Consider the following 114,251-nt stretch of genomic DNA (forward strand, 5'->3'; position numbering starts at 1 on the left):
ACGTGATCATCGTGATCGCGCTCATCTACTGGACGACGCTCGCCCGCATCATCCGGGGCATGGTCGTGTCGCTCAAGGAGCGCGAGTTCGTCGTGGCCTCGCGCACGCTGGGGCTGTCGCACCGCACGATCATGTGGCGTCACATCCTGCCGCACCTCGTGCCGGCGATCATCGTCTACACGACCCTCGGCGTCGCCTCGTCGATCCTCATCGAGAGCGCGCTGTCGTTCCTGGGCATCGGCGTTCCCATTCCGCAGGCGTCGTGGGGCCAGATGATCTCCGACGGAAGCACCTACTTCCAGATCGCGCCGTGGATGCTCTTCATTCCCGGAATCTGCCTGATCGTCACCGTGATGGCGTTCAACCTGGTGGGCGACTGGCTGTCGGACATGCTCAACTCATCGACCCCGACGGCGAGGTAGTCGCATATGTTCTGGTGGATCCTGCGTCGCCTCGGTCAGATGGCGATCGTGCTCTTCGGCGTGGTCAGCCTCGCCTTCCTTCTCGTCTACGCGGTGCCGGCCGACCCGGCCACGACCCTGGCCGGACCCAATGCCAGCGCCGCGACCATCGCATCCATTCACAAGCAGTTGGGCCTCGACGAGCCGCTGTGGCAGCAGTACCTCGGATTCATCGGCCGGCTGCTCACGGGCGACCTCGGCACCTCGTACGTGCTGCGCGAGACACCGGTGTTCGGGCGCATCGCCGCGGCGCTGCCGACGACACTGCTCGTCGCCGTCGGCGGAATCATCTGGCAGATCCTGCTCGGGGTGCCCGCCGGCATCTACGCGGCCTACCGCCGCGGTAGCTGGGTCGACCGCGTGATCACGTTCATCTCGCTGATCGGCCTCTCGGCTCCGCCCTTCTGGCTCGGTCTGCTGCTGATCTACTACTTCGCGTTCACCTGGGGCCTCTTCCCGCTCAACGGCCTCGGCGACCCGGTGATCTGGTTCCTCGTTCTGCCCACCTTCACGCTGGGCGCCGGCGGCGGCGCCTGGTACGCCCGCATGACCCGCACGAACATGATCGAGACGCTCGACTCGCCGTTCGTGCGCATGGCCAGGGCGAAGGGCATGCCGGAGCACGTCATCCTCTGGAGGCACAGCTTTAGGCACATCGCGATTCCCCTCATCACGATGATCGGCCTCGACTTCGGCTACTTCCTCGGCGGCGTCGTGATCGTGGAGACCGTGTTCGGACTCAACGGCATCGGGCGTCTCGCATTCGACGCCATCTCGAACCTCGACACCCCCATGATCGTGGGCACCGTGCTCTTCGCCGCCATCTTCATCGTGGTCGTCAACTTCATCGTCGACCTGCTCTATTCGGTCATCGACCCTCGCGTGCGCCTCAACAGCTGAGCTCGCCCGACCGCTTTCGTTCTCTCTATTTCGTCACCCCGCTCAATTTCAAAGGAGATTCACCATGGACACCCCCAAACTTCGCGTAGCCGTCGTCGGAGCCGGTCGCTGGGCCGTTCGTTCGCACATCCCCGGCTGGCAGCGTGACCCCCGGGTCGAGGTCGTCGCCCTGGCCGAGGTGAACGAGGATGCTCTCAAGGCCGCCGCCGAGGAGTTCGGCATCGCCCGCGCTGTGACCGACTACCGCGAACTGGTGAACGACCCCGACATCGACGTGATCGACGTGGCCACCGGCAACGCCATGCACTTCGAGATCTCGATGGCCGCCATCGCCGCGGGCAAGCACGTGCTGTGCGAGAAGCCCGTGAACAGCGACTACCTCGAGACCCGACGCGCCGCAGAGCTCGCCGCCCAGAAGGGCGTCAAGACCAAGCTGGGCTTCACCTTCCGCTTCGCCCCGGCCATCCAGTTCGCCAAGCACCTGATCGACACCGGCTACATCGGCGAGCCCTACATCTTCAACGGCTACGAGCAGAACAGCCAGTGGCTCGACCCGCAGACCCCGCTGCGCCAGGTCGACCTCGAGGCCTCGCCCGACCGCATCGCGGTGTCGTCGATCGAGGGCTACGGCGCCCCGATCATCGACATCATGCACTGGTGGCTCGACGCGCCCATGACATCCGTCGTCGGCACGATGCGCAACTTCGTTCCCGAGCGCATGGTGCGCGACACGGGCAAGATGCAGGCCATGAACATCGACGACGGCGACATGTGGATCGCCGAGTTCGAGAAGAACCGGCTCGGCAGCATCCAGTCGTCGTACGTGACCGTGGGCAACTTCCCCGGCATCGAGGCGCGCATCTACGGTTCCGAGGGCGCGATCATCGTGCGCCTCGTCGAGGAGAACGGAATCTGCCAGACCATCAAGGTGGCGAAGAAGGACTCGGTCGAGTTCGTCGAGCTCGAGATCCCGCAGGAGTACTTCCCCGAGGGCGGAGCGTCGACCGAGCCGTGGCCGTTCCTCTTCTACTCGAACCTGGTGAAGGACTTCGCCACCGAGATCCTGAGCGGCGAGGAGTTCAACCAGGGCGACTTCGGCCAGGGCGCGTTGGTGCAGGAGACGATCAACGCGTTCGAGAAGTCGTTCCGCACCCGCGCCTGGTGCGACTTCCCGCTCGCGACGACCGACACCGCTGCCGAGCTGGACTCCTCCGAGGCCGACACCGAAGGCGAGCTGGTTCGCTGATGAGCCTCGACACCGTGACCGCTGCCTCGGTGGGGCTCGACCCCCACGCCTGGGGCGATCTCGCCAGCGACGAGGCAGCCGCCGGAATGCTGCAGATCGCACTCGCCGCGGTCGATGTGCCCGGCGTCGACTACGCCGACGTGCGCCTCATCGAGGCCGAGGAGCTGCGGCTCTACTCGACACTCGAGGCCGGCGTCGACGAGCGCGTCGAGAACAATCTCGGCATCGGAGTGCGTGTTCTCTATCGGGGCAGCTGGGGCTTCGCGTCTCTGCCGATCTGGGACACGGCCGACGTCTCCATCGCGGCGAGCCGGGCGCTCGCCAACGCGCGGGCGGCCGACTCCGTGAGCAACGCCTACCGCACCGAGCTCCCACCGCTGCCGGCCGCGAGTGGTCGCTACCTCACCGAGGTCGCCATCGATCCGTTCGGGGTCTCGTCGTCGGCACGCTACGACCTGCTCGCAGAGATCCTCGCGGCGGCCAGCAAGCCTGCCGAGATCGTGATGGCCCAGGCCGGGCTCAACGCCAAGCGTCAGCACCGGCACTTTGCGAACACCGAGGGGTCGGTGCAGCACCAGCACTTCATCGAGAGCGGAGCCATGGCGCTCGTGAACGCGGCCGGCAACGGCACGATGCAGCGTCGGTCGTTCCCGAACTCGTTCCACGGCAACACCGCCCAGGCGGGCTGGGAGTACGTGGAGGGTCTGCGCATGGTCGAGGAGGCCGACCGCATCGGCCGCGAGGCCGTCGAGCTGCTCACCGCGCCGCTGGCCCCGGCCGGATACGCCGACTTCATCATCGGCCCGGCCCAGATGGCGTTGCAGATCCACGAGTCCACGGGTCACGCGCTCGAGCTCGACCGCATTCTGGGAGACGAGGCCAACTACGCCGGCACCTCGTTCATCACGAAGGATGCCGCGGGGTCGATGAAGTACGGCTCGCCCGCTGTGAACATCACCTCCGACCCGACCGTCCCCGGCACGCGGGGCTCGTTCGGCTTCGACGACGAGGGCGTGCCCGCTTCGCGCAAACCCCTCATCAGCGAGGGCATCATCCAGAACTTCCTGTCGACCAGGGACTCGGCCGCGCGCATCGGCGCCGAGTCCACCGGCGCCGCGCGGAGCGATGGCTGGGGCTACCTGCCCGTGTGCTTCTCGACCAACGTGTTCCTCGAGCCGGGCTCCGGATCGACCGAGGAGCTCGAGGATCGCCTCGGCAACGGCTTCTACATCGACGACAACCGCAGCTGGTCGATCGACGAGCGTCGGCACAATTTTCAGTTCGGCACCGAGGTCGCCTACGAGGTCACCAACGGCAAGCGCGGCCGCCTGCTGCGCGGATTCTCGTACGGAGGAACCACCCCCGAGTTCTGGCAATCGGTCGAGGCCGTCGCCGGGCCCGAGGAGTTCAAGGCCTTCGGCATGCCCTGCGGCAAGGGCGAACCCAAGCAGTGGGGGTTCCTCGGCCATGGGGCCTCACCCACTCTCGTGCGCAACGTTCGGATCGGAGTCGACAAATGACCGACATCACCTCATCTCGCACCGCGGAGACATTCGCGCCCGCCCTCGGGGGCGACCGCGCGACGGATGCGCTCGAGCGCGCTCTGCAGGACGCTCCCGCCGACAAGGTCGAGGCGTTCATCACCTCGCGCTCGGGTGACTTCACCCGCTTCGCCGGCGCCCGGGTGCACCAGAGCCAGGCCATCGACGAGGTGCAGATCATGGTGCGAGCCGAGGTCGACGGGCGAGTCTCGCGCGCGGCATCCAGCTCGTTCGGCGCGCTCGGCGCCGCGGTCGACCGCGCCTGCGCGGCCGCCGCCCAGCAGGCGAAAGACGGGGTCGCCCCGGCGCCGCTGCGCACCGAGCTGCCCGCTCCCGGAACCGACACCGTGGCCAGCGCGTTCGACAGCTCGCTGCTCTGGGGAGATGACACCGCCGCCTGGTCGGTCGCCGACCATGCCCGCCTCGCGGACCGCGCCATGAACGAGGCGAACGCGCTGGGTGGACAGGCCGCCGGCATGTTCGGTCGCGCTGTCACAGAGGTGGCGTTCCACGATCGCGAAGCGCACCTCTCGCGTTACGCGTACGCGTCCGAGGCGCAGGGGTCGCTGACCGTGCGCATCGACGACGGCTCCTCGCACTGGAAGGACATGTCGCGGTTCTCGAACCGGCTCGGCGCCGAGGCGGCCGTCACGCGCACCCTCGCCGAGGCATCCAGAACCCGCGGCAGAGCCAAGCTCGAACCGGGCGAATACGACGTCGTTCTCGGCCCCCTGGCCGCCGGCGAACTGCTCGACTTCTTCGGAGCGTTCGGATTCACGGGCTCGGCCCTCAGCGCGGGATTCGGGGCCATCGCGAATCGCGGAGGCGAACTCGTGGCCTCGTCGCTCGTCTCGATTCACGACGACGCGACGAGCGACGTCGGACTCCCGTTCCCGTTCGACTTCCAGGGCACATCGAAGCGCGACGTTCCGATGATCGCCCACGGCATCGCGCAGTCGGCGGTGACCGATCGCGAGACCGCGTACGCCCTGAAGAGCGAGTCCACCGGCAACTTCCACATCGCCCGCGAGGAGGCCCCGCACGCGATTCCCATGAACGTGATCCTGCGCGGTTCCGAGCCGACAGAGGAGGAGCTCATCGCGGGCATCGAGAACGGCGTCTACCTGCAGCGCTTCTGGTACACCCGCACGGTCGACCCGGTTCGCACCACGATCACCGGCGTCACCCGCGACGCCTGCTTCATGATCAAGAACGGCAAGATCGCCTACCCGGTCGAGTCGATGCGCTTCACCATGAGCGTTCTGGATGCTCTGGCCCGCGTCGACGGCGTCGGTCGCGACTACCTGAGCCAACCGCTCATGAACGTCTTCAACGGTTCGGCCTCCGCGCCGGCCATCCGGGTGCGGGGCTTCTCGCTCGGCACCGCTCCGATCGCGAAGGGATAGCGCCGATGACTCTGCGCACGAATGCCGACCGTCTGGTCACCCAGATCCTCACCGGCGAGGTATGGCCGCCGCTCGCCGACCGTCACGGCTACCGGGTGGATGCCGACGGCAACCCGTTTCTGCTGCCCGGCATGGGCGGGGTCACCATGGCCGCGCACATCGGCGACGCGGCCACGGGCTATGCCAGCGACCACCTCGAGCCGGGTCTCTCCATCCGCCACGCGAATGCCGAGGCCAATGCGGCCCTGCAGTTCTTGAGCTGCGTCGGCAACACCATCACCGTGCGCTCCGGCCCGGCGACGGGAGCGCAGGGCACGGTGCTGGGCCAGCACGCCTATGTGCTCGCCGACCTCGAGACAGCCGACCTCGCCCAGGTCACGACCGGCGACAAGGTCAGCATCGAGGCCGTCGGCCAGGGGCTCGAATTCCTCGACCACCCGCAGATCCGGGTCAAGAACCTCGCCCCGTCGCTCGTCGACTACCTGCCGTTCTCCACCGCGCCCGACGGCACGCTCGCCGTCGAGGTCGCCATGCGCGTTCCGGCCGAGGCCGCGGGCGCCGGTGGCGGGATGCTGTCGGAATTCGCGAACACCGACCTGATGGGCGCCTACCCCGGCCTGTCCGAAGACCTGTCGCTCGGCCTGGAGTCGCTGCGCATCGGCGACATCGTTCTGCTCGAAGACCAGGACCACTCTTTCGGGCGCGGCTACCGGCCCGGCTACGTCACCATCGGCGTGATTTCTACCGGTGAATGCCGCCTGTTCGGCCACGGGCCCGGTCCGTCTACCCTGCTCTCGGGTCCGGCCTCGGCCTTCTCCATCTCTGTGAGCGACACGGCGAACCTCGCCCACGCGCTCGACTCCGCCGCATCCGCCGCTCACCAGGAGGCAGACCATGCCTGATCTCGTCGCCAACAACCTGCTCGGTATCGCCGAGCACGCCGCCCTCACCCCGATGGTGGCCTACAAGATCGACCGCGACGGGCATCCGTATGTTCCCACCGGCGACGGTGGAATCGTGCTGGGAGTGCACCTCGGCGACAGCGTCTTCGGCACCGACGGCGACCACGTCGCGCCCGGCGTGACGCTGGTGCACCCCGACCCCGGCGCACGCTTCGGCCTCACCGCGTTCTCGTGCATCGGCAACGAGGTCGTCATCCGCTCGGGCCTCGCCGCGGGCGCTGTCGGCCACGTCGTGGGCAAGCGCGGCGAGAGCGGCCGGGTCATCGCCGCGTTCGACGACGAGACCATGGGCAAGATCCTTCCCGGAGACCAGATGAGCGTGCGCTCGCTGGGCCAGGGCTTCGCGCCCGAGGGGCTGCCGGGCGAGGTCGCGGTCATGAACGTCGATCCCACCCTCTTCGCATCGCTGCCGATCTCGACTGTCGACGGTGTCGCATCCGTCGACGTGGCGGGAGTGCTGCCCAGCAAGGTCTGCGGCAACGGCATCGGCCGCCCCGCGCAGATGTGGGACGTCGACCTCGCCGTGGTGCACGACTCGCCCGACCTCGCCGGACGCGACATGCGGCTCGGAGAACTGTGGGCGATCGAGAACCTCGACGTGCGTCACAACATGGGCTACCGCGGCGGTTGGGTCACCATCGGTGTGATCTGCCATGGTGGATCGCCGATGCCCGGCCACGGTCCGGGTCTCGTGCCCGTGCTGTGCGGGCCGCTCGACCGGCTCCGTGCCGTCGTCTCGTCGCCGGAGGCCTCGCCGGCACTCACGACCGACGTGCTCGCCTCCCTTCCCCGCCTCGCGAAATGAGCCCAGTGACCTCGCCTACGAAGATCCTCATCTCGACGTTCCTCGAGCAGCAGTACGTCGACGCCATCGCGTCGGCCCCGGATGTCGAGGTGCTGTACGCGCCAGAACTGCTACCCGAACCGCGGTATGCCGCCGACCACGGAGGGGTGAAACCGGCCCTTGACGCCGCGGCCGAGGAACGCTGGCTGGGGCTGCTCGCCCAGGCCGACGTGGCGTTCGACTTCGACTGGAGGGATCCCTCTAGTCTTCCGACGAACGCGCCGAAGCTGCAGTGGATCCAGGCGACCAGCGCGGGAATCGGCGCCTTCATGTCGAGGACCGGGCTCGACGCATCCGGAATCACGGTGACCACCGCGGCCGGCACGCATGCGGTGCCGCTCGCCGAATTCGCGCTCACGGGTGCGCTGCACTTCATCAAGGGGGTTCCACACCTCGAGGAGCAGAAGCGGCAGCACCGCTGGGAGCGCTACACGACGCGCCAACTCGCGGGCCTCGGCGTCTCGGTCGTGGGCGTGGGCGGCATGGGAAGCAACGTGATCTCGGTGTTCGATGCCCTGGGCGCGCGCGTGACGGCGGTCGGCCGACCAGGGGGCTCGTACGAGTTGCCCGATTCGGTGACGCTCAGCGACACGTCGCGGCTCGCGGAGGTGCTGCCCAGCACCGATGTGCTCGTGCTGTGTTCGGCGCTCACGCCCGAGACAGAGGGGCTCATCGGGCGCGACGAGCTCGCTCTGCTGCCCGAGCAGGCCATCGTGGTGAACATCTCGCGCGGACAGGTCGTCGACGAGCAGGCGCTGATCGAGGCGCTGAGATCTCGTCGACTGCTCGGAGCCGCGCTCGACGTGGTGACGAGCGAGCCCCTGGCCGCCGACTCTCCCCTCTGGGATCTCGACAACGTTCTGCTGTCGCCGCACTCCGCCTCGACCGTCGCGAGTGAGAACGCCACACTGACCGAGCTGTTCCTCGAGAACCTGCGCCGCTGGCGCGCGGGGGAGCCGCTGAAGAACCTGTACGAGCGCTCGCGGGGGTACTGAGCCGCTCGTCGATCGAGTTGCGCGCGTCCGGTGTGTTCACCCGGGCGCGCGCTTCATTGTGCGGGTGTCCATTGTGCGGGTGTCCATTGTGCGGGCGCCATTGTGTCGGGGCTCAGCACGTCGGGCCCAGCACGTCGGGGCCTCGCGCGTCGGGCCTGCCGCGTGGCGTTCTCTAAGCGAAGCGCGCGATGAGCTGCACCTCGACGGGAGCGCCGCCCGGCAGCGACGCGACGCCCACGGCGGCACGCACGGGCAGCGGCGCCCCGGGCATCCGGTCGACGATCAGCGCGCTCGCGGCATCGGCGATGCTGCTGTGTCGCTCGTAGCCGAGGGTCGCCGCGATGAAGACCGTGAGCGAGACGACCTCGACGAGATGCTCGCCCGGGCCCAGGATGCTCGTGGCGGCGTCGAGCGCGCGCTCGGTCGCGAGGGCGGCCAGTTCGCGGCCGCGATCGTCGTCGATCGTGTCGCCGAGGGTGCCCCGGGCGACCAGTGCGCCGTCTCGGCGCGGGGTCATGCCCGCCGTGTGCACGAGGTCGCCGACGGCGCGAGCGACGGCGTACGCGCCTGCGGGGCGTGGCGCATCCGGTGCGGCGGCGGAGCCGGTGGGGTCGCTCACGGTGCGCGCGGTTTCTGTGGCGGCGGAGCCGGCCGGGTCGCTCACGCCGAGATGCCCGCGCGGGTGGCGAAGCCCGTGAGGCACGTCACCATGAGGTCGAGGGCGGCGGCCCACTCGGCCTCGTCGCGGGCGTAGCAGATGCGGAAGTGGCCGGTTCCCTGGGCACCAAACTGGTAGCCGGGCGAGACGATGACGCGGGCCTCGCGCTGCAGGGCCCCCGCGATCTCCACGTCGGTCGCGCCGAACGCCGAGACGTCGACGAAGAGGTAGGCGGTGCCGTTCTGCGGGTGCATGTGCAGCCCGGGAACCGCGCCGAGTTTGGCGACGGTCATGTCTCTCAGCGCCTCGAGGTCGGCGATGCGCTCGGCGAGGAAGTCGGCGTCGCCGGTGAGCCAGCGACCGAGCAGGCGCTGGGAATAGGCCGGTGCGCGAAGAGAGGTCATGGCGAGGCACTGCTCGACGTTCTGGATGATGCTGTTCGGGGCGACGATCACGCCGATGCGGAATCCGCTCATCGACTCGGTCTTCGACGGGCCGAGCAGCGTGATCGAGCGCTCCGGCATGCCAGGCTGCGTGCGCAGGTGATGGAACGGGGTGTTGCCGTAGACCAGGCGGCTGTAGAGCTCGTCGACCATCACGAGAAAGTTGCCGGCGACGGCCAGCTCGGCGACCCGGGCGATCATGGCCTCGGAGTAGATCGCGCCCGTGGGGTTGTTGGGGTGGCTGAACATCAGCAGCTTCGGCTTCTCGGCGCTGAGCTTCTCGATGAGGTCGAGGTCGAGGGTCGGCTCGTCGGTGTCGAAGAGAAGGGGGATGCGCTCGACCCGGGCGCCGAGGAACTCGAGGATGCGCTCGCAGAAGAGGTAGTCGGGGTCGGCCAGCAGCACCAGGTCGCCCTCGTTCACGATCGCGGAGAGGGTGGTGAAGATCGCGCCCTGGGTGCCGGGGGTGAGGGCCAGGTTCTCGGCGCCGACATCGGAGACGAGGAATGTCGAGATGGGGCCGGCGAGAGATTCGAGCACCTCGGGGGCGCCGCGGTAGGGGGTGTACGCCCACGACCCGTTGTCGATGGCGGTCGCCATCTCGGCCTGGATCCAGGCGGGAGGGGGAAAGCGCACCGTGTCGAAGTGGGTGGTGTCGAGAAGTCCATTGCCTCCGCCGTCGAGACGGAGTGAGACGTCGGCCTCCCGCACCGAGACGCCCGGGGTGGCCTCGCGCTTCGGCAGATGGGTGCGCAGAACGCGGTCGCTCGGGGAGACGGTGGCCTCCGGCGAGGTCTGACGAATCGAGGGGGAGATGGTCATCGAGGCTCCTCAGCGTGGGGTCGCGCAGGTCATGCGGACAGACGCAGCCGCCCGAGATGCAGACGACTGTCGTTTGTCGACAATACACCGAAAGGCTGAACGCGGCGAGTTTTGTCGAGACGCGGGGTCTCACGGCGGCTTGCGGCGGCCGACGGCGGCCGACTGTGCGCCGAGTTGCACAAAAATGCCGCCTCCCGATGAAGGGAAGCGGCATTTTTATGCAACTCGGGGCGGTGCGCAGTCGCTCATTTCCGCAGTGTTCTCGCGCAAACATTGCGGTTCTGCGTCGAAGGGTAAGCATTTAGGCGCCGGGCGGGACCCGCGGGCGCGATCGTCAGCTCTTCCGCAGCTCCTGAGCGAGCATCACGATGATGCCGCTCGGGCCTCGCACGTAGGCGAGCTTGTAGAGGTCCGCGTAGGTCGCCACCCCGCGAAGCGGGGTGCATCCGTGTTTCGCCGCTATGGCGAGCGACTCGTCGATGTCGTCGACCGAGAAGGCGATGCGGTGCATGCCGATCTCGTTGGGCAGCGTGGGCGTCGTCTCGATGGCGGCGGGGTGGATGTACTCGAAGAGCTCGATGCGGCCGTTGCCGTCTGGGGTCTGCAGCATGGCGATCTTGGCGTGATTGCCATCCAGGCCGACCGCGGTGTCGGCCCACTCGCCGCTCACCTCGTCGCGGCCGATGATGGTGAGGCCGAGGTCGGTGAAGAAGGCGATGGTCGCATCGAGATCGCGCACGGCGACGGCGACATTCTCGAGCTTGATGGGCATGATTCCGATGCTAATGAGGGGCGGCGGATGTGGATAGGCGGGCGTGTGCGTGATCGGGCGTCTAGTCCTCCACAGGTGGGTGGGTCGAGTGGTTATCCACAGGGGAATCGGCTGGTCAGGGCGTATTTGGCGGCACGACGGCAGTGTCGGTGGCTGCTGTTTGAATTCTCGTATGGACCTTCACGACGCATCGCTCAGCGAGATCGCTGCGCGTCTGCGTGAGCTGCTCGACGGGCAGCGTGGTGCGGTGATGGCGGGGGCCGTGTCGGGCGACGGCTTGCTCGAGGCCGTGCACGCGTGGGAAGAGGTGGGCCGTGCCAGCGACGCTGCCCGCACCTGGGTCGCGGCAGAGGTCGAGCACGAGTCGCGGCGCGAGCTCGAGGGCTCGGGTCTGGCCTATCGGCACGGATTCGCGTCGGCCAAGAAGCTGGTCGCGGCCACGGCGAATATCTCCGAACGCACGGCGGGTGGGCGCGTGGCCCTGGGGCGGTTCGTGCGCTCCTCGCTGTCACCGACGGGCTTGCCGCTGCCCAGTCGCTTTCCCGCGGTCGAGAGCGCGTTCTTCGCCGGCCAGGTCGGGGCCGACGCCGCGTCGATCATCTGCCGCTCCCTCTGCGAGGTGGTGTCGCACGTCACGTGGTCCGAGGCGGTCGACGAGGCCGAGCAGCGCCTGGTCGAGGCGGCCACTGAGACCTTCGGCGAGCCCGACGCCGGCGGGTTGCCGGCACCCCGCTACACGGTCGACGAGCTTGCGCGACTCGCTGCGCGCATCCGTGAGCATCTCGACCCCGATGGGGCCGAGCCTCGGGATGCCGTCAAGCAGCACTTGCGAGGGTTCAGCTACCCCAGGGTGGGCGCCGACGGCATGGCTCGCGGGCGCTATGCGCTTCCGCCGCTGCAGCTGGGGGTTTTCCTTGCGGCGGTCGACTCGATTCTGAGTCCGCGCACGGCTGACCCGGGTGCGCCGGGTGCGCCGGATGCGCCGGATGCGCCGGGCGGGGGTGCCGAGGGTGACCCTGGCGTGAGCGGTGCAGCTGGCCCGAGTGGCACTTCTGCCCCGAGTGGCATCTCCGACCCGGATGGCTTCGCGGTCGTCGACCCGCGCACGGCCGAGCAGAAGCTTCTCGACGCGGTGATGGCGCTGATCGAGTTGGCCGCGGCGTCACCCTCGGCATCTCGACTGAACGGGTCGGCGCCGACCATCACCGTGCACGTCACGGCGAGAGACCTCGAAGCGGGCCACGGCGTCGGTTGGATAGACGGCAGCTCCGAACCGATCCCGATGAGCACGATTCAGATGCTCGGGTGCGACGCAGAGCTTACGGCGACCGTCTTCGGTGCGGCGGGCCAAGTGCTGAGCCAAGGAAAGACGCAGCGACTGGCGAGTCGCCGACAACGAAGAGCCCTCGCCGCGCGCGACGGGGGCTGCGTGATTCCCGGATGCCTGGCGCCGCCCTCGCGCTGTCAGGCGCACCATGTCATTCCGTGGACAAGCAGCAGCTTTCTGGCCGGACGCACCGACGTCGACAACCTGGCGTTGCTGTGCCCGTTCCATCACGCCACGATCCACACCTCGGCGTGGCAACTCGTGATAATCAACGGCAAACCGCACGTGCGCGAGCCCGGATGGCACGGCAGGAACAACCCGGCCCGCGCGGCCGGGCAGCAGAGGGCGGGGTGGGGATGGTGATGGTGGTGCACAGTAAGGCGTGGTCCGCGCTCGATGCGGGGGTTAGCGTCGACTACTCGACACTCCCTGCCGTGGTCAGCGGCGGCTGCCCCACTCCTTGTTCCAATAAGCCGCATCGGCGCTTGCCGTGCGCAGGACCGCGTCGGGAGCTGGTGGTGCCAACCAGAACTGAAGTAGGTAGAAGTCGACGACATCGGGATCGAACTCGCCCGCCTGACCCGCGTCACGGCCGCGGGCACTCGCGCGTAGCCGGTAGCTTCCTGCGGGAAGGTCGAGGGTGCCGGTGTCTGCCCAGCTCCAGGTGCCCCAGCCGACGGAGTCACCGGCAGAGACGGTCATCGAGACTTCCACGGAGTCCTCCCACGCTGCATCCGTCGGCGCCTCTTGCTGCGGCTCCTGGAGCCAGAGTTCGGCACGCAGAGCGGAGCCGCCTCCGTATCGGGCGAGTACCACGACCACGACTCCCTCGACCGCGGCGCCGATCCAACCGTTGAGCTGACCGGCGAAGAAGCGATCTGCGTCGCCGTCCCAGGTGGTGCCCGAGGAGTCCCATTCCAGGGTGAACTGGCCGTAGTTGGTGTGTACGACCTGGTCGAGCAGAACGATCGGCGTCACGCGTGCACCCGCAGGTAGCGGTGCTCGGGGCGACCGGTCGTGCCGTAACGAAGTCGCACGTCGACCACGCCGCGCGCCGCCATGGCCGAGAGGTGCCGCTGCGCTGTGGCCCGCGAGACGCCGGCGCGGTCCGCGATCTCCGAAGCCGACGACTCGGTGTCGCCCAGAGCCTCGAGCAGAACCTGCTCGGTCGCGGAACGGGAGACCGAGGGCGAGTCGCCGCCCGCCCGGAGGATCGCCAGGGCCCGATCGATGTCTTCTTGGGCGACCGCGCGCTCGTCGTCGAGGATGTTGCGGAAGCGCAGGTACTGATCCAGGAGATCGGTGAGCGCGCGCTGCGCGAACGGCTTGATTAGATAGCCGAGCGCTCCCGAGCGCAGAGCGCGCCGCACGGTGCCGGCGTCGGTAGCGGCCGAGAGCACGAAGGCGTCGACTCCGACATCGCGAAGGAACGCTACGCCGTCTCCATCGGGCAGAAACGCGTCGACGAGCAACAGATCAGGGCGCTCGGAGCGCAGCGCGATCGTCGCCTCGGCCAGTGTGCGCACCGGTTCGAGGGCCAGGTAGCCGGGTCGTTCGGAGACGATGTCGCGGTGCAGTCCGGCGACGCGGAAGTCGTCTTCGATCACGAGGACGCGAACGGGTGCGGTCATAGGGCGTGATCCTTCGAAGGAGATGTGATGTCGAGTACGTTGCGCAGGCGTGCTCCGAAGACGGCACCCGAGAGGTCCTGTCCGGGATCCGACGCGCCGCGGCCCGAACCCGGGCCCGCCGGGTCGGCGCGCGAGTCGGGCTCGTCGGCATCCGGTCTGCCTGAGGCGATGAGCCAGACGTCGCCGCCGTGACGGCGGGCGAGTTCGCGCGACAGCGGCAGACCGACGCCCAGGCCGTGCACGCGATCGGCGGCGCCGGCCGAGGTGTCGATGCGGGAGCCCTCGCGGCGACGAAACAGGTCGTCTGTCTCTGCGACGCCCGGCCCGGAGTCCGACACAGTGAGCACGAGGTCCGCGCCGTCGCCGTAACAGCCGATGCTCACGCGGCGTGGCTCGTGCCCGGCAACCGCGGCACGCACTGCGTTGTCGACGAGATTGCCGAGCACCGCGGCCACATCCTCGACGTCGCCGAGCGGAGACAGCAACAGCGAGTCGGCGGCGACCGACACCCTCACGCCCCGCTCGCCCGCCTCGAGCGCGTGCGCGCCGATGAGCGCGTGCAGCAGGGCATCGCCGATCAGCTCGATGTTCTCGACGGGGTAGTCCACCGGACCGCGCTGCAGCTGTTCGCCGAGGAACTCCCGCGCCTCCGGCCCCCGACCGGCGTCGAGCAGGCCGGCCGCCACGTGCAGGCGATTGGCGAACTCGTGCCGCTGCACGCGCAACGCGCTCGTCATCGCGCGCACCGTTTCGAGGCGTTCGCTCAGTGCCATCAGATCCGTGCGGTCGCGCACGATCAGCACCGTGCCGAGATCGCGACCGTCGCGGCGCACCGGCTGCGCATCGACGTAGAGAACACGCTCGCCAGACACGATGCCGTCTCCCGCCGTTTTTTCGCGCACGGCGACGAGGATGGCCGGCGCGACACCCAGATCGGCGAGGCTCCGGCCCTCCGGCTCAGAGAGACCGAGCAGGCCGCGCGCCGTCTCGTTGCAGAGACGCACCAGCCCGTGTTCGTCTAACGCGACGACGCCGTCGCCCACGCCGTCGAGCACGGCCGCCTGGTTCTGGACGAGCGCCACGAGCTCCTCCGGCTGAAGGCCGAGGGTCAGGCGCTCCCACCGCCGGCGCAACAGCATCGCCGAGAAGGCCGCCAGCAGCAGAGCGGCTGCGGCTGCGGCGACGATTCCGGCGATCAACGTGGGGAGGTCGTTGAAGACGCTCGACGGCTCGAAGCCCACGCTCACCTCGCCGACGGGCGCAGCGCCCTCTCCGTCGGGAGGCAGCACGGGAACTTTCGCCCTGGCCGAGACTCCCAGGGTGCCCTGCTGCCAGGTCACGACCTCTTTTCCGGCGAGCACCTCGCGAAAGTCGGTGCTCACGGGCTGGCCGAGCGCGTCGGCGTCGGGGTGGGCGAGCCGGATGCCGTGGTCGTCGGTGATCACGACGAACAGCGTGCCGGTTCGTTCGGTCACCGCGCCGGCGAGCCTCTGCAGCTCGCCGTCTCGAAGATCCGCAGCCTGGGGTGTGCCCGGATCGGCGCTTGCCCCGGCGACGTCGGCGCGAACCTGCGGGTCGACGGCCACGGTACGGGCGATGTTGAGGGCGGAGTTCTCGGCCTCGGTGCGCAGCTGCTGAATGCCGATGAGCAGGAAGACGACGGCGCACACCGCCACCACTGCGACGGCCGTCGCCGTCTGCAGCAGCACCACCCGCGTCGAGAACCTCATCATTCCTCCACCGTGAGCATAATGCGCTGAACTCGCGCTTCGCGCAGAAGGTCCTCCAATGAGAGATACCGCGCGGTGCGCGCGAGAAGTCCATAGATTCGCGTGATCCGGTTGACGAGGAACGTCTGCCGCAGACAAAGGAGTCGAGATGCACCCTGTTCTCACTGGCCTCGCGGCCGCCGCCGAGGAGGAGGGCTACGACCTGGCCTTCACGCCATCGGATGGCACGCTGGTCGTGCTCGGGTTCGTGATGGTGCTGGCCTTCATGGCGCTCATCATGACGCGTCGACTCACCCCGATGGTCGCACTGATCGTCGTGCCCACCATCTTCGGCCTCTTCGCAGGCGCGGGCTTCGGGCTCGGCGACATGGTGATCGACGCGATCTCGTCGATGGCACCGACGGCCGCGCTGCTCATGTTCGCGATCATGTACTTCGGCATCATGATCGACGTCGGCCTGTTCGATCCGCTCATCCGGCTGATCACCCGTCTTCTCGGAGACGACCCGGCGAAGGTGGTGCTGGGTACCGCCCTGCTCGCGGGCGCGGTTTCTCTCGACGGCGACGGATCGACGACCTTCATCATCACGACCTCTGCGATGCTGCCCATCTACCTGCGGCTCGGAATGAGCCCGGTGGTGCTCACCTGCGTGGCCGGTCTGATGAACGGCACCCTCAACATCGTGCCCTGGGGCGGACCGACGGTGCGCGCGGCATCCGCTCTCTCGCTCGAGCCGACGGACATCTTCGTGCCCATGCTGCCCTCCCTGGGCGCCGGACTCATCATCACCCTCGCGTTCGCCTGGTTCCTCGGTCTGGGGGAGCGCCGCCGCCTGGCCGGGTCGATCGACACGTCACGTCTCGACGGAAGCCGCGGCGACGGCATCTTCGGTGGCCCCCGCCTGTTCCGCGGCGCGGGCTCGGAGCCCGGCGCCGCCGCCACGCTGCACACCGGCAACATCGTCGCGGTGCGCGGCGCCCGAGGCGGGGTCGCAGCGGCGGCGCTCGTCGAAGATGCAGACACGGCCATGGCCGACACGATGCTCGACCCGAACCGGGCGACACTGCGCCCGAAGCTCATCTGGTTCAACCTCATTTTGACGGTCGCCGTCATGGTGCTGCTCGTGCTCGACCTCTTCCCGCTCGCGTTCGTGTTCATGGTCGGCGCCTCGATCGCGCTGATCGTGAACTTTCCGAAGCTCAAGAGCCAGGCCGACGAGATCGTGGCTCACGCGCCGTCGATCGTCGGCGTCGTCTCGATGGTTCTCGCCGCCGGCGTGCTGGTCGGCGTTCTCAACGGCACCGGAATGGTGACGGCGATGGCCTCGTGGATCACCGAGGTGATCCCGGCGGAGATGGGCCCGTTCCTCGCCGTCATCACGGGTGTGCTGTCTATTCCGTTCACATTCTTCATGTCGAACGATGCGTTCTACTACGGCATCCTGCCGGTGCTCGCAGAGAGCGCGTCGCACTTCGGGATCGCTCCGGTCGAGATGGCCCGGGCGTCGATCACGGGACAGCCCGTGCATCTGCAGAGTCCGCTCGTGCCGGCCATCCTGCTGCTCGTCTCGCTCGCCAACGTGAACCTTGGCGATCACCACAAGAAGGTGCTGTGGCGAGCCGTGATCGTCTCGCTGGCGATGCTCGCTGTCGGAGTGCTGGTCGGGTCGATCCCGCTGCGCGCCTGACGCGCGCCGCCCCGGACCGCGGGAGTCCGCGCCTGTTCGGCGCATCCGCTGCTGGTCGACCAGCAGCGCATAGACCGAACGGGCGCGGATGCCGCGGGTTCGGCTCGTGCGCGCTAGCGCGCGGCGGCCGGGCGCACCACGCGGTAGGCCGCCGCGACGATGTCGTCTACCTCGGCGTCGACCGAGACGTCGGCTCCCGTCTCGTCGGTCTCGAGGGGTTCGAAAGCGGCGAGCTGGGAGTCGAGCAGGGATGCCGGCATGAAGTGATCGGCGCGGGCGTTCATGCGGGCCGCGATGAGCTCGCGGGATCCCGACAGGGTGACGAAGACCGTCGTGGGCTCGACCGCTCGGATCGTGTCGCGGTAGGTGCGGCGCAGAGCCGAGCAGGCCAGCACGAGTCCGCTGTCGACGTGCGCGGCGAGCACCTCGCCGATGCGCACCAGCCAGGGTTCCCGATCGATGTCGTCGAGCGGCAGTCCCGCCGCCATCTTCGCGACGTTCGCCTCGGGGTGCAACGAGTCGGCGTCGATGAAGGGAACCTCGAGGCGCTGAGCCAGCAGCGCGCCGACGGTCGACTTTCCCGAGCCGGAGACGCCGCCCACGATCACGAGCTCACGGCCGACGGCGTCGTCGCTGTGGCCGCTCTCGCTGCCCGTCGCCATCAGAGCTTGCCCTGGTAGCTGCTTCCCGCAGGAATGGGCGAGAGCAGGGTGATCTCGGGCGCGGACTCGAGCAGGCCGACCAGAGTCGCGTTCATGCGCGCCACGATCTCGCCCGCCCCGTGGGCCTCGAGGTCCTCGGCCGAGCTCCACTTCTCGAGCATGATGATCGTTCCGTCGGGAGCGTCGTGAATGGCGTAGAGCTCGCATCCCGTCTCGGTGTGCACCTCGGCGATACCCGCCGAGAGCGCACGAACGAGGTCGTCGTGTGCGCCGGCGACCGGGCGGAAAGTGACGGTGACGACGACTGCTTCAGACATGGGACTCCTGGGGGTCGGGTGCAGCGCTGCTGCTGCGCGAAACGAACTCGGCCTGCACCTCGATGAACCGCGGGCCGACGGGCAGCTTGCCCTGCATGCGGCCCAGAACGAGATCAACAGAGTGCCGGGCCAGCATATCGATCGGCTGGCGGATGACGCTGAGCGGCGGCGAGACGAGCTCGGTCCACGGATTGTCGTCGAAGACGACCACCGACAGCTCGCGCGGAATGTCGACGCCCATCTGATAGAGCTGGCGCATGCTCGACTGCACCTGCGCGGTGTTCGCGACCAGCAACGCGGTCGGCCGCTCGGCGAGAGGCATGGCGAGCAGTGCGGCCACCGCGTCGGCTCCGGCATCACCACGGAACGGCACACCTCGAACGAGGGCGGGGTCGGCCGGGATGCCCGCGGCCGTCAACGCCGATTGGTACCCGGCTACGCGCGCGGCACCCGTCGACGTGCTGAGGGGGCCCGAGATCACGGCGACCCGACGGTGGCCGAGGGCGATCAGATGCTGGGTGGCGCTGGCGGCCGAGGCCTCGTTCTGGATGCTGACGACGTCGGTGTTCTCGAGCGATGCGATCGACCGGTCGACGAACACGAGGTCGACTCCCACGTCTTGCAGTCGCGACCACTGATCGATGTTGTCGCCGGTGGGGGTCGCGATGACGCCTCCCACCGATCGGTCGAGCAGTGTGGCGAGCGTCTCCGCCTCGATGTGCGGATCCTCCTGGGTTGTGGTGAGCACGACCTGCACGCCGCGGCCCCTGGCCTCCCAGACGATGCGGTCGGCGAGGCGAGCGAAGAACGGATTGGTGAGGTCGGCCAGCATGAGGCCGATGGTGAGGCCCGCCCCGTTGAGTTCTCGGGCGGCCGCGCGCGGGCGGAAACCCAGCTCGGCGATGGCCGCGACGACCTTCTCACGGGTGGCGACCGCGACGGGCCCCGAGCCGTCGTTCAGCACGCGTGAGACGACCGACACGGAGACACCAGCGGTCGCCGCGACGTCTCTGATGGTCGGTGCCTTCTTCACGGGACCCCTTCGTCGTCGGTGTGGTGTGCGCTCGCATCTCCGTCGCCACAGCTTAGGGCGCGGGCCCTTTTTTGAGCGTTCGAACCGGTCTGTTGACACATCGTATCAGCCGGTGGTACAAAAGTGGTACCGGTTCCATTCCGGGTGAATTTCAACCGAATCAAGCGCGACGAGGATGTCGTGAGGCCACCATCGCCTCTCCTCCTCCGACACGAATCGCACGGATCAGAGAGGTCAACGTGAATCTGCACAAACTGCTCGAAGAACGAGAGCGCGAGGGCAAGCCCATCCGCATCGGACTCATCGGCGCCGGCCGCTACGGCACGATGTACCTCTCGCAGGCCCGCAACATTCCGGGCGTGCACGTCGTGGCCATCGCCGACATCAATGTCGAGCGGGCGAAGGGCGCCTTCGCGCTCGTCGACTGGCCTGCAGACCAGATGGCGGCGGACATCCCCGAGGCTCTGGCCAACCGCACGACCACGATCGTGGCCGACGCCTCGCTGCTCTTCGACGCCGACATCGACGTGATCGTCGAGGCGACCGGAAACCCGATCGTCGGAATCCGGCACGCCCTCGCCTCGATCGAGACCGGCAAGCACATCATCATGGTCACGGTCGAAGCGGATGCCCTGGCGGGGCCGGCCCTGCAGAAGCGCGCCGAGAAGGCCGGGGTCGTGTACTCGATGGCCTACGGCGATCAGCCCGCTCTCATCATGGAGCTCGTCGACTGGGCTCGCACCAGCGGCTTCGACGTGGTCTGCGCCGGCAAGGGCGCGAAGTTCCTCGAGCACTACCACCAGATGAACCCCGACAATGTCTGGGAGAACTGGGAGTTCTCGAAGGAGCTCACCGACTCCGGTCAGCTCAACCCCTACATGCACACCAGCTTCCGCGACGGCACCAAGGCGGCCATCGAGATGGCCGCCGTCGCCAACGCCGCCGGCCTCGTCCCCTCAGACGAGGGCCTCACCTTCACTCCCGGCGACGTCGAGGAGATCGCGACGATCAGTCGCCCCACATCGCTCGGCGGTGCCCTGGCGCACGAGGGCACAGTCGACGTGATGTCGAGCGTCAACCGCGACGGCTCCTGGATCCCTCACAACACCCAGGAGGGTGTCTACGTGGTCGTGAAGGCGACCAACGCCTACGTCTCGACCTGCTTCGACGAGTACCCGTGGCATCCAGACCCCACCAAGCAGTACGCGGCGCTCTACCGCCCCTATCACTACGTGGGTCTCGAGCTGAACGTGTCGATCGCGAACGCCGCGCTGCGCGGCATCTCGACCGGCCAGCCCGACGGCTTCTACGGAGACGTCGTCGCGACCGCGAAGAAGGATCTGAAGGCCGGCGAGTTCCTCGACGGCGAAGGGGGCTACACCGTCTACGGCAAGCTCGTCTCGGCGAAGCACTCCGTGGCCACCGGTGCGCTGCCTGTCGCCCTCGCCCACCACGTCGAACTCCGCAACGACGTCGCCCAGGGCGAGACCGTCGGCTGGGACGACGTGATCATGGACGACTCCCTCGCCGAAGCCCTCGAACTGCGCCGCGAAACCGAAGCGCTGCTCGTCGACTCCTCACTCTCCCGCTGACCCGAGCGGAAGAGCCGCGCGGCCAGAGCCGCATAGCTCAGAGTCAACCGGGGATCATCCGGGGATCGTCCTCCCCTGAACACCCGCACCGGATGCGACTGCCAGAATCGATTTCGAGCAGTCGGCGTGCGGCATTCTCACCCTCAACACCCACGGCACGACAACCTTCCAATGAAGAAAGGGACCTCATGAAGATCCGCACCCTCGGCGTCGCCCTGGCCGGAGGAGCAGCACTCGTTCTGCTCGCCGGCTGCACCGCCACACCCGACGGCGACACCGGGTCGGCGACCGGCTCAGCCGGTTCGATCGTCTCGCTCGTCGACGCGTCGAAGACCACCAAGGTCGACGACGTCACCGCTGAGCTCGGCAAGCCCTCCGTTCCCGACGGAGCCAAGCTCTGCTACGTGACCCGCACACTCTCGAACGAGTTCTGGGGTTACGAGCGCGACGGCTTCGAGAAGCGCGCCAAGGAACTCGGCGTCGACTACCAGACGTTCGACGTGACCGACGAGTCGTCGATCACCGAACAGCTGGACAAGGCCAAGAGCGCCATGAATCAGGGCTGCTCCGCCCTCCTCGCCTCGCCGATCTCGGCGACCGGCCTCGACTCCGTGTTCGAGTCCGCCCTGGCCGACGGCATCCCCGCCGTCGTGCTCAACGATGCCAAGAGCTCGGTGCCCGGAGTCGTGTACGTCGGCCCCGATGCGACCACGATCGGTGCCACGGCGGCTGACTACATCGCAGAGAAGCTGCCCGACGGCGGCAAGGTCGCGATGATCGAGGGCGACCCCGGCTCGAGCAACGCGATCAACCGCGGCGACGGCTTCACCAAGCAGATCGCCACACACCCGAACCTGCAGATCGTCGCCTCGCAGACGGCGTCGTGGGATCAGACGAAGGCCCAGGAGATCGCCACCACGATGCTCACAGCCAACCCCGACATCAAGGCGTTCTACTCGCAGAACGACGGGATGGCCCTGGGCGTGCAGGCCGCCATCGACGCCAAGGGGCTCACCGGCCAGGTTCTGCTCGTCGGCACCGACGGCATTCCCCAGGCCAAGAAGCAGATCGCCTCGGGCGGGTTCACCGCCACGGTGAGCGAGCTGCCGACCACCGAGGGCGCGACCGGCGTCGACGTGGCGCTCTGGCTGCTCGCCGGCAAGAAGGTTCCCGGCTGGGTCGACGTGCCCGCGTTCATCGTCGACAGCGCGAACGTCGCCGACTACCCGACCGGCATGCCGTAACCATCCACGATCCGGTGGGCGCCCGACCCGGCGCCCACCGGCATCCAGGCCCCTCGTCACCCGGCGCGGGCTGACCGCACCCGACGCACCAGACCGACGCATAGAAAGGTGAACCATGGCCGAGCACTTGCTCGTGGTTCGCGACATCGCCAAATCATTCCCGGGAGTGCGCGCACTCGACGGCGTGAGCTTCACGCTCGAACGAGGAGAGATCCGCACCCTGGCCGGAGAGAACGGCGCAGGCAAGAGCACCCTCCTGGGAATCCTCGGCGGCGCGTTGCGGCCCGACCGCGGCTCGATCACCATCGACGGTGTGCGCCGCATGGAGTACACCTCGCGCCGAGCCCTCGCCGAGGGTGTGCGCATCGCCCAGCAGGAGCCGGCCATCGTGCCGCAGCTGAGCGTCGAACAGAATCTGCTGCTCGGCCTCACCCGCCAGCAGCGCAAGGCGTCGGCCGACGACATCGATCGGGCTCTGAAAGACGTGGCGCAGATGGGCTTCCCGATGGATGCGCGCACGCCCGTCTCGCGGCTGAGCCCCGCACAGCGGCATGCGCTCACGATCGCCCGCGCCTTCGCCTTCGGCGCGAAGATCGTCGCGCTCGACGAGCCGACCACGAGCATGCTCGAACACAACGTGGCCGAGGTGCTCTCGCGGGTTCGCGAGATCGCGCACGGTCGCGGCGTCGGCGTGATCTACGTGTCGCACAAGATGCCCGAGGTCATGAGCGTCTCCGACACCGTCGTCGTGCTGCGCGACGGCAAACCCGCTTTCGACAGGCCGATCACCGAGACCTCGTCTGACGACATCGTCCGGCGCATGGTCGGCCGCGAACTGCTCTCGTTCGAGCGGCAGCATCCGGTCGATCCCGCGGCGCCCGTGCACTTCGAGGCGAGTGACGTGAGCCACCCCACCTCCAGCGCACCGCTGTTGATCTCGGTCAGAAAGGGCGAGGTCGTGGGCATCGCCGGGCTCGTCGGCTCGGGTCGCACCGAGTTCCTGAGGTCGATCATTCGTGCCGACGAGGGGTCGCGCAGCAGCGTGACCATCGCGGGCAAGCCGGTGAAGATCCGCTCACCGCGCGACAGCCGCACGGCCGGCATCGCCTTCATCCCCGAGGATCGCAAGGCGCAGGGCCTCGTGCTGCAGACTCCGGCCTACGCCAACGTCGCCCTCACCGCAGACGGCCAGCTCAACGGCTTCGGCCCTTTCATCAGCAAGAAGAAGCAGATCGCGATGGCCGAGGCGATGGGCAAGCGCATGTCGCTGCGGCCGGCGAATGTCACGCTCAACGCCCGTCAGTTCTCGGGCGGAAACCAGCAGAAGCTGGTGATCGCCAAGTGGATCTGGCTGGGCGCCACCGTCTACCTCTTCGACGAGCCCACCAAGGGCGTCGACGTGGGAGGCAAGGTCGAGATCTACGAGCTCATCGACCAGCTCGCCTCAGAAGGCAACGCCGTGATCGTGGTCTCGAGCGACCTTCCCGAGATCATCTCGATCAGCGACCGCGTGCTCGTGATGCGGGCCGGAGAGTTCGTCTCCGAGCACACCGGCGCCGACATCAACGAGCACAGCATCGTGGCCAATGCCATGGGCGTCTCGCCGCAGTCGCCGGAGCCGTCACAGAACGACGCGGCACCCGCAGCTTCCGTCCCCTCCCCAGAACGTACTGACCCCGCAGACACCGGCGCCGACGCTTTCGGCGCAGCGAAAGGAACATCATGAGCAGCGCAACCCCAGACGGGATCGCCCTGCGACCCCGGAGGCAGATCAACTTCCAGGCGTTCGGCATCTACATCGCGGCGATCGTTCTCTTCATCGTGCTGGGGCTCCTCAATCCCAACTTCCTGACCGCGGGCAACCTGCGCGATGTCGCGGTCTCGGCCAGCGTCAACGCCATCATCGGCATCGGTCTCACCTTCGTGATCATCACGGGCGGCATCGACCTGTCGGTCGGCGCCATCGCCAGCTTCGTGGGCATCGTCAGCGCGACGCTCATGGTGAACGGCGGGATCCCTCCGGCCATGGGCCTGATCGCGGGCATCATCCTCGGCATCGTGTGCGGCGCCGTGAACGGGCTGCTCATCACCAAGCTCCGGCTGCCTCCGTTCATCGCCACTCTCGGAACGATGAGCGTCTTCCAGGGCTGCGCCTACGTCGCGACGAACGGAAAGCCTGTCTACGACGTGCCGAAGGAGTTCGTGCTGCTGTTGAACAGCTACGTTCTCGGAATCCCCGTCGTGGTCATCGTGGTCGCGGTCGTCGCCGTCGGCGCGGGGTTGCTGCTGCGCAAGACCGTCTTCGGCCAGAACGTCATCGCCGTCGGCGGCAGCGAAGAGACGGCCTGGCTCTCTGGGGTGCGCGTGCACCGCGTCAAGATCGCCGTGTACTGCCTGGCCGGCGGCCTCTCGGCGCTGGGCGGACTCGTGATCGTGGCCCGCATCAACGCGGCGCAACCCGACGCAGGGTCGCCGTATCAGTTGACCGCCATCGCCGCGGCCGTGATCGGCGGCGCGAACCTGATGGGCGGTGAGGGCCGCATCGCGGGAACCCTCGTCGGCGCCGTCATCCTCGGCGCGCTCACCAACGGCCTCGTTCTGCTGAACGTCCCGAGCTTCTACGAGCAGATCGTCACCGGACTCGTGGTGCTCATCGCCGTGTCGCTCGATCAGGGCAGCAAGGGCTGGCCCATGCTGAAGCGCAGCAACAAGAAAGATCTCACCGCGGCTCCGCCGACCGCGTCGACCTCGGCCGTGCGTTCGTGACGGGCGCGGCCGGGCCGCTCGCGTCGCTCGACGGCGCCGCGGTCCTCGTGACCGGTGGCTCCGGCCTCATCGGCCGGGCGGCCGTGTCGGCGCTGCTCGCCGAGGGCGCTCGGGTCACGGTCTTCGATCGTGCGGATGCCCCGGGTTCCGAGCGTGAGTCGGTCACGTTCATCGCGGGCGACGTCACCGAGCAGGCCGCCGTGCGTTCCGCGGTCGCAGACATGGATGCCGTGGTGCATCTGGGCGGGTACGCAGGCCTGGGCATGGCCGACGCCGTCGAGACCTACCGGGTCAACACGATCGGAACGTTCACGGTGCTGGCCGAGGCCGCCGCTGCGGGAGTGCGCAAGATCGTCTACGCGTCGAGCATCAACGCGAACGGGTACCCGCTCGGCAGCGACGAGGTGCTGCCTCCCGTATTCCCCTACGACGAAGACGCGGCCCCGCACATCTCCGACGAGTACTCCCTCTCGAAGCTGGCCGGTGAAGACGCCGCCCGCATGGTCGCGGCCCGCTGGGGCGTCTCCGTCACGGGGCTGCGCTTTCCGCTGGTGCGCGACATCACCGCCGACGGCGGGCGCGTCTTCGGCGCGCACCTGAGGGCTGCTCTTGCGGGCGACCCTCGGCGGCAGGCGGCCGAGGGCTGGAGCTACCTCGATGTCTCGGATGCTGGGCGCTCGATCGTCGCCGCGCTCCTCGGTGACACACCGCCCGCGCCGGGGATCCTGGTGGCCGCGCCCCTCACCTATCTGACGACTCCCACCGAGGAGGCGCTCGATCTGTTCGCTCGGTCTGTGCCGCGTCGACCCATCGCGGGGCGCGGGGTAGGACTCTATCTCGATCGCTCGCGTGAGTTGCTGGGCTTCGAGGCGTCTGTTCTGCTCGACGAGGTGGCGCCCGATCAGCTCGTCGACCTGGCTGCCGTCGATCCGGGCGCCGAGGGCGAGGCGCGCGGGTGACCGTCGCCGAGGCATCCGGCCGCTCGTCGGTACCGGTCTCGCTTCTCGGGCTCGGCCCGATGGGCGAGCCGATGGCGCGCAGCCTGCTGGCCGCCCTCGGAGAGCTGACCGTGTGGAACCGCACGGCATCCAAGGCCGACGGACTGGCTGCTCTCGGCGCGGTCGTCGCGGGCACACCCCGCGAGGCCGCGGCCGAGGTGACGCTGACCGTGTTGCCCGATCTCGCGCAGGTTCGCGGGCTGTTGGACGGCGCCGACGGCCTGCTGGCCGGATGGGCGGAACGCGGCATCGAGCATCCGGTACTCGTGGTGCACGGAACGGTCTCGGCCGTGGCTGTCGCCGACTTCGCCGCCGAGATGCGGCTGCATGGCGTCTCTGTCGTGGATGCGCCGCTGAGCGGGGGCACGATCGGCGCGCGCGACGGCACGCTCAGCATCATGGTCGGGGCAGACGAGGCGGTGCTGCCCCGGGTGCTTCCTCTCTTCGGCCACATGGGCACGACCGTGCGCGTTCTGGGCCCGAGCGGAGCCGGCGCCCTGGCGAAGGCGTGCAACCAGATCGTCGTCGCGGGGGTAGTGACCGCGGTGTCGGAGGCGATGCTGCTGGCGCGCTCGGCGGGGCTCGACCTCGCCGTGCTGCGTGAGCTTCTGCAAGGGGGGCTGGCCGCCACGGCGGTGTTGCAGCAGAAGGGGCAGAACTTCATCGACGAGGACTTCGCGGCCGGGGGCAGCGCCACGAATCAGCTGAAGGATCTGCGCTTCATCGACGAGGCTGCGCGGGCGCGCGGGCTCGAACTGCCGGTCACCTCGGCCGTGACCGGGCTGTTCGAGGAGATGATCGACTCGGGTCGCGGCGAGCTCGACCACACGGGGGTCTACCTGACTATCGAGGAGCACGGAGTGAAGAATGACTGAGTTGCAGATCGTCGACGCGCACCACCACCTCACCGACCTGAGCCGGTCGTACCCCTGGCTCGAGGGGCCGGCAGAACCTTTTCGCTATCACGGCGATGACCGCCCGCTGCGCCGCTCGTATTCGCTCGACGACTACCTCGCCGACACGCGCGGCTACGAGCTCATCGGCTCGGTGCACATCGAGAACGGCGCCCTCTCGCCTGAAGACGAGACCCGCTGGATCGCCGCCGTGGCCGCCGAGCGGGGCTTGCCGAGCGCTCACGTCGCGAAGGTCTCGCTGCTCGACCCGGATGCCGCGGCGCAGTTGCGCGCGCACGCCGAGGTCGGTATCGTGCGCGGCATCCGCGACATCCTCAACTGGCACCCTGACCCGGTCTACACGCACCGCGATCGCGCCGACATCATGACCGACCCCGTGTGGCGAGCGAACTTCGCCTCGCTGTCCGGCCTCGGGCTGTCGTTCGATCTGCAGGTGTTTCCGTCGCAGCTGCTGGAGGCCGCCGAGCTGGCCGCCGAGCACCCCGAGGTGAGCATCGTGCTCGACCACGCGGGCATGCCCATCGGGCGCGATCGGTCGTCGCGCGCGGAGTGGGCGACGGGAATGAGATCGCTTGCGGCCCGCGAGAACGTGGTGACCAAGGTGTCGGCGCTGGGAACGAACGATCACGACTGGACCAGCGAGTCGATCACGCCCTTCGTACTCGAGACCATAGAGATCTTCGGGCCGTCGCGCACGATGTTCGGCAGCAACTTTCCTGTCGACAGCCTCTACTCGAGCTTCGGCGAACTGTTCGACGCCTTCGACGAGCTCACGACGGACCTGTCCGACGAAGAGAGACACGAGCTGTTCGTGGCGACGGCGACGCGGGCCTACCGGCTGTGAAGCGCCGGCGCCACCTTGTCAACGGCGGCGGCCGCGCGGTGCGCTCGGCCTAGTCTGAGCCGTGACCTCCTCTGACCGCACCCGCTGGATCTTCGCCGGACAGCTCGGACCCCTCTTCGACGATGGCGGCCCGATGATGATCATCGAGGCCCGCTCCGTGTTCGGGCGGCGACCCATGCACCGGGCGAAGGCGCATCTGTTGCTCTCAGCCATGCGGCACCGGGCCGCCGACCTCGGCGATCGCGTCGAGTACCACCGGGTCGAGCGCTACTCCGACGTGCTCGACAGTAGAAGCAGCGGCGACGACCTCGAGGTGATCGATCCCACCTCGTGGGCCGCGCGACGCTTCGTGCGCGAGCGAGGCATCCATGTTCTGCCGAGCCGCGGCTTCGTCACGAGCGAGGCCGACTTCGCCACCTGGGCCGACTCGCGCCAGGGCAAACGCCTGTTGCTCGAGGACTTCTATCGCGGCGTGCGCGAGCGAACGGGCGTGCTGATGCGCGGCGATCAGCCCGAGGGCGGCAAGTTCAACTTCGATCACGACAACCGAAACCCGCCGCCGAAGAACGCCGCCGGTCTCGGGCTTCCCGATCCGTGGTGGCCCGTCGAAGACGAGATCGACGACGAGGTGCGCGCCGACCTCGACCGCTGGCAGAGCGAGGGTGCGGTGCAGCTCGTCGGCGACGACGGCCCGCGTCGTTTCGCCGCCACGGCCGCCGAGGCGGAGCAGGCGCTCGCCGACTTCGTCGAGGTGCGCCTGAACGACTTCGGCCCCTTCGAAGACGCCATGCTGTCGGGCGATTGGACGATGTCGCACTCCCTGCTCAGCGCCCCGATGAACCTCGGCCTGCTCGACCCGATGCACGCCATCGAGACCGTCGAGGCCGAGCACGCCGCCGGACGCGCTCCGCTCTCGAGCGTCGAGGGCTTCGTGCGCCAGATCATGGGATGGCGCGACTACGTCTGGCACCTCTACTGGTATCTCGGCGAGGGGTACCGCACCGGCAACAACGCCCTGGATGCGCGCCGGCCGCTTCCCGAGCAATTCCGGCTTCTCGACGCGGCGGCCATCCGGTCGAACTGTCTGCGGGAGACGATCGACGGGATGCGCAGGCACGGCTGGGCCCATCACATCCAGCGCCTGATGGTGCTCGGAAACTGGGCGTTGCAGCACGGCTACGACCCGGTAGAGCTGAACGACTGGTTCGTCGACATGTTCGTCGACGGCACGCCGTGGGTGATGCCCGCGAACGTGATCGGCATGTCGCAGCACGCCGACGGAGGCATCGTGGCGACGAAGCCCTACGTCTCGGGTGGGGCGTACATCGACCGCATGTCGGACTATTGCGGCGGGTGCGAGTTCAATCCCAAGGTGCGCCTCGGCGAGAACGCGTGTCCGTTCACCGCCGGGTACTGGGCGTTTCTCGACCGGGTCGAGCCGCGCATCCGGCACAACCACCGCATGGCGCAGCCGCTCAGCGGGCTGCGACGGCTGGCCGATCGCGAGGCGGTCGTCGATCAGGAGCTGCACCGCGACTCGTGGTGACGGTGCAGGTGCCGCCGGTTCTTCGATACGGTCGAATCATGACGTGGCGACGCAGGGCAAGAGTGTTCGCCGCTGTTCTTCTCGGATCGTCGGTGCTCGCGTCGGGCCTCGCCGGATGCTCTGTTCTGCTGCCCAAGGCGCCCGAGTCCGTGTCGGCCGCAGCTGCCACCGCCGAGGAGTCGCTCTCGGGAGCGCCGGGCGTCGCGTCGGTCTCGACCGAGGTGACACTGCGCGACTACCGAGGCGAGGGGTCGATCTCCGAACCCGACGCCTGGGTGGTGATCCTCACGGTCAACGCCGCCACGGGTGGGCGCGACCTCGAGCGTGCGGCCGACGAGGTCGTCGACGCGCTCGTGCAGGCTCGGCCGGATGCGCACATCACCGCGGTGATCGTCGCGCCGCAGCTGGCGGGTGACGTGGATGCCGAGATCCTCTTCGACGAGGACCTGCACGCCGGGGTCGCGGCCGAACGGGTGACGGCCGCGCGAGAGTTGTCGGCCGTCGACGGTGTGAGCCGGGTGACTGTCGGGCGAGATGACAAGCCTCCGAGGGTGGAGGCGGTCGGGCTCGACGAGTGGGCCGAGGTGGCGACGGCGATCCGAGCGGTCCCCGGGTTCGGCGTCGGCGCATTGCAGAATCCGTCCCTCATCGCCCCGATCGACTCGGGTGAGTCGTGGTCGGGCGATGGCTCAGACGGGGTGCACCTCGAGCTCGGCGCCCTGACGCCCTCGTCTTCGATGATCGAGGAAATCACCCGGCTCGCCGCGGATCACACGGTGCGCTCGATCTCGTTCTCCTCGGGTGAGGATCTTTTGCCGACGGGCGGTGCCGCCGCGGAGCGGTCCTCAGTGACCGTGGATGTCGAGACGAGCGCCGACGCCGAGAAGCTCGCGGATCGTCTCGCCGGACTCGTCGATCAGCGGTACTGGACCCAGGGATCGGGCCGACCGTCGTTCCAGGTCGTGTCGCCCGTGGGGGACAGCGCAGACAGCTCGGCCATCGTCGGTTACGTCGGATTGCCTCGCGGATCGGCGGAGCCCGACGACCTGCCGGCCGCGACGGGCGTTCGGTAGGGTGCCAGACATGAGCTTCACGACAACATCGCCCCGTATGTCTTTCGGAACCGCTATCGGCACCGGCTTTCGCAAGTACGCCGACTTCAACGGTCGTGCAGGGGTCGCAGAGTTCTGGTGGTTCATTCTCTTCGTCGTTCTCGTGAATGCCGCGACCCGGTTCTTCGACACGATGCTTCCGCACTCACTCGCGGTGTTCGACGCGGTGCCGTTGGTTCCCTACGGCGCCGCTGATGGGCCCTTCTCGGCGCTGTGGGCGCTCGGAACCCTCGTTCCCGTGCTGGCCGTGGCGGTGCGCCGACTGCGCGACGGCGGCAACTCGTGGGCCCAGCTCTTCTGGCTGCTTCTGCCTGTCGTCGGTCTGATCCTGATGGCCATTCGGATGTGCGACCCCTCGAAGCCGTCGGCACCCGCGCAGGATGCGCCGGTTCGGGACGCGCCGATCGTCTGACGGAGCGGCCGCGGTAGACGCGGGTCAGCTCCAGAAGCCGCGGTGGGGTTCGGCCCGAAGATGCCCCTGATGGGGGACTGTTACAACCCGTCACGACTTGGGTAGCCTCGACCGACGCCCCAGATCTGCATCGCATCGACGCCGATGAGTGGGCGCGCATCAAGGGGAACACTGTGACGCATTCGCGTATTCGAACGATCGTTTTCGGGCTGGCGCTCGCCGTGACCGTATTCACGACGGTGTCGTGCGCATCCGGATCGCCCGCCGGAGGCGTGGCGGAGCCCGCCGGATTCGTAGCGAAGTCGAGCGCGACGCCGACGCCGACGCCGAAGCCGGTTGTTGTTGTCACGAACGTCGATGTGGCGGAGCCCATCCCCTTCGGCGCCGTGTCCGTCGAGGACGGCAATCTCGATGCGGGACAGAGCGCGATCACCACAAACGGGTCGAACGGCACGAAGACCACGACGTGGGCCGTGACGACCGTCGATGGTGTCGAGACCGGCCGTACCGTCGTGACGAGCGTGACGAGCGTCGCTCCGGTCGATCAGGTCACATCGGTCGGCACCCGCGTGCCGCCGCCCCCGCCTGCTCCAGAACCTGCTCCCATCGCCGACGGCGGCGGATGCGATTCGAACTACTCCGGTCCCTGCGTGCCGATCGCATCCGATGTGGACTGCGCCGGGGGTTCCGGCAACGGGCCCGCGTACGTTTCGGGGCCGGTGTACGTGGTCGGCGCCGACATCTACGACCTCGACCGAGATGGCGACGGAGTCGCCTGCGATAAGTAGCGCCGGCCGGCTAGTGCATCGGCCGTCGCATCTCAGCTAGCGCGGATCGGTCCGCGGGTCAGCTCCAGAAGCCGCGGTGGGGCTCGGCGGCCTGCTCTTCGAGTGCCGGGCCGGCGACCACGACGGTGCGCTGGCCGCGGGCCAGTACCTCTCTGCTCGGCAGATCGAGGGTCGGGTTCTGCGGGTCGTCGCCGGTGAGGGGGATGAGATCCTGCTCGGGAAGGGCGTAGACCATCCGCCCGATGCCCGCCCAGTAGATCGCGCCGGAGCACATGGCGCAGGGCTCGCAGCTCGTGTAGAGGGTGAAGCCGCGCAACTCGGCGAGCGAATACCGCTTCGTCGCGAGGCGCACGAGGTTGGTCTCGGCGTGGCCCGTCACATCGGAGTGCGTGACCACCGTGTTCTCGGCCTCGAGCACCTGCGCGCCGGACTCGTCGGTGAGCACGGCCCCGAAGGGGTGGTTGCCATGCTGCTTCGCCTCGATCGACACGAAGATCGCGCGGCGCAGGTGTGAGAGGTCTGACTCGGAGACGGTCGTCGAGAAGGTCGGCATGAGATCAATGTATGGGATCCGTGCTCCCTGTCGACAGGCTCAGGGCGCGGAGGGCTACTCCGCGACGTCGATGAGCACCTTCCCGACGACGCCCGACTCCACCGCGTCATGCGCGGCCGCGGTCTCCTCGAGCGAGAACCGTGTGATCGGCAGCCCGGCCTTCTCGCCGGCGCCCAAGACGCCCGCGGCCAGCGCCTCGGAGACCGAGCCCAGCGCATCCTGTTTCTCGTCGTCGCTCACCGTGTAGGTGAGCAGAAAACGCAGCCGCACGTTGCGCCCCATGGCCGGTCCGATCGGCAGCGACACCCGATCGTCTGCGTCGGAGGCGTAACTCACTATGGTGCCGCCGCGCGAGATGATCTTCTCGTCGAGCTCGACGTTGGCCTGCAGATTGACTTCGACGATCGTGTCGACGCCTTTCGGCGCGAGCTTCTTGACGGCCGCGGCGACGTCGTCGGTCGTGTAGTCGATGATGTTCTCGGCCCCGGCGCGGCGGGCGAGTTCGGCCTTCTCATCGGACGAGACCGTGGTGATGACGAGCGCCCCGGCCCAGGTTGCGAGCTGAATGGCCGCGTGGCCCACCGCCCCCGCCCCTCCCGACACGAGGACGACGCGGCCCTCGAGCGAGCCCGGCGACAACCGTCGGGGCAGGTTCTCGTTGGCAGCAAGCGCCAGAGCCGCGGTCAGAGCCGGGATGCCGAGGCTCGCGCCGTCGTCGAAGGTCGCGTTCTCGGGCAGCTCGACGGCATGAGAGGCGGGCAGGGTCACGAAGTCCTGGGCCGTGCCGATGTTCGTGCCGAAGGCCACGTCCCAGAGCCAGACCCGGTCGCCGACCGAGAACTGCGTCACGCCCTCGCCGACCGCATCGACGACGCCCGCGCCATCCTGGTTCGGAACCTTCGGCTCGTCGAAGTCGCCGCTGCCGGCACCGGCGCCGGCGCGGGACTTCCAGTCGGTCGGGTTCACGCCCGAGACGACGACGCGCACGCGGATCTCGCCGCTCTGCGGCTCGACCTTCTCGCGTTCGGTGAGAGCGAGAACGCTCGAATCTCCGGTGCGGTCGTAGGTGATCGCGCGCATGATGTGCCTCTTTCTGTCGTGATGCCGCCGGTGCCGTTGCCACAACTCAGGAAGAAACGAGGTGGCGTGTACGAGAACCGCTCGCCTACGACGTTATTCCTGAAAACGGGCGAGCAGTAGCCCCCGGGGCGTCGGCGAGGCCTGTGCGGGCGGGGTGCTCCTACAGTCGCTGACTTCGCGACAGTACTGTCTGGATGATGACGACCGCCGCGAGGAATCCGCCTGACACCACCGCCTGCACCGACGAGCTGAGCGAACCGACCTGGTTGATCAGGTTCTGGATCACGCTGAGCAGCAGCACGCCCGCGACGGTTCCGATGAGGTTGCCCCGACCGCCGACGAGCAGTGTGCCGCCGATCACCACGGCGGAGATCGCGTTCAGCTCGAGGCCGACGCCCACGGTCGGCACGCCCGACGACGAGTAGGCGGCGTTGAGCGCCCCGGCGAGCCCGGCGCAGAGGCCGCTGATCACGTAGACACCGAACTTCACCCGGGCGACGGGCAGGCCCATGAGGGTCGCCGCACTCTCCGATCCGCCGACAGCGAGCACCGACTGGCCGCCCCTCGATCGGGCCAGCAGCACCGTTCCGACGACCACCACAGCGACGGCGATCACGACGGGCCAGTGGATGCCGACGAGGGAGTCCTGGCCTAGTGCGATGACGCCGGGATCGGTGATCAAGGGAGTGGTCGACCCCCCGTTCGTCGACGCCAGCACGAGTCCGCGCACGCCGAGGAGGCCCGCAAGGGTGACGATGAACGGCGCCATCTTGCCGTAGGCGATGAGTGCGCCCTGAACCGCGCCGATGAGTCCACAGACGATGAGTGGAAAGAGGATCGCGCCGGCCAGTCCGAACGTGGATCCGTAGGCCCCGAGCACTCCTCCGAGCGCGAAGACCGATCCGACCGAGAGGTCGATCCCACCGGTCAGGATGACGAACGTCATTCCCGCTCCGACGATCAGCAGGAACGAGGACTGCGTCAAGATGTTCGTGAAGTTGCCCGCGGTGGGGAAGGTCGGAAAAGCGATGCTGCCGACGACGAGCAGGATGACGAGCACCACCGCCGCGCCGTAGCTCTGAAGCAGGCCGGCGATGCGCTCGCGGGAGGCCTGCGAGTCGGTGGTGGGACCCGCCGCCGGTTCGAGTGTCGTGGTCATTTGGTGAAGACCTTTCCGCGCTGGATGTAGACGGCGAACAGGATGATGACGGCCTGCGCGATCTGTGAGTAGGCATCCGGAACGTTGTGTTTGATGAGGGTCGCGCTGATGAACTGCAGCAGGAGCGCGCCGGCTACCGTGCCGATGACTTTGACCTGGCCGCCACTCAGCGGTGTGCCGCCGACGACGACGGCGGTGATCGCCGAGAGTTCGATGAGGTTGCCGAGGGTCGACGGCACGGATGCGCCCAGCCGGGCGGTCCCGATCACGCCGGCGACGGCGGCGAGACCTGCGGCGAGAACATAGGTCAGAAGCAGGATGCGCTTGACCGGCAGCCCGGAGAGCTCGGCGGCGCGACGGCTTCCGCCGATCGCGATCAGCTGCTTGCCGAAGGTGGTCTTGTTGACCAGGAGGGCAACGGCGGCGACGAGCACGACAGCCACGATCACGCTGTAGGGAACGCCGCCGAGCGAGTCTCGACCGAGGGCGAGGATGCCGGGGTCGGTGACGCTCTTGAGCTGCTCATTGGCGATCAGCAGTGCGATGCCGCGACCGGCGACCATGAGGGAGAGGGTGGCCACGATCGGCTGCACGCCGATCAGGGCCACCATCGTTCCGTTGGCGACGCCGATCACGCATCCGGCGAGCACCGCGATGATCACGGCGGGCACGAGCCCGTAGCCGATGTACAGAGGGATCATCGCGGCCGCGAGAGCCATGACGGCACCGACCGAGAGATCGATTCCCTCTGTCCCGATCACCAGGGCCATTCCGAGTGCCACGATCAGCACGGGCACCACCTGCACGAACTGCGTGCGGAAATTGTCGATGGCGAAGAAGTTCGGAGTGAAGAAGAGGTTGTAGATCAGCAGCACGACGATGGCGATGTAGACGCCGTACTTCTGCAGGATGCCGAGCACCACGCCGCGACTGGGCATGGAGACGGTGACGGATGCTTGCGTCATGCGATGTCCTTGGGGTCTTCGGAGATGTGGCCTGCGGGGCTGGGTTCGGCGAGGGAGGAATCGCCCGCGAGGGCCGCGAGAAGGGAGCGTTCGTCGACGTGTTCGCCGGTGAGTTCGGTCTCGATCGAGCCGTCACGCAGAACGATCACGCGCCCCGACCCTTCGACGACCTCTTCGACCTCGCTCGACACGAGCACGATCGCGAGGCCCTCGTGGGCCAATTCGTCGATGAGAGACTGCACTTCGGCCTTCGCTCCCACGTCGATTCCGCGCGTGGGCTCGTCGAGCAGCAGTACCTTGGGCGACATAGCGAGCCAGCGCGCGATCATGACCTTCTGTTGATTTCCGCCCGAGAGCTCCGAGACGATCTGGTCGGGGCTTGAGACCTTGATGTGCAGGCGCTTGATGAACACGTCGACGATGGCGTCCTGCTTGCGCTTCGACGAAAACCCGGCCAGCGAGAGCTTGGGGAGTGCGGCGAGCACGATATTGTCGCGGACCGACAGGTTGGGCACGATGCCCTCGCTCTTGCGATCCTCGGGGAGCATCACGATGCCCGCGCGAATGGCCGCGGGAACCGAGCCGCTGCGCACGACCTTGCCGTCTACCTTGACCGTGCCGCGGTCGAGCTGCATCACGCCGGACAGGCCCTTCAGGGTCTCCGATCGGCCCGAGCCCAGAAGGCCGCCGAGGCCCACGACCTCGCCGGGACGGATCGACAGGGTGACGGCGTCGATCTGGTGCTTGCGGCTGAGGTCGGATGCCTCGAGGACAGGAGGTGCGTCGCTTTCGTTGGCGGCACGGAACGCCGTCAGTCCGCCGCGCTGCACCTTCTCGACCGATCGTCCCAGCATCAGCGAGATCAGCTCGACGCGGGGAAGCTCGTGCAGACCGCCGACATGCACGACCCGGCCGTCTCGCAGAACCGTGACCCTGTCGCACACGCGATAGATCTCATCCATTCGGTGCGACACGTAGATGATCGCGATGCCGCGTTCGCGGAGCAGGCCGATGACGCGGAACAGCGTCTCGACCTCGCGGGCCTCGAGCGACGAGGTCGGCTCGTCCATGATCACGACGCCGGCATGGATGCTGACGGCGCGGGCGAGCGCGACCATCTGCTGCACGCCGAGCGCGAGGCTGCGGAGCGGGCGGCGCACGTCGACCTGGATGCCGTACTCGTCGAGGAGCGCGCGCGCGTCGGCATACATGCGCCGAAAGTCGATGAGGCCGAGGCGGGTGCGCGGTTCGCGGCCGAGGTAGATGTTCTGGGCCACGCTCATGAGCGGAACCAGGTTCACCTCCTGGTAGATCGTCGAGACACCCGACTTCTGGGCGTCGAGGGGGCGGGCGAATGTGGTCTGCGCGCCGTCGAGGAGGAGCTCGCCCTCGTCTGGTTGGTAGACCCCGGTCAGAACTTTGATCAGGGTCGATTTACCGGCGCCGTTCTCGCCCATCAGGGCGATGCTCTCGCCGGCGCGGATCTGAAAGTCGATCGAATCGAGAGCGGTGACGCCCGCGAATCGTTTCGTCACAGACCGCGCCTCGAGCACGGGCACGCTGGGGGAGGCGGTGGACTCCGTCGTCACGATTGTTCTCTTCTCTTCATCGAGCATCTCTTCATCGAGCGCCGATGTGCCGGCGGAGGACTCGGCCTCCGCCGGCACATCGGGTTGGGGGTGGTGACTAGAAGGCCGAGTTCACCTTGTCGGCCGCATTGTCGGGGTCATACTCGCCGTCTTCGATCACGATGTCCTGGCCGACAGGGTCTCCGCCGAGGAACGACTGGAGCGTCTGGAACGCGAGGGGACCGAAGCGAGGGTTGGATTCGATGACCCCGTTGTACGACCCAGCGACGATCTGCTCGACGGCATTCTTGGTGCCGTCGATCGAGTAGATCTGGATGTCCTTGCCCGGAACCTTGCCAGCAGCGATGATGGCGGCCTGCGCTCCCAGTCCCATCTCGTCGTTCTCGGCGTAGATGGCCGTGATCTCCGGGTTGGACTGGAGCAGCTGCTCGGTCACCGCCTGGCCCTTGTCGCGCGCGAAGTCGCCCGTCTGCTGGGCGACGATCTCGATGTCGGGTGCCTTGGCCTCGACCTGGTCGACGAATCCCTTGGTGCGGTCGGTGGTCACGCCATTGCCGGAGGAACCGAGCAGGATGGCCACTTTGGCCTTGCCATCAGTGCCCTCGATGAGCTGGTCGGCTGCGCGCTGGCCCTGCTCGACGAAGTTCGATCCGAGGAACGAGACGTAGTCTTCGCAGGCGCCCGAGCTCAACTTGCGGTCGATCGTCAGCACGGGGATGTTCTTGTCCCGTGCGGCCTTGAGGGCCGGCTCGAGTCCGTCGGAGTTGAGCGGGGCGACGATCAGTACGTTCGCTCCCTGGGAGATCATGTCCTGGATGTCGGAGATCTGCTTCGACAGCGTCGACTGGGCGTTCGTGGTGATGAGCTTCTTCACGCCGATCTTGGCGGCCTCGTCTTTGATCGACTGGGTCTCGGCGATGCGGAAGGGGTTGTCTTCCTTCTCGGACTGCGAGAAGCCGACGATCGCGTCTTTCAGGTCGATCGCCTCGCCCTTGTAGTCGGCGAGAGAGCATGTCGGGCCGTCGGAGGCCTTGGCGGTCTGCTGCGTTTCGGCTGCGGGAGACGACGTGTCTGTGGAGGTGCCGGTGTTCGTGCAGCCGCTCAGCGAGAGGGTGACTGCGGCGACGGCCGCGGCGGTGCCGAGGAGCAACCGCGACTTCCTGGATGTACTCATGGGGCCAACTTCCTTGTTGTGTGTGCAAGACGTTTCGAGTGCGCAAACCGCTCAAAACAGCGCAGTTCGGATCAGAACCGAAAGCGCCTTGTGAGCATTGTTGCTAAAACCTGTCCAAAAGTCCAGAACGGATTATGCGACGTCTACGCGCACGCCCATGGAACGGAATGATTCGACATCGGCGGCGGGCGCGGATGTGTCCGTGACGATGCGAGCGATAGATGTCGTCCCCACGGTTTGAATGGCTGATCGGAGGCCGAATTTGGTGAAGTCCACCAGTACGATCACCTCACGGCCGGCCGCGGCCATGGCCGCGTCGGAGTCGGCGACGATCATGCTCGGCGTCGAAAGACCGAAATCAGACACAAGACCGTTGCCGGAGAGAAAGGTCTTGTTGGCGTGGATGCCACGGAGGGTGCGGCTGGTGGCCTCGCCGACCAGCGCGCGAATCGAGCCCCGCAAGGTTCCGCCTGTCATGATCACCTGATTCTCTGGACTCGAGACGAAACTCTCAGCGACCGGAAGGGAGTTCGTGACGATGGTGAGCCCGCTGCGCTCGCGTAGGGAATGGGCGAAGGCCTCGGGGGTGGTGCCAGGTCCCACGATCACGACGTCGCCGTCATCGACCAGCGTCGCAGCGAATCTCCCGATCGCCATCTTCTCGGCCATCGCTTGGCCGACTTTCTCGGAGTAGCTCCGCTCGCGGGTCGACGGGTCCGCGACCGCACCGCCGTGCGTTCGGGTGAGGAGGCCTGCCGTGTGCAGGAGCGCAAGATCGCGCCGGATGGTGACCGGAGATGTGCTGAGTCGACGTGCGAGCTCACTGATCGAAACCGCGCCCTCGAGGCGGACGGAGTCGAGAATCAGGTTGCGTCGCTGCGCTGCAATCACCTCGCCATAATACGGACGCGTGAAGATAAATGAACACTCTTGATCGAATTCGCTCGATCGTCAGACAGTGCTGAGTATGGCTCAGCCGTCGCTGAGAGGCTGCGCGTCGCCTTCGCGCCGCTGTGGCGCCGGGAATCGTATGGTGATGTCTCGGGAGTTCGCCCCGCCAGGCTCCGAATCGTCGGACTCGGCATTGTGCTGCTCGATCGCGCGGTAGACCGTGGCGCGCGAGGTGCCGAGCTGCTGAGCGATCTCACGCACCGACGCGCCCTGGTCGCGCAGCATCAGAACGCGTTCCACGTTCGTATCGGACAGGGCGCGAGGTCTACCGCCCACACGACCGCGAGCGCGAGCCGCGTAGACGCCGACCATCGTGCGTTCACGGGTGAGTGTGCGTTCGAGTTCGGTGAAGGCGTGCACGACCTTGAGGAGGGCGACGCCGTCAGGGCCGCTGGTGTCGAGTGACTCGGCGAGCGAGCACACACCGACCCCGCGGTTACCGAGCAGTTCGAGCAGTGAGAGAACCTGCGGAAGGGTGCTGGCGAGCCTGTCCAACCGCCAGATCACCAGGGTGTCCTGGGGTTGGATCTCGTCGAGAGCGATGGTCAGCTGTGCCCGGATTGCCGCCGTGGAATTGCCGCTGATGTCTTCGTAGACGCGGGTGACCCCGCGCTGCCTGAGCAGATCGCGTTGGTATTCCGAGCTGTGCTCGAGTGGACCGACCCAGATGTAGCCGATGTTGGTCATGCCGCGATCACCTCGGCCCTCCAGCTCGAATCAGGGGAAGCGTATCACCGCAGATTCGAGGATCCCTGGAGACTGGTGGACTTTTGGACAGGTTTTAGAGACAATCTCACAGGGCGCTGCCAGCACATTCCCACGCGGCCCGCCCGTCCTGCTGTTCAACGATGAAAGGCACCCTCACATGACTCAACCCCCACGGCGGAGGGCCCGGCCGAAAGCTGTGCTCTCCGGGCTTCTCTCGGCTGCTCTCGCGGTCGGCGCAGTGCTCGCATTCGGCGGACCTGCGGCGACAGCCGAAGCCGCGCAGTCGACGACGCACGGCCTCAAGGGAGAATACTTCCTCTCTTCCGGTGCCGGCACCGACGACCTGGCGACGCTGAAGGCGACCAGGCTCGACGCGGCTGTGAACTTCGCCGATCTCAATCCGGCGTATCTCGAGCTGACGGGTCGCAACACCGACACCGCTGCCCGATGGACAGGCCAGATACAGCCTGAGTTCACTGAAAACTACACGTTCTACGCCATCGGCGACAACGGCTTCCGCGTCTGGATCGACGGAGCCCTGGTCATCGACCACTGGCAGAAGGACTGGGACAACGAGCAGACGAGCGCCGCCGTCGCACTGACCGCCGGGGAGCGCTACGACATCAAGGTCGAGCAGTTCCAGGAGGCGGGCGGGTCGAACATGTACCTGCGCTGGTCGAGCCCGAGTGTGGCCAAGCAGATCATTCCCGCAACGGCCTATTACGCGCCGGAGGGATTCCCCGCATTCAGCCTCAACTCCGAGGTGTCTGCCGACGGTCTCTCGGTGGCCGTCGCCGCAGACCAGGATCTCGCCGGTATCGACGACGCGTTCCTCGCCCACCTGCAGGTCAAGGTAGACGGCCAGGCGTACCCGCTCGACAGCCTGACCTCGGTCGACGCGCGCCATTTCGAGATCTCCATGGGCACGGCGATCGCCCGCGACGGCGTTCCGCGCCTCAGCTACGACGGCGGTGCGGCGGCAAGCTACGCCGGTGCGCCTGTCGAGGCGTTCGACCTTCCGATCATCAACTTGTCGACCTACACGATGTCGACCGAATGGTCTGCACTCGTCGACAAGAACAATCCGCTACCGGAGTACCCCCGCCCCCAGCTGGTTCGTGACGAGTGGGCGAATCTCAACGGTCAGTGGGAGTTCGCCGGTGCCGATGCGGACGAGGCCATCCCCACGGGCCAGACCCTCGATGAGACCATCACGGTTCCGTACCCCATCGAATCGGTGCTCTCGGGCATCGAGCGCCACGAGGACCACATGTTCTACAAGCGCACGATCGACGTTCCGGCCGACTGGAACATCGGATCCGACAACCGGCTGCGACTCAACTTCGGTGCGGTCGACTACCAGTCCTCGATCTACCTCAACGGCCAGAAGGTCGGCGAGAACACGGGCGGCTACCTGCCCTTCTCGGTCGATCTGACCGATGCTCTCGTCGCCGGTCGGGCGCAGGAGCTGATCGTCGCCGTCACCGACACCACGGGCAAGGACCAGCCCGTCGGCAAGCAGCGGGCCAACCCGAGCGGCATCTTCTACACGCCCACCTCGGGCATCTGGCAGACCGTGTGGATGGAGCCTGTTCCCGAGACCGCGATCGACGACGTCGTCGCCACCCCCGATCTGAAGGCCGGCCTCGTGAACGTCGACGTCGCCTCGGCATCGGCATCCGCGACCGACGAGGTCACCGTGACCGTACGGGCCAAAGAGGACGGTGCCGTTGTCGGAACCGCGACCGGCGCGGCCGGCACGCAGATTCCGGTCGCCGTTCCCGACGCGCACCTGTGGAGCCCGGAGGATCCGTACCTGTACGACCTCGATGTCTCGATCACCGGCGGCGACTCGGCCGAGAGCTATTTCGGCATGCGTTCCGTCGAGATCTCCGAGGTGGGAGGCGTGCAGAAGATCGTGTTGAACGGCAAGCCCGAATTCTTGCTGGCCACGCTCGATCAGGGCTATTGGCCCGAGAGCCAGTACACCCAGCCCACGGATGACGCCCTGAAATTCGACATCCAGAAGACGAAGGACCTGGCGTTCAACACCATCCGCAAGCACATCAAGGTCGAGTCGGCGAGGTTCTACTACTACGCCGATACGATCGGCCTGATGGTCTGGCAGGACACGATCCCGGGTGACGGCAAGATGACCACCCCGGCTGCGGAGGACGCGTTCGTCGAGTCGATGCACGACATGGTCGATGCGCTCAAGGGTTGGACGTCGATCATCGGCTGGACTGTCTTCAACGAAGGCTGGAGTGAGTGGGACACGGCCGAGACCGGCGTTATCACCGACTCGATCAAGGCCCAGGACCCGACTCGTCTCGTCAATGCGCGAAGCGGCCTGAACTGCTGTGAGCTGCCGGGAGACTCTGGTCGAGGCGATGTGATCGACTGGCACGTCTATCAGGGGCCGGGCTTCCCGGCACCGGACGCGACCCGTGCGGCCGTCGACGGAGAGCACGGCGGACTGTCGCTGGTCATTCCGGGTCACACGTGGAAGGGTGCCTTCAGCCCGTACGGCGGATTCGAGACATCCGAGGCCTTGACCGCTGCGTATGTCGCAAACACAGAGAAGATGATCGAGCCCGCGCGCACATTCATGTCGGGAGCGGTGTACACGCAGATCAGCGACGTCGAGGGCGAGGTGAACGGCTTCTACACCTATGACAGGCGCATCGAGAAGATGGATCTCGCCCAGGTGACGGCCGTCAATCAGCGGGTTCTGGATGCCGGCAGGCTGGCCGGTACGACGGCCCCCGCTGCTGGTGTGGTCGGCGACGCCGCCTATCCGCTCGACGAGGCGACAGGAACAACATCGGTCGATGCTTCAGGCCATGGCCACGACCTGACGCTGTCCGACGGAGCGGGGTGGACCGACGGAGTCTCGGGCTCGGCGCTGCAGCTCAGCGGCGACGGCCAGTACGCCGCGACGTCGGGAACGGTCGTCGACACGTCGAAGGACTACACGGTCTCGGCGACCGTGAAGCTCGACAAGATCCCCGGAGCGTGGGCCTCGGCTGTCGCGCAGGAGGGTGGGACCGGTCGAAGCTCGTTCTTCCTGCAGTATGGAGGCGGTGGCTTCGCGTTCAGCACGCCCGACGCACGAGCGCTGACTCCGGTCGTTCCGACGCTCGGCACCTGGTACCAGCTGACCGGCGTCTTCGATGTCGAGACCCAGGAACTTCGTCTCTACGTCGACGGTGTCCTGAAGGCGACTCAGAAGACCGGCAGCCAGACATCGGTCGGTCGACTGATCGTCGGAGGTGCCCAGTGGGAAAACAAGCTCGTGGACTTCTGGCCGGGAGCGATCGACAACGTGCACATCTACGGACGAGCTCTGTCCGACGCCGAGATCGCTCGGGTCGCCGCCGGCGATACCGGTGCGGCGGTTCTGACCCCGGCATCTCCCTCCGTAAAACAGGGCGAGACTCTGGCGATCGCCGGCAGCGCGCTGACCCCCGGAATCGAGCTGACGGCATCCGTCGACGGCGTCGAGATCGGAACCAGCACGCCGGACGCCGCGGGAACGGCCGATTGGTCGTGGACCGTCGGAGCGGATGCCGCCATCGGCATCCACACCATCGTGGTCTCGGATGTGAACGGCGAGATCGCGCGCGCCGATGTCGAGGTCACGGAGGGTGACGTGGTGATCCCGACCCCGGCGGTCACGATCACGGGTGCAGGCGGCGGAGCCGTCAGGCAGGGCGCGGCAGCCGACATCGAGGGCAGCGGATTCGAGGAGGGCGCTGTGCTGACGGCTCTCGTCGACGCCGAGGCCGTGGCTGCTCCGAGCTCGCTCGCGGGCGTCGCGGCCGCTCCAGTCGCCGTCGGGGCCGACACTGTTGTGATCGGCGAGGCGACCGTCGCAGCGGATGGCGCGGTGAACTGGGACTGGACCGTTCCGGTCGGGTTCGCGCTCGGTGCACACACGCTGAGCGTGACGAGCGCGGAGGGTGACGAATTGGCCTCGGTCGACTTCACCGTTCTCGCCGCTGCCAGCGATCCAGGAAGCGGTCCGGGCGCCGGCGGTCAGCCGGGAACCGGTGCGGGCTCCGGCCCAGACGGCGGAACGGGCGCGGGTTCGGGTTCGGGCAATGGAAGGGCCGATGGCACGATCGCCAGCACGGGCCTCGCCATCGGAGGAACCGTGGTCGGCGCGCTCGCGCTGCTGCTCTTCGGAACGCTGGGAGTTCTGGCGGTACGCCGCCGACGAGCTGCGGAGTAGTTTCGCGCGCAGCCCATTCCCTCTGAGAGCGTCGCCGTCGCCGTTGTGCGGCGGCGGCGCTCTCTGCCCGTGGTTGCTACTCGGCCGACGGCGCGCTCTCTCGCACGACCAGGTCGAACGGAGCCAACCGGTGCCGGCCCATCCCGTCGTATCCTTCGATGCGCTCGACCAACATCTCGAGGGCGATGCGCGCAAGCGACACCGTGTCAGGCGCGATCGTGGTCAGGCTCGGGTATGTCGTGGCGGCAAAGGAGATGTTGTCCCACCCGACGATGGCAACATCGTCGGGCGAGCTGATACGCCGCTCGTTGAAGGCGCGTATCGCACCGATGGCCGCGAGATCATCGCGACAGACGAGGCCGTCGAACCGCAGCCCGGAGTCGAGGGCGGCCCCGACCGCGAGACTGGCAGAGAGCACCCCCGTTTCCGGCGTGGGTATAAGAAGAGCGGGATCGGGCAGCAGATTCGCCTGCTCGAGCCCCTGCTGGTAGCCCACGATGCGCTGTCGTGACGTCTCTGTCAGCTGCGAGGTCTCATGACCGAGGAATGCGATGCGGGTTCGGCCGAGACGCGCGACGTGAGTTGTCGCGGCCGTCGCCGCTGCAATGTTATCGATCATCACCCGGTCGACAGTAAGAGGGGCCGCGCCCTCGCCGAGAAGCACGATGGGAAGATCTCCGTGCCGTTCCGCGATCTCACGTGACGACATGACGGCCGGCTGAAACAGCATCCCGTCGACCAGACCGGCCTCGCTGGCATTCACTACGGCGCGTTCGCCATCGAGCGTGCCGGTCGTCTCTTCGAGGAGCACTCTGTAGCCGGTTCCGGATGATGCGGCCGTCACGGCGACGAGGTTCGCAAGCTCCGAGAAGTAGGGAAGGCGAACGTCGGCGAAGGCGAGCGCGAGAAGTCCGGTCCGGCCAGTGGCAAGCTGGCGCCCCAACGCATTGGGGCGGTAGCCGAGCTCGGTGATCGCGGCCCGAACCCGGGCGCGCACGCCATCGGAGACGTAGGGATGGTTTCGAATCACATTGGAGACGGTCTTGACGGATACGCCCGCGTGATCGGCGACGTCCTGCAGTCGAACACCAGCCATGATCGCCCTCCTCGCGGTTCCCGGAACTCCACCAGGGACAGCCTAGCGGCGCCGTATTCCACCGTAGGAACATCGGCGGGGAAAGCCCCAATACGCGCTTGACTGCTCGTGTTCCACCGCAGTAACTTTAACGACGACGCACCGTGCGAGAAGCGCGGCAGACGCGTCTACACCACAGACATATCGAGGGAGATATACCGTGACCGTCCAGTCATCCACACCCGCCGCATCCGAATCGAGCGTCGAGGTCGACGTGCAGAACACGGTCGATGCTTTGTATTCCGATGGGATCTCTGCTCGGAAGGGTGCCCTGTCGGCCGAATGGGCCGACACGTTGCGCGAAGACATCGACATCGCTTTCGAGGAGGCGCTGACCCGCCCGGGTGGGGCCGTCGGCCGCGGGCCGAAGCGCTACTACGTCGAGATGCATCCAGAGCAGATGCGCGGGTGGCTCGAACTCGTCGACCACCCGTGGGTGCGGTCGGTCTGCGAGGCGGTTCTCGGGCCGGACTATCAGATCGTCGAGCTCGGCTTCGACGTTCCCGGCCCCGGTGCCAAGAACCAGCCGTGGCACCGGGACTTTCCCATGCCTGATGAGACGCGCGTCGGTCGTAAGTTGACGTCGCTCGCCTTCAATGCCACTGCTGTCGACACGGAGGAAGACATGGGGCCGTTCCAGATCGCGCCGACGACCCAGTGGGATCTGCCAGACGGCTTCGAGCACGAGATGTTTCCGCCCAAGGAGTCATACGCGCGGTATGAGGAGATCTCTCAGCGCAAGTATCCGAAGCGCGGAGACGTGTCCGTGCGCTCCGCACTCACGATCCATCGCGGCACAGAGAACTTCTCCGAAAAATCGCGCCCGGTGCTCGTTCTCGGTGTCGACGCTCCCGGTGCCGGCAATGCGGAGCACCACGATATGGCGGTGACGCGCGCGTTCTATGACAGCCTGCCCGAGCGTGTCCAGAGGCACCTCGTGTGCCCGATCGTCGACGAGCTCACGCCGATCACGCAGAAGCACTCCATCGAGGGACTCATGATGGGCGAGGCGTAAGGGGTCACGACACCCGGGTCCGCCCTCTCGTAGCGCCACTGAGGTGCGCGGCGGCGGAGCAGTGCGAAGCCGCCGACCGTGAGCAGGGCGCCGGCGGCGACGACGGATGCCGTGGCATCCACGCCCGTCGCGGCGAGCGCCTTGCCGCCCGCAGCCGGAGTGGCGCCAGGCGTGACGTTGGTGCCGCCGACAACGGGAGGTGTTGTGGTGCCCGGCGTGGTGGTGGGCGGATCGACCGGTGCGGGCGGAGCGACGTCGAGGGTCACGACGAAGTCGATACGGTCGAAGTAGCTCGCCGCGCCGACGAGGTCGACGCCGTAGAAGCCATCGGTCTCGGTCACGGGAAGGGTGCGCGTCTGGTCGATCGACGAACGGGCCTCCACGTTCGTCACGACGTAGCCCTCGACGGGCTCGACCGTGATGCCGAAGCGCGACGGGAAGAAGTACGCCTCGCCGTCGGTGCCGGCGACGTAGAAGTTTCCGGTCTGCCACTCGACCGTCGTGAACGAGTCGGAGTTCGAATAGACCGTCGGCACGCCGTAGCCGGTCACGAGCGTCTCGGGATCGTCGGCCAGAACGGTCTGCACCCCGGCCTTGAAGGCCGACATGCCGATGAGCTTCGACTGGCTGGCGGCGGTCACGGTGAGAGATGCCTCGGCCTGCACGCTGCTCGGGCCGCTGAGCGTGTCGATCGTCGTGCCGTCCTGGAAGATGAAGGTGCCGTTGGAGAACGAGATGCTCTCGTCGGGCAGTCGCTCGAGGTCGGCGACCCCGGTGGCGCCCGTCGCGTCGAAGAACGCCGCGCTCACGCCGCTGTTCGGGCCGCCCACGTAGACCTGCGCGGCACCGACGGGAATGTTCGGAAAGACGTAGTCGCCGCTGGCATTCGTGTTGGTGGCCCACCACTTTCCGTTGACGTCGTGCAGGTAGACGTACGAAGAGGTGCGCTTCTCGTCTGTGCGGCCGTCGGGGGCGACGAGGGTCGTGTCGAAGAGGCCGTCCGGGTAGCGGTCGTCGAACTGGGTCACCGTCACGGTTCCGGTCGCGTCGGCCGCGCTGGCCGAGCCGGCGACGACGGGCGCGACGGCGCCGAATGCGGTCGCGACGACGGCTGCGACGGCGATCTTCTTGAGGGCGGGGTGCATGTGTTTCTCCGATGTGTGACGAGCTCTGGCGGCTCCGAGCGTAACGAGGGATGCTCACCTCGGCGGGGAGAGCGGTGTCTGTTCACGAACCGTTCGCCTGGGGTTGCGTCGCGACGTGGGCCGGGCTACTGTTCCTGTAAACGTTCTTGTAAACGATTACAAGCGCGACCGAATCTCCCGACGACGCAGAGGAACATCGTGACGAAGAAGTCCACACTCGTGCTCGTCGCCGAGCGCGCCGGGGTATCGATCGCCTCCGTCTCGCGGGTACTCAACGGTCTGCCGGCATCGGATGGCGTGACCGAGCGGGTGCGAGAAGCGGCCTCCGCCCTCGGATACGTGCCGTCGGCCACCGCCCGCTCGCTCAAGGTCGGCAAGACGATGCAGATCGCGCTCGCCGTGGCCGACGTGGGAAACCCCGTCTACGTCGCGATGATGCACGAGGTCTCTCGTGTCGTCACAGAAGCCGGCTACCGGTTGGTTCTCTCGTCGACCGGTAGCGACCCCGCCGCCCAGATCGACTTTCTCGCGGGCCTCAACAGAGGCTTCGCCGACGGTCTCATCATGAGCCCCCTCCGGGTGACCGACGAGCTCGTCGCGGCGCTGCAGGAGACACGCGTACCCGTGGTGATCATCGGATCTCTGCCCGCCGGCGTCGAATTCGACAACGTGCGCGCCGACTCGGCCAAGGGCATCGGCCTGGCCGTGAAGCACCTCGTGAAGGCGGGGCGCGAGCGCATCGCGTTCATCAATGGACCGGTCGACACGGTGCCCGGTGCCGCACGTCTCGCCGGTTATGTGCGCGCCATGGGCAAGCACGACCTTCCCCTGGTCGCCGACATGCAGGCGAGCGCAGACGACTTCACCTATCGTGCCGGGCTCGACGCGGCCCGCGAACTGTTCGCGCAGTCCACCCCCGACGCCGTGGTGTGCGCGAACGACCTGCTCGCGGTCGCGGCGATGAAGGAGCTCAGCTCGCGCGGCATCCGCGTGCCCGATGAGGTGGCGGTGGTCGGCATGGACGACACCGATATCGCCGAACTCGCCAACCCCTCGATCACCAGCGTCGATCTCGGCTCCGTCAAGCGTGCGCGAGCCGCAGCGAAGCTGCTCATCCGGCGTCTCGAGAACCCGGATGCCCCGGTCGAGCAGGTCGTGATCAAACCGTCGCTGACGGTGCGCGAATCGACACCGAGCGCACCGACTCCCCACCCCTGACCAGACCCACCTTCCCCCCAATCGAAGAGGATGCACGATGACGAGCACACTCGATAGCCGCTCGAGAGCGGGCTCTCCCGCGCCCGCGGCCCCACCGAAGAAGCGGCGACGTTCGCGCGTCGGCGGAGGCGGAGGGCGCGACGCCTGGCTCCTCGTGCTGCCAGCTCTGATCCCCGTTCTGCTGTTCAGCGTCTACCCGCTCGCGCAGGGCCTGCTGCTGGGATTCACCGACTCGAAGGCCGGGCTCAACGCCACGGTGAGTTTCAACGGCGTCGACAACTACACGCAGCTGATGGGCAACGAGCTCTTCTGGAACTCGTTCCGCATCGGGCTCATCTGGGCCTTCGGCGTCACCATCCTGCAGTTCTTCGCCTCGCTCGGGCTCGCGCTGCTGCTGAACCTCGACCTCAAGATCCGCTGGCTCGCCCGCACCCTCGCGCTGGTGCCGTGGGCCATGCCGCCGGTGATCATCGCCATCATGTGGCGACTGATGCTGAACCCGACATACGGCCCGATCAACGAGGGCATGCGAGCGGTCGGGCTGCCGGGCGACATCAACTGGCTCGGCGACTTCTCGACGGCGCTGCCCGCCGTGATCGTCGTGGGCGTCTGGGCGGGAATGCCGCAGACGACCATCACCCTGCTGGCCGGGCTGCAGAACGTGCCGACCGAGCTGCACGAGGCCGCATCCATCGACGGCGCCGGTGCGGTGAAGCGCTTCTGGCACGTGACGCTGCCGGCGCTGCGCCCCATCATCGTGGCGATCACCACGCTCGACCTGATCTGGAACTTCAACAGCTTCGCCCTCGTCTACGTGCTCACGGCGGGTGGTCCGGGAGGCCAGACGATGCTGCCCATGCTCTTCGCCTACAACGAGGCGTTCCGCTACGGCAACTTCGGCTACGCCGCCGCCATGGGAAATGTGATGGTCATCGTGATCGGCATCTTCCTGTTCTTCTATCTGCGCAGCCAGGCGAGGAGCCGACTCTCATGACCGCCACCATCGACCGCCCTCAGACAGACCGCCCCGCCCCGGCGCCCCGCCGGTTGTCGTCGGCCACGCGCACCCGTCGAGTCACGCGTCCGCTGCAGTACCTCGCGCTCGCCGGATACATCGTGTTCCTCGGGTTCCCCCTGCTGTTCCTTCTCATCACGGCGTTCAAGACGCCGCAAGAGCTGCAGTCGGCGACACCGTCGTTTCTGCCGCAGACGCTCAACTTCGACAACTTCACCCAGGCCACCGAGAAGGCCAACCTGATTCCCGCGGCACTCAACAGCCTCATCGTGTCGGTCGCCACCACACTGATCGTGACGGTGATCTCGTTGCCGGCCGCCTACGCCCTGGCGCGGTTCAAGACGAAGCTGCGCACGGTGGCCACCGGTTGGATTCTGCTCAGCCAGGTGTTCCCGTTCATCCTCATCATCATCCCGCTGTTCCTGGTGCTGAAGCAGATCGGGCTCATCAACAGCCTCGTGGGCCTGATCCTCGTCTACACGGTGTGGTCGCTGCCGTTCGCGCTGTGGATGCTGCAGGGCTACGTCGCCGGAATCCCCGTCGAGCTCGAGGAGGCCGGGGCGATGGACGGCGGCTCGCGCTTTCTCGTGCTGCGCAAGATCATCCTTCCGCTGCTCGCACCCGGCCTCGTCGCGACGAGTCTCTTCACCTTCATCTCGGCCTGGAACGAGTTCTTCTTCGCCCTCGTGCTCATCCAGGATCCGGCGCTGCAGACCCTGCCACTGACCCTCGCCCGCTTCGTCGGCGCCGAGGGACAGGTGCAACTCGGTCAGCTGGCCGCGGCCTCCCTGCTCGCCACGATCCCCAGCCTCGTGTTCTTCGCGCTCATCCAGAAGCGGCTCACCTCGGGCCTGCTCAGCGGCGCCGTCAAGGGCTGACCCACCCACCTCATCCGACCCCACACAGTGCAGTGCCCTCACCAGAAAACAAAGGAGTTTCACCCATGAGAAGAAAGATTTCGGTCGCCGTCGGCGCCGTCGCGATCGTCGGCATGATGACCGGATGCGCCTTCGGCGGCGGCGGAACGAGCGACAGCTCGTCGAGCGACGGCCCCGTCGAGATCACGTTCCAGAGTCTCGCCTACCAGGACTCCACGGTGGCCGCGACGAAGAAGATCGTCGACAGCTGGAACGCCGACAACCCCGACATCCAGGTCAAACTCACCCAGGGCAGCTGGGACAACGTGCACGACCAGCTCGTCACCCAGTTCCAGGGAGGGACCGCTCCCGACGTGATCCAGGACGAGTCGAGCGACATCCTCGGCTTCGCGAACCAGGGCTACCTGGCCGACCTCAGCGACCACCTCAGCGACGACGTGAAGTCCAGCGTCTCCGACGATGTGTGGAAGACGGTCTCGACGGCCGACGGCAAGATCGTCGCGGCGCCGACGCTGCTGCAGACCTACGTCGTCTACGCCAACACCGACGCGTTCGCGGCAGCCGGCGTCGAGGTGCCCACGGGCGACGAGCTCACCTGGGATCAGCTGCAGGATGTCTCGAAGAAGCTCACCGCCGACGGCAAGTTCGGCGTCGGCTGGGGCCTCAAGCAGCCCACGGCAGCGGTCATGAACACCGCCCTCGGATTCGACGGCACCTTCTTCGATGTCGAAGACGACGGCACCGCCAAGATCGATGTCGGTGACGACGAGCTCGCCGTGCCGAAGTACGTGCACGACATGGCGTACGAAGACGCGTCGCTCGACCCCATCACGCTCACCCAGAGCGGCTCGGATGTCCTCCCCGGCTTCCTCGGCGGAACCTACGCCATGTACGTGGGCGGCAACTTCCTGGCGCAGCAGATCAGCGAGTCCGCTCCGGAGGGCTTCAACTGGACGGTGCTTCCTCCGCTCGCCGGAACGGCCGGGCCGGTGCAGGCCGCCAACCCGCAGACCCTCTCCGTCGCCGCCGAGAGCAAGAACGTGGAGGCCTCGGCGAAGTTCATCGACTACTTCATGAGCGCCGACAACCTGGCGTCGGTCGCCGAGGGCGACTGGCTGATCCCGTCTACGGATGCCGCGCGCACCGCCGTAGAGACCAACACGAACGGCGAGAACGGGTGGAAGGAACTGCTGGCCACCGGTGAAGACCTCACCGGAGCCCCGTTCCAGAAGGCCGCGAACTACCCGCAGTGGAAAGACCAGTACGCGACGCCGCTGCTTCAGCAGTACTTCGCCAACTCGATCACCCTCGACGAGTTGAAGCAGAAGCTCACCGACGGCTGGTCGTCGATCGGCTGACGCCACCACACGTCGGAGCGCGGGGCTGTCCCCCCGCCCCGCGCTCCGGCTCATCGCGCTCAACGACTACACACCACACGACACACACACACCCACCCGGCGACGACCGCCGGAACGCAAGGAGACTTCAGGATGGATCTGCTCGAAGACAAGGCGACAGGCGCCCTCGCGGGTGCCGCCGTGGGCGACGCCCTGGGAGGGGCCGCGGAGGGCAACACCCCCGAGGCCATCCAGGAGCGCTACGACGGGTTCATCACCGGCGTGGTGCCACCCTTCCTCGAGGACTGGCGCAACGCCCGACCCATCGCGCCGTACCACAAGGGCGACGGGCACATCACAGACGACACCCTCATGACGAACGCCCTCGTCGACGTCTACGACGAGGTGCGCGATCACCTCGACGCGTATGCGATCGCCGAGAAGTTCGTTCCCCGCCTGATCGGCGAGCGGCAGTGGATTCCCGAGCTCGAGACAGACGCGATTTTGCTGCAGCGCATCTTCCTGGCCGAGAAGTGGCTCGTCGCGCGCATCCACTACGGCCACATCGATCCCCGCGAGGCGGGCGTCGGCAACATCGTGAACTGCGGAGCCACGATGTACGCAGCTCCCATCGGCATCATCAACGCCGGCTCGCCCGACACCGCCTACGCCGAGGCCATCGATGTCGCCGGGGCGCACCAGTCCAGCTACGGACGCGAGGCGGCCGGCGTCTACGCCGCCGCCGTCGCCGAGGCGATGCGCGTCGGCGCCACCGTGTCGAGCGTGCTCGACGTGGCACTCAGGCTCGCGAAAGACGGCACGCGCGACGCGATCGAATCGGTGGTCGATGCCGCATCCAGCCGCAGCGACTGGCGCGACTCGCTCGCCCACCTGCGAGCGGCCGTCGAGCCGTTCGACACCGTCGGCCCGAACTACCGGGCACCCGCGCGTGACGCCCGCATCCCGAGCCGCACCAAGTCCATCGAGGAGCTCCCGATCGCCCTGGGCATGCTCGTGGTCGGTGGCGGAGACTACAGCGAGGCCGTCCTGGGCTCGATCAACTACGGCCGCGACTCCGACTCCATCGCTGTGATGGCCGGCTCGATCGCGGGTGCACTGCACGGCCTCGAGGCGGTTCCCGCAGAGTGGGTCGACGCCGTCACCCAGGGAAGCCGCCTCGACATCACGGCGACCGGCCCGCGCATCGCGGCCGTCGCGCGCGAGGTCTTCGCGAAGGATTGCGCGCGTGCCGAGGAGCGCACAGCCGGAATGTCGGCGCTGACGCGAGCGCTGTGATGCTGCGACTGAGCTGGACCCAGCCCGAAGACCTGGTGCCGCACGCTCTGGCCGCCGCCGAACTCGACGGGGTCGACGTGTCGGCTCTGCGCGACGAGTGGGTGAACGCGGGCGGCTCGCCGATCGCTGCCGTGAGCGGGGCGTCGCCGGTCGCCGCATCGCCCGCGCTCCGCGACCTGGGCCGCAGGCTGCTCGCCCGCATCGACGAGCTGCCGCTGCCCGACGCGCTTGTCGCAGCCGAGCCCGACGGCTTCGCGGCGATCCTCGACCTCGCCCCGCAGCCGCCCGAGCTGCCCGCCGTGTCGGGTTCCGATCAGTCGGGTTCGTCGCTCGGCGACCGGATGCTCGGGGCCTGGCTGGGCAGGGCCGCCGGCTGCCTGCTTGGCAAGCCCGTGGAGAAGATCTCGCGCGAGGGCATCCGCGCCATCGCGCAGTCGACCGGCAACTGGCCGATCGCGTCGTACTTCACCGAGCGCGGACTCGATCCCGCCGTGGCCGCCCGGTATCCGTGGAACAGGCGAAGCCGCCCGACGAGCCTCGTCGAGAATATCGACGGCATGCCCGAAGACGACGACCTCAACTTCCCGCTGATCGCCCTCGACCTGCTCGAGCGCGTGGGTGCCGACTTCACGACCGACGACGTGGCACTCTCGTGGCTCGCCAACCTGCCCGGAGGCCGCGTGTTCACGGCGGAGCGGATCGTCTACCGCAATCTGCTGGAGGGCTACGAGCCCGACGAGGCAGCCGGCATCCAGAACCCGTTCCAGGAGTGGATCGGCGCGCAGATCCGCACCGATGTCTACGGCTGGGCCCGGCCGGGCGACCCGCACGCCGCTGCCGCTCTGGCCTATCGAGACGCATGGCTCAGCCACCGCCGGAGCGGGCTCTACGGCGCGCTGTTCGTGGCCGCGGCCAGCTCCGCGGCGCTCGTCGCCTCGTCGGTGCACGAGGTGCTCGCGGCCGGGCTCTCGGCGGTGCCCGAGGGCAGCCGTTTCGCCGCGGCCATCCTGCGCGGCGCCGAGCTGGGCGCATCCGAGCTCTCGGTCGACGAAGCGCTCGACGCTCTGGCCGCCGAATTCGGGCACCTGCACTGGGTGCACGCGCTCAACAACAGCGCGCTGCTGGCGTTCGCGCTCGTGCGCTCCGACGGAGACTTCGCGACCGCCATCTCAATCGCCGTGGCGGGTGGCTGGGACACCGACTCCGTCGGAGCGACCGCCGGCGCGATCGCGGGAGCCCTTACGGGGGCCGCCTCGCTGCCATCGACCTGGATAGACCCGCTGCACAATCGTCTGGCCACCTCGATCCCGGGCTTCGACGGCATCGGGTTCGACGAGCTCGCGGCCCGCACCGCGGCGCTGGTTCCGAGTGTCGTGGGGGTGACGCTATGAGCGTCGTCGTGGTCGGAAGCGCCAACGTCGACCTCGTCTATACGGTCGCGTCTATTCCGGCGCCCGGCGAGACGGTGATCGCCACGGGCGGCAGCCGGCATCCGGGCGGCAAGGGCGCCAATCAGGCCATCGCGGCGGCCCGTGCCGGCGCGGCCACGACCTTCGTCGCGCTGCTCGGCGACGACGACGGCGGCGCACTGCTGCGCGACAGTCTGCGGGGCGCCGGGGTGGTGGATGCGACGCGCATCACCGCGGGCGAGACGGGCACCGCGCTCATCACCGTCGACGCTCGTGCCGAGAACACCATCGTGGTGAACTCGGGAGCGAACGCGCTCTTCACCTCGCTGACTGACGACCAGGCGCAGCTCATCCGCGACGCCGAGCTGCTGGTGCTGCAGCTCGAGATTCCGCTCGAGACGGTGCGCGCCTCCGCGGCCGTGGCCCGCGCAGCCGGAACGCGGGTGCTGCTCAACGCGGCTCCCGTGCGCCCGCTGCCCTCCGAGGTGCTGGCGCTCGTCGACGTGCTCATCGTGAACGAGACCGAGGCGGCGCAGCTCGCCGGCGACGACGCGACGGATCTGTTCTCGCGCGCCCAGGCGCTCACCCGTTCCGTTCCCAGCGTCATCATCACTCTCGGCTCCGCCGGATCGATCCTGCTGCACCGTGGCGACGCCGAGCTCACCCGGGTCGAGGCCCACGAGGTCGAGGCCGTCGACACCACCGGCGCCGGCGACACGTTCTGCGGAGCCCTCGCGAGCGCCCTCGACGAGGGGCTCGACCTGGCCTCGGCCGCGCGCTTCGCCACGGCCGCATCCGCACTCTCGGTGCAGCGCGCAGGCGCCGTGCCCTCCATACCCCACCGCAAGGAGATCGATTCTTTTGTCTCATCGCTCTGACGTCGTCGACGACGGTGTGCACGTGGTCGATCAGACTCCCGTGCACGACCCCGACGAAGCCAATACCAACGAGTTCGACCCGCTGGTGCCCCGGCCGATCGACCGCGCCACGGAGCTGCCGCTGACCGGCGGGCTCGACCCCGCCGTCGGCGACATCGCCAAGATCTTCGCCGCTCCCGGCGATCCCTCCGAGTGGCCTGCCTGGCGCGAGGCCCTCGCGGCTTGGCGCGACGACGCGCGCGAACGCATCCGGTACTCGGGCGCAGCCTACGGCGACGTGTCGTCTCGATGGACCCAGCACTGTGCGAGCGTCGCCCTGGTCTGGCTCTGGGACGAGCGGCTCTTCGACGTCGAGGCGGGGCGCTTCGACGTGCAGCGCTTCGTCGATGCGACGGCCGACTTCGGAGGTTTCGACGGAGTGGTGCTCTGGCACGCCTACCCCGTGATCGGCATCGACGACCGCAACCAGTTCGATTTCTATCGCGACGTACCGGGCATCGCCGAGCTGATCGCCGAGTTCCAGCAGCGCGGCATCCGCGTGTTCATCGACTACAACCCGTGGGACACGGGAACGCGCCGCGCCCAGCACGACGACGCACGAGAACTCGCGTTGATCGTCGATGAGCTGGGTGTCGACGGCGTCTTCCTCGACACCATGAAGGAGGGCGACAGCGCGCTCGTCTCGGCGCTGCGCGAGTCGTCGCCGCCGCGCGCACTCGAGGGCGAGTCTCGCGTTCCCAACGTGCGCATCGAAGACCACCAGCTGAGCTGGGCGCAGTGGTTCGACGACAGTGAGGCTCCGGGCGTGATGCGCGCCCACTGGTTCGAGCGTCGACACATGATGCACTCGACCCGCCGCTGGAACAGGGACCACAGCTCCGAGCTGCAGTCCGCTTTCATGAACGGCACGGGCATGCTGGTCTGGGACACCGTCTTCGGGGTCTGGGTCGGCTGGAACGCGCGCGATCAGTCCACGCTTCGGCGCATGCTGCGGGTGCAGCGCGCGCTCGGCGACGTCTTCATCGATGCAGAGTGGGCGCCGCTCGACGGCGCATCCGAGCACGCCCTCGACCACGGGGTCTACGTCTCCCGGTGGTCGACCGACGAGGTCGACGTGTTCACCCTCGTCAACCGCTCGCACGTCGACTACTCCGGGCCCGCCCTCGCCTCCGAGCACAGCGCACGACCGCTGTGGGACGCGACGGCCGGGCGCGGCATCGGCCCCGAGGGCGTCGTCGTTCCGGCCCGCGGCATCACCGCTATCGTCGCCGAGAAGACGCAGACGGCAGACCCGGATGCGGTTGCCCCGCGCTCCTATCGTCTGCGCGCGCTGCTCGCCGAGGCTTCGGCAGACGCCCCGAGCCCCGACGCGCAGAGCACCGACGCCCAGAGCACAGACTCCACGTTCCCCGCACGCGAGACCGTGCGCCGGGTGCCGGCACCCGCTCCCGCCGCTTCGGCGCCCGAGGGATCGATCGTGATCGATGCGACCACGCACCAGCTCGCCGTGCGGTTCCGTCGCCGCGAGACGGGCCTTTACGCAGAGGCACCCTATGTCGAGGAGTGGAAGCCGCTTCCTCCCCGACTGCACGACGACCGCAGCATCGAGGTCGCCGTCGAGACCGGCCGCGTGGCCGTCGCGGGGCGCGAGGTCACCCGCGCCGAGTTCGACCGCTTCGTCGCCGCCACCGGCTACACGCCGGCGAGCGACAATCGCTTCCTCGTCGCCCCTCAATCCGGTGGCGACGCCGTCACCTGCATCGATCTCGACGACGCGCGCGCCTACGCCCGCTGGGCCGGGGCCCGCCTGCCCACCGAATTCGAGTGGCAGCTGGCGGCGTCCGATGCGACCTTCGAGCGGGCGGAGCCGTGGGTCTGGAACTGGACCGAGAGCGAGCACAGCGACGGCGTCACCCGCTTCGTACAGCTGAAGGGCGGCGCCGACTACGAGGCGCAGGGCTCCGACTGGTACGTCGACGGTGGCCGCCGCGACCCCGAATTCAGCCTCAAGTATCTGCTGAGCGGGCTGGGGATCTCGAGGTCGCCGAACATCGGCTTTCGCCTCGCGTGGGATCTGGAGGACGGCTCGTGAGTGCGCTGGGCAGAGCACCCCTGTACGGCGTGCGCGTCCTCGACATCTCGACGCTCTTCGCGGGGCCGCTGGCGGCCACCTTCCTCGGCGACTTCGGGGCCGACGTGATCAAGGTCGAGCATCCGTCGAAGCCCGACGCGTCGCGCGGGCACGGTCCGGCCAAAGACGGCGTCAATCTCTGGTGGAAGACCCTCGGCCGCAACAAGCGCACGGTCACGCTGAACCTCGGGCAGGCCGACGGCGCCGCCGTGCTCCTCGAGCTCGTGCGCTCCGCCGACGTTCTGATCGAGAACTTCAGGCCCGGCACGCTCGAGCGGTGGGGATTGGGCCCGGATGAGCTGCTCGCCGCCAACCCTGCCCTCGTGATCGCTCGCGTCACCGCGTTCGGCCAGTTCGGCCCGTACTCCGCGCGGCCCGGCTTCGGCAGTCTCGCCGAGGCGATGAGCGGATTCGCCGCGCTCACGGGTGAGCCCGACGGCCCGCCGACGTTGCCCCCGTTCGGTCTGGCCGACGGCATCGCCGCCCTCGCCACGAGCTACGCCGTGATGGTGGCGCTGCGCTCGGCCGAGGCGACCGGCCGCGGCCAGGTGGTCGACATGGCGATCATCGAGCCCATCCTGATGCTGCTCGGCGGTCAGATCACCGCGTTCGATCAGCTCGGCACCGTGCAGCCCCGAACGGGCAACAGAAGCGTGAACAACGCGCCGCGCAATGTGTACAGAACGGCCGACGACGAGTGGGTGGCCGTGTCGACCAGCTCGCAGTCGATCGCCGAGCGCGTGATGACCCTCGTGGGCCGCCCCGAACTCGTCGACGAGCCGTGGTTCTCGAGTGGGCACAGCAGAGCTCAGCACGCCGACGAACTCGACGAGGCCGTCGCATCCTGGGTCGCCGCGCGCCCCACCGCCGTGGTGCTCGAGGAGTTCGAGAGAGCGCAGGCCGCCGTGGCCCCCGTCTACGACGTGCGCGGCATCCTCGCCGATCCTCAATATGCGGCGCTCGGCACGGTGCAGACCGTCGACGACGACGAACTGGGACAGGTCAAGATGCAGAACGTGCTGTTCCGACTGTCCGAGACGCCGGGAGCGATCCGATTCAGCGGACGACCCCACGGCCACGACACCGACGAGGTGCTCGACGAGATCGGCATCACGGCCGAGCAACGGGCTGCGCTGCGCGAACGGGGCATCCTGTGAGCGCCGGCGCATCCGGCGCGCTGCCGATCGTCGCGGCCCTGTATGTTCCGGGAGACAGGCCCGACCGCTTCGGCACGGCCGCTTCCAGTGGCGCGAACATGGTGATCCTCGATCTCGAAGACGCGGTCAGGCCCGAACGCAAGGAGTTCGCCCGCGACGCCGTTCTCGACTGGCTCGCCGCGTTCACCCCGGGCAACGAGAAGCATCCGGCGCTCACCGTCGTGCAGGTGCGCATCAACAGCGGCGAACACGGGCTCGACGACGTGCGCGCACTGGCCGGCTCTTCCACGCCGATCGAGCTGCGTGTGCCCAAGGTCGAGACGGCGGGTCAGCTCGACGTGCTCGCGGACCTCGCCCCCGCGCTTCCGGTGACCGCGCTCGTCGAGTCCGCGCTCGGGGTCGAGAACTCCTATGCGATCGCCGCGCATCCGTCGGTCACCCGGCTCGCGCTCGGCGAATCCGACCTCGCGAGCGAGCTCGGCACCCGAGCTGTCGGCGTGCTCGACTACGCCCGCATCCGCCTGCTGTACGCGGCACGGTCGGCGGGGCTCGAGGCGCCGATGATGTCGGCGTTCCCCGACATCCGCAATCTGGATGCCCTGCGCGCCGACACTCTGCGCGGCCGCGAGTCGGGCTGGTTCGGCCGCTCGGCCATCCACCCGAGCCAGCTGCCCGTGATCCACGAGGCGTTCGCTCCGACCGATGCCGAGCTCGACTGGGCCCGCGAGGTGCTCTCGGTCGGCGAGGCTGGGGGAGTCACCACACTCGGCAACGGAGAGATGGTCGACGCGGCCATGCTCGGCCGGGCGCGCTCGATCCTCCGCGCGGCGCAGCCGTTCGCCTGATCCTCCGCAATCACGAAGCACCATTCAGCACCACCCAGAGAGGCAACACAATGATGTGGACGTCGAAGACCGCGGCCATCGCCGCGCTCGCACTCGCGGGGGCCGGCATCCTCGCCCTGCCCGCCGCACCGGCCCAGGCCGCCGGCAGCACCTTCGAGGCGGGCTCGTTCGAGAGCTCGGCCATCGGAGGTCCGGTGGACTACACGGTCTACCTGCCCGAGGGCTATGACGCGTCGGGGACCACGCGCTATCCGACCCTCTATCTGCTGCACGGCCGCGGTGACACGCAGGCGGCCTGGCAGCAGGTCGGTCCCGACCTCGACGAGCTGATCGCCGCCGGCAGCATCCCGCCGATGGTGGTCGTGATGCCGGATGCGCCCTGGAACGAGCGCGGCAATTACTACGTCGACTCGCAGTACACCGGCGGAGCGACTCCCGGAGTCGCCGTCGAGACGGCCTTCACCACCGAGCTCATCCCCACGATCGACTCGACCTACGCCACGATCGACGACCGCGCCTCGCGGGTGGTGGGCGGGTACTCGATGGGAGCGGCAGGCGCACTGCGCTACGCCACGGCCCACCAGGACCTCTTCGCGAACGCGCTCATCCTGAGTCCGGCCGTCTACACGCCCACGCCTCCCGTCGACTCGTCGGCCCGGGAGTTCGGCGCCTACGGGGTGGGCGACCAGGCCTTCGACGAGCAGCGCTACCTGTCGCTGAACTACCCGTCGACCCTCGCCGCCTTCGACTCTGCGTCGCCGCTGCACATGTTCATCGCGGTCGGCGACGACGAGTATGTGAACCCCGACCCGGCCGACGTGAACCACGACATCGACTACGAGTCGGCCACGCTCTACAACGCCGCCAAGCGCGTGCCGGGCATCACGGCGGAGTTCCGGGTCTACAACGGCGGACACGACTGGGGCGTGTGGCGCGAAGGATTCCGCGAGGGCATCCAGGACATCGCCGGCTACCTGCAGACGACGCCGCGTGCGCCCTTCGAGGGAACGCAGCTCGGCACCGCGGGCGACGACCGGGCCGGGGGAGTGCTCGCGCTCTCCGACGGCGGGGGAGTGCAGGCGGTGAACGCCGCCGGCGCGCTCGGCGGCGTCGCGGGGGCGGGCGGCCTCGACATCGTGGTGCAGCGATTCGCGGGCGACGGCTCCGAGGTGTTCTCGACGGCCATCGCGTCGGAGCGCGACGACCGGGCCTACGGGGTGGTCGCCGCTGCCGACGACTCCGTGATCGTGGGCGGCTATTCCAAGCGCGACCACGGCGGGGCGGTGAACGACGACGTGCTCGCCGCTCGGGTCGGCGCCGACGGAACCGTGCAGTGGCAGACCTCCGCCGGATCGGCCGCCGCTGCCGATCGCGCCTACGGAGTGGCGGCCGACGCCGACGGGGGAGCGTATCTCGCCGGCTACACCTCGGGGGCCCTCGACGGCGAGACGAGCGCCGGCGACAAAGACGCGATGATCACGCGGGTGGATGCCGAGGGTGCGGTCTCGTGGTCGCACCAGTTCGGCAGCTCGGGCGAGGACAAGGCGTTCGCGGCAGCGCTCGCACCCGACGGCGGCGTGTATGTCGCGGGAACGGCCGGAGCCGCGATGCCCGGAGCGGCGAGCTCGGGCGGTTACGACGCGTGGGTCGCGAAGTACTCGGCCGATGGAGCGAGGGAGTGGCTGCAGCAGTTCGGCACCGAGGCGGGCGACCAGGTGTCGACGCTGCTCGCGACGTCGGCGGGCGTCGCGGCGGCGGGCTTCACGGGCGGCTCGCTCTCGGGAGCCGACTCGGCCGGCGGCAACGACGCCTTCGTCCGCTCGTTCGGCGCTCTCGGCACGGCGCTCTTCACGACGCAACTCGGAACACCGGAGGACGACAGGGCTGCCACGCTCGTGCCCGGGGCGGGCGGCGGTCTGCTGGCCATCGGTCACACCGCCGGCCGCTTCGCCGACGGCGGCGCGGGCGGAGTCGACGTGTTCACCGCATCGCTCGACGCCGGCGGTACCGAGACCGCTCGCACTCAGTTCGGCACCCCGCAGCGCGACGGAGCCGACGAGTACGACGAGGGCAACCTGTTCGCGTCGGCGCAGGGCGACGGAACGGCCTATGTGCAGGGCCTAACGTACGGCGCCCTCGATGGCGCATCGAACGCCGGTTCCGGCGACGTGTTTCTCACAACCGTCGAGTCGGGCGTCGACCCGACCGTTCCGGGTGGCGGCGACGGCGCGGGTGGCGACAGCGCGGGCGCCGGCGCAAGCCCGGGCTCGTCGCCGACGCCCGGAGACGGCGCGGATGTCGCGGGGATGCTCGGTCTCACGGGCCTGGATGCGACGGGTCGGCTCGCCCTCGCGGGCATGCTCCTGCTGCTCGGCGTCACCGCGTTCATCGTGCGTCGCCGCGTCGTCGCCTCGTGACGAGGCGCCACGTCGTCGGCGCGAGCGGCTAGTTCTGGGGGAAGCCCAGGTTGATGCCGCCGTGCGACGGGTCGAGCCAGCGACTCGTCACCGCCTTCTCGCGGGTGAAGAAGTCGAAGCCGTGCACCCCGTAGGCCTTGTTCGAGCCGAAGATCGAGTCCTTGAACCCGCCGAATGAGTAGTACGCCACAGGTACGGGGATCGGCACGTTGATGCCGATCATGCCCACCTCGATCTCGTTCTGGAACCGGCGCGCAGCCCCGCCGTCGTTCGTGAAGATCGCGGTGCCGTTGCCGAACGCGCCGTCGTTGATGAGGGCGACGCCCTCCTCGTACGAACTCACCCTCACGACGGACAGCACGGGACCGAAGATCTCCTCGGTGTAGGCGCGACTCGACACGGGCACGTTGTCGAGGAGCGTCGGGCCGAGCCAGAATCCCTCTGCCGCGCCGTCGACCTCGATGCCCCGGCCGTCGACCACCACCGTCGCTCCATCGGTCGCGGCGATGTCGATGTAGCCGGCGACCTTGTCGCGGTGCGCCTCGGTGACGAGCGGCCCCATGTCGCAGTTGCGCCGGCCGTCGCCGGTCTTCAGACCCTTCATGCGCTGGGTGATCTTCTCGATCAGTTCGTCGGCCACGGGTTCGACAGCCACGACGACCGAGATCGCCATGCAGCGCTCTCCGGCAGAGCCGAAGCCCGCGTTGATGGCGGCGTCGGCCGTGAGGTCGAGGTCGGCGTCGGGCAGAACCAGCATGTGGTTCTTCGCGCCGCCGAGCGCCTGGACGCGCTTGCCGTTCTTCGACGCCGTCTCATAGATGTACTGCGCGATCGGAGTCGACCCGACGAACGAGATGCTCTTCACATCGCGGTGCTCGAGAAGGCTGTCGACGGCCACCTTGTCGCCGTGCAGCACGTTGAGCACGCCGTCGGGCAGGCCGGCCTCGCTGAAGAGGGCCGCGAGCCAATTGGCCGCGGAGGGGTCTTTCTCGCTGGGCTTCAGCACCACGGTGTTGCCAGCTGCGATCGCGATCGGGAAGAACCACATGGGCACCATCGCCGGAAAGTTGAAGGGGCTGATCACGCCGACGACGCCGAGCGGCTGCCGCAGCGAGTAGACGTCGACGCCGGTCGACACGTTCTCGGAGTACTCGCCCTTGATCAGGTGCGGGAACCCGGTCGCGAGCTCGACGACCTCGAGGCCACGGGTGATCTCTCCCATGGCATCGGAGAGCACCTTGCCATGCTCGGAGGTGAGGATCTCGGCCAGCTCTGCCTTGCGCGACGCGAGCAGCTCGCGGAACGAGAACAGAACCTGCTGCCGCTTCGTGATCGACGTATCGCGCCAACCGGGGAATGCCGCCTTGGCGCTCGCGACGGCGGCGTCGATCTCGGCCTGATCCGCGAGGGCGACCTGCTTGGTGACGATTCCCTGCGCGGGGTCGTACACGGGAGCGGTGCGACCAGACGACGACGGGTACTCGGCTCCGTCGACCCAGTGGTTCACAACGGGCTGCTTCTCGGTGGTGTCTGTCATCGAACTGCTCCTCACGGTCGTGGAGGGGCCACGGCCACGGCCGCCCCATGAGTCACGCTACCGCTGAACCCGGCGCGAATGCAGCGCGAATTCGTCAGAGTGCGCGGATGGGCAGGGTCTCGAGGTACGCGTCGGCGACGGCCACCAGTTTCTCGCGCGGCGTGCCCAGGCGGCTCATCTGGATGAGGCCCTGAGAGACGAGGATGATCTGCGCCGCGAGCGGATCGACCTCGACACGTTCGATCTCGTTGGCCGCGATGGCGGCCTCGATGCGCTCGGCGACTCGGCGCTCCATGGCGTCGGTCGTGGTGCGGCACAGGGCGATGACGCGCTCGTCCCTGCCGCCGAATTCCGCGATGCTGTTGAGCATGAGGCATCCGCGGCGGCCTACCTGGTTGGCGCAATCGGCCACGATCACGTCGAAGAACTCGCGGATCGACTCCGCAGCCGTGTGACCGACCGACATGGCCGAGGCCACCGTGTCGATGCGCGTTCGGCAGTACGACTCGAGAATCGTTAAGAAGAGATCGAACTTGCTTCCGTAGGCCGCGTAGATGCTGCCGTTGCCCACCTTGGTGGCGGCAGAGATGTCGCCGATAGAGGTGTTCGCGAAACCATTGCTCCAGAACAGTTCGCGAGAGGCAGCACGGAGCACCTCATCGTCGAACTCACGCGTACGAGCCATCCGTGCAGTTTATCGATCCGAAGCTCGGACGAACCTCACCAGACACAGCGCAGATACGAGGTGTAATGTCTGCGACTGCCGCGTGCCTAAAATGAGGGGCATGTGGTCACACGCCGATTCAGGGAGCGCCGGCCCCACGGCGAGCCCAGATAGAGGGGCGTCGCCGGCATCCGGGGTTCGCATCTGCGCGTCCTGCTCCACGCGATCGACCGATGCGGCGAATTTCTGCTCGCAGTGCGGGGCGGCGCTGCCGACCGACACGGAGCCGCCGCGGGCCGAACGGCGCTATACCAGCATCCTGTTCGCCGATCTCGTGGGCTTCACCGAACTCGCCGAGCGCACCGACGCCGAAGACGTGCGCGAGCTGCTCTCGGGATACTTCGCCCTCTGCCGCAGCACCATCGAGTCTCTCGGCGGGGTGGTCGAGAAGTTCATCGGCGACGCGGTGATGGCCGTCTGGGGTGCCACCCGCACCCGTGAAGACGACGCGGAACGCGCAGTTCGGGCGGCACTCGAGCTGACGAGGGTGGTCGGCGACTACGGTCGGGCGTCTGCCCTGGGAGCGCTCGCCGTGCGCGTCGGCGTCGTCACCGACGAGGTCGCCGTGATGCTCGGCGCCGCCGGCGAGGGCATGGTCACCGGAGCCGCCGTCAACCTCGCCGCGCGCCTGCAGGCCGCGGCCGCGCCCGCGACAGTTCTGACCGACGCACACACCCGTACGCTCACCGTCGACCGCATCGACTTCGGGCGCGAGACGCGCGTCGACATCAAGGGCATCGCCGACGAGGTGTCGGCCTACCCGGCGCTGCGTGTCATCTCCGAGACGGGCTCGGGCGCCGCCCCCGCTGCCGAGATCCTCACCACCCTCGTCGGTCGTGACGCGGAGCGAGACGTGCTGATCGCATCCTTCGACCGCGTCGTCGCCACGGGTCGACCTCATCTGGCCGTGGTGTCGGCCGACGCCGGTGTGGGCAAGAGCCGCCTGGTGCTCGAACTGCGCGACCACCTCGACCACGTGCCCATGGCCATCATGTGGCACTCGGCGCGCTGCCTCTCGTATGGCGAGGGCGTCGCCTACTCCGCGCTGTCGTCGGCCGTGCGCTCGCGCATCGGAGCCGTCGAGGGGGAGGGCGAAGCGGTCGCCCTCGGTCGTCTGCGCACAAAACTGGTGAGCTGGACCTCGGCGGGAACCGCCGAGCCGGCGCGCCTCGACTGGATGTGCGAGCGCCTGGCGCCGCTGCTCGGCGTCGACTCCGCCGGTGTGCCGCTGCTGAGTTCGGGCTCTGCCGAATACGGTCGTGATGAATTCTTCACGGCCTGGTCGCTCTGGTTCGAGCGCATGTCCGCCGGCGAGAACGCCCCGGTCGTCTGGGTGATCGAAGACGCGCACTGGGCCGATGATGGCCTGCTCGACTTCGTGCAGCACCTTCAGCGCGCCAACCCGTCTCCGGTTCTCATCGTGATCGTCACGCGCCCCGAGCTGCTCACGCGCCGCCCCGACCTCGGAGCGAGCGAGAGCACCACGGTGCTCGAACTCGGTCCGCTCGACGACGAATCGATCGTCGCGCTCATCGCGGGGCTCGCGCCCGAGCTGCCCCGCGACATCCTGCGTCTTCTCTCGGCGAGGGTCGGCGGGGTGCCGCTGTACGCGCGCGAGCTTCTGCGCAGTCTCGTCGATGACGGTCTGCTGCTAGACACGGCCTGCGGTCTGCGACTGGCCTCCGGTGTCAGTGCAGACACGCTCGCGGTCGCGGAGCCGCCCGCCAGCTTGAGGGTGCTCATCGCGTCACGCCTCGACTCCCTCGAGCCGGGCGCGCGGCTCGTGGCCCAGCTCGCCTCGGTGCTCGGCTTCTCGTTCTCGATGCCCGCCCTGGCTGCCGTCTCGCGGCGTGCAGCGGGCGAGCTCGCCGGCGATGTCTCGACACTCGAGACCCGCGGCATCCTGATCTCGATCACCGACCCGCTGTCGTCGGAGCGCGGGCAGTACGTGTTCAGCCACCCGCTCATCCGGCAGGTGGCCTACGAGATGCAGTCGCGCCGATCACGCAGCGAGCGGCACCTCGCCACGGTCGAGTTCCTCGAGTCCTCGTCAGACGAGGGCTCGCGGTCTGCGGCGGTCATCGCTCAGCACCTCGTCGACGCGCTGCAGCTGCAGACCGCGCCCGCCGCATCCACCGAGTCTGCGGCGCGACGTGCCGTGCACTGGCTGCTCGCCGCCGCCGATTCGGCGCGCCGGCTGGGGGCCGCGAGTGCTGCTCGTCGCCTCTACGAGCAGGCCATCGACGTGTGGCCGCTGGCGAACCCCGCCGGTCGCGACGCCGATGGCAGAACGGTGCGCGATCTCGAGGAGCTCGCGCGCGAGGTCGTCTCGACCTCGGTCACGGGTTGACCGCTGTTACGAGCCGACGTAGCTCTTCAGCGCCGCGACATCGGTGAGGGTCACGCGCCGGCCGTCGACGGTGATGCGTCCGTCTCGGGTGAGGGTGCGCAACGCCGTGTTGAGCGACTGCCGTGCCACGCCGAGCTGTGCGGCGACGCCGGCCTGGCTCATCGGCAACTCGACGCTGACCTGGTTCGCATCGTGGCGCCACTCGGGGATGTAGGTCAGCAGAAGTTTCGCCAGCCGCCTCGGCAGGTCGAGGAACACGAGGTCGCTCTGCGTTCCCGTGAGTCGACGCACGATCGAGGCGAGCTCTTCGACCACCGACATCAGGGCCTCTGGCGAGCTCGTCAACAGGCTCCGGATGCGATCGGCCGGCACCGCGATCACCTCGGCATCGTCGATCGACTCGGCCGTCGCCGAGCGTGCGAGGCCGTCCATCACCGAGAGGTCTCCGATGGTTCCCCCGCCGTCGACGACGGAGAGACCGAGCTCGGTGCCCTCGGGCGAGCGCCGCGCGATGCGGATGCGCCCCGAACGCACGATGTAGAAGTGCGCGCTGGCCGTGCCCTCCTCGAACAGCAGTTCACCGCGGCTGAGGCTCACGACGAAGCTCTGCGCGGCGAGAGAGTCGAGTTGCTCGTCGCTGAACGGCGCCATCAGTGATGCGCCGCGCAGGTCGTAGATCGTTACTGCGGAGGCCATTGAGGCAGGGTACCAGCGCTGATCGCCGTATCCGCGCCGCTGGGGAGCATCCGCGCCTGGTCGACCGGCGGCGGATGCGCCGAAGGGGCGCAGATGCATCGAGGCCGCCCGGCGACTGCCCGACGGCTGCCCGGCGGCTGCGTCGCTACGCGGTGCTCAGGCTCTTGAGGCCCGCGAACTCCAGGTACTGTCGGCCGGCGCGGCTGAGGTACGTGACCAGCGTGTGCCCGCAGGTGCGGCAGAGCAGGATCACGCCGTCGTCGTCGCGTTCGACGATCGCCTCGCTCAGGGGGCCCGCAGAACCGCAGTGCCGGCACGTGCCGACTGCGGTGGTGATGTCGAGGCGCAGGATCTCGCCGAGCGGACCTGCGGCCGCGTTGCCGTCGACCCGGGTCACGGGCACGTTCACCTGATGCGCGTGCTCGGGCATGTCATTTGCCTCCAAATCGCTCGGTCTTGATGCGCTCGGCAGGATGCCCGAGGTCGACGAGGATGCGCGCGACCGCCTCGACGAAACCGGTCGGTCCGCAGACGTAGACGAGCGGGTTCTCGGCGACGGGCAGGGTGGATGCCTCGATGTCGGCACGCGTGATGCGCCCCGCCGGGCGCGCCCAGCCCTCGGGCGCAGTACGGGTGTAGACCCAGTCCAGGGCGAAGCCGTCGTCGACGAGACTCTCGAGTTCTGACGCGTAGTACGCGTCCTCCGGCGCCCGAACCGAGTACAGCATCCGGAATTTCGCGGCGCTCGCGGCGGCCCGATGAGCGCGGGCGATCGACACGAGCGGAACGATTCCCGATCCTCCCGCGATGAGCTGCACGGGCTCGGTCTGCGTGTCTCTCCAGACGAAGAAGTTGCCGAGCGGCCCCCGCACCTCGAGCATGTCGCCCGGCTCGACGTCGTCGACGAGATACGGCGAGACCTCGCCATCGGGAAGCATGTCGACGGCGAGCTCGACGCTGGTGCCGTCGCCGAAAGAGGCGATCGAGTACGAGCGCACGGCCTGGTAGCCGTCTTCGGCCGTGAGGCGCAGATCGAGGTGCTGCCCGGCGAGGTTGCCGGGCCACTCTGGCACGTCGAGAACGAGGACTCGGCCCTGCGGCGTGACACGCATGGCCCGGGCCACCGTTGCGACAAGCCAGCCGGCGACGATCGCCACTACCAGTACCGCTGCTCTTTCCAGGGGTCGCCGTACATGTTGTAGCCGTTCTGCTCCCAGAATCCCGGGTCGTCGTCGGAGTGCATGCGGATCCCGTGCACCCACTTCGCGCTCTTCCAGAAGTAGAGGTGGGGAACGAGAAGACGAGCGGGACCGCCGTGCTCGGGGTCGAGCGGCTCGCCGTCGAACTCGAACGCGATCCAGGCCTTGCCATCGAGCAGGTCTTCGAGCGGCACGTTCGTCGTGTACCCGCCGTACGACTCGATCATCGTGTACGCATCCGACGTCTCGATGTCGGCGAAGAGGGTGTCGAGCGAGACTCCGCGCCAGGTGGTGCCGAGCTTCGACCAGCGGGTCACGCAATGGATGTCGGTGTGCACGTCTTCGATCGGCAGAGCCATGAGCTCGTCCCAGCTCCAGGTCGTCACGGCACCGGACTCGGTGGTGATGCTGAAGCTCCAGTCGGCGGTGTCGATGCGGGGCGTGGGCCCTGCCGACAGAACGGGAAAGTCTTCGGTGAGGTACTGGCCCGGGGGAAGCTCCGGGTCGGACTCGCGCCTGCGAGCCCCGAAACCGCGGGAGAAGACTGCCATGGTGTGCTCCTTTGTGAAGTGGTCGGATGGATCGCGAACGCCTATATCGATTCTGCCCTAAACGCTCTCGGTGGCGCGGACAAACACCTCTACTGCGTCGACGGGGCTTTCGCTCGCTGAGTGGCGCGAGCCCGACGACGCATCAGGGTTCCGGCGGTGACCGTGGCCGCGAGCACGATCGCCACGAACACGAGCAGCACGGGCGTCGCGGGCTCGAACGCGAGGGCCGCACCGACGATGAGAACGGGCAGTGCGAGGCCCGCGTAGGCCACGAGGAAGATGAGGGCGAGCGTCTCGCCCTTGCGCTTCGGATCGGCGAGCGAGACCGCGGTGCCGATGGCCCCCTTGAACAGCAGGCCGACGCCGAGGCCCGCGACGACGCCGCCCCCGATGAACAGCACGATCTGCGGCAGCACGGCTCCGAGAGCCACCAGCACGAGGCCCGTGCTGCACGCCGCGATGGCGATGGTGAACTGCCGGTGCACGGCGACCGGGGTGAGAAGGATCTGCCCGGCGGCCGCGGCGGCGAAGACGGCGAACGAGGTGGCCCCGGCGAGCAGGTGGTCGCCGGCCTGGAAGGTCACGACGAGAAAGGTCGGGGCCAGCGAGGTGAAGAGTCCGAAGACGGCGAAGCCGGAGAAGGCGCCGAACGCCGCGATGATGAACGGCCGCTTCGCCCCTTCGGGAACCGAGAGCTTCTGCGGGTGATACGAGGGGCGCTCGTCGGGAACGTCGACCGTCTCGGGCACGAGCATCAGGGCGACCGCGGCCACGATCAGAACGAAGAGGAAGACCAGGTGGGGCAGCATGAGCGGATCGGGCAGGAACTCGGCGAAGATGCCGCCGATGAGGGGCCCGAGCGACAGACCGCCCAGGTTGGCGGCACCCGACACGGATGCCGCCACCACCGCGTTCTCGTTGGGCCGGGCTGTCGCGCGCAGCTCTCCGAGGTGCGCCGTGGCGGTGGCGGTGAGCATACCGATGCTCGCGCCGTTGATGAGGCGGGCCACGATGAGCCCGGGAACCTCGGGAAAGAGCAGAAAGAGGACCGCCGAGAGGGCCGAGATCAGCACCGCCACCACGAGCACTCGGCGGCGACCGAGCCAGTCGCTCACATGCCCCGCGAGATAGAGGCTCACGATCACGCCCACCGCGTAGGCGGCGAAGATCATGGTGATGACGAATGCCGGAAAGCCGTCGCGCTGCTGATACAGCGGGTACAGCGGAGTGGGCACGGTCGAGTACGCCATCACCAGCAGAAAGGTGACGGCGACGATCCAGAAACCTGCACCGTGTCGAACGGTGGGGACGCGACGGGGCATGGACTCGACGCTACCGCCGGTGCCGGCCATCCGACGGTCCGTCGGCCCGGTCTTCGACGAATGTCTAGTGCGGATACGCGCACGGACTCATACGTTCGAAGCATGACGAACCCCACCGGATCACGACACGTGAGGTCGCTGATCGACGGCGAATCCCAGCATGACAGCGAGCTCGGGTCGATCACGCGCCTCACCGCAGACACCTTCCCGATACTGAAGGGACTGTCGATCAAGCGTCTGCTGCTGCAGCCCGGCAGCATCCGCGAGCCGCACTGGCACGCCAACGCCGACGAGATCGGCTACTGCCTCAGCGGCAGCGTGCTCATCTCGATCCTCGACAACGGCAGCAGCTTCTCGTCTTTCACGATCGAGTCGGGCCAGATGTTCGTGATCGACTCGGGCTCGCTGCACCACATCGAGAACGTCGGTGACGACGAGGCCGAGATCGTGGTGGTGTTCTCGCACGAGAGGCCCGAGGACTTCTCGCTCCAGGCCGCCTTCGGCACGATGTCGGATGCCGTGCTCGGCAACACCTACGACCTCGAGGCATCCGAATTCACGCCTCTCGTGCGCGACACGACATCGCGCGACATCGTCAAGCGCTCGGGGCCGGCGGTCGTTCCCGACACGGCGGGCTTCAACAACCCGCACAAGTTCGACGTCGAAGCACAGAATCCGCCGCTGCAGCACCCGTACGCGTTCGTGAAGCTCGCTCGCAGCCAGTTCTGGCCGGCGCTCGAGCACCTCTCGATGTACTCGCTGACCATCGAGGACACCGGCATGCGGGAGCCGCACTGGCACCCCAAGACCGCCGAGATGGGCTACGTGCACAAGGGCAACGCGCGCATGTCGATCCTCGACCCCGATGGCACGGTCGAGACCTATCTGCTCGGGGCCGGCGACGTGTACTTCATCCCCAAGGCCTATCCGCACCAGATCGAGGTCATCGGCGACGAGGAGATCCATTTTCTGATCTTCTTCGACCAGCCCACCCCGGGCGACATCGGCTATCGGGCCTCGGTGTCGGCGTTCTCGCGACCGGTGCTCGCCGCCACGTTCAGCGTCGACGAGGCCACGTTGCCGGCGTTCCCGTTCACGCCCACAGACCCGCTGCTCGTGGCCAAGAGCAACCCCAGCGACCCCGTGTGATCGGGCGGCCGTCCGGCCGCACGCATCCGAAGACCCTCGAAAGAAAGCAGCACCATCATGACCGACGCCACCGAACCCCTGCACGTGAGCCAGCATCACCGCACGACGCTCGAGCACATCGAGCGCCACCCCACCACGCACAACCTCGAGTGGAACGACGTGATCGGCCTGCTCGACGAGATCGCCGACGTGCGCGAGGAGCACGATGGAAAGTTCGTGGTGAAGCTGGGCGAGGGGCGCATCGTGCTGACGAAGCCCAAGCACAAAGACGTCGACGAGCAGATGGTGCTCGACCTGCGTCACCTGCTGCACAACGCGGGATACAACTCCGAGAAGAAGTAGTCGCAGCGGCGGCACCTCCCTCCGCAGACGGAGGTGCCGCGGCGCGGCATTCGCTAGCGTGGGTGCCGTGACCAACAGCAGGGTGGATGCGCTCGACGAAGGATGGCTGCGCCCTCTGCCGTCGCGGCGCGAGTATCGCGCCGACGTCATTCTGGCGATCGTCATCTTCGCGCTCAGCCTCGGCAGCCTCGAGCTCTACGACTCGGCAGGGTTCTACCCCGACCCGGCTCCGCCCTGGCTCGGCGTCGTCATGGTCTTCCTGCAGAGCGGATGCCTTGCGTGGCGACGCCGCTTTCCGGTCTCGGTACTGATCGTCAGCGCGGTCGTCTTCATGGGCGTGCAGATCCTGCAGGTGCCCGAGGTGCTCTTCAGCAATATCGCCTTCTTCATCGCGATGTACACGGTGGGGGCGTGGAGCGGCCACCGGCGTCGCGCGATGGTCTCCCGGCTCATCGTGATCGTCGCCATGTTCGTCTGGCTGTTCTCGGCACTGCTCGGCACGGCGTTCGCGCAGGCCGTCGCCGATATGGATGTCGTCGGTTCGGTCACTCCGGCGCTCGCGATCGGCCTCGTGACGGTTGTGCAGAATCTGCTCTACTTCGGGGGCGCCTACTACTTCGGCAACCGTGCGTGGACGGCGGCCCGCGAGAGGGCGGCGCTGCAAGATCGCACCGACCAGCTCGCCGAGGAGCGCGAACGCACCGCCGCGCAGGCTGTGTCGCTCGAGCGCCTGCGCATCGCCCGCGAGCTCCACGACGTCGTCGCGCACCACGTGTCGGTCATGGGAGTCCAGGCGGGCGCCGCCCGCCGGGTGCTCCAGCGCGACCCGCAGCAGGCGGCCGAGTCGCTCTCGGCCATCGAGTCGAGCGCGCGCGAGGCCGTCGACGAGTTGCATCGAATGCTCACCACGCTGCGCGACGACAGCAGCCCGAGCGGCGATGCGTCCGGGCCCACAGACGAGCCGAGTACGCACGGGGTCGAGCAGCTGCACGACCTGCTCGACGACGCGCGATCGGCGGGACTCGCGGCTCAGCTGACCGTGGTCGGCGAGCCTCGACCGCTGTCGGCGCTGGTCTCGATCACCCTGTATCGCGTGGTGCAGGAGGCGATCACGAATGCCATCAAGCACGCGGGCACGTCGGCCGCCATCGACGTGAGGCTGCGTTACCGTGACCTGTCTGTCGAGGTGGAGGTCACCGACTCCGGGGGCACGCCGAAGCGCGGCGCCGGTCAGGGCTCGGGGCTCGGCATCGTGGGCATGCGCGAGCGCCTCTCGGCCGTGGGCGGCACGCTCGAGGCCGGACCTCGCACGCGCGGCGGGTACCTGGTGCGCGCCGACATCCCCGCCGGGGCCGCGCCCGCGACGGCCACGACGACACTCACCGAGAGCGGGGCACGATGACAGTCACGATCGAGCGATCCGATCGTCGCGACGATGAAGAGATCAGGGTGTTGCTCGTCGACGACCAGGACCTGCTGCGCAGCGGCATCCGCATCATTCTCGAGAGCGAGCCGGGCATCGTGGTGGTGGGCGAGGCCCGCGACGGCCACGGCGCCCTCGAGCGCATCAGGCAGCTCTCTCCCGACGTCGTCTGCCTCGACGTGCAGATGCCCGGCATGGATGGCCTCACCGCGACCCGCCTGATCACGGCCCTCGAGAATCCCCCCGCTGTGCTCGTCCTCACCACCTTCGACCGCGACGACTACCTCTTCGCGGCGCTGGAAGGCGGGGCCAGCGGATTCCTGCTCAAGAACAGCACGCCGGAACAGCTCGTCGACGCGGTTCAGATCGTCGCACGCGGCGACGCGCTGCTGAGCCCGGATGTCACGCGGCGCGTCATCGAGCGCTTCGCGCAGCGCGACGGCGGGCCGGTCGCTGCGTCGACGAATTCAGATGCGGCGGGTGCGGCCGACGCGCAGGCGGTGCACAGCGCGGCCGCGATGGTCGCCGAGCTCACCGCACGGGAGCGCGACGTTCTGGACTTCGTCGCGCGCGGAATGAGCAACGCCGAGATCGCGGCGGCGCTGTTCCTGGGCGAGGCCACGGTGAAGACCCACGTGTCGAAGGTGCTGCAGAAGCTCGGCGTACGAGATCGCATCCAGGCCGTGGTGTTCGCCTACGAGCACGGCATCGCGGTGCCCCGCCAGTAGGCACAGCAGCGGCGACTCTCGTCTCCGCCTCGGGGAGGAGAACGGGTCGGAGGCGCGAGCACGCGCGCCCGCCTCGCGGGGGATGTGGCCTCGCCGACGCCTGAATAGCGTGGAGGCGACGGAAGGATCCTCCATGCTGCAGATCGACGGTGTCACCAAACGATACGGCGACCGCACCGCCCTCGACGAGGTGAGCTTCGAGGTGGGCGACGGCCGACTCACGGGCTTCGTGGGCGGCAACGGGGCCGGCAAGACCACGACCATGCGCATCATCCTGGGCGTACTCAGCGCCGACTCGGGAGTCGTTCGCCTGGGCGGCTCGGTTCTGGGGCCGGCCGATCGCCGCCGCTTCGGATACATGCCCGAGGAGCGCGGGCTCTACGCCAAGATGAAGGTCGCCGAACAGCTCGTCTACCTGGCCCGCCTGCACGGCGTCTCTCGGCGCGACGCCGAGGCGAGCACCACCGATCTGCTCGAACGGCTCGAACTGGCCGAGCGCCGCGACGACACCGTCGAGAGCCTGTCGCTCGGAAACCAGCAGCGTGCGCAGATCGCCGCCGCGCTCGTGCACTCGCCCGAGGTACTCATCCTCGACGAGCCCTTCTCCGGTCTCGACCCGATGGCCGTCGAGACGGTGCTCGGCGTGCTGCACGACGTCGCGAAGCAGGGCGCGCCCGTGCTGTTCTCGTCTCATCAGCTCGACGTCGTCGAGCGGCTCTGCGACGACGTGGTCGTGATCGCGAACGGCCGCATCAGGGCGAGTGGATCGAAGCAGAAGCTGCACGACGACAACGCGGTGCGTCAGTTCGAGCTGCTCGTCGCATCCGACGCCGCGTGGGTGCGCGAGATGCCGGGTGTCACCGTTCTCGACTTCGACGGCGGCTACGCGCTCTTCGAGGCCGACGACGACGAGGTCGCGCAGGGAGTGCTGCGGCGGGCGCTGCAGCTGGGCCCGGTCGCGAGCTTCGCGCCGAGACATCGATCGCTCACCGAGATCTTCAGGGAGGTCGTGAAGTGACCATCGCCGACACGAGAGCCAACACCTTCGCTCAGAGCGCCGCGCTCGTCGCCGACCGCGAGGTGCGGATGCGCCTGCGCAGCAAGGCCTTCATCATCTCGTCCGTGATCCTGCTGCTCGCGGTCATCGCCTCGATCGTCGCCGGCAGCATCTTCGGCGCATCGGCCTCGAACGAGACGACCCGCGTGGCCGTGGTCGGCGACTCCCGACCGTTCGCGCAGGTGCCGTCGCTCGAGATCACGGAGGCTGGCAGCGTCGCCGACGCCGAGCAGCTCCTGCGCGACGGGGATGTCGCCGCCGCGATCGTTCCGGGCGACGGGCCCACGGGCATCCGGGTTCTGGCCCTCGACGAGGCGCCCGGCGACCTCGTTCAACTGCTCAGCGCAAGCCCCGAGGTCACGCTGCTCGAGCCTGCCGACCAGAACTCCGGGCTCGCCTACCTCGTGGGGCTCGGCTTCGGAATCGTGTTCTTCATGGCCGCGACCCTGTTCGGAACGACCATCGCGCAGAGCGTCGTCGAAGAGAAGTCGACCCGGGTGGTCGAGATCCTGATGTCGGCCATCTCGGCTCGCGCGCTGCTGGCGGGCAAAGTGATCGGCAACACGATCCTCGCGTTCGGTCAGATCGTGCTGATCGCCGCGGCGGCCATCGTGGGGCTGATGGTCACCGGGCAGGATGCGCTGCTCGGCGACCTGGGGTCGGCGATCGTCTGGTTCGTGGTGTTCTTCGCCGTGGGCTTCGTGCTGCTGGCCGCGATGTTCGCGTCGGCCGCGGCGCTGGTCTCGCGTCAGGAGGACATCGGATCGGTGACCACACCGGTGATGATGCTCGTGATGATCCCGTACTTCTTGATCGTTTTCGCGTGGGACAACGATCTGGTGCTCACGATCATGTCGTACGTGCCGTTCTCGGCCCCGATCGGCATGCCCATGCGCATCTATCTGGGAACGGCCGAGTGGTGGGAGCCGCTGCTGTCGCTCGTGGTCATTCTCGCGACGACCGTGCTGGTCGTGCTCTTCGGATCGAAGATCTACGCCAACTCGCTGCTGCGCACGGGTGCGCGCGTGAAGGTGCTCGAGGCGCTGCGCGGCTAGGTGCTGCGGGGCTGGGCGCGGCGGGCGATCGCCGCGATGAAGCCACCGACGAACGTGTCGCCCAGGCCGATGGTGGTGGGCCGCGCGACCGTGAGTAGAAAAGCCGGCACACAGCAGACCTCGGCTCCGAGCCGGGCCCGGATGCCGAGGGCGAAGTCGGCGCCCAACGGATTGACCGGCAGGAGTCCCGTCTGCTCGTAGTTGCGCTCGGTGAAGCCGTCGCCGCGCACATAGCGTGTGCTGGCCATCTGGATCGCACCGCGAAGCGCATCCTCGTAGTCGGCGGCGCGCTCGCCCAGCGCGAGCGACCAGAACTTCGTGTGCACGACCAGCACAGCGGCGGGAATGAGCTCACGGAGTTCGCCGAGCGCCGCAGCCATCACGTCGACGTCGAGCAGGTCGAGAGGCCTGCCGACATAGGCCTGCATCTCGTCTTCGTTCATGCTGTAGACGTCGATGCGATCGAGCAGGGCCTCGCGCACATGACGACTGAGCGCGGGCACGTGGAAGCCGGAGTCTTCGTAGAACACCAGCGCGTCGGCCGGCAGCCGGGTCAAGTGTCGACGCATGTCGTCGAGCCGCCGCACCAGCGACTCCTCGCTCTGCATGCTGTTGAACCCCGAGATCATGAACAGCTCGGCCCGTTCGAGGCTCGCCCCGAGATCGGCGCTGAGCACGAGCTCGGCATTCGGAGGATCGTTGGCGAAGATCACGCGGTTCGCGTGGGGTGAGCGGAGTTCGAGCTCGCCGATGCGCACGCGGCTGCCCTCGACGAACTGCACGATGAGGTGGGGGTCGAGCGTGTCGCGCTCGGCGCTCGAGATGTATGCCGAACCGCGGGGGAGGAGTCTGCGCACGTTGTCGTCGATGCTGACGAGGTGCAGCGTGCACGTGACTCCCACGGCCTCCATCGCGTAGGCCGCCCGCACGCCCGTTCCGCCGAGGGTGATGCGTTTGTCGAAACGGGCGGCGAACTGCTCGACGATGCGGGAGTAGGAGACGAATCTCTCTCCTCCCGCACCGTCTTTCACGAATGCCAGCAGGGCGATCACCAGATCGCGTTCGCTGCGGATCGCGATGAGGCGAGAGAGCTCGGAGGGCTGGATGGCGTACTCGATGACCAGGTCGTCGATCACCCGAGAGTCCCAGACGATCTCGTAGTCCACGGTTCCGCCGAGGCCCAGTACGAGCTTCTCATTCATCGTGTCGTCGCATTCCTTGGCTGACGGGTGGGGTCGTCGATCAGTACAGTGTGGCCTTTCCGGCCGCGCCGAACAGATCGATCTTCTGGGCGGCCGTCTCTTTCATGGCGGCGATCGACGGGGGCTGAATGGTGTTCGGCTCGCGCACGCTCGCGTCGGCCAGCACCTCGCGCATCTTGTTGTGGTAACTCGCCTTGATGTCGGATGAGATGTTGATCTTGTTGACTCCGAGCTTCACGGACTCGCCGATCTCGTTGTCGGGGTTGTTCGATCCGCCGTGCAGAACGAGGGGGATGTTGACCTTCGCCTTGATGCGCTTGAGCAGCTCGAGCTTGAGTTCGGGCTTCATGCTCGCGGGGTAGATGCCGTGGCTGGTGCCGATGGCGATGGCCAGGCTGTCGACTCCGGTGGCCTCGACGAACGTCACGGCCTCGTCGGGCTCGGTGTAGATGATGGATGCGGCCCCGTCTTCGGCCTCGTTGTCTGTCTTGCCGATGGTGCCGAGCTCTCCCTCGACCGAGACCCCCACGGCGTGTGCGGTGTCGACGACCCGCTTCGTGATGGCGATGTTCTCGTCGAACGGCAGCATCGAGCCGTCGATCATCACCGAGGTGAAGCCGCTCTGGATCGCGAGCAGCACCTGCTCGTAGCTCGCGCCGTGGTCGAGGTGGATGGTCACCGGAACGCTCGAGCGGTTCGCCCGAGCGATGATCGCGTGCAGCACGTCGGTGCCGATGTGGCTCAACTCGTCGGGGTGGATGGCGATGAGCAGCGGCGACTGCTTCTCTTCGCTGATCTCGAAGAGGCCGTTCATCATGGCGTAGTCGCTGACGTTGAAGGCCGGCACCGCGAAGTTGTTCGCGTTGGCCACGTCGAGAAGGTCTTTTCCGGAAACGAGCATTATGGGTTTTCTCCTTGTGTTGTGGTGCGGAAGGTCGGAAAGAAGGGGGTCAACTCTTGACGGCGCCGGCGGTCATGCCGCCGATGAAGTAGCGCTGGAAGAAGAGGAAGAGGATGAGCACGGGGATGCAGCCGAGGATGCTCATCGCCATCATTTCGTTCCACTCGTAGGAGTTCTGGCCCATGAGCAGCTGGATGCCGATGGGCACCGTGCGCATGTCCTCCGTGCGGGTGAGCGTGAGGGCGAAGAGATACTCGTTCCACGCGATCATGAACGTGTAGACACCGACAGAGACGATGCCGGGAATCGAGATCGGCACGAGAATGCGCCAGAGCACGGTGAGCGGTCCGGCCCCGTCCATGCGGGCCGCCTCGTCGAGCTCCTTCGGCAGCGTGTTGAAGTAGCCGGTCATCATGATGATCGCGTACGGGAGCGTGAACACCAGATAAGTGAGGATCAGGCCCTGATAGGTGTTGTAGAGACCGAGCACCACCATGAGGCCGAAAAACGGGATCAGCAGAGTGATGGGCGGAACAGCCTGGATGCTCACGATGATCATGTTGATCGGGCGCTTGCCCTTGAACTCGTAGCGGCTGAACGCGTACGAGGCGAGGATGGCCACGAGCAGGGTGAGTGCCGTGACGGCCAGCGACACGACGTAGCTGTTGATGAAGAAGCGCACCTTCGTGGGATCGGTGAGGATCGTGATGTACGCGTCGAACGAGAAATTCGAGGTGATCAGCTGCGGCGGATAGGCGAAGATCTCAGTGTTCGGTTTGAACGAGCTCGAGGCCATCCAGATGATCGGGAAGGCGGCGAACGCCGCGCCGGTCAGCAGCAGCAGGATGATGACGACTTTCGCGAGTCGATCCTTCGGCCGGCGCCGCGGCTTCTGCGCGGGCGAGCGTCGTGCGCCATCCGGTGCCGTTCGAACGGCGGGGCTCTGTTTCTGGGCGAATGTCGTCATGTCAGTCACGCGCTTTCTGGTGACGCACGTAGAAGAACGCGAGCACCATGGTGAGGAGAAGGATGAGCACGGCGCTCGCGGAGGCGACGGAGAACTCGTAGCGGCTGAAGGCGAGCTTGTAGGTGTAGGTGCTGAGCATCTCCGTGACGTTCACGGGGCCTCCGCCGGTGGTCATCCAGATGAGGGCGAACTGCTGCGAGGTCCAGATGATGTCGAGCACGCTCATGCTGATGATGATCGGTTTGAGCTGCGGCAGGGTCACGTTCCAGAAACGCTGAAATGCGGATGCGCCGTCGACCCGGGCCGCCTCGTACAGATCGGCGGGCACGCCCTGCAGACCGGCCAGCAGAGTGACCATGTAGAACGAGTAGCCGGCCCAGATGTTGATGAACGTCACGGCGAGCAGCGCTGTGTCGGGAGACGACAGCCACTCGATGCCCTTGTCGGTCAGGCCGAGCGAGATGAGGATGTAGTTGACGACCCCATTCGGGTTCAGCATCAGGCGCCAGAGCACCGCGATGATGGCCACCGTGAACAGCCACGGCAAGATGTAGACGACTCGGAAGAGCGCCTTCGTGACGTTGCCGACGAGCGGCGAGTTCAGCAGCATGGCGAAGCCGAGACCCAGCAGCAGGTGCGCTGCGACGCTGACCAGCGTGAAGAAGAGGGTGTTGCCGGTCGCGGTGCGGAAGACAGGGTCGCTCAGCACCTCGACGTAGTTGTCGATACCGACGAACACCGGGTTCTTGTTCGTGATCACGTTGTCCATGAACGAGTACCCGATGACCATGATCACCGGAATGAGCATGAGCACGAGCATCACGATGACGGTCGGCGAGAGGAATGCGTAGGGGGTCAGCTTGCGTGCGGTGGGGGCCCACCCGGAGGTGCGGCTCTTCGTGCTGCCCGGTCTGACGACGGTGTTGGTCGAGGCCACTGCAGAAGCCTTTCTGTGAGGGGTGGCCGCGCCGCGGGGTCTCTCTCAGAGAGGGTCCGCGGCGCGGCCGTCAATCGACGGGTGGTTGTGGAGCGGGGAGGCTAGAACTCCCCGACCCACGCATCCTGAGCCTTCTTGAGGCCATCGTCGACCGACTCGTCTCCCTGCAGAATCGCCTGCAGCTGCTCGTCGAAGAGACGCATCAGCTGCTCCGCGACGGGCAGTCCGACGAACTCGTTGGCGGGCTTGCCCTCGGAGTAGATGTCGAAGGCCTGCTTGAACAGCGGGTCGCTCGAGGTGAAGTCGGGCACGCTCTTCGTGTTGCCGGGGAAGGCGTTCGCGAGGGTCGACAGCTCGGAGTTCGTCTTCTCGTTCATGAGGAACTGCACGAGCTTCCACGACTCCGCCGGGTGCTTGCTGCTGGCGGACACGCCCACACCCCACGACGCGTAGGGGATGCCGCGTTCGCCGGTGAAGCCGTCTTTCGCGGGAATGGCGGAGATGCTGAACTTGAGGTCGGGGTTCGACGTGCGGATCAGGTCGATGTGCGACAGGGAGTCGATCATCATGCCGACGCGACCGTTGGTGAACTCCTCGACCTTGTCCTGTTCCTTCATCGTGGCCGATCCGGGTGCGATGACTCCGGCGTCGTTCAGATCCTTGATGTACTTCACGGCTCCGGTGACGTCTTTGTTGGTCACGTCGGGCTTGCCGTCGTCCAGCATGGTTCCGCCCGACGACCAGACCCACGACATCACGTCGTTCTGGATGCCGTTGGGCGCCTCGCTCGAGAGCGGCAAGACCCATCCGCTCGTGTTGTCGCCGAGCGCCGTCACGGCTTTCGCGGCGGTCTCGAATTCGGTGCGGGTCGACGGTGGCGTGGTGATGCCGGCCTTCGCCAGCAGATCGTCGTTCGTGAAGAGCGGGTAGACGAAGTTGACCACCGGGATCATCTGGGTCTTGCCGTCGACCTTGATGGTGCTGGCGAGTTCGCTGTCGTCGTACTTGGCGTCTTTCATCAGGGTGCTGAGGTCGGCGAGTGCGCCCTGCTTGGCGAAGTCGCTGACCCATGCGCCGTCGAGGCCGACGACGTCGGACATCGTGCCCGCCGCCGCACCGGCGAAGAGCTGTTCTTTCGTCGAGGCATAGGGGCCGCTGAGGAGCTTGACCTTGATGCCGGGGTTCTCCGACTCGAAGGTGTCCATCAGCGTGCGCAGCGCGCCGTCGGGCAGCTCGGGTTCCCACCACTGGGCGAGCTCGATGGTGACATCGCCGCCGGAGGTGGAGGCGTCGCTTCCGGCGCCGGACGAGCAGCCGGTGATGAGGGTGAGGGCCGCGGCGGCGGCCACGGCTGTGGTGACGCCTCTTCTAAAACGAGCTTCTTTGCTCATGTCTCTCCTATGAGATGCGGGATCGTGCTGTTGAGTGCGCTTTTGTGCGCCTTATCGTTGTGACAGTAGTCCTCTGCTGGGTTTAACGCAAGTAACCGCATTTGATTGCGTTCTTGTGCGGGATTCTGATAGCGCTAAGCACAAATGTCTCGCCGTCGGGCAGCGGCTTGCAGATTTCTGCGGTGTTCTGCTACAAATCAGACGTGGCCGACTCCTCCTATTCCCCAGACGGCGACGATCAACCTCTTCGGCTGCCGGCCGGACGCAAGGCGGATCTTGCCGCGTACGTCACCGAGGTGGGCGAGGTCACGGTGTCTGCGTTGGCCTCCCGATTCGGCGTCTCGGCCGATACGATCCGGAGAGATCTCGATCAGCTCGACGCCGACGGATTTCTCGTGCGAACGCACGGCGGGGCCGTGAGTATCGCGGTGATGCCGTCGACCGAGAAGAAGCTCGATGTGCGGCTTCGGCTGCAACGGTCGGCGAAGGAGAAGATCGGAGCCGTGGCCGCCGGTCTCGTCGAGAACGGCTCGGTCGTCATGATCAACGCCGGAACGACGACGCTCTCGGTGGTGAGGCATCTCGAAGACCACCGCGAGCTGACGATCGCGACCAACAATCTGCGTATTCCGACCGAGATCTCTCCCAAGGTGTGCCGAGACCTCTATGTGTTCGGCGGAGCAGTGAGGCTGAGCGGGCAGGCCACGATCGGCCCGATCGGGTTCCAGTTCTCGGATTCGGGGAACGACCTCGACCTGCACTGCGATCTCGCCCTCATCTCGGTGGGCGCGGTGTCTGCCGAGAGCGGATTCTCCACGAGCAATCTGGCCGAGGCCCTCATGATGAGCGAGATGATCTCCCGCGCCACGAAGGTCGCCATCCTCGCCGACTCCACCAAGTTCGATCGTCGACTCTTCGCGCAGGTGGCCGATCTGGCCAGCGTCGACTATCTGGTCACCGACGCCGCCCCGCCGGCGGGGCTCGGCGAGGCGCTTCGCGAGAACGGCGTCGAGGTGCTTCTGCCACCGTCGCTCTCTGTCGCAGAATAGGAGCATGAGCAGCTTCAACGACCAGATCATCGAGGAGTTCCGCGCCAACGGCGGCCACGTCGAGACCGCCGGGTTCGGCGACAAGCTGATCTTGCTGCACACGCGGGGTGCGCGTACCGGCGAGGAGAGAGTGGTGCCGACGATGGCACTCCGCGACGAGGACTCCTGGCTCATCTACGCCTCGAAGGCCGGCGCGCCCGACAATCCGGCGTGGTACTTCAATCTGGTCCACGATCCCGACCTCACGATCGAGACCCCGCAGGGCGTGGTCGAGGTCACGGCTCGCGAGCTGCGCGGCGACGACCGCGACGCCGCGTGGGCTCAGGTCGTAGCCGCCGCTCCGGGGTTCGCCGACTATCAGGTGAAGGCGGGGTCGCGCCTCATTCCGGTGTTCAGGCTGACGCCTCGGTAGGTGCCGGGCGCAAGCCCCATGTGACAGCTCGCGGCAGGGCTGGCACACTCGACGAATGAGAATGAGCTCTCGCCTTGCGCGTCGCATCCGATCGGGTGGCCTTGTCGTCGCGGCTGGGGCGGCCGTTCTCGTTCTTCTGGGCGGGTGTGCGGCGCCGCAGGTTCCGGCCGCCCCGCAGACGACGTCGGCGCCCGCGGCCTCCCCGACTCCGACGGTTCCGAGTGACCCTGCCCCCGCTTTCGCGCAGCTCGAGCAGGAGTTCGATGCCCGCATCGGCGTCTACGCACTCGACCCGCAGACCCGAGCCGAGGTCGCGTACCGGGCCGACGAGAGGTTCGCGTATGCGTCGACATTCAAGGCGCTCGCGGCCGGCATCCTGCTGAAGACGGTGCCCGACGACGAGCTCGACGAGATCGTCAGCTATGACTCGAGCGAGCTGCTGCCCAATTCTCCTGTCACCGAAGAGAACGTCGCCGACGGCATGACGCTGCGCGCGGTGGCCGAGGCCGCCGTGCGGTTCAGCGATAACACCGCGGGCAACATCATGCTCGAGCGTCTGGGCGGGCCGGAGGGGTTCACCCAGGCTCTGCGCGAGCTCGGCGATACCACCACCAGCTCCGACCGCGTCGAGACGGAGCTCAACAGCGCCATTCCGGGAGATCTGCGGGACACGACCACCCCGCGCGCGTTCGCGCTCGATCTCGCGACGCTGCTCACCACCGATGCGTTGGGTGCGGCCCAGCAGGCGCAGCTCATCGATTGGATGACCGGCAATGCCACCGGTGCCGAGTTGATCACCGCGGGTCTCGACGCCGGGTGGGCGGTCGCCGACAAGTCGGGTGCCGGGGCGTACGGTACGCGCAACGACATCGCGGTCCTGTGGCCTCCGAGCGGTTCGCCGATCGTGCTCGTGGTGATGTCGAACCGACCCACCGAAGACGCCGACTACGACAACGCTCTGATCTCCCGCGCGGCCGAGGCTACCCTGGCCGGCCTGGGCTACTGACCGGGGCTACGCGACCGGCTCGCCCTGCCAGGTCTCGACGTGCCATCCGGCGGCGGGGCTGCCGGTCAGTACCACGATGCCCGTATTCTCCAGGCCGTGCGTCGAGGTGAAGTCCGGCCCGAGGTTGTCGGCCCGGCCGGCCACCCACACGCGGATGGCGGCGTCGTGGTCGACGATCGCGACCGTGTCGCCATCCGGCCGATCGCTCGACGGGGTCTGGTGCGCCTGCCAGATCTCGGCGATGCCACGGTCGAAGCGCTCGAAGAAGTGGTCGCCGCTGAAGCCGCCGGGAACGGCCGCCGTGAAGTCGCCCTGCGCCCAGACCCGGAACGGCTGCGCGTAAGCAGACATCGCCTCGAGGTCGGCGCGGTCTTCGAGGTCGCCCGCTTCGATCTCGTGGATGCCCTCGATCACCGAGACGGGCAGGCCCGTCGCGCGCGAGAGGGGCTCCGCCGTGAGTTGGGTTCGACGCAGGGTGGATGCGTACAGGCCGTCGAGACGCACGTCGCGCAGGGCGTCGGGCAGCGCTTCGGCCTGCTCGCGGCCGCGGGCGGTGAGGTCGGGGCCGGGCTGCGTCGTCGACAGGATGCCCGACTCGTTCGCAGTGGACTCGGCGTGCCGAATGAGGAGGATCCGAATCGAGGAGTTTCCTGCTGAATTCCATGTGTGCGACATAGACTCACCCTAGCGATGTCCCTCGTTTCGGGGCACACGATCAAAGGAGATCCGCATGGCATCAAACAGAGCAGTCGCATACAAAGGACCGGGCGAAGTCGAGGTCATCGACATCGACTATCCCGTCTTCGAACTGAAGGACGGCCCCGGGGTGAACCCCGCGAACGTCGGACGCAAGGTGCCTCACGGGGCGATCATCAGAACGATCGCCACCAACATCTGCGGCTCCGATCAGCACATGGTTCGAGGCCGCACGACCGCTCCCGTGAATCTCGTTCTCGGCCACGAGATCACCGGCGAGGTCGTCGAGGTCGGCCCCGGGGTCGAGTTCATCAAGGTCGGCGACATCGTGAGCGTCCCCTTCAACATCGCCTGCGGTCGCTGCCGCAACTGCAAGGAGCGCAAGACGGGCATCTGCCTCAATGTGAACCCCGACCGACCGGGCAGTGCCTACGGCTACGTCGACATGGGCGGATGGGTCGGCGGCCAGGCCGAGTTCGTCCTCGTTCCGTACGCCGACTGGAACCTGCTGAAGTTCCCCGATCGCGACCAGGCCCTCGAGAAGATCATGGATCTGACGATGCTGTCCGACATCTTCCCGACCGGATTCCATGGCGCGGTCACGGCCGGCGTCGGAGTGGGCTCGACCGTGTATGTCGCCGGTGCCGGACCCGTGGGCCTCGCGGCGGCGACGAGCGCGCTGCTTCTCGGAGCGGCGGCGGTGATCGTGGGCGACTTCAACGACGATCGCCTGGCGCAGGCGCGCAGCTTCGGATGCGAGACGGTCAACCTGGGTGCCGGCGAGCTCGTCGACCAGATCGAGCAGATCCTCGGCGTTCCCGAGGTCGACTGCGGCGTCGACGCCGTCGGCTTCGAGGCCAGAGGGCACGGCGGCGGTGAGGCTCCCGCGACGGTGCTGAACTCGCTGATGGATGTGACCGCGGCCGGAGGTGCGCTGGGTATTCCGGGGCTCTACGTCACGGGTGACCCGGGCGGGGTCGACGAGGCGGCGCAGAAGGGCTCGCTCAGCCTGAGCCTCGGCACCGGATGGGCCAAGTCGTTGTCGTTCACCACAGGACAGTGCCCGGTGATGAAGTACAACTACGGGCTCATGCAGGCGATCCTGCACGACCGCGTGCACATCGCCAAGAACGTCAACGCCAAGGCGATCACGCTCGACGACGCGCCTCGCGGTTACGCGGAGTTCGACGCGGGGGCGGCCACGAAGTACGTGCTCAACCCGAACGGCTACCTCGACGCGGCGTAGCTGAGGTGGGGCGGGAATAACCCCGCCCCACCCCACGTTCTCACTCACATATATGCAAACGCATAGAAAAGTTTAGGAGTGAGTGAACATGCAGTTCGGAATCTTCAGCGTCGGAGACGTCACGACGGACCCGACCACCGGTCACACGCCCAGCGACACTGAGCGCACCAAGGCCATGATCGCCATCGCCGAGCACGCCGACCAGGCCGGGCTCGACGTCTTCGCCGCCGGCGAGCACCACAATCCGCCCTTCGTCACGTCGTCTCCCACGACGATGCTCGGCTACCTCGCCGGCACCACCGAGAACATCGTGCTCTCCACGGCCACCACGCTCATCACCACGAACGACCCGGTGAAGATCGCCGAAGACTACGCGATGCTCCAGGTCATCAGCGACGGCCGTATGGACCTCATGATGGGCCGCGGCAACACCGGACCGGTCTACCCCTGGTTCGGCAAGGACATCCGCAAGGGCCTCGAGCTCGCCACAGAGAACTACGCGCTGCTTCGCCGCCTCTGGGAGGAGGAGGTCGTGGACTGGGCCGGAAACTTCCGCACCCCTCTGCAGGGATTCACCGCGACCCCGCGCCCCCTCGATGGCGTGGCGCCCTTCGTCTGGCACGGATCGATTCGCAGCCCCCAGATCGCCGAGCAGGCCGCCTACTACGGTGATGGCTTCTTCCACAACAACATCTTCTGGCCGATCCAGCACACCGAGCAGATGGTGAAGCTCTACCGCAGCCGTTACGAGAGCTACGGACACGGCCGCGCCGACCAGGCGATCGTCGGGCTCGGCGGGCAGTTCTTCGCCCGCAAGAACTCGCAGGCCGCGAAAGACGAGTTCCGCCCCTACTTCAACAACGCGCCCGTCTACGGACACGGCCCGTCGATGGAGGACTTCACCGCCCAGACCCCGCTCACGGTGGGATCCCCGCAGGAGGTCATCGACCGCTACGCCACCATGCGTGACCACGTCGGCGACTACCAGCGTCAGCTGTTCCTGATCGACCACGCGGGTCTGCCGTTGAAGACGGTGCTCGAGCAGATCGACATCCTCGCCGAGGAGATCGTACCTGCGCTCCGCGCCGAGAACGAGTCGAAGCGTCCCGAGGGTGTTCCGAGCAACCCGCCCAGCCACGCCGAGCGCGTCGCCGCGGCCCGCGCGAAGGGCGCCGTCGCATCCACCCACGTCGATGGAGAAGACGAGTGGACCGGCCTCACGGCCGAGGCCGGAACCAAGCCGCTCGCCAAGGCGGGCGCGGCCTTCGGCCTGTAAGACATACGCGCCGGTCGAGTAGCGAGGCACGGCCGTATCGAGACCATCGTGAGATGGTCTCGATACGGCCGTGGACGGCCTACTCGACCAGCGGGGCCGTGGACGGCCTACTCGACCAGCGGGGCCGTGGACGGCCTACTCGACCAGCGCGGACGTGCGCGGCTACTCGACCAGCGCGGGCTGGGCCGCCGCAACCAGGCGCACCACGACGGCCTTCGAGACCGGGGTGTTGCTCTCGTCGGTCACCGAGTCGAGCGGCACCAGCACGTTGGCCTCGGGGTAGTAGGCCGCCGCGCATCCTCTGGCGCTCGGATACGACACGACCCGATACGAGCGCAGAACGCGTTCGATGCCGTCGTTCCACTCGCTGAACACGTCGACGAGCTGTCCGTCTTCGAGGCCGAGCTCGTCGAGGTCGAGCGGGTTCACGAACACCACGCTGCGGCCCTTCTTGATGCCGCGGTAGCGATCGTTGAGGCTGTAGATCGTGGTGTTGTACTGGTCGTGGGCGCGCAGCGTCTGCAACAGCAGAGTGCCCTCCGGTCGCACGACCGGTTCGAGATGGTTCACCGTGATCATCGCCCTGCCCGTGAGCGTGTCGAAGGTGCGGCTGTCGCGCGGCCCGTTCGGCAGCACGAACCCGTTGATGTTGCGGATGCGCTCGTTGAAGTTCTCGAAGCCGGGAACAACGTTGGCGATGTGGTCGCGGATCAGATCGTAGTTCGCCTCGAAACCGGCCCAGTCGATGGGCGAGTCTTCTCCGAGAACGGCACGCGCGAGTCGGGTCACGATCGCGATCTCAGACAAGACGTGGTTCGAGATCGGATCGACCTTGCCGTTCGACGCGTGCACGGCGCAGACCGTGTCTTCGACGCTCACGAACTGCAGGCCCGATGCCTGCCGATCGAGCTCGGTGCGCCCCTTCGTGGGAAGGATGAGAGCCTCCTCGCCGATCACCGCGTGCGAACGGTTGAGCTTGGTCGAGACCTGAACCGTGAGCCGGGTACCCCGCATCGCTTTCTCGGCTACCTGGCTGTCTGAGATGGCGGCCACGAGGTTGCCGCCCATCGCAAACCACACCTTGATGTCGCCACGGGCCATCGCCTTCATGGAATTGACCGCGTCGAGGCCGTGCTTGCGGGGCGGGTCGAAGCCGAACTCCGCCTGCAGCGCGTTCATGAACGCATCCGGCATCTTCTCCCAGATGCCCATCGTGCGGTCACCCTGCACGTTGCTGTGACCCCGGATGGGCGACGCCCCCGCACCCGGCTTGCCCATGTTGCCGCGAAGCAGCAACAGGTTCACGATCTCTTTGATCGTGCCTACGGCCTTCTTCTGCTGTGTGATGCCCATGGCCCACGTGATGATCACGCGGTCGGCTTTGATGTAGCGCTCGGCCAGTTCGTCGATGTCTGATGCCGTGAGTCCGGTCGCCTCGAGGACCTCGGCCTCGTCGAGGTTCTCGATGTGCGCCATGAACTCCTCGAGACCGGAGCAGTGCTCCGCCAGGAATTCGTGGTCCAGCACCGTTCCCGGTGCCTTGCGTTCGGCATCCAGAACCCGCTTCGAGAGGGCCTGCATCAGCGCCATGTCGCCGCCGAGCCGGATGTGCACGAACTGGTCGGCGATCTTCGTGCCGTGACCGACGATGCCGCGCGGCCGCTGCGGGTTCTTGTAACGCATGAGTCCCGCCTCGGGCAGCGGATTGATCGCGACGATCTTGGCGCCCTTGCGCTTGGCGTCTTCGAGAGCAGTGAGCATGCGCGGGTGGTTCGTGCCCGGGTTCTGACCCATCACGATGATCAGGTCGGTGTCTTCGAAGTCGTCGTAGGCGATCGTCGACTTGCCCACGCCGAGGGTCTCGCCCATGGCGGTACCGGTGGACTCGTGGCACATGTTCGAGCAGTCGGGCAGGTTGTTCGTTCCGAAGACGCGCACGAAGAGCTGGTAGGCGAAGGCCGTCTCGTTGGCGGTGCGGCCGCTCGTGTAGAAGGCCGCCTCGTCGGGGGAGTCCAGCTCGTTCAGACGCTCGGCGATGATCGCGAACGCCTTCTCCCAGCTCACCGGCTCGTAGTGGTTCTTGCCCGCCGGCTTGTAGACGGGCTCGACGAGCCGCCCCTGCATTCCGAGCCAGTGCTCGCTGCGGGTCAGCAGGTCGTCGATGGAGTGCTGCCCCCAGAAGCTGCGCGGAACCGCGATGGGAGTGGCCTCCCACGTGACCGCCTTGGCGCCGTTCTCACAGAACTCGGCAGCCTTTCGGCGGTCGGGGTCTGGCCAGGCGCAACTCGGGCAGTCGTAGCCGTCTTTCTGGTTGAGGCCGAGCATCAGCTTCGCCGTGCGGGCCACGCCCATGCCCTCGATCGCGGGCACCATCGAGTGAACGATGCCGGGCACTCCGACGGCCCACGTCTCGCGTTCTCCGACCTCGAGCTGGCTGTCGTCTTCGCGGGGCGGGATGGTGGTCATGCGACACCGATGCTTTCACTGGGGACGTTCTCGACAGGGGGGAGGTCGGATTCGAGGATGCGCTCGGCGCGGGAGTAGATGACCATGGAATCGCCGCGGAGGAAGCCGACGAGGGTGATGCCGAGTTCGCTCGCGAGTTCCGCGGCGAGCGACGACGGCGCCGAGACCGCGGCGAGCATCGGGATGCCGGCCATGGAGGCCTTCTGCATCAGCTCGAAGCTCGCGCGTCCGGAGACCATGAGCACGGTTCCGCGCAACGGCAGCAGGTTCTCGCGCGTCGCCCAGCCGATCACCTTGTCGACCGCGTTGTGTCGACCCACGTCTTCGCGCAGCACGAGCAGCTCGCCGGTCGTGCCGTCGAAGAGCGCTGCGGCGTGCAGTCCGCCGGTCTTGTCGAACACGTCCTGCTGCTCGCGAAGCCGATCGGGGAACGTCGTGAGCAGCGATGCCTCGATGCGGAGGGCATCCGACTCGCTCGTGTAGGCAGAGGTCGTGCGCACGGCGTCGATCGACGCCTTGCCGCAGAGCCCGCACGAACTTGTGGTGAAGAAGTTGCGCTGAAGGCTCGGATCCGGAGGAGCGACGCCCGGCGCGAGCGTCACGTCGAGCACGTTGTAGGTGTTCATGCCGTCGTCGTCTGTGCCCGCGCAGTAGCGGGCGGCGGCGAAGTGCTCTCCGCTCGAGATCACGCCCTCGGAGACGAGAAAGCCCGCCGCGAGGTCGATGTCGTTGCCCGGGGTGCGCATGGTGATCGCGAGCGACTGGCCGCCCACCCTGATCTCGAGTGGCTCCTCGGCGGCGAGCACGTCTTCACGCACCCTCTTGCTGCCCCCGACCGTGAGGCGGGTGACGCGACGACGTACGGTGATTCTGCCCATACAGTCAGGCTTATCACCGATTCTCCGCTGCCGACAGGGCTGGCCGGGGCCTGGCAGAGGATCGTCGGGTCGATGCCCGGTCGTAGGCTGGCTGCATGCTGCTCGACGCGATCGTCCTCGCCGGCGGAAAGTCCTCCCGTCTCTTTGGCGTGCCCAAAGCGCGGTTGGAGTGGCGAGGCTCGACGCTGCTGCAGAACACGGTCGACGCGGTTCTCAAGGCCGGGGCGCGCCGCGTGGTCGTCGTCGGCCCGGATGCGCCGGCTTCGGATGCTCGGGTCCTGATGGCGCGCGAGGATCCGCCGTTCGGTGGGCCTGCCGCCGCCGTCGCGGCAGGAATGCGCGCGCTCGAACATCTCGACGATCCGCGCGGCGATCAGGTGCTGGTGTTCGCCTGCGATATGCCGCGGGTCGCCGACGCGGTGTCGCGGCTCGTCGGCGCGGGGCATCTGCTCGGCGGCGGCGACGGCGTCGACGACGGCGACGGCGCCGTCGTGGTCGACGCCGCGGGAATGCGGCAGCCGCTCGCGGCGCTGTACAGCCGCTCTGCGCTGGCCGGGGCGGTCGACGCCGCGCGCGCATCCTCGACCCTCGACGGCGCGTCGATGCGGGCGCTCATCTCGTCGCTCGACCTGATCGAACTGCCCGACGCGATCGAGTCGACGCGCGACGTCGACACCTGGAACGACGCCGCCTCCTTCGGAATCGAGCGGCCCGACGACGCCTCGCCGACGTCAGAGACACCGCCCCACCTCGCGACAAGGAGTAGATCATGAGTGACGACACGACCGCACAGCCCGAGGCGTCGGCGAAGCCCACGAGGTCTGACGCAGAGAAGGCGGAGATGCTCGACGTGCTCGAGCGCTGGACCGCCTCGCTGTCTGCCGAGCTCGACCTCGCCGGACTCGACGTCGACATCGATAGGGTGCTCGCTCTCGCCGGTGTCGCCGCACACGCCGTGCTGCGGCCGGCCGCTCCGCTGACCACCTATCTGGTGGGCTACGCGGCGGGTCGTGCCGCGGCCCTCGACGGGGCGAATGAGGCCGAGGCCACCGCGCGCGCGTTCGACGCGGCCTCGCAGCTCGCGCGGCGCCCCACGGCATGAGCGCTGCGTCGGGCGCGCCCCGGATGTCGTGGGCGCGGGCCCGTGAGGCGGCCTTCGGTGCCGCAGACCCGCGGCCCGCGACCAGGGTGGCGCTCCGTGACGCGGTCGGGCGCGTGCTCGCCGAACCGGTCCTCGCCCTCTGCGACGTTCCGCACTACGCGTCGTCGGCGATGGATGGCTGGGCCGTGCGCGGGCCCGGTCCCTGGGTGCTGCGTGGGGCCGCGCGAGATGCTTCTGCTCTCGAGCCGAACGAGGCGCGAGAGATCGTGACGGGTGGGCTCATCCCCTCGGGCGCCGAGGCCGTTCTGCGCAGCGAGGTCGGAGAGGTCGCGGCTGACGGCGGGGATGCCGGAGCGCCTGTGCTTCGGTCGACCGTCACGCCCTGGGCGGGCCAACACATCCGGCCGCGGGGCGAGGAGTTCGCCCGCGGGGAGGTGGGTATCGAAGCGGGGGTTCGCCTGAATCCTGCGCACATCGCCGTGGCTGCCGCGTGCGGCGTCGACGACGTCGAGGTGCTGGCGCGGGGGCGGGTGTCTCTCGTGTTCACGGGCGACGAAGTGGTGACCCACGGCATCCCCGCGCCAGGCACGGTGCGCGACAGCTTCGGGCCCCAGCTGCCCGCGTTCGTCGAACTGCTGGGCGGTGAGGTCGCCGCTCAGGCGAGAATCGGCGACGACCACGACGCACTCGTGGGCGCGCTGCTAGCTGGCGCCTCGACGAGCGACGTCGTCATCACGACGGGCGGTACGGGCGATTCGTCTGCCGATCATCTGCGCGGGGCGCTCGAACGACTCGGTGCGGGCATCCTGATCGACGGAGTGGCGATGCGGCCGGGCGGGCCGAGTCTGCTGGCGCGCCTCGACGATGGGCGGCTGCTGATCGGGCTGCCCGGCAATCCGCTCGCGGCGATGATGGGCCTGCTCACGCTCGCGGCACCGGCGCTGGCCGCACTCGGGGGCCGAGGCATGCCCGAGCTGTCGCGCATCCGGCTCGGCGCGCCGATGGCCGCCGGGCGCGGCGAGACCCGGCTCGTTCCCTTTCGACTGGTCGACGGTCGTGCACAGCCGAGCGGCTTCACCGGCTCGGCGATGCTGCGCGGTCTGGCCGACGCATCCGGCGTGCTGCTCTGCGCGGACGGCGGCGCGGAGGTGGGCGACGAGGTGGAGTTCGTTCCGCTTCCCTGGGTGTGATCGGCGCGGCGTGAGCCGGCCGGCCGTCGGGTCGTCAGGCGTCGCGCCTGCCGCCATCCGTGCCGCGGAGACGTGCGACCGCGGTCATCGCGTGGTAGATGACGATGGCGGCGACCGTGCCGAGAGCGATTCCGTTGAAGGTGACCGAGCCCGCGTTCATCGTGAAGTCCGCGATGCCGATGATCAGCGCGGTCGCCGCGGTGAACTGGTTGACGGGCTTCGAGAAGTCCACCTTGTTGTCGAGCCAGATCTTCACACCGATGATGCCGATCAGGCCGTAGAGCGCGGTGGTCACGCCTCCCAGCACACCGGCGGGGATCGTGTTGATAATGGCGCCGACCTTGGGCGAGAGCCCGAGCAGAATGGCGACGGCGCCGGCGATCCAGTACGCGGCGGTGGAGTAGATGCGCGTCGCGGCCATGACACCGATGTTCTCGCCGTAGGTCGTGGTTCCCGAGCCTCCGCCGAAGCCGGCGAGCACGGTGGCGAGGCCGTCGGCCAGCAGCGCGCGACCCGTGAGCTTGTTCACCTCGGGTGACTCGGTCATCTGGGCGACGCCGCGGATGTGGCCCACGTTCTCAGCGACCAGCACCAGGACGACGGGCAGGAAGGCGGGGAGCACGCCCCAGAGGGCGGAATCGGCGAAGGGATTGCCGGGCAGCGAGAACTGGGGGAGTCCGACCCAGGCGGCGTCGGCGACCTTCGAGAAGTCGACCTCGCCAGCGATGACCGCGGCGATGTAGCCCACGACGACACCGATGAAGATCGAGAGTCGGGCGAGCATGCCCTTGAACAGCACGGTCGAGAAGATGACCGCGGCCAGGGTGATGAGTGCCGTCAGCGGCGCGATCTGGAAGTTGTTCTTGGCCGCGGGGGCCAGGTTGAAGCCGATCAGAGCGACGATGGCGCCCGAGACGACGGGCGGCATGAGGGCGTTGATCCAGCCGATGCCGGTGATCAGAACGACCACGCCGACGAGGGCGAGCAGGGCGCCGACCGCGAGGATTCCGAAGAGGGCCCCGCCCATTCCCGTGCTGGCGACGGCGGCGGTGATCGGCGCGATGAAGGCGAACGACGAACCGAGATAGCTCGGAAGCCGGTTCTTGGTGATGAGGAGGAACAGGAGGGTGCCGATACCGGAGAAGAGCAGAGTCGTCGCGGGCGGGAATCCGGTGAGCACCGGCACGAGGAACGTCGCGCCGAACATGGCCACCACGTGCTGGCCGCCCAGACCGATCATGCGGGGCCAGGTGAGTCGCTCACCGGGCTTGACCACGGCATCCGCTTCGACGTTCTTGCCGTCGCCGTGAAGTGTCCAGAGTTGTGTCATCTCGTTCGTTCCCCTTGCCCGGCTGCGCGCCGGTCGTTCCATGCCCTGCACCGGGCTTCTCCGAGAGTAGTGGTGCGCGACTGTTTCAGGAGGAGCGCGTCATCGTGTGGATAGTGGCGTCGGTCGACCTGTCCTCCTGAATTGGTCACGACGCGCATGGGAGGATGGGCGCATGACCGAGGCACAGGGGGTTACTCGTGGCTAATCCGATCGCCGCAGCCGTCGGAACGCGGCTCGAACGCTACCGGGAGATCGCGAGCGTGCTGAGTCGGCACGGGCTCAGCTTCATCATCGGGGCGACCGGGCTCGACCGCTTCGAGCCGGCCGCTCAGGAGCAGGCGCGAGCGAGCAATCCTGAGAATCTCAGACGCGCGCTCGAGGAACTCGGCCCGACGTTCGTGAAGCTCGGTCAGGTGCTGTCGACGCGCTCCGACATCCTTCCGCCCGCCTATCTCACCGAGCTGGCGAAGCTGCAGGACAGGGCGCCGGTCGTTCCCGCCGCCGTGATCAAGCGCCTCATCGTCGAGGAGCTCGGAGACCAGCCGGACAAGGTGTTCGCGAGTTTCCAACTCAAGCCACTCGCCAGCGCGTCGATCGGTCAAGCGCATCTGGCCACGCTGCACGACGGAACCGAGGTCGTCGTCAAGGTGCAGCGACCCGACATCGCCACGAACATCGCCATCGATCTCGAGATTCTGCACACGCTCGCCGTGCGGGCGTCTCGGCAGTGGAAGCTCGCCGCCGACTACAACATCACCGGCATCACGGACGAGTTCGCCCGAACGCTGCGCGAGGAGCTCGACTACACGCACGAGGGCCGCAACGCAGAGACCTTCGCCGCCAACTTCGCCGGCGACGAGACGATCCATATTCCCCGCGTGTTCTGGGATACGAGCACCACCCGGGTGCTGACCCTCGAGCGCATCACCGGCATCAAAGTCGACGACCTCGCCGCCCTCGACGCTGCCGGAATCGACCGCGCGACCATCGTCACCAATGCCGTTGACGCCATCGCGCAGATGGTCTTCGTCGACGGTGTGTTCCACGCCGACCCGCACCCGGGCAACCTGTTCGTCGAGCCGAACGCCCGCATCGGGCTGATCGACTTCGGCATGGTCGGCCAGATCGACGAGACGCTGCGCGGACAGCTCGCCGACCTGTTCATGGCGCTGAGCAGGCACGACCCCGATCGCATGGCCTCGGCGCTCATCGCGCTGTCGAGTTCGAAGGCATCGATCGATCAGGAGTCGTTGCGGGCAGACCTCGTGGGTTTCATCGACATCTACCGGGGCAAGGGCCTCGGCGAGGTCGACATGGCCGCGCTCATCAACAAGCTGCTCGCCGTTCTTCGACACAATCGACTGCAGCTGCAGCCCTCGATCGTGATGCTGCTGCGCATGCTGCTGATGGTCGAGGGAATGGGCGTGCTGCTCGATCCGTCTTTCAGCCTGGGGGATGCGCTCAGGCCGTACGCGACGAAACTCGCGCTGTCGAAGTTCTCGCCCGCGGCCATAGCGAAACGACTCGCGGCAGCCGGGCTCGAGGCGGCGGAGCTCGGCATCGAACTGCCCGACAAGATCCGCAAGGTCTTCGACGTGATCGACCGCAACGGCATCGAGGTGCATCTGCGTGCCACCGAACTCGACCCGCTGGTGGCGCGCGTCGAGAAGGTGGGCAACCGTGTGGTCGCCGGGGTGATCGCGGCCGCGTTCATCCGGGGTATCGGCGAACTGGCCGTGAGCGACAGCAAGCGCTTCGGTCACTGGAGCGGCCCGCTCATGGGCATCGGCCTGGGCGCCAGCGGTGCCCTGAGTGCGTACATCGCCCTGACCTCGCTGCGCAGGCGCCGGCACAACTGAGCCCGACAGTGTGATGAGGCGACCTCACCTCACTAAAGTGTGCACAGAGCCATTGGTCGCGACATCGGGGGCAAGCGCATGGCGAACTACCTGATCTGCAGTACGCCGGTGCATCACCATGCCACGCCCATGATCGCGATCGGCACCCATCTCGCGTCTCGGGGCCATCGGGTGATCATGCTCTCCGGCTCGCGGTTCGCCCAAGAGATCGAGCGAGCGGGTATGGAGTTCGTCGCCTTCGAGGGTCGCGCCGACTTCGACGACCGAGATGTTCCGAGCTACCTGCCTTATCGCGACCGCTACCGAGGTATGGCCCAGACGCAGTACGACGTGCAGAACATCTTCGTCAAGACCATGCCCGCGCAGTTCCGCTCGGCCCGCGCCATCCTGCAGCGCGAGCGGATCGACGCCGTGCTGGTCGACGGCGCCTTCGGAGGCATCTCGCCGGCGCTCCTCTCCAACGCGCCAAGGCCGCCGATCCTGGCGATCGGCGTGATCACGCTCACGCAGCTCAGCCGTGACACCGCACCCGTCGGCCTCGCCATGGCGCCCTCGTCGAGCACGCTGGGCCGCCTTCGCAACCGCACGCTCAACGCTCTCGCGCGCACGGTGTTCTTTCGCGACACCCAACGCGCCGCGCAGGAGGCGTTCGCCGAGATCGGGGCGCGCAGGTCGTCTCTGTTCGTGATGGACATCTCGGCCGCCTTCGACCGCTTTCTCCAACTCGGCCCGGCCACGCTCGAGTATCCGCGCACCGACCTCTCGCCGAATGTGCGTTTCATCGGCTCCTTGCCCACCGAAGGCGGCGGCGATCTCCCTTCGTGGTGGAACGAACTCGATGGTTCGCGTCGCGTCGTGTACGTGACCCAGGGAACGATCGACAATCACGACTTCGACCGGCTCGTCAGGCCCACGATCACAGCACTGGCGAACGACGACGTGCTCGTCGTGGTGTCGACCGGGGGCCGCCCGGTCGAGAGTCTCGGCGCGGTCGCCCCGAATGTGCGCGTCGCTGAAGATCTGCCCACCGGCAGGCTGCTGCCCCTCACCGACGTCGTCGTGACGAACGGCGAATTCGGCGAAGTGCAGGCCGCGCTGGCGGCCGGCTCGCCCCTGGTGGTCGCGGGGAGCACCGAAGACAAGCCCGAGGTCGCGGCGCGCGTCAGCTGGTCGGGCGCGGGTGTCGATCTGCGTACGGGCACCCCATCTGCGGATGCCGTGGGTTCGGCCGTGCGGGCCGTGCTGGCCGACGAGCGCTACCGTGCCCGGGCGCAGCGCTTCGCCCACGAACTGGCCGGGCTCGACACGCTCGCGATCATCGAAAAGGAATTGGCGACCGCGGTCGCCGACCGCTCGGCGCGCTGAGCTCGCCGGGCCGCATCTTTGCCGCTGACCGAACGGTGCGTCAAGTCCCGGTCGCAGGAATCTGCGAGCGAATTAGCCTGCCTCTACAGCCGGAATCTGGAGGCGAGCATGCGCTCAATGGTCTACCGCGGGCCGTACAAGGTCCGCGTCGAAGAAAAAGCATTTCCCCGAATAGAGCATCCGAACGACGCGATCGTGCGGGTGACCCTCGCTGCTATCTGCGGTTCCGACCTGCATCTCTATCACGGCATGATGCCGGATACCCGGGTCGGCACGACCTTCGGCCATGAGTTCGTCGGGGTCGTCGAGCAGGTCGGCTCTTCTGTTCAGAACCTCGAGCCGGGTGACCGCGTGATGGTTCCGTTCAACGTGTACTGCGGGTCGTGTTTCTTCTGCGCTCGCGGCCTCTACTCGAACTGCCACAACGTCAATCCCAACGCCACGGCGGTGGGTGGCATCTACGGCTACTCGCACACGACGGGCGGGTACGACGGCGGCCAGTCGCAGTTCGTGCGCGTTCCGTTCGCCGATGTCGGACCATCTGTCATTCCCGAGTGGCTCGACGACGAAGACGCCCTGATGATGACTGACGCGCTCTCGACGGGCTACTTCGGTGCGCAACTGGGCGACATCGTCGAAGGCGACACAGTCATCGTTTTCGGCGCCGGGCCCGTAGGCCTGTACGCCGCCAAGTCCGCGTGGCTCATGGGTGCCGGGCGCGTGATCGTCGTCGACCATCTCGAATATCGCCTCGAGAAGGCCCGCACCTTCGCGCACGCCGAGACCTACAACTTCGGAGAGTACGACGACATCGTGGTGGAGATGAAGAAGGCGACCGACTATCTCGGTGCCGACGTCGTGATCGACGCCGTGGGAGCCGAGGCCGATGGCAACTTCATCCAGCACGTCACCACCTCGAAGTTCAAGCTGCAGGGCGGATCGCCCATCGCACTGAACTGGGCTATCGACTCGGCGCGGAAGGGCGGAACCATCTCGGTGATGGGCGCCTACGGACCGATGTTCAGCGCCGTCAAGTTCGGAGACGCGATGAACAAGGGCCTGACGCTGAACACCAACCAGGCTCCCGTGAAGCGCCAGTGGCCGCGACTGCTGGAGCACATCCGCAACGGCTACCTGAAACCGAGTGACATCGTGACCCATCGCATCCCGCTCGAGCACATAGCCGAGGGGTACCACATCTTCTCGTCGAAGCTCGATGGCTGCATCAAGCCCGTGATCGTTCCGAGTGCCGTCTGATGCGAGGAGACGAGGCAATGCCGTACATCGCCAGCAAGCCGTCGCGCGCGCCCAACAGCGAGGAGCTGCGTGCACGCATCCCAGGGTGGGGCGCCGATCTCGACCCCGCCGACAGGCCGTCGGTTCCGAAGATGAGGTTCGACCCGGACGCGACCGGTGCCCATTGGATCTTCCCCGAACGACAGGCATACGACGGCTTCAGAGAGAAGTCGATCGAGCACGAGATGCTGACTCCCGTCTTCGGCACCGCGGTTGGCCTCAAGGGTCTCTCCGGAATCATCCGCCGCTACTCCTACGCGCACTTCAGCGAGGGGCGAGCGGGTCACTGGCTTCTTCTCCTCGGGGCCGATCGTGTCGACGTGCTCGAGAGCCGCGTCACCTCGCTCTTCGCGGGCAAGCCCGACAGCCCCGTCGCCGAGACGGGGGTGCACAGCGAGTTCACGCACCATGGGTTGTCGTCACGGCGCGCACGTGGCCGCGTCGACGTGAATCACGCCTGGATCGACCCGCTGCTGATCGCAGGGCCGTACCTGATCGCCGGGGCCGTTGCTGTCGGCGGAGTCGTGAGCCTGCTCAGGCGACGCTCGGCCTGAACTCCACGCCGTTGTTCACAATGAACACGAGTACGAGTCCCACGGCGACGAGGCAGAGCAGAGCGACCGTCGGCTTGCGAAAGCGCAGGAACTCGTTGACGATGCGTACTTTTCCCTTGAACGGGTAGAACAGCGGCGCGAAGAGTCCCGATGCCGCGACGCCGAGGAGCGTGTCGCTCACCATCTCGATGGCGTGGCTTCGGGTCGTGAACGTGAAGGTGAGCGCGTAGACGAACACGAGCACGGCGGTGCCGGCGGCCCACGATCCGATGCCGAGGGAGCGCATCGAGCTGACGGAGCCGTCGGCATAGGCCGTCACCCGGGTAGCGAACAGCCGCGCGAGCAGGACGGTGCCGGCAACGCCGACCGCGAATCCTGTCCAGTAGAGCCACGCGGGCGCGCCGAACCAGAAGAGCAGAGTGGCCGCGTCGCCGGCGCCCGTGAGGGGCGCGAGAAGAAGCGAGGTGAAGACGAGCTGCACGCTGATGAAGCCGAGCCAGGTGACGAACAGCCGGATGATGCCGGCTCCCCAGATGCGCGCCGCGAAGATGAGTGCGAGACCTGTCACGAGGCTGGTGATGGCGGCGACGGTCGAGGTGAGAATGAGCGTTCGCGTCTGCGTGATGTCGAACTCGAGATAACTCGGATAGAGCGTGGCCGGCGACTGCAGCGCCACCGCGGTCACGAATCGGGCGAGTTCGTGGATGGAGATCGCGACGATGCCCGCCAGCACGAAAGCAACCGCGCCGTTGAACCACAGGGTGCTCGAGGGTGCCGGCGCGTCGGTGCCGGACGCTCTCGATGCGCTCACAGCTTCTCCTCGAAGTCCTCGTCCGCCGGGCCGTCCGATTCGTTCGGACCGGGGGCGGTCGACCAGGCCGAGGCGAACGACTCCGCCGCATCCGTCGCCCGCTCGAGAACGGTGGTCAGAAGCTCCTCCATCGAGATCGCGCCCAGGAACGACAGCTGGTCGAGTTCGCCGACGGGCGCGATTCCGGCGAGCTGCCAGCACGCCTCGAGCGGGTCGGCCGAGAGTTCGACGACGGATGCCCAGCGCTGCTCGGTGAACTCGCTCGCCACGGCGAGGGCACGGCGCACGGCCTGCTCCGTGTCGTCGCGCAGCGCTCGCAGCGACTCGTCCCACTCCAGCGGCTCGAGGAAGCGGATCTGGGCGCGCGGATACGGATCGTCGTCGAGCCAGCCGGTCACCTCGAACCGGGAGCCGCCCTCCGCGTTCACCGCCACGAACCCCTCGCCGCCCGCCATCTCGCTGATGAGCGCCAGGGTTCCGAGCTGGAAGCGATGCTCGCCGCCGCCCACTTCCTGGCCGCGCTCGATCAAAACGACGCCGAATTGCGGCTGCTCAGCCTCGAGCATGTGAGCGAGCATCACGAGATAGCGCTCCTCGAAGAGACGCAGCGACACCGGCATATAAGGGAAGAGCACCGTGCCGAGGGGGAACATGGGGATCTCGGGCATGGGTCAAGACAAGCACGGCCCGCCTGTGTTGCCAATGGGGATTGCGCCCGCCGGTCGGGCCGTCGCTCGGCGCCCCCCACCTCGCGCGTCAGCGCCCCGGGCGCAGGTCGATGCGGCGTAGCAGCTGCGCGTTGAGTGCCACAACGACGGTCGACAGCGACATCAGCAGGGCTCCGACCTCCATCGGGAGCACGAATCCGATGGGGGCGAGCACCCCGGCCGCCAGCGGCACGGAGATCAGGTTGTACCCCGCCGCCCACCACAGGTTCTGCGTCATCTTGCGGTAGCTGGCCTTCGACAGATCGATCACCGAGACCACGGAGCGGGGATCGTCGCCGGCCAGGATCACGCCGGCGGCCGCGACGGCCACGTCGGTTCCGGCACCGATCGCGATGCCCACATCCGCCTGCGCCAGGGCGGGCGCGTCGTTCACGCCGTCGCCGACCATCGCGACCCGCCGCCCCTCCTGCTGCAGCTCGCGCACGGTCTGCGACTTGTCCTCGGGTCGCACGCCCGCATAGACGCGCTCGATTTTGAGTTCTGCCGCCACCGACCGAGCCACGGCCTCGGCGTCGCCCGTGATCATCACGACCTGGATGCCCCGGGCGGCGAGCTCTGCCACGGCCTGGTTGGATTCGGGTCGCACGGCGTCGGCGAGAGCGAGCGCGCCGATCGGAACGCCGTCGGCGAGCACGTGCAGCACGATCGCTCCGTCATTCGACCAGTCGCGCGTCGCATCCAGCGCCGTGGCCTTCGCCCGTTCGAGCAGGCGGGGCCCGCCCACGCTGATGACCCGGCCGTCGACGGTGGCCTCGACGCCCACCGCGGTAGACGCGTGGAAGTTCGTGGCGCGGGGCACAACGAGGCCTCGCTCGCTGGCTGCGGTGACGATCGCCCGGGCCACCGGATGCTCGGAATCGGCTTCCGCAGACGCGGCGAGGGTCAGCAGCCGGTCGTCATCGTTTGCATCTACCGAGAACACGTGGGTCACGAGAGGGGAGCCCATGGTGAGCGTTCCCGTCTTGTCGAAGAGAACGGTGTCGACGGTGCGCATGCTCTCGAGCGCCAGGCGGTCTTTCACGAGAACGCCGGCCTTCGCTGCGCGTTCGGTGGCGATCGACACGACGAGCGGAATCGCCAGGCCGAGCGCGTGCGGGCAGGCGATGACGAGCACGGTGATCGTGCGGATGATCGCATCGTTCGGGCTGCCCACCAGCGACCACACGATCGCGGTGATGACCGCGGCGCCCAGGGCGAACCAGAACAGCCAGGCCGCGGCGCGGTCGGCGATGCGCTGTGCGCGGCTCGACGAGTTCTGGGCATCGGTGACGAGCTTCTGGATTCCCGCGAGTGCGGTGTCGTCGCCGGTGGCGGTGACCCGGATGCGCAGGGCTGAGTCGGTCGCGACCGTTCCGGCGACGACCGCGCTGTCGATGCCTCGCGAGACCGGAACGGACTCGCCGGTGATCATCGACTCGTCGACATCGGCCGTGCCCTCGACGACCACGCCATCGGCGGGCAGGCGCGAGCCGGGGCGAACGATCACGACGTCGCCGCGATGCAGCTCCGCCGGGCTGACGATCTCGACGGAGCCGTCGGCCTTCACCCGCTCCGCCTGATCGGGCAGGAGGGCGGCCAGACTGTCGAGGGCGCTGGACGCCTGTGCGAGGGATCGCATCTCGATCCAGTGCCCGAGCAGCATGATGACGATCAGCAGCGCGAGCTCCCACCAGAAGTCGAGTTGATGATCGAGCAGGCCGAGCGTCGCGCCCCAGCTCGAGACGAAGGCCACGCTGATGGCGAGTGCGATCAGCAGCATCATTCCCGGCTGGCGTGCCTTGATCTCGGCGAGGCCGCCCGTGAGGAAGGGGGCGCCGCCCCAGACGAACATGACCGTTCCCAGCACGGGCGAGATCGCGGCCAATGGCAGGGCGTCGGGTACCTCGTATCCCAGAAGCGACGCGAACATCGGCGAGAACGCGACCACGGGCAGGGCGACGACCAGCATGATCCAGAACAGGCGGCGGAAGTGCGCGGCGTGACCGCCGTGGCCCCCGTGGGCGGAGTGATCGTGGCCCGCGTGGTCCGAGTGGCCTTGGTGCCCTGTGTGCTCGTGTTCCGCGTGCCCCGCATGATCGTGGTACGAGTGCTGCATCGCCTCGTGATCCGTGTGGCCGGAGTGGTCGTGCGTGTGGTGGTCGTGCGTGTTGCTCATGCCTCGACCATATACCCCTGGGGGGTACCAATCAACCGTCTGCCGATTCGACCGAAGAGGCATGCTCGCATAAATGACGCCGTTTTTCAGTCCCCTGCGACGAATGTGCTCGGAGGGCGGATACTGAGGGGATGAGCGACAAAGATGACGACAATGCCGACGTCTGGACGGACTTCACCCACTCGGTGAACCTCACCCCCAAATCGCTCGAGAAGTGGCTCTCGACAGACGAGTCGCGCAGCGTGGGGCAGAAGGCGGGGGGCGAGGCCATCGGTCACCGCAGTGGCCGACACATCCTCTCGATCCTCGAGAAGAAGAAGTCCGAACTGACCGAAGCCGACTACGAGCACATGCGCACGGTGCTGGGCTATATCAAGAGGCACTCCGCGCAGCGCCCGAGCGGCGACGTGAGCGAAACGCCGTGGCGATACTCGCTGATGAACTGGGGTCACGACCCCCTCAAGAAGTAAGGCGCACGAGATGGCATTCTCCAAGGGCGACACGGTCCGCTGGAACACCCCGCAGGGCGAGACCCGCGGCACGATCGTCGAGAAGAAGACGAAGGACTTCTCGTTCGACGGGCAGAAATTCACCGCGTCGAGCGATGAGCCGGCCTACGTGGTCGAGAGTGAGAAGTCGGGCAAGCAGGCGGCCCACAAAGAGTCGGCGCTCACGAAGGCGTGACCACGCGTCCCCGCTCGAGGCGCAACACCGCGTCGGCCTCGGACAGGACCGCCTTCTCGTGCGAGGCGTGCACCACCGTGGCCCCACGCTCGGCTTCGGCCCGCAATGCCGTCACGATGAGGTCGAGCGCCTCGGCATCCACCCCGGCTGTCGCCTCGTCGAGCAGCAGCACGTCTGCGCGTCTGGCCAACCCCTGAGCGACGAGGGCTCGCTGTCGCTGGCCGCCCGAGAGTGATCCGAGCGGTCGATCAGCCAGATGCAGGATGCCCATGGTGCGCAGGCAGGATCCCACCGCGTCGCGGTCGGCGGCCGAAAGCCGACGCCACATTCCGCGATCGGCCCAGCGCCCCATGCTCACGACCTCACCGACGGTGAGCGGAAGGGTGTCGCCGGCCGCACTGCGTTGAACGACCAGGGCTGGCAGCCCTGTCGTCGTCGCCCGATGAACCCGTCCAGACTGCGGGGAGATCGTGCCCGCCAGCACACCGAGCAGGGTCGACTTTCCCGAACCGTTTCCTCCGCTGACGGCGGTGACGGTTGCCGGGCTGAACGAGACCGACACTCCCGAGAGTGCGGCGGCGCCGTCGTACGAGACATGGATTTCGTGCGCCGCGAGGGAAGAGATGTCGAGGATGGCCGTCATGATTCCAGCCTATCGGTAATGACAATCGTTCTCATGTAGGGTCGATTGCTGTGTCCTTCCTCCTCGATCCCCTGTCGTCGGAGTTCATGCTGCGCGCACTCGTCGGCGGCGTTCTCGTTGCGACCATGAGCGCGATCGTCGGAACCTGGGTCGTCATTCGCGGCATGGCTTTTCTCGGCGAGGCGATGGCGCACGGCATGCTGCCGGGCGTCGCCATCGCCACTCTGCTCGGGCTTCCCGTCGTGTTCGGTGCGGCCGTGAGCGCGCTCGTCATGAGCGCCGGCGTCGGCTTCGTCTCGCGTCGGGGTCGCCTCTCGAATGACACCACGATCGGCCTGCTCTTCGTGGGCATGTTGGCGCTCGGCGTGATCATCGTGTCGCGTTCCCGCTCGTTCGCCGTCGATCTGACGGCCATCCTCTTCGGCGACGTGCTCGCCATCGGGTGGAGCGACGTGCTGCTGCTCGCCGTCGCCCTCCTCGTGACCGTCGCGGTCGCGGCGCTCTTCCATCGCCCGTTCGTCGCGCTGGCCTTCGATCCACGCATCGCCCGCACCCTCGGACTGCGTCCGCGTCTCGCGCAGACCGTGCTCACCGGTCTCGTGACCCTCGCAGTCGTCGCGTCGTACAGCGCGGTCGGCACGCTGCTGGTCGTCGGTCTGCTGCTCGCCCCCGCGGTGGCCGCCGGCCAATGGATGCGCAGGATCCCCGCGACCATGATCCTCGCTGCGGCATTCGGGTCGCTCGCGGTGCTCGTCGGCCTGCTCGTCTCGTGGCACGCATCCACGGCGGCCGGAGCCTCCATCGCCCTCACCTCCATCGTTCTCGCCGCGGTCTCCGCAGGCATCCGCGCGGTTGTCGCGCGGCTCGGCGCGACAGTGTCCTCACGACGCACGTCCGTTTCGCACCCGACCGAATCACCGATCACCGCCTAAGAAAGGCCCGCGTGTCCGCACCATCCAGCTATCGCCCTGCCCTCCTCCTCACCGCCGCCCTCGTCACCGCACTGGCCCTGCCAGGCTGCGCGGCGACCGAAGAAGCGCCGGCCGGCGAGGAATCGACCGAGCGCCCGCACGGCTACGTCGAGGGAGCAGACGAGATGCCCGAGGCGCAACTGCACCTCACCGGAATCGACCGCACGGGCGCCGCCACCCTCGTCGACCTGCTCGATGAGACGAGTGTCTCGCTCGGATCGGTCGACGCGCCCTCCTCGGTGTCGACCGACGGCCGATTCGTCTTCGCCTCGTCGGCCGAGTCGGGAACGCTCACCGTGCTCGACTCGGGCGCCTGGACGGTCGACCACCAGGACCACGTGCACTACTACTCTGCGAAGCCCCGACTCGTCGGCACGGTCACCGAAAAGGGCGAAGCCGTGGTCGCGGGAGGCCCGTCGCTGACGGGCGTCTGGTTCGGCGACAGCGGGGTGGCTCTGCTGCTCGACTCGGAGGCGCTGGGTCGCGGCGAGGTCGTCGAGACCGCCCGTCTCGAGTCGGCCCCGCACACGGGCGTGGTCGTTCCCTTCGCCGACGGCGCGCTGGCGACGGTCGCGGGCAGCGACGGCGTCGCATCCGGCGTTCGTGCGATCGACGGTCGGGGCGATGCGGTCGACGGTGTCGAGGCCGAGTGCGCGCAGCTCGCCGGGTCGATCACCACGAACGTGGGTGTGGTCTTCGGATGCGCCGACGGCGCGCTGCTCGCGACGAGTTCTGGCGACGGCGGCATCGAGTCCGGCATCGACTTCGAGAAGATCCCCTATCCACAGGCCGTCGCGCCGAGCGACCGCGCAACCGACTTCGACAACCGACGCGGACGCCCCGACGTCGCGGCCGTGTCCGGCGATCGCGGAGCCTGGCTGCTCGACACCCGCGCCCGGGAGTGGGCGTTCCTGCCGAGCGAGGCTCCGCTCGTCGAGGTCGTGGCGGCATCCGACAACGACGACCACATCGTGGCACTCGCCCGCGACGGCCGAGTGCTGCTGCTCGATGCCGACACCGGCGCGACGCTCGCGGCCACCGCACCGCTCGCCGCCTCGAGCCTGGCCGATCCCGCGCTTGCGCCGGGGGTCACTCTGCAGCTCGACGCCGACAGGGCCTATCTCAACGCGCCGGCCGACGGCGTGGTCTACGAGCTCGACTACGGCGACGGGCTCCGCGTCGCCCGGACGCTCACCGTCGGCTCCGAGCCGGCCTTCCTCGCGGAGACCGGACGATGAGGGCGATGCGTGCGGCGCAGCTCTCCGCCGGTCTCGCGCTCTCGGCGACGCTCCTCGCCATCACGGGGTGCGCGCAGGCATCCGGTGACGGGGCGGGGGATCGCCCTCTCGTCGTCGTGTCGACGAACATCCTCGGAGACGTCGTCGATGAGATCGTCGGAGACGAGGCCGACGTGCTCGTGCTGATGCAGCGCAACGCCGACCCGCACTCCTTCGAGATCTCGGCGAAGGAGGCCGCGCGCATTCAGGATGCGGACCTCATCGTGTCGAACGGTCTTGGGCTCGAAGAGGGGCTGCAGAAGAACCTGGATGCGGCCACGAACGCCGGGGTTCGCTCGATCACGGCCGGCGAGCTCATCGAACCGCTCGAGTACTCGTCGGGCGACGCGGCCGGAGCGCCCGACCCGCACTTCTGGACGGACCCCGCGCGCATGGTGGAGGTCGTCGCCGGAATCGCGGAGGAGCTCGAGAAGACAGACGGCATCGACGCATCGGTCATCGCGGCGAACGCGGCCGAGTACACGGCGCAGCTCGACGACCTCGATGCCGAGATGACCGCCGCCTTCGCGGCCATTCCCGGCGAGCGCCGACAACTCGTGACGAACCACCACGTGTTCGGCTACCTGGCCGAGCGGTACGACTTCACCGTGATCGGGGCCGTGATTCCCGGCGGCACGACGCTGGCGGCACCGAGCGCATCCGACCTCGACGATCTCGTCTCCGCCATCGAGAAGGCCGGAGTCTCGACGATCTTCGCCGACTCGTCGCAGCCCGACCGTCTCGTTCAGGTCCTGGCCGACGAGGCATCCATCGACGTCGACGTCGTCGCGCTGTTCACCGAGTCGCTCGGCGAACGCGGCGAGGGCGCCGACACCTACCTGCAGATGATGCGCTCGAACACCGAGCTCATCGCAACCGGGCTGTCTCCGTAAAGGGGCAGCCCACCCCCCACCCAAGAAAAGGAAACAATGAAGAACCAGCTCCATCCCGGGCGCATCGCCCTGGTCGCGGTCGCCGCATCGGCCCTGCTCCTCACCGCCTGCGCGACCGACACCGCTCCCGCCCAGACCGACGGCGCAGCCGCATCCACATCTGCGCCCACCCCGCGCGTCTCGCTCACCTACGACGGCGGAGTCCTCGTGCTCGACGGCACGAGCCTCGACCTCGAGGCCGACCTGCCTCTCGACGGTTTCAACCGCCTCAACTCGGCCGGAGACGGACGCCACGTACTCGTGTCGACGACAGACGGGTTCAGGGTTCTCGACACGGGAACGTGGACGGCCGACGGCGCCTCGCAGACGGCCGAGCCCGAGCTCACCGATCTGACGTTTGACGCCCCGACACCCGGCCACGTCGTGCGGCACGGAGACAAGACGATCCTCTTCTCCGACGGCACGGGCGACACCACGATCTTCGACACGGCGGCGCTGCTGACCGCGGGCGATGACGGGCTGCCCAAGACCGAGGTCGTTCCGGCGCCCGCCGCCCACCACGGTGTGTCGATCGAGTTGGAAGACGGAACTCTGCTGACCACGATCGGCACGTCGGAGGGCCGCAGCGGAGTGCGGGTGCTCGACGAGTCTCGCACCGAGATCGCTCGCAACGAGGAGTGCCCCTCGGTGCACGGCGAGGGCACGGTCGAGAACGAGACCGCGGTCTTCGGATGCTCCGATGGTGTGCTGGTCTACGAGGGTGGAGAGTTCACCAAGATCCAGGCACCGGATAGCTACGGCCGCACCGGTAACCAGTACGTCACGGAGACCTCCTCGATCGCCGTCGGCGACTACAACTCCGATCCCGACCGCGAGGGCGTTCTGCTCGAGCAGCTGACCCTGGTCGACACCGCTGCCAAGACGATGAAGATCGTCACGCTGCCCGACGGAGCGGGCTACACCTGGCGCGACGTCGCTCGCGGGCCGAGCGACGAGGCGATCATCCTCGGCTCCGACGGCGCCTTGCACGTGCTCGACCCCGAGACCGGCGAGTTCGGCAAGAGCTACCCGGTGATCGGCGCCTGGGAGGGTCCGGCCGAGTGGCAGGACGCGCATCCGGCACTCGTCGTTCAGGGTGACACCGCCTACGTCACCGAGCCGGCGACGAAAAAGATCTTCGCTGTCGATGTGAAGACGGGCGAGGTCATCGCGAATGCTGAACTGCCCGGAACACCCAACGAGATCGCGGTGGTCACGGGCTGATGCTGCGCGTGTTGCCGGTTCGGGTCGACCGAACCGGCAACACGAGCTCGTCACGACGCCCGAAGCGTCATCTCGCAGAGAGAATGCAGAACTCGTTTCCCTCGGGGTCGGCGAGCACGACCCACGACTCGTCGTTCTGCCCGACGTCGGCCCGGGTGGCGCCCAGCGCGAGAAGGCGCTCCACCTCGGCGTTCTGATCGTCGGGCACGAAGTCGAGGTGAAGACGATTCTTCATCGACTTCTTCTCGGGCACATTCAGAAACAGCAGCGTCGGTCCGGCACCGCTCGGATTGCGGATCTCCATGTCGTCATCGTCCTCGCCGATGATCTCCCAGCCCAGGGCGTCGGCCCACCAGTGCCCCAACGCGGCGAAGTCTCCGCAGTCGATCACAACCTGTTCCCATGTGAGTGTCATGCCCCGACGATACGACGACGGGGAGGCGCGTCGATAGCCCCCGGAGGAGGCCGGACCGTGTGGCTAGGCTTCGAGCATGACTGAGTTCGTGACATCGGCAGACGGCACCTCCATCGCATACGACCGACTCGGAAGCGGGGCGCTCGCCGTCATCCTGGTCGGCAGTGCGATGAACTATCGGGCCTTCGACCCCACGTCGGCGCACATCGCGACGTTGCTGGCCGATCAGGGCTTCACTGTCATCAACTACGACAGGCGCGGGCGCGGCGAGAGTGGAGACACTCTTCCCTACTCGGTGGAGCGCGAGGTCGACGACATCGCCGCCCTGCTCGACGTACTCGACGGCCCCGCGACGCTCTACGGCAACTCGTCGGGTGGGGCGCTCGCGCTCTGGGCGGCGGCGACGCCCGGTGTCGGCGAGCGTATCTCGGGTCTCGCACTCTTCGAGGTACCGCTGACGCTCGAGGGGGAGGGCGACGACGGAGACGAGCTGCGGACGATGAACGACCTCGTCGAAGCGGGAGACCGCGGCGCCGTCGTCGAGTACTTCATGCGGAACATGCCGCCGCAGTGGCTCGAGGGTGCCAAGTCGTCTGCCGCCTGGCCCGACATGCTCACCATCGCGCACACCCTGGCCTATGACGTGGCCGTTCTCGACAGGGCGGACCATTCGGCGTGGGCCGAACAGTGGGCATCCGTCACCCAGCCCGTGCTGGCGATGGTGGGCGAAGAGACACAGCCGATCTTCCCTCCCGTTGCCGCGGCCCTGGCCGAATCGCTGCCGAACGCGCGCGCCGTCGAGATCGACGCGGCACACCACAGCGTGCGCCCAGAGGTGATGGCGGCCCTCCTCGGCGGCTTTCTCACCGGGCACGAAGAGCTCGCGACGTTCGCGGAATATCCCGACGAGCCGAAGCAGCAGGTCTAGCGGGCGCGGCGCGCGGAACGCCTCAGCGCTGGCCGCGGAACAGACGCAGCAGCACGATGACCGAGATCGCCGCGATGGCGATTCCGGCCAGGCCCAGCAGGCCGAGGTAGATGGCTTCGAGCCAGGTGTAGTCCATCAGATCTGCTCGCAGGGTTCGGCGACGTTGCTCATGAAGGCGACGCTACTCCGCGCGGCAGGGTCCGTCAGGCCGGTTGACTTCTCTCTCGAAGCGGGTTCGTGCGTTCACGGCGCGATCGTCAATCCGCTGAAATGGTGGTCGAAGACCAGGCTCGTTCTGGTCGATGCCACGGCCGGATGCGCCGACAGGTTGTCGAGCACGAAGTCGCGCACGGCGGCGCTGTCGCGAACGGCGACGTGGATGATGAAGTCCTCTGCTCCTCCGAGGAAGTACAGCTGCACGACCTCGGGAAACTGCCTGATCTCCTGGCCAAGTTCCATCATGAGGTTGCGGGCGCCGGCCCTGATGGTGACGCTGATGAGCGCCTGGAGGCTTAGGCCGACAGAGGAGGGATCGACGTTCGCGGTGAACCCGGTGATCACCCCGCGTGCGACGAGCGACTTGACCCGGGCCACGCAGGTCGAGGCGGCGATGCCCGCGAGCTCGGCCAGTCGGTTGTTGGGCATGCGGGCGTTCGCCCTCAGGATGCGCAGGATCTCACGATCGATCTCGTCGAGTTCGGCGGGCGGCGGTGCGGCGCGTCGATCGTTCGACGATGGGTTCTCTGAATCGGCCACAGGTGAACTATTTCATGAATTGACGCACATGCACCGATGATTCTGCGGTTTCTCGTCGAGCTCGTCGAACTTTGGTGAGTATAGGGCCAGGACTTTCGGCAGTCACTGCGAGCGCTGCAGTCGATGCCGCCGACGAACGGAGAAGCCATGCACATCGGAGTGCCCGCAGAGGTCAAGAACAACGAGAACAGGGTCGCGGCGACGCCGGCGGGAGTGTTCGAGCTCGTGCGGCGCGGGCACACGGTCGTCGTGCAGCGCGGCGCCGGGCTCGGCTCGCGCATCAGCGACGAGCACTACATCGAGGCCGGTGCCACGATCGCCGACACGGCCGACGAGGTCTGGGCGGGCGCCGAACTGGTACTCAAGGTCAAGGAGCCGGTGGCCGAGGAATTCGGGCGGATGCGTGCCGGCCAGACGCTCTTCACCTATCTGCACCTGGCCGCATCCAGGGCCTGCGCCGACGCGCTGCTCGCCGCCGGAACGACCGGCATCGCCTACGAGACCGTGCAGCTCGCCGACCGCTCGCTGCCACTGCTGCAGCCGATGAGCGAGGTCGCTGGTCGGCTGTCGACCCAGGTCGGCGCCTATCACCTGATGAGCGCGGCGGGCGGCCGAGGAATGCTGCTCGGCGGCGTACCCGGAACCCCGAAGGCGAAGGTCGTGGTGATCGGCGGCGGCGTCGCGGGTGAGCACGCGGCGGCCAACGCTGTCGGTATGGGAGCGGACGTCACGATCATCGACCTCTCGATTCCGCGGCTGCGCGAGCTCGAGATCCGCTTCGGGGGAGCTGTGCAGACGCGCACCTCGTCGGCATACGAGATCGCCGCCCAGGTGAAAGAGGCTGACCTCGTGATCGGCTCCGTGCTCATTCCGGGGGCACAGGCTCCGAAGCTCGTCACGGATGCGATGGTCGCGACCATGAAGCCGGGCAGCGTTCTGGTCGACATCGCCATCGACCAGGGCGGATGCTTCGAGGGATCCCATCCCACCACCCACGACGACCCCGTGTTCGCGGTGCACGACACCGTCTATTACTGCGTGGCGAACATGCCCGGTGCCGTGCCCGAGACATCCACCCGGGCCCTCACCAACGCGACCCTGCCCTACGTCGTGGCCCTCGCCGACAAGGGCTGGGCTCGCGCGCTGGCCGACGACCCCGCCCTCGCGAGGGGCCTCAACACCCACGAGGGGCGCGTCTACAACGCCGGCGTCGCCGCCGCTCTGGATGCCGTGGGTCACGACATCGCGGAACTACTGGTCTGAGCAAGGCGGGCGGTGGCCCGAGCCGGATCGCGGCGATCGATGTCGGCGGGCCGCTATAGCGTTGATGCATGCGCATCCTGCACACCTCCGACTGGCACATCGGGCGAACGTTCCACGGGCACTCGACCCTCGAGAACCTCGGCACAGTGCTCGATGCGCTGGCCGCGGTCGTGCGCGAGAAAGCGGTCGATGTGGTCGTGGTGGCGGGTGACGTCTTCGACTCCGCCACACCCGCGCGCGAGGCCTTCGACGTGCTCAGCGGGGCCATTCGGCAGATCCGCGAGGCGGGCGCCTACGTCGTCATCACCAGCGGCAATCACGATTCGGCCACGAGACTCGGCTTCCAGAGCGAATGGGCCGGCCTGGCGGGCATCCACGTCATCACGCGCCCCGAGCAGTTCGACGAGCCCGTCGTCATCGACGACGCCTACGGCCCGGTGCTGTTCTATGGCATCCCCTACCTCGAGCCCGCACTGGTGCGCCACCTCTACCCGGGCGTCGAAATGAGACGCCACGCCCAGGTGCTCGGGTATGCCACGCAGCGCATCCGCGACGACATCGCTCGACGAGACGGCGCCCGTTCGGTCGTGCTGTCGCACGCGTTCGTGGTCAATGTTCCGAGTGCCAGCGCTTCGAATGTCACTGTTCCGACGGCGAGCGCCGCGGCGTCGAGCGAGGCCAGCGATGTCGAGCGCGACATCACGGCCGGCGGCCTCGACCTGGTCTCCGTCGACGTGTTCGACGGCCCCGACTACGTGGCGCTGGGGCACATCCATGGCCGATCGACGCTGACGCCCGCCATCCGCTATTCGGGGGCGCCGCTGCACTACTCGTTCGGCGAGGCCACCAAGCCGCGCGGCGCATGGCTCGTCGAGCTCGACGCGGGTGGGCTCGACACCGTCGAATGGGTCGATCTTCCTGTGCCTCGGCCTCTCACCGTGCTCACGGGCGAGCTCGCCGAGCTGCTCGCTGACCCGGCCTATGCCTCTGCCGAAGGTCACTTCGTCTCTGTCGTGCTGACCGATCAGGTGCGCCCCATCGACGGCATGCGGCGCATCCAGACGCGCTTCCCCCACGCCGTCGCTCTCACGCACCAGCCCTCCGTCGTGGCCGAGCTGCCGGCGGCCAGCTACAGCGAACGACTGCACGCCCGCTCCGACAGCGAGGTCGTCGCCGGTTTTCTCGAGTTCGTGCGCAACGGGGCTGGGCCCACCGACGCCGAGAGCGAGCTGATCGTCGAGGTCATCGCCGAGCAGGCCGCCCAGGAGTCGACCGCGTGAGAATCAACCGCCTCACGATCGCCGGATTCGGCCCCTACAAGACGGCTCAGCACATCGACTTCGATGCCTTTGCCGACGACGGCATCTTCTTGATCACCGGTAACACGGGCGCCGGCAAGTCGAGCATTCTCGACGCGATCTGCTTCGCGCTCTACGCCAGCGTTCCGCGGTACGAGGGAACGCAGCAGCAGCTGCGCAGCGATCATTGCGAGCCTGGCGATCCCACCTACGTCGAGCTCTGGTTCAGCACGGGCGGGCAGAACTACCGCGTGCGGCGTTCGCCCGACTACGAGCAGCCGAAGAAACGTGGCACAGGAACCACCAAGAAGCCCGCGGCGGCCGAACTCTTCATCCGTGTAGCCGAGGCATCGGGCGGTGAGCTCGTCGACGAGTCTGACTGGCAGGGCGTGGCCGCGATTCCCCGCGAGGTCGGCATCGCGCTCGACGGCATTCTCGGCCTCAGCAAAGACCAATTCCTGCAGGTGATCCTGCTCGCCCAGAATCGCTTCCAGAAGTTTCTGCATGCCAAGAACGACGAGCGCCAGGCAGTGCTTCAGAGCCTCTTCGGCACACGGCGCTTTGCCGACATCGAACGCGCGCTCGTCGAACGGCGCAAGGCTCTCGAGGTGCTCCAGCGCGAATCCGCGGAGCACATCGCCCAGCTCGGCAGCCAGGTCGAGACCATCCTCGGTGCGGGTGCGGGTGCGGGTGCGGGTGCGGGTGCGGGTGCGGGTGCGGGTGCGGGTGCGGGTGCGGGTGCTGCGAGCCGCGACGACACCGACTCCGCCGACGATTTCAGCACTGACGATGAAGCTGATACTGACGATGAAGTCGTCATCGCTGCAGCGCCTCCTATAGCCGATCGCGGGTATTTCCAATCGGCGCTCGCAGAACTCGTCGAACAGCTCGACGCGGCGCAGCATCGGGTGGCCGAAGCAGACGCGCGATTCGCTGCAGCCGAGGCCGAGTTGCGCGAGCGCGAGAAC

General features: G+C 67.7%; 104 protein-coding genes (2 of these 104 cut by a window edge). 63 read left to right on the forward strand and 41 right to left on the reverse strand.

Going from position 1 to position 114,251, the window contains the following annotated elements; all coding sequences use genetic code 11:
• The 8 genes from ASF79_RS10875 to ASF79_RS10910 form a co-directional block, all read left to right on the forward strand.
• A protein-coding gene (locus ASF79_RS10875; RefSeq protein ID WP_082495843.1) for an ABC transporter permease crosses the window boundary here: on the forward strand, nt 1–422 show its 3' portion. 502 nt of this gene lie to the left of the window's left edge; the window shows 422 of its 924 coding nt (coding positions 503–924); the start codon falls outside the window, past its left edge; it ends in the stop codon at nt 420–422.
• A gap of 6 nt (nt 423–428) precedes the next feature.
• The gene (locus tag ASF79_RS10880) at nt 429–1,361 is read left to right on the forward strand and encodes an ABC transporter permease (RefSeq protein WP_055779358.1); all 933 of its coding nucleotides are present in this window, start codon (nt 429–431) and stop codon (nt 1,359–1,361) included.
• Nucleotides 1,362–1,425: 64 nt separating this feature from the next.
• Nucleotides 1,426–2,607, forward strand: coding sequence for a Gfo/Idh/MocA family protein (locus ASF79_RS10885; RefSeq protein ID WP_082495844.1), 1,182 nt, complete (start codon nt 1,426–1,428; stop codon nt 2,605–2,607).
• A complete protein-coding gene (locus ASF79_RS10890; protein WP_055854963.1) occupies nt 2,607–4,127 on the forward strand; it encodes a TldD/PmbA family protein in 1,521 nt (506 codons plus the stop codon). Before ASF79_RS10885 ends, ASF79_RS10890 begins: the two co-directional genes overlap by 1 nt.
• On the forward strand, nt 4,124–5,554 hold the full coding sequence (locus ASF79_RS10895) for a TldD/PmbA family protein (protein WP_055854964.1): 1,431 nt from the start codon (nt 4,124–4,126) through the stop codon (nt 5,552–5,554). The genes ASF79_RS10890 and ASF79_RS10895 overlap by 4 nt, the downstream gene beginning before the upstream one ends.
• A gap of 5 nt (nt 5,555–5,559) precedes the next feature.
• On the forward strand, nt 5,560–6,456 hold the full coding sequence (locus ASF79_RS10900) for a DUF4438 family protein (protein WP_082495845.1): 897 nt from the start codon (nt 5,560–5,562) through the stop codon (nt 6,454–6,456).
• Nucleotides 6,449–7,321 carry a DUF4438 family protein gene (locus tag ASF79_RS10905; protein WP_055854966.1) on the forward strand — a complete coding sequence of 291 codons (873 nt, stop codon included), beginning with the start codon at nt 6,449–6,451 and terminating at the stop codon, nt 7,319–7,321. The genes ASF79_RS10900 and ASF79_RS10905 overlap by 8 nt, the downstream gene beginning before the upstream one ends.
• A gap of 5 nt (nt 7,322–7,326) precedes the next feature.
• Nucleotides 7,327–8,355, forward strand: coding sequence for a D-2-hydroxyacid dehydrogenase (locus ASF79_RS10910; RefSeq protein WP_200933570.1), 1,029 nt, complete (start codon nt 7,327–7,329; stop codon nt 8,353–8,355).
• Between the two features lie 172 nt (nt 8,356–8,527).
• Here the strand turns inward: ASF79_RS10910 and ASF79_RS10915 are convergent, their stop codons facing one another.
• The 3 genes from ASF79_RS10915 to ASF79_RS10925 form a co-directional block, all read right to left on the reverse strand.
• A complete protein-coding gene (locus tag ASF79_RS10915) occupies nt 8,528–9,019 on the reverse strand; it encodes a RidA family protein (protein WP_200933571.1) in 492 nt (163 codons plus the stop codon).
• Nucleotides 9,016–10,278 carry a pyridoxal phosphate-dependent aminotransferase gene (locus tag ASF79_RS10920; RefSeq protein ID WP_055854970.1) on the reverse strand — a complete coding sequence of 421 codons (1,263 nt, stop codon included), beginning with the start codon at nt 10,276–10,278 and terminating at the stop codon, nt 9,016–9,018. Before ASF79_RS10920 ends, ASF79_RS10915 begins: the two co-directional genes overlap by 4 nt.
• Before the next feature lie 334 nt (nt 10,279–10,612).
• Complete coding sequence (locus tag ASF79_RS10925; protein WP_055854972.1) at nt 10,613–11,050, reverse strand: VOC family protein; 438 nt, start codon at nt 11,048–11,050, stop codon at nt 10,613–10,615.
• Between the two features lie 172 nt (nt 11,051–11,222).
• Here ASF79_RS10925 and ASF79_RS10930 point away from each other — a divergent pair, with 172 nt between their 5' ends.
• Nucleotides 11,223–12,740: an HNH endonuclease signature motif containing protein gene (locus tag ASF79_RS10930; protein WP_055854973.1), complete on the forward strand. Its 1,518-nt coding sequence runs from the start codon at nt 11,223–11,225 to the stop codon at nt 12,738–12,740.
• A gap of 75 nt (nt 12,741–12,815) precedes the next feature.
• Here ASF79_RS10930 and ASF79_RS10935 read toward each other — a convergent pair whose 3' ends face one another.
• Genes ASF79_RS10935 through ASF79_RS10945 form a run of 3 tightly spaced genes read right to left on the reverse strand, consistent with a single transcriptional unit; the run spans nt 12,816 to nt 15,738 of the window.
• Nucleotides 12,816–13,355 carry a hypothetical protein gene (locus tag ASF79_RS10935; protein ID WP_055854975.1) on the reverse strand — a complete coding sequence of 180 codons (540 nt, stop codon included), beginning with the start codon at nt 13,353–13,355 and terminating at the stop codon, nt 12,816–12,818.
• Nucleotides 13,352–14,008: a response regulator gene (locus ASF79_RS10940; protein ID WP_055854977.1), complete on the reverse strand. Its 657-nt coding sequence runs from the start codon at nt 14,006–14,008 to the stop codon at nt 13,352–13,354. Before ASF79_RS10940 ends, ASF79_RS10935 begins: the two co-directional genes overlap by 4 nt.
• The gene (locus ASF79_RS10945) at nt 14,005–15,738 is read right to left on the reverse strand and encodes a sensor histidine kinase (RefSeq protein WP_055856015.1); all 1,734 of its coding nucleotides are present in this window, start codon (nt 15,736–15,738) and stop codon (nt 14,005–14,007) included. Before ASF79_RS10945 ends, ASF79_RS10940 begins: the two co-directional genes overlap by 4 nt.
• Nucleotides 15,739–15,886: 148 nt before the next feature.
• On the opposite strand from ASF79_RS10945, the gene ASF79_RS10950 reads away from it, so the two are divergent.
• Nucleotides 15,887–17,425 carry a CitMHS family transporter gene (locus ASF79_RS10950; RefSeq protein ID WP_055854979.1) on the forward strand — a complete coding sequence of 513 codons (1,539 nt, stop codon included), beginning with the start codon at nt 15,887–15,889 and terminating at the stop codon, nt 17,423–17,425.
• 113 nt (nt 17,426–17,538) lie between these two features.
• Here ASF79_RS10950 and ASF79_RS10955 read toward each other — a convergent pair whose 3' ends face one another.
• The 3 genes from ASF79_RS10955 to ASF79_RS10965 are packed head-to-tail and all read right to left on the reverse strand — an operon-like array spanning nt 17,539 to nt 19,437.
• On the reverse strand, nt 17,539–18,087 hold the full coding sequence (locus ASF79_RS10955; RefSeq protein WP_055854981.1) for a gluconokinase: 549 nt from the start codon (nt 18,085–18,087) through the stop codon (nt 17,539–17,541).
• Nucleotides 18,087–18,404: a putative quinol monooxygenase gene (locus ASF79_RS10960; RefSeq protein ID WP_055854984.1), complete on the reverse strand. Its 318-nt coding sequence runs from the start codon at nt 18,402–18,404 to the stop codon at nt 18,087–18,089. Before ASF79_RS10960 ends, ASF79_RS10955 begins: the two co-directional genes overlap by 1 nt.
• On the reverse strand, nt 18,397–19,437 hold the full coding sequence (locus ASF79_RS10965) for a substrate-binding domain-containing protein (RefSeq protein ID WP_055779322.1): 1,041 nt from the start codon (nt 19,435–19,437) through the stop codon (nt 18,397–18,399). Before ASF79_RS10965 ends, ASF79_RS10960 begins: the two co-directional genes overlap by 8 nt.
• Before the next feature lie 239 nt (nt 19,438–19,676).
• Between ASF79_RS10965 and ASF79_RS10970 the strand changes: the two genes are divergently transcribed.
• The 11 genes from ASF79_RS10970 to ASF79_RS17360 all read left to right on the forward strand — a co-directional run bounded on the left by ASF79_RS10970 (nt 19,677) and on the right by ASF79_RS17360 (nt 31,653).
• Entirely contained in the window at nt 19,677–21,029 is a 1,353-nt protein-coding gene (locus tag ASF79_RS10970; protein WP_055854986.1) for an NAD(P)H-dependent oxidoreductase, read from the forward strand.
• A 188-nt stretch (nt 21,030–21,217) separates the two neighbouring features.
• The gene (locus ASF79_RS10975; protein WP_055779316.1) at nt 21,218–22,273 is read left to right on the forward strand and encodes a sugar ABC transporter substrate-binding protein; all 1,056 of its coding nucleotides are present in this window, start codon (nt 21,218–21,220) and stop codon (nt 22,271–22,273) included.
• 115 nt (nt 22,274–22,388) lie between these two features.
• Entirely contained in the window at nt 22,389–23,999 is a 1,611-nt protein-coding gene (locus ASF79_RS10980) for a sugar ABC transporter ATP-binding protein (RefSeq protein ID WP_055854988.1), read from the forward strand.
• Nucleotides 23,996–25,039, forward strand: a complete 1,044-nt coding sequence (locus tag ASF79_RS10985) for an ABC transporter permease (protein WP_055779310.1) — start codon at nt 23,996–23,998, stop codon at nt 25,037–25,039. Before ASF79_RS10980 ends, ASF79_RS10985 begins: the two co-directional genes overlap by 4 nt.
• Nucleotides 25,036–25,998: an NAD-dependent epimerase/dehydratase family protein gene (locus ASF79_RS10990; protein ID WP_055854990.1), complete on the forward strand. Its 963-nt coding sequence runs from the start codon at nt 25,036–25,038 to the stop codon at nt 25,996–25,998. Before ASF79_RS10985 ends, ASF79_RS10990 begins: the two co-directional genes overlap by 4 nt.
• Nucleotides 25,995–26,912: an NAD(P)-dependent oxidoreductase gene (locus ASF79_RS10995; protein WP_055854992.1), complete on the forward strand. Its 918-nt coding sequence runs from the start codon at nt 25,995–25,997 to the stop codon at nt 26,910–26,912. The genes ASF79_RS10990 and ASF79_RS10995 overlap by 4 nt, the downstream gene beginning before the upstream one ends.
• Complete coding sequence (locus ASF79_RS11000) at nt 26,905–27,795, forward strand: amidohydrolase family protein (RefSeq protein ID WP_055854994.1); 891 nt, start codon at nt 26,905–26,907, stop codon at nt 27,793–27,795. The genes ASF79_RS10995 and ASF79_RS11000 overlap by 8 nt, the downstream gene beginning before the upstream one ends.
• A 61-nt stretch (nt 27,796–27,856) precedes the next feature.
• The gene (locus ASF79_RS11005) at nt 27,857–29,341 is read left to right on the forward strand and encodes a cryptochrome/photolyase family protein (RefSeq protein WP_055854996.1); all 1,485 of its coding nucleotides are present in this window, start codon (nt 27,857–27,859) and stop codon (nt 29,339–29,341) included.
• 38 nt (nt 29,342–29,379) lie between these two features.
• The gene (locus tag ASF79_RS11010) at nt 29,380–30,414 is read left to right on the forward strand and encodes a hypothetical protein (RefSeq protein WP_156366233.1); all 1,035 of its coding nucleotides are present in this window, start codon (nt 29,380–29,382) and stop codon (nt 30,412–30,414) included.
• Between the two features lie 10 nt (nt 30,415–30,424).
• A complete protein-coding gene (locus ASF79_RS11015) occupies nt 30,425–30,865 on the forward strand; it encodes a DUF805 domain-containing protein (RefSeq protein ID WP_200920174.1) in 441 nt (146 codons plus the stop codon).
• A 173-nt stretch (nt 30,866–31,038) separates the two neighbouring features.
• Nucleotides 31,039–31,653 carry a G5 domain-containing protein gene (locus ASF79_RS17360; protein ID WP_235500739.1) on the forward strand — a complete coding sequence of 205 codons (615 nt, stop codon included), beginning with the start codon at nt 31,039–31,041 and terminating at the stop codon, nt 31,651–31,653.
• Nucleotides 31,654–31,711: 58 nt separating this feature from the next.
• Here the strand turns inward: ASF79_RS17360 and ASF79_RS11025 are convergent, their stop codons facing one another.
• From ASF79_RS11025 to ASF79_RS11060, 8 genes are all read right to left on the reverse strand, one after another.
• Complete coding sequence (locus ASF79_RS11025) at nt 31,712–32,206, reverse strand: nucleoside deaminase (protein WP_055855000.1); 495 nt, start codon at nt 32,204–32,206, stop codon at nt 31,712–31,714.
• Nucleotides 32,207–32,260: 54 nt separating this feature from the next.
• Nucleotides 32,261–33,286 (reverse strand): NADPH:quinone reductase, encoded by a 1,026-nt coding sequence (locus ASF79_RS11030; RefSeq protein WP_055855002.1) that lies wholly within the window; start codon nt 33,284–33,286, stop codon nt 32,261–32,263.
• 160 nt (nt 33,287–33,446) lie between these two features.
• Nucleotides 33,447–34,445: an ABC transporter permease gene (locus ASF79_RS11035; RefSeq protein ID WP_055855003.1), complete on the reverse strand. Its 999-nt coding sequence runs from the start codon at nt 34,443–34,445 to the stop codon at nt 33,447–33,449.
• Nucleotides 34,442–35,410, reverse strand: coding sequence for an ABC transporter permease (locus ASF79_RS11040; protein ID WP_055855006.1), 969 nt, complete (start codon nt 35,408–35,410; stop codon nt 34,442–34,444). The genes ASF79_RS11035 and ASF79_RS11040 overlap by 4 nt, the downstream gene beginning before the upstream one ends.
• Nucleotides 35,407–36,999: a sugar ABC transporter ATP-binding protein gene (locus tag ASF79_RS11045; protein ID WP_235500740.1), complete on the reverse strand. Its 1,593-nt coding sequence runs from the start codon at nt 36,997–36,999 to the stop codon at nt 35,407–35,409. Before ASF79_RS11045 ends, ASF79_RS11040 begins: the two co-directional genes overlap by 4 nt.
• Nucleotides 37,000–37,096: 97 nt before the next feature.
• Complete coding sequence (locus tag ASF79_RS11050) at nt 37,097–38,173, reverse strand: ABC transporter substrate-binding protein (protein ID WP_055855008.1); 1,077 nt, start codon at nt 38,171–38,173, stop codon at nt 37,097–37,099.
• Between the two features lie 132 nt (nt 38,174–38,305).
• Nucleotides 38,306–39,064 carry a DeoR/GlpR family DNA-binding transcription regulator gene (locus tag ASF79_RS11055; protein ID WP_055855010.1) on the reverse strand — a complete coding sequence of 253 codons (759 nt, stop codon included), beginning with the start codon at nt 39,062–39,064 and terminating at the stop codon, nt 38,306–38,308.
• An 81-nt stretch (nt 39,065–39,145) separates the two neighbouring features.
• Nucleotides 39,146–39,811, reverse strand: a complete 666-nt coding sequence (locus ASF79_RS11060; protein WP_055855012.1) for a recombinase family protein — start codon at nt 39,809–39,811, stop codon at nt 39,146–39,148.
• A 178-nt stretch (nt 39,812–39,989) separates the two neighbouring features.
• On the opposite strand from ASF79_RS11060, the gene ASF79_RS11065 reads away from it, so the two are divergent.
• On the forward strand, nt 39,990–44,066 hold the full coding sequence (locus ASF79_RS11065; RefSeq protein WP_156366234.1) for a LamG-like jellyroll fold domain-containing protein: 4,077 nt from the start codon (nt 39,990–39,992) through the stop codon (nt 44,064–44,066).
• A 76-nt stretch (nt 44,067–44,142) separates the two neighbouring features.
• On the opposite strand, the gene ASF79_RS11070 is transcribed toward ASF79_RS11065, so the two are convergent.
• Nucleotides 44,143–45,162 carry a LacI family DNA-binding transcriptional regulator gene (locus ASF79_RS11070; RefSeq protein ID WP_055855015.1) on the reverse strand — a complete coding sequence of 340 codons (1,020 nt, stop codon included), beginning with the start codon at nt 45,160–45,162 and terminating at the stop codon, nt 44,143–44,145.
• A 199-nt stretch (nt 45,163–45,361) separates the two neighbouring features.
• On the opposite strand from ASF79_RS11070, the gene ASF79_RS17100 reads away from it, so the two are divergent.
• Nucleotides 45,362–46,216, forward strand: coding sequence for a phytanoyl-CoA dioxygenase family protein (locus ASF79_RS17100; protein ID WP_082495848.1), 855 nt, complete (start codon nt 45,362–45,364; stop codon nt 46,214–46,216).
• Here the strand turns inward: ASF79_RS17100 and ASF79_RS17365 are convergent.
• Nucleotides 46,102–47,361 carry a hypothetical protein gene (locus ASF79_RS17365; RefSeq protein ID WP_055855019.1) on the reverse strand — a complete coding sequence of 420 codons (1,260 nt, stop codon included), beginning with the start codon at nt 47,359–47,361 and terminating at the stop codon, nt 46,102–46,104. The genes ASF79_RS17100 and ASF79_RS17365 overlap by 115 nt on opposite strands.
• Before the next feature lie 198 nt (nt 47,362–47,559).
• Between ASF79_RS17365 and ASF79_RS11085 the strand changes: the two genes are divergently transcribed.
• The 11 genes from ASF79_RS11085 to ASF79_RS11135 all read left to right on the forward strand — a co-directional run bounded on the left by ASF79_RS11085 (nt 47,560) and on the right by ASF79_RS11135 (nt 61,942).
• Complete coding sequence (locus tag ASF79_RS11085) at nt 47,560–48,579, forward strand: LacI family DNA-binding transcriptional regulator (protein ID WP_055779279.1); 1,020 nt, start codon at nt 47,560–47,562, stop codon at nt 48,577–48,579.
• A gap of 37 nt (nt 48,580–48,616) precedes the next feature.
• Entirely contained in the window at nt 48,617–49,573 is a 957-nt protein-coding gene (locus tag ASF79_RS11090; RefSeq protein WP_055779276.1) for a carbohydrate ABC transporter permease, read from the forward strand.
• A complete protein-coding gene (locus ASF79_RS11095; protein ID WP_082466057.1) occupies nt 49,570–50,472 on the forward strand; it encodes a carbohydrate ABC transporter permease in 903 nt (300 codons plus the stop codon). The genes ASF79_RS11090 and ASF79_RS11095 overlap by 4 nt, the downstream gene beginning before the upstream one ends.
• A gap of 65 nt (nt 50,473–50,537) precedes the next feature.
• A complete protein-coding gene (locus ASF79_RS11100) occupies nt 50,538–51,830 on the forward strand; it encodes an ABC transporter substrate-binding protein (protein WP_055855021.1) in 1,293 nt (430 codons plus the stop codon).
• Nucleotides 51,831–51,962: 132 nt separating this feature from the next.
• Nucleotides 51,963–53,105 carry an ADP-ribosylglycohydrolase family protein gene (locus ASF79_RS11105; RefSeq protein ID WP_055855026.1) on the forward strand — a complete coding sequence of 381 codons (1,143 nt, stop codon included), beginning with the start codon at nt 51,963–51,965 and terminating at the stop codon, nt 53,103–53,105.
• Nucleotides 53,105–54,496: an ADP-ribosylglycohydrolase family protein gene (locus ASF79_RS11110; protein ID WP_055855029.1), complete on the forward strand. Its 1,392-nt coding sequence runs from the start codon at nt 53,105–53,107 to the stop codon at nt 54,494–54,496. The genes ASF79_RS11105 and ASF79_RS11110 overlap by 1 nt, the downstream gene beginning before the upstream one ends.
• Entirely contained in the window at nt 54,493–55,392 is a 900-nt protein-coding gene (locus tag ASF79_RS11115) for a ribokinase (RefSeq protein ID WP_055855031.1), read from the forward strand. Before ASF79_RS11110 ends, ASF79_RS11115 begins: the two co-directional genes overlap by 4 nt.
• The gene (locus ASF79_RS11120) at nt 55,376–57,484 is read left to right on the forward strand and encodes an SUMF1/EgtB/PvdO family nonheme iron enzyme (RefSeq protein ID WP_235500741.1); all 2,109 of its coding nucleotides are present in this window, start codon (nt 55,376–55,378) and stop codon (nt 57,482–57,484) included. The genes ASF79_RS11115 and ASF79_RS11120 overlap by 17 nt, the downstream gene beginning before the upstream one ends.
• Complete coding sequence (locus tag ASF79_RS11125; protein ID WP_055856029.1) at nt 57,481–58,680, forward strand: CaiB/BaiF CoA transferase family protein; 1,200 nt, start codon at nt 57,481–57,483, stop codon at nt 58,678–58,680. Before ASF79_RS11120 ends, ASF79_RS11125 begins: the two co-directional genes overlap by 4 nt.
• Nucleotides 58,677–59,525, forward strand: coding sequence for an HpcH/HpaI aldolase/citrate lyase family protein (locus ASF79_RS11130; protein ID WP_055855032.1), 849 nt, complete (start codon nt 58,677–58,679; stop codon nt 59,523–59,525). Before ASF79_RS11125 ends, ASF79_RS11130 begins: the two co-directional genes overlap by 4 nt.
• A 50-nt stretch (nt 59,526–59,575) precedes the next feature.
• The gene (locus tag ASF79_RS11135) at nt 59,576–61,942 is read left to right on the forward strand and encodes an alpha/beta hydrolase-fold protein (protein ID WP_055855034.1); all 2,367 of its coding nucleotides are present in this window, start codon (nt 59,576–59,578) and stop codon (nt 61,940–61,942) included.
• 28 nt (nt 61,943–61,970) lie between these two features.
• Here ASF79_RS11135 and ASF79_RS11140 read toward each other — a convergent pair whose 3' ends face one another.
• Both ASF79_RS11140 and ASF79_RS11145 read right to left on the reverse strand, forming a co-directional pair.
• Nucleotides 61,971–63,479 carry a CoA-acylating methylmalonate-semialdehyde dehydrogenase gene (locus tag ASF79_RS11140; protein WP_055855036.1) on the reverse strand — a complete coding sequence of 503 codons (1,509 nt, stop codon included), beginning with the start codon at nt 63,477–63,479 and terminating at the stop codon, nt 61,971–61,973.
• A 94-nt stretch (nt 63,480–63,573) separates the two neighbouring features.
• On the reverse strand, nt 63,574–64,164 hold the full coding sequence (locus ASF79_RS11145) for a TetR/AcrR family transcriptional regulator (protein ID WP_055855038.1): 591 nt from the start codon (nt 64,162–64,164) through the stop codon (nt 63,574–63,576).
• Between the two features lie 100 nt (nt 64,165–64,264).
• Here ASF79_RS11145 and ASF79_RS11155 point away from each other — a divergent pair, with 100 nt between their 5' ends.
• Nucleotides 64,265–66,553: an ATP-binding protein gene (locus tag ASF79_RS11155; protein WP_162239082.1), complete on the forward strand. Its 2,289-nt coding sequence runs from the start codon at nt 64,265–64,267 to the stop codon at nt 66,551–66,553.
• A 6-nt stretch (nt 66,554–66,559) separates the two neighbouring features.
• Here ASF79_RS11155 and ASF79_RS11160 read toward each other — a convergent pair whose 3' ends face one another.
• The 5 genes from ASF79_RS11160 to ASF79_RS11180 all read right to left on the reverse strand — a co-directional run bounded on the left by ASF79_RS11160 (nt 66,560) and on the right by ASF79_RS11180 (nt 70,321).
• The gene (locus ASF79_RS11160) at nt 66,560–67,249 is read right to left on the reverse strand and encodes a Crp/Fnr family transcriptional regulator (protein WP_162239083.1); all 690 of its coding nucleotides are present in this window, start codon (nt 67,247–67,249) and stop codon (nt 66,560–66,562) included.
• Between the two features lie 145 nt (nt 67,250–67,394).
• The gene (locus ASF79_RS11165) at nt 67,395–67,679 is read right to left on the reverse strand and encodes a DUF6510 family protein (RefSeq protein ID WP_055779238.1); all 285 of its coding nucleotides are present in this window, start codon (nt 67,677–67,679) and stop codon (nt 67,395–67,397) included.
• 1 nt (nt 67,680) lies between these two features.
• Nucleotides 67,681–68,406, reverse strand: coding sequence for a ferredoxin reductase (locus tag ASF79_RS11170; RefSeq protein WP_326942864.1), 726 nt, complete (start codon nt 68,404–68,406; stop codon nt 67,681–67,683).
• A complete protein-coding gene (locus ASF79_RS11175; protein ID WP_055779236.1) occupies nt 68,406–68,999 on the reverse strand; it encodes a sulfite oxidase-like oxidoreductase in 594 nt (197 codons plus the stop codon). Before ASF79_RS11175 ends, ASF79_RS11170 begins: the two co-directional genes overlap by 1 nt.
• 89 nt (nt 69,000–69,088) lie before the next feature.
• Nucleotides 69,089–70,321: an MFS transporter gene (locus ASF79_RS11180; protein ID WP_055856034.1), complete on the reverse strand. Its 1,233-nt coding sequence runs from the start codon at nt 70,319–70,321 to the stop codon at nt 69,089–69,091.
• A gap of 102 nt (nt 70,322–70,423) precedes the next feature.
• On the opposite strand from ASF79_RS11180, the gene ASF79_RS11185 reads away from it, so the two are divergent.
• The 6 genes from ASF79_RS11185 to ASF79_RS11210 all read left to right on the forward strand — a co-directional run bounded on the left by ASF79_RS11185 (nt 70,424) and on the right by ASF79_RS11210 (nt 76,075).
• On the forward strand, nt 70,424–71,470 hold the full coding sequence (locus tag ASF79_RS11185; RefSeq protein ID WP_055855046.1) for a cupin domain-containing protein: 1,047 nt from the start codon (nt 70,424–70,426) through the stop codon (nt 71,468–71,470).
• Between the two features lie 57 nt (nt 71,471–71,527).
• Nucleotides 71,528–71,812, forward strand: coding sequence for a hypothetical protein (locus ASF79_RS11190; RefSeq protein ID WP_055779228.1), 285 nt, complete (start codon nt 71,528–71,530; stop codon nt 71,810–71,812).
• A gap of 67 nt (nt 71,813–71,879) precedes the next feature.
• Nucleotides 71,880–73,214: a sensor histidine kinase gene (locus ASF79_RS11195; protein WP_235500742.1), complete on the forward strand. Its 1,335-nt coding sequence runs from the start codon at nt 71,880–71,882 to the stop codon at nt 73,212–73,214.
• Nucleotides 73,211–73,963: a response regulator gene (locus tag ASF79_RS11200; RefSeq protein ID WP_055855048.1), complete on the forward strand. Its 753-nt coding sequence runs from the start codon at nt 73,211–73,213 to the stop codon at nt 73,961–73,963. The genes ASF79_RS11195 and ASF79_RS11200 overlap by 4 nt, the downstream gene beginning before the upstream one ends.
• A gap of 133 nt (nt 73,964–74,096) precedes the next feature.
• Entirely contained in the window at nt 74,097–74,981 is an 885-nt protein-coding gene (locus tag ASF79_RS11205) for an ABC transporter ATP-binding protein (RefSeq protein ID WP_055855050.1), read from the forward strand.
• 2 nt (nt 74,982–74,983) lie between these two features.
• The gene (locus ASF79_RS11210) at nt 74,984–76,075 is read left to right on the forward strand and encodes an ABC transporter permease (protein ID WP_442853864.1); all 1,092 of its coding nucleotides are present in this window, start codon (nt 74,984–74,986) and stop codon (nt 76,073–76,075) included.
• Here ASF79_RS11210 and ASF79_RS11215 read toward each other — a convergent pair.
• The 5 genes from ASF79_RS11215 to ASF79_RS11235 all read right to left on the reverse strand — a co-directional run bounded on the left by ASF79_RS11215 (nt 76,072) and on the right by ASF79_RS11235 (nt 81,473).
• A complete protein-coding gene (locus ASF79_RS11215) occupies nt 76,072–77,277 on the reverse strand; it encodes an ADP-dependent glucokinase/phosphofructokinase (protein WP_055855053.1) in 1,206 nt (401 codons plus the stop codon). The two genes, ASF79_RS11210 and ASF79_RS11215, sit on opposite strands and share 4 nt — an antisense overlap.
• A 40-nt stretch (nt 77,278–77,317) precedes the next feature.
• Nucleotides 77,318–78,178, reverse strand: a complete 861-nt coding sequence (locus ASF79_RS11220; RefSeq protein ID WP_055779214.1) for a ketose-bisphosphate aldolase — start codon at nt 78,176–78,178, stop codon at nt 77,318–77,320.
• Between the two features lie 49 nt (nt 78,179–78,227).
• Nucleotides 78,228–79,145: a carbohydrate ABC transporter permease gene (locus ASF79_RS11225; protein ID WP_082495853.1), complete on the reverse strand. Its 918-nt coding sequence runs from the start codon at nt 79,143–79,145 to the stop codon at nt 78,228–78,230.
• A 1-nt stretch (nt 79,146) separates the two neighbouring features.
• Nucleotides 79,147–80,082 carry a carbohydrate ABC transporter permease gene (locus tag ASF79_RS11230; RefSeq protein ID WP_235480555.1) on the reverse strand — a complete coding sequence of 312 codons (936 nt, stop codon included), beginning with the start codon at nt 80,080–80,082 and terminating at the stop codon, nt 79,147–79,149.
• Nucleotides 80,083–80,183: 101 nt separating this feature from the next.
• Nucleotides 80,184–81,473, reverse strand: a complete 1,290-nt coding sequence (locus ASF79_RS11235) for an ABC transporter substrate-binding protein (RefSeq protein ID WP_055779211.1) — start codon at nt 81,471–81,473, stop codon at nt 80,184–80,186.
• 203 nt (nt 81,474–81,676) lie between these two features.
• Between ASF79_RS11235 and ASF79_RS11240 the strand changes: the two genes are divergently transcribed.
• From ASF79_RS11240 to bla, 3 genes are all read left to right on the forward strand, one after another.
• Nucleotides 81,677–82,522 (forward strand): DeoR/GlpR family DNA-binding transcription regulator, encoded by an 846-nt coding sequence (locus ASF79_RS11240; RefSeq protein WP_055779914.1) that lies wholly within the window; start codon nt 81,677–81,679, stop codon nt 82,520–82,522.
• A 4-nt stretch (nt 82,523–82,526) separates the two neighbouring features.
• Entirely contained in the window at nt 82,527–82,934 is a 408-nt protein-coding gene (locus tag ASF79_RS11245) for a nitroreductase/quinone reductase family protein (RefSeq protein ID WP_055855055.1), read from the forward strand.
• 61 nt (nt 82,935–82,995) lie between these two features.
• Nucleotides 82,996–83,940 (forward strand): class A beta-lactamase, encoded by a 945-nt coding sequence (bla, locus tag ASF79_RS11250; protein WP_200933572.1) that lies wholly within the window; start codon nt 82,996–82,998, stop codon nt 83,938–83,940.
• Between the two features lie 6 nt (nt 83,941–83,946).
• On the opposite strand, the gene ASF79_RS11255 is transcribed toward bla, so the two are convergent.
• Complete coding sequence (locus ASF79_RS11255; RefSeq protein WP_235500743.1) at nt 83,947–84,615, reverse strand: histidine phosphatase family protein; 669 nt, start codon at nt 84,613–84,615, stop codon at nt 83,947–83,949.
• Between the two features lie 55 nt (nt 84,616–84,670).
• On the opposite strand from ASF79_RS11255, the gene fdhA reads away from it, so the two are divergent.
• Nucleotides 84,671–85,882: a formaldehyde dehydrogenase, glutathione-independent gene (gene fdhA / locus ASF79_RS11260; protein ID WP_055779203.1), complete on the forward strand. Its 1,212-nt coding sequence runs from the start codon at nt 84,671–84,673 to the stop codon at nt 85,880–85,882.
• 88 nt (nt 85,883–85,970) lie between these two features.
• Complete coding sequence (locus tag ASF79_RS11265; RefSeq protein WP_055856042.1) at nt 85,971–87,158, forward strand: LLM class flavin-dependent oxidoreductase; 1,188 nt, start codon at nt 85,971–85,973, stop codon at nt 87,156–87,158.
• A gap of 162 nt (nt 87,159–87,320) precedes the next feature.
• Here the strand turns inward: ASF79_RS11265 and ASF79_RS11270 are convergent, their stop codons facing one another.
• Nucleotides 87,321–89,624, reverse strand: a complete 2,304-nt coding sequence (locus tag ASF79_RS11270; protein ID WP_055855059.1) for an FdhF/YdeP family oxidoreductase — start codon at nt 89,622–89,624, stop codon at nt 87,321–87,323.
• Nucleotides 89,621–90,502: a formate dehydrogenase accessory sulfurtransferase FdhD gene (gene fdhD / locus ASF79_RS11275; RefSeq protein WP_055779198.1), complete on the reverse strand. Its 882-nt coding sequence runs from the start codon at nt 90,500–90,502 to the stop codon at nt 89,621–89,623. The genes ASF79_RS11270 and fdhD overlap by 4 nt, the downstream gene beginning before the upstream one ends.
• Before the next feature lie 95 nt (nt 90,503–90,597).
• Between fdhD and mobA the strand changes: the two genes are divergently transcribed.
• Genes mobA through ASF79_RS11290 form a run of 3 tightly spaced genes read left to right on the forward strand, consistent with a single transcriptional unit; the run spans nt 90,598 to nt 92,794 of the window.
• A complete protein-coding gene (gene mobA / locus ASF79_RS11280) occupies nt 90,598–91,275 on the forward strand; it encodes a molybdenum cofactor guanylyltransferase (RefSeq protein ID WP_082495854.1) in 678 nt (225 codons plus the stop codon).
• The gene (locus ASF79_RS11285) at nt 91,272–91,604 is read left to right on the forward strand and encodes a DUF6457 domain-containing protein (RefSeq protein WP_235500744.1); all 333 of its coding nucleotides are present in this window, start codon (nt 91,272–91,274) and stop codon (nt 91,602–91,604) included. Before mobA ends, ASF79_RS11285 begins: the two co-directional genes overlap by 4 nt.
• Nucleotides 91,601–92,794, forward strand: a complete 1,194-nt coding sequence (locus ASF79_RS11290; RefSeq protein ID WP_082495855.1) for a molybdopterin molybdotransferase MoeA — start codon at nt 91,601–91,603, stop codon at nt 92,792–92,794. The genes ASF79_RS11285 and ASF79_RS11290 overlap by 4 nt, the downstream gene beginning before the upstream one ends.
• A 34-nt stretch (nt 92,795–92,828) precedes the next feature.
• On the opposite strand, the gene ASF79_RS11295 is transcribed toward ASF79_RS11290, so the two are convergent.
• Entirely contained in the window at nt 92,829–94,124 is a 1,296-nt protein-coding gene (locus ASF79_RS11295; RefSeq protein ID WP_055779189.1) for a uracil-xanthine permease family protein, read from the reverse strand.
• 197 nt (nt 94,125–94,321) lie between these two features.
• Here ASF79_RS11295 and ASF79_RS11300 point away from each other — a divergent pair, with 197 nt between their 5' ends.
• The 4 genes from ASF79_RS11300 (at nt 94,322) to ASF79_RS11315 (ending at nt 99,198) form a co-directional block, all read left to right on the forward strand.
• Nucleotides 94,322–95,983 carry an ABC1 kinase family protein gene (locus ASF79_RS11300; protein WP_235480552.1) on the forward strand — a complete coding sequence of 554 codons (1,662 nt, stop codon included), beginning with the start codon at nt 94,322–94,324 and terminating at the stop codon, nt 95,981–95,983.
• 39 nt (nt 95,984–96,022) lie between these two features.
• A complete protein-coding gene (locus tag ASF79_RS11305; RefSeq protein ID WP_156366235.1) occupies nt 96,023–97,348 on the forward strand; it encodes a glycosyltransferase in 1,326 nt (441 codons plus the stop codon).
• Nucleotides 97,349–97,456: 108 nt separating this feature from the next.
• On the forward strand, nt 97,457–98,605 hold the full coding sequence (locus ASF79_RS11310) for a zinc-dependent alcohol dehydrogenase (protein WP_055855065.1): 1,149 nt from the start codon (nt 97,457–97,459) through the stop codon (nt 98,603–98,605).
• Between the two features lie 17 nt (nt 98,606–98,622).
• Nucleotides 98,623–99,198, forward strand: coding sequence for a hypothetical protein (locus ASF79_RS11315; RefSeq protein ID WP_055855066.1), 576 nt, complete (start codon nt 98,623–98,625; stop codon nt 99,196–99,198).
• On the opposite strand, the gene ASF79_RS11320 is transcribed toward ASF79_RS11315, so the two are convergent.
• From ASF79_RS11320 to ASF79_RS11330, 3 genes are all read right to left on the reverse strand, one after another.
• Nucleotides 99,179–100,009: a hypothetical protein gene (locus ASF79_RS11320; RefSeq protein WP_055855068.1), complete on the reverse strand. Its 831-nt coding sequence runs from the start codon at nt 100,007–100,009 to the stop codon at nt 99,179–99,181. The genes ASF79_RS11315 and ASF79_RS11320 overlap by 20 nt on opposite strands.
• Entirely contained in the window at nt 100,006–100,677 is a 672-nt protein-coding gene (locus ASF79_RS11325) for an LON peptidase substrate-binding domain-containing protein (RefSeq protein WP_082495856.1), read from the reverse strand. Before ASF79_RS11325 ends, ASF79_RS11320 begins: the two co-directional genes overlap by 4 nt.
• A gap of 88 nt (nt 100,678–100,765) precedes the next feature.
• The gene (locus ASF79_RS11330) at nt 100,766–102,892 is read right to left on the reverse strand and encodes a heavy metal translocating P-type ATPase (protein WP_055855070.1); all 2,127 of its coding nucleotides are present in this window, start codon (nt 102,890–102,892) and stop codon (nt 100,766–100,768) included.
• 131 nt (nt 102,893–103,023) lie between these two features.
• Here ASF79_RS11330 and ASF79_RS11335 point away from each other — a divergent pair, with 131 nt between their 5' ends.
• Both ASF79_RS11335 and ASF79_RS11340 read left to right on the forward strand, forming a co-directional pair.
• Entirely contained in the window at nt 103,024–103,362 is a 339-nt protein-coding gene (locus tag ASF79_RS11335) for a DUF3140 domain-containing protein (RefSeq protein ID WP_055779179.1), read from the forward strand.
• A gap of 10 nt (nt 103,363–103,372) precedes the next feature.
• Nucleotides 103,373–103,576: a DUF2945 domain-containing protein gene (locus ASF79_RS11340; RefSeq protein WP_055855073.1), complete on the forward strand. Its 204-nt coding sequence runs from the start codon at nt 103,373–103,375 to the stop codon at nt 103,574–103,576.
• Here ASF79_RS11340 and aztA read toward each other — a convergent pair.
• Nucleotides 103,563–104,219, reverse strand: coding sequence for a zinc ABC transporter ATP-binding protein AztA (gene aztA, locus ASF79_RS11345; RefSeq protein ID WP_055855074.1), 657 nt, complete (start codon nt 104,217–104,219; stop codon nt 103,563–103,565). The genes ASF79_RS11340 and aztA overlap by 14 nt on opposite strands.
• 50 nt (nt 104,220–104,269) lie before the next feature.
• Between aztA and aztB the strand changes: the two genes are divergently transcribed.
• The 4 genes from aztB to aztD are packed head-to-tail and all read left to right on the forward strand — an operon-like array spanning nt 104,270 to nt 108,623.
• Nucleotides 104,270–105,151, forward strand: coding sequence for a zinc ABC transporter permease AztB (gene aztB / locus ASF79_RS11350; protein WP_082495857.1), 882 nt, complete (start codon nt 104,270–104,272; stop codon nt 105,149–105,151).
• 11 nt (nt 105,152–105,162) lie between these two features.
• Complete coding sequence (locus tag ASF79_RS11355; protein WP_055855076.1) at nt 105,163–106,428, forward strand: hypothetical protein; 1,266 nt, start codon at nt 105,163–105,165, stop codon at nt 106,426–106,428.
• Between the two features lie 5 nt (nt 106,429–106,433).
• Entirely contained in the window at nt 106,434–107,360 is a 927-nt protein-coding gene (aztC, locus tag ASF79_RS11360) for a zinc ABC transporter substrate-binding protein AztC (RefSeq protein ID WP_055855077.1), read from the forward strand.
• A gap of 36 nt (nt 107,361–107,396) precedes the next feature.
• Nucleotides 107,397–108,623 carry a zinc metallochaperone AztD gene (aztD, locus tag ASF79_RS11365; RefSeq protein WP_055855079.1) on the forward strand — a complete coding sequence of 409 codons (1,227 nt, stop codon included), beginning with the start codon at nt 107,397–107,399 and terminating at the stop codon, nt 108,621–108,623.
• Nucleotides 108,624–108,690: 67 nt separating this feature from the next.
• On the opposite strand, the gene ASF79_RS11370 is transcribed toward aztD, so the two are convergent.
• On the reverse strand, nt 108,691–109,038 hold the full coding sequence (locus tag ASF79_RS11370) for a VOC family protein (RefSeq protein ID WP_055855081.1): 348 nt from the start codon (nt 109,036–109,038) through the stop codon (nt 108,691–108,693).
• A gap of 76 nt (nt 109,039–109,114) precedes the next feature.
• Between ASF79_RS11370 and ASF79_RS11375 the strand changes: the two genes are divergently transcribed.
• Nucleotides 109,115–109,966 (forward strand): alpha/beta fold hydrolase, encoded by an 852-nt coding sequence (locus tag ASF79_RS11375; RefSeq protein WP_055855083.1) that lies wholly within the window; start codon nt 109,115–109,117, stop codon nt 109,964–109,966.
• A gap of 243 nt (nt 109,967–110,209) precedes the next feature.
• Here the strand turns inward: ASF79_RS11375 and ASF79_RS11380 are convergent, their stop codons facing one another.
• Nucleotides 110,210–110,722 (reverse strand): Lrp/AsnC family transcriptional regulator, encoded by a 513-nt coding sequence (locus ASF79_RS11380; RefSeq protein WP_055779153.1) that lies wholly within the window; start codon nt 110,720–110,722, stop codon nt 110,210–110,212.
• Nucleotides 110,723–110,869: 147 nt separating this feature from the next.
• On the opposite strand from ASF79_RS11380, the gene ald reads away from it, so the two are divergent.
• The 3 genes from ald to ASF79_RS11395 all read left to right on the forward strand — a co-directional run.
• Entirely contained in the window at nt 110,870–111,985 is a 1,116-nt protein-coding gene (gene ald, locus ASF79_RS11385; protein ID WP_055779902.1) for an alanine dehydrogenase, read from the forward strand.
• A gap of 68 nt (nt 111,986–112,053) precedes the next feature.
• Nucleotides 112,054–113,265 (forward strand): exonuclease SbcCD subunit D, encoded by a 1,212-nt coding sequence (locus ASF79_RS11390; RefSeq protein ID WP_055855085.1) that lies wholly within the window; start codon nt 112,054–112,056, stop codon nt 113,263–113,265.
• Nucleotides 113,262–114,251, forward strand: partial view of an AAA family ATPase gene (locus ASF79_RS11395; protein WP_055855088.1) — the start only. Its footprint extends 2,190 nt past the window's final position; 990 of the gene's 3,180 nt are visible here — the first part of the coding sequence; the start codon lies at nt 113,262–113,264; the stop codon falls past the right edge of the window. The genes ASF79_RS11390 and ASF79_RS11395 overlap by 4 nt, the downstream gene beginning before the upstream one ends.

This window comes from Agreia sp. Leaf335, from assembly GCF_001423605.1.
Taxonomy (GTDB): Bacteria; Actinomycetota; Actinomycetes; order Actinomycetales; family Microbacteriaceae; genus Agreia.

Excerpts from the sequence above, each read along its gene's own strand:
- ASF79_RS10880 (WP_055779358.1), top strand. The coding sequence starts at position 429 with ATGTTCTGGTGGATCCTGCGTCGCCTCGGTCAGATGGCGATCGTGCTC.
- ASF79_RS10885 (WP_082495844.1), top strand. The coding sequence starts at position 1,426 with ATGGACACCCCCAAACTTCGCGTAGCCGTCGTCGGAGCCGGTCGCTGG.
- ASF79_RS10890 (WP_055854963.1), top strand. The coding sequence starts at position 2,607 with ATGAGCCTCGACACCGTGACCGCTGCCTCGGTGGGGCTCGACCCCCAC.
- ASF79_RS10895 (WP_055854964.1), top strand. The coding sequence starts at position 4,124 with ATGACCGACATCACCTCATCTCGCACCGCGGAGACATTCGCGCCCGCC.
- ASF79_RS10900 (WP_082495845.1), top strand. The coding sequence starts at position 5,560 with ATGACTCTGCGCACGAATGCCGACCGTCTGGTCACCCAGATCCTCACC.
- ASF79_RS10905 (WP_055854966.1), top strand. The coding sequence starts at position 6,449 with ATGCCTGATCTCGTCGCCAACAACCTGCTCGGTATCGCCGAGCACGCC.
- ASF79_RS10920 (WP_055854970.1), bottom strand. The coding sequence starts at position 10,278 with ATGACCATCTCCCCCTCGATTCGTCAGACCTCGCCGGAGGCCACCGTC.
- ASF79_RS10925 (WP_055854972.1), bottom strand. The coding sequence starts at position 11,050 with ATGCCCATCAAGCTCGAGAATGTCGCCGTCGCCGTGCGCGATCTCGAT.
- ASF79_RS10930 (WP_055854973.1), top strand. The coding sequence starts at position 11,223 with ATGGACCTTCACGACGCATCGCTCAGCGAGATCGCTGCGCGTCTGCGT.
- ASF79_RS10940 (WP_055854977.1), bottom strand. The coding sequence starts at position 14,008 with ATGACCGCACCCGTTCGCGTCCTCGTGATCGAAGACGACTTCCGCGTC.
- ASF79_RS10945 (WP_055856015.1), bottom strand. The coding sequence starts at position 15,738 with ATGAGGTTCTCGACGCGGGTGGTGCTGCTGCAGACGGCGACGGCCGTC.
- ASF79_RS10950 (WP_055854979.1), top strand. The coding sequence starts at position 15,887 with ATGCACCCTGTTCTCACTGGCCTCGCGGCCGCCGCCGAGGAGGAGGGC.
- ASF79_RS10955 (WP_055854981.1), bottom strand. The coding sequence starts at position 18,087 with ATGGCGACGGGCAGCGAGAGCGGCCACAGCGACGACGCCGTCGGCCGT.
- ASF79_RS10960 (WP_055854984.1), bottom strand. The coding sequence starts at position 18,404 with ATGTCTGAAGCAGTCGTCGTCACCGTCACTTTCCGCCCGGTCGCCGGC.
- ASF79_RS10975 (WP_055779316.1), top strand. The coding sequence starts at position 21,218 with ATGAAGATCCGCACCCTCGGCGTCGCCCTGGCCGGAGGAGCAGCACTC.
- ASF79_RS10980 (WP_055854988.1), top strand. The coding sequence starts at position 22,389 with ATGGCCGAGCACTTGCTCGTGGTTCGCGACATCGCCAAATCATTCCCG.
- ASF79_RS10985 (WP_055779310.1), top strand. The coding sequence starts at position 23,996 with ATGAGCAGCGCAACCCCAGACGGGATCGCCCTGCGACCCCGGAGGCAG.
- ASF79_RS11000 (WP_055854994.1), top strand. The coding sequence starts at position 26,905 with ATGACTGAGTTGCAGATCGTCGACGCGCACCACCACCTCACCGACCTG.
- ASF79_RS11010 (WP_156366233.1), top strand. The coding sequence starts at position 29,380 with ATGACGTGGCGACGCAGGGCAAGAGTGTTCGCCGCTGTTCTTCTCGGA.
- ASF79_RS11015 (WP_200920174.1), top strand. The coding sequence starts at position 30,425 with ATGAGCTTCACGACAACATCGCCCCGTATGTCTTTCGGAACCGCTATC.
- ASF79_RS11025 (WP_055855000.1), bottom strand. The coding sequence starts at position 32,206 with ATGCCGACCTTCTCGACGACCGTCTCCGAGTCAGACCTCTCACACCTG.
- ASF79_RS11030 (WP_055855002.1), bottom strand. The coding sequence starts at position 33,286 with ATGCGCGCGATCACCTACGACCGCACCGGAGATTCGAGCGTTCTCGCT.
- ASF79_RS11035 (WP_055855003.1), bottom strand. The coding sequence starts at position 34,445 with ATGACCACGACACTCGAACCGGCGGCGGGTCCCACCACCGACTCGCAG.
- ASF79_RS11040 (WP_055855006.1), bottom strand. The coding sequence starts at position 35,410 with ATGACGCAAGCATCCGTCACCGTCTCCATGCCCAGTCGCGGCGTGGTG.
- ASF79_RS11050 (WP_055855008.1), bottom strand. The coding sequence starts at position 38,173 with ATGAGTACATCCAGGAAGTCGCGGTTGCTCCTCGGCACCGCCGCGGCC.
- ASF79_RS11060 (WP_055855012.1), bottom strand. The coding sequence starts at position 39,811 with ATGACCAACATCGGCTACATCTGGGTCGGTCCACTCGAGCACAGCTCG.
- ASF79_RS11065 (WP_156366234.1), top strand. The coding sequence starts at position 39,990 with ATGACTCAACCCCCACGGCGGAGGGCCCGGCCGAAAGCTGTGCTCTCC.
- ASF79_RS11070 (WP_055855015.1), bottom strand. The coding sequence starts at position 45,162 with ATGGCTGGTGTTCGACTGCAGGACGTCGCCGATCACGCGGGCGTATCC.
- ASF79_RS17365 (WP_055855019.1), bottom strand. The coding sequence starts at position 47,361 with ATGCACCCCGCCCTCAAGAAGATCGCCGTCGCAGCCGTCGTCGCGACC.
- ASF79_RS11090 (WP_055779276.1), top strand. The coding sequence starts at position 48,617 with ATGACGAGCACACTCGATAGCCGCTCGAGAGCGGGCTCTCCCGCGCCC.
- ASF79_RS11095 (WP_082466057.1), top strand. The coding sequence starts at position 49,570 with ATGACCGCCACCATCGACCGCCCTCAGACAGACCGCCCCGCCCCGGCG.
- ASF79_RS11100 (WP_055855021.1), top strand. The coding sequence starts at position 50,538 with ATGAGAAGAAAGATTTCGGTCGCCGTCGGCGCCGTCGCGATCGTCGGC.
- ASF79_RS11105 (WP_055855026.1), top strand. The coding sequence starts at position 51,963 with ATGGATCTGCTCGAAGACAAGGCGACAGGCGCCCTCGCGGGTGCCGCC.
- ASF79_RS11110 (WP_055855029.1), top strand. The coding sequence starts at position 53,105 with ATGCTGCGACTGAGCTGGACCCAGCCCGAAGACCTGGTGCCGCACGCT.
- ASF79_RS11115 (WP_055855031.1), top strand. The coding sequence starts at position 54,493 with ATGAGCGTCGTCGTGGTCGGAAGCGCCAACGTCGACCTCGTCTATACG.
- ASF79_RS11135 (WP_055855034.1), top strand. The coding sequence starts at position 59,576 with ATGATGTGGACGTCGAAGACCGCGGCCATCGCCGCGCTCGCACTCGCG.
- ASF79_RS11140 (WP_055855036.1), bottom strand. The coding sequence starts at position 63,479 with ATGACAGACACCACCGAGAAGCAGCCCGTTGTGAACCACTGGGTCGAC.
- ASF79_RS11145 (WP_055855038.1), bottom strand. The coding sequence starts at position 64,164 with ATGGCTCGTACGCGTGAGTTCGACGATGAGGTGCTCCGTGCTGCCTCT.
- ASF79_RS11155 (WP_162239082.1), top strand. The coding sequence starts at position 64,265 with ATGTGGTCACACGCCGATTCAGGGAGCGCCGGCCCCACGGCGAGCCCA.
- ASF79_RS11160 (WP_162239083.1), bottom strand. The coding sequence starts at position 67,249 with ATGGCCTCCGCAGTAACGATCTACGACCTGCGCGGCGCATCACTGATG.
- ASF79_RS11165 (WP_055779238.1), bottom strand. The coding sequence starts at position 67,679 with ATGCCCGAGCACGCGCATCAGGTGAACGTGCCCGTGACCCGGGTCGAC.
- ASF79_RS11175 (WP_055779236.1), bottom strand. The coding sequence starts at position 68,999 with ATGGCAGTCTTCTCCCGCGGTTTCGGGGCTCGCAGGCGCGAGTCCGAC.
- ASF79_RS11180 (WP_055856034.1), bottom strand. The coding sequence starts at position 70,321 with ATGCCCCGTCGCGTCCCCACCGTTCGACACGGTGCAGGTTTCTGGATC.
- ASF79_RS11185 (WP_055855046.1), top strand. The coding sequence starts at position 70,424 with ATGACGAACCCCACCGGATCACGACACGTGAGGTCGCTGATCGACGGC.
- ASF79_RS11190 (WP_055779228.1), top strand. The coding sequence starts at position 71,528 with ATGACCGACGCCACCGAACCCCTGCACGTGAGCCAGCATCACCGCACG.
- ASF79_RS11200 (WP_055855048.1), top strand. The coding sequence starts at position 73,211 with ATGACAGTCACGATCGAGCGATCCGATCGTCGCGACGATGAAGAGATC.
- ASF79_RS11205 (WP_055855050.1), top strand. The coding sequence starts at position 74,097 with ATGCTGCAGATCGACGGTGTCACCAAACGATACGGCGACCGCACCGCC.
- ASF79_RS11215 (WP_055855053.1), bottom strand. The coding sequence starts at position 77,277 with ATGAATGAGAAGCTCGTACTGGGCCTCGGCGGAACCGTGGACTACGAG.
- ASF79_RS11220 (WP_055779214.1), bottom strand. The coding sequence starts at position 78,178 with ATGCTCGTTTCCGGAAAAGACCTTCTCGACGTGGCCAACGCGAACAAC.
- ASF79_RS11225 (WP_082495853.1), bottom strand. The coding sequence starts at position 79,145 with ATGACGACATTCGCCCAGAAACAGAGCCCCGCCGTTCGAACGGCACCG.
- ASF79_RS11235 (WP_055779211.1), bottom strand. The coding sequence starts at position 81,473 with ATGAGCAAAGAAGCTCGTTTTAGAAGAGGCGTCACCACAGCCGTGGCC.
- ASF79_RS11245 (WP_055855055.1), top strand. The coding sequence starts at position 82,527 with ATGAGCAGCTTCAACGACCAGATCATCGAGGAGTTCCGCGCCAACGGC.
- bla (WP_200933572.1), top strand. The coding sequence starts at position 82,996 with ATGAGCTCTCGCCTTGCGCGTCGCATCCGATCGGGTGGCCTTGTCGTC.
- ASF79_RS11255 (WP_235500743.1), bottom strand. The coding sequence starts at position 84,615 with ATGTCGCACACATGGAATTCAGCAGGAAACTCCTCGATTCGGATCCTC.
- fdhA (WP_055779203.1), top strand. The coding sequence starts at position 84,671 with ATGGCATCAAACAGAGCAGTCGCATACAAAGGACCGGGCGAAGTCGAG.
- ASF79_RS11265 (WP_055856042.1), top strand. The coding sequence starts at position 85,971 with ATGCAGTTCGGAATCTTCAGCGTCGGAGACGTCACGACGGACCCGACC.
- ASF79_RS11270 (WP_055855059.1), bottom strand. The coding sequence starts at position 89,624 with ATGACCACCATCCCGCCCCGCGAAGACGACAGCCAGCTCGAGGTCGGA.
- fdhD (WP_055779198.1), bottom strand. The coding sequence starts at position 90,502 with ATGGGCAGAATCACCGTACGTCGTCGCGTCACCCGCCTCACGGTCGGG.
- mobA (WP_082495854.1), top strand. The coding sequence starts at position 90,598 with ATGCTGCTCGACGCGATCGTCCTCGCCGGCGGAAAGTCCTCCCGTCTC.
- ASF79_RS11285 (WP_235500744.1), top strand. The coding sequence starts at position 91,272 with ATGAGTGACGACACGACCGCACAGCCCGAGGCGTCGGCGAAGCCCACG.
- ASF79_RS11290 (WP_082495855.1), top strand. The coding sequence starts at position 91,601 with ATGAGCGCTGCGTCGGGCGCGCCCCGGATGTCGTGGGCGCGGGCCCGT.
- ASF79_RS11295 (WP_055779189.1), bottom strand. The coding sequence starts at position 94,124 with ATGACACAACTCTGGACACTTCACGGCGACGGCAAGAACGTCGAAGCG.
- ASF79_RS11310 (WP_055855065.1), top strand. The coding sequence starts at position 97,457 with ATGCGCTCAATGGTCTACCGCGGGCCGTACAAGGTCCGCGTCGAAGAA.
- ASF79_RS11315 (WP_055855066.1), top strand. The coding sequence starts at position 98,623 with ATGCCGTACATCGCCAGCAAGCCGTCGCGCGCGCCCAACAGCGAGGAG.
- ASF79_RS11325 (WP_082495856.1), bottom strand. The coding sequence starts at position 100,677 with ATGCCCGAGATCCCCATGTTCCCCCTCGGCACGGTGCTCTTCCCTTAT.
- ASF79_RS11330 (WP_055855070.1), bottom strand. The coding sequence starts at position 102,892 with ATGAGCAACACGCACGACCACCACACGCACGACCACTCCGGCCACACG.
- ASF79_RS11335 (WP_055779179.1), top strand. The coding sequence starts at position 103,024 with ATGAGCGACAAAGATGACGACAATGCCGACGTCTGGACGGACTTCACC.
- ASF79_RS11340 (WP_055855073.1), top strand. The coding sequence starts at position 103,373 with ATGGCATTCTCCAAGGGCGACACGGTCCGCTGGAACACCCCGCAGGGC.
- aztA (WP_055855074.1), bottom strand. The coding sequence starts at position 104,219 with ATGACGGCCATCCTCGACATCTCTTCCCTCGCGGCGCACGAAATCCAT.
- aztC (WP_055855077.1), top strand. The coding sequence starts at position 106,434 with ATGCGTGCGGCGCAGCTCTCCGCCGGTCTCGCGCTCTCGGCGACGCTC.
- aztD (WP_055855079.1), top strand. The coding sequence starts at position 107,397 with ATGAAGAACCAGCTCCATCCCGGGCGCATCGCCCTGGTCGCGGTCGCC.
- ASF79_RS11370 (WP_055855081.1), bottom strand. The coding sequence starts at position 109,038 with ATGACACTCACATGGGAACAGGTTGTGATCGACTGCGGAGACTTCGCC.
- ASF79_RS11375 (WP_055855083.1), top strand. The coding sequence starts at position 109,115 with ATGACTGAGTTCGTGACATCGGCAGACGGCACCTCCATCGCATACGAC.
- ald (WP_055779902.1), top strand. The coding sequence starts at position 110,870 with ATGCACATCGGAGTGCCCGCAGAGGTCAAGAACAACGAGAACAGGGTC.
- ASF79_RS11390 (WP_055855085.1), top strand. The coding sequence starts at position 112,054 with ATGCGCATCCTGCACACCTCCGACTGGCACATCGGGCGAACGTTCCAC.